The sequence below is a fragment of the Phaeobacter gallaeciensis genome (assembly GCF_001678945.1).
In the GTDB taxonomy this organism is placed as follows: Bacteria; Pseudomonadota; Alphaproteobacteria; order Rhodobacterales; family Rhodobacteraceae; genus Phycobacter; species Phycobacter gallaeciensis_A.
Genome location: NZ_CP015124.1, coordinates 3654353 through 3766610 on the forward strand (window position 1 = coordinate 3654353; position 112258 = coordinate 3766610).

The 112258-nt window shown below is 62.3% G+C and carries 111 protein-coding genes and 1 tRNA gene (1 of these 112 only partly in view); 52 read left to right on the plus strand and 60 right to left on the minus strand.

The window, feature by feature from the left end:
• Position 1: 1 nt before the first annotated feature.
• The 13 genes from nuoG to JL2886_RS17310 all read left to right on the plus strand — a co-directional run bounded on the left by nuoG (position 2) and on the right by JL2886_RS17310 (position 13687).
• A complete protein-coding gene (gene nuoG / locus JL2886_RS17250; RefSeq protein ID WP_065273125.1) occupies positions 2 to 2017 on the plus strand; it encodes an NADH-quinone oxidoreductase subunit NuoG in 2016 nt (671 codons plus the stop codon).
• Positions 2014 to 2403: a hypothetical protein gene (locus JL2886_RS17255; protein WP_065273126.1), complete on the plus strand. Its 390-nt coding sequence runs from the start codon at positions 2014 to 2016 to the stop codon at positions 2401 to 2403. The genes nuoG and JL2886_RS17255 overlap by 4 nt, the downstream gene beginning before the upstream one ends.
• A gap of 6 nt (positions 2404 to 2409) precedes the next feature.
• The gene (gene nuoH / locus JL2886_RS17260) at positions 2410 to 3447 is read left to right on the plus strand and encodes an NADH-quinone oxidoreductase subunit NuoH (RefSeq protein ID WP_065273127.1); all 1038 of its coding nucleotides are present in this window, start codon (positions 2410 to 2412) and stop codon (positions 3445 to 3447) included.
• Positions 3448 to 3449: 2 nt separating this feature from the next.
• Positions 3450 to 3944, plus strand: a complete 495-nt coding sequence (nuoI, locus tag JL2886_RS17265) for an NADH-quinone oxidoreductase subunit NuoI (protein WP_065273128.1) — start codon at positions 3450 to 3452, stop codon at positions 3942 to 3944.
• 7 nt (positions 3945 to 3951) lie between these two features.
• Positions 3952 to 4359 carry a carboxymuconolactone decarboxylase family protein gene (locus JL2886_RS17270; protein ID WP_065273129.1) on the plus strand — a complete coding sequence of 136 codons (408 nt, stop codon included), beginning with the start codon at positions 3952 to 3954 and terminating at the stop codon, positions 4357 to 4359.
• Complete coding sequence (locus tag JL2886_RS17275; RefSeq protein WP_065273130.1) at positions 4356 to 4958, plus strand: NADH-quinone oxidoreductase subunit J; 603 nt, start codon at positions 4356 to 4358, stop codon at positions 4956 to 4958. Before JL2886_RS17270 ends, JL2886_RS17275 begins: the two co-directional genes overlap by 4 nt.
• Before the next feature lie 4 nt (positions 4959 to 4962).
• Positions 4963 to 5268, plus strand: a complete 306-nt coding sequence (nuoK, locus tag JL2886_RS17280; RefSeq protein ID WP_005624625.1) for an NADH-quinone oxidoreductase subunit NuoK — start codon at positions 4963 to 4965, stop codon at positions 5266 to 5268.
• Between the two features lie 6 nt (positions 5269 to 5274).
• Complete coding sequence (gene nuoL / locus JL2886_RS17285) at positions 5275 to 7404, plus strand: NADH-quinone oxidoreductase subunit L (RefSeq protein ID WP_065273131.1); 2130 nt, start codon at positions 5275 to 5277, stop codon at positions 7402 to 7404.
• Positions 7404 to 8951, plus strand: coding sequence for an NADH-quinone oxidoreductase subunit M (locus JL2886_RS17290; RefSeq protein WP_065273132.1), 1548 nt, complete (start codon positions 7404 to 7406; stop codon positions 8949 to 8951). Before nuoL ends, JL2886_RS17290 begins: the two co-directional genes overlap by 1 nt.
• A 14-nt stretch (positions 8952 to 8965) precedes the next feature.
• Positions 8966 to 10405, plus strand: coding sequence for an NADH-quinone oxidoreductase subunit NuoN (nuoN, locus tag JL2886_RS17295; protein ID WP_065273133.1), 1440 nt, complete (start codon positions 8966 to 8968; stop codon positions 10403 to 10405).
• 70 nt (positions 10406 to 10475) lie between these two features.
• A complete protein-coding gene (locus tag JL2886_RS17300; protein WP_197492327.1) occupies positions 10476 to 11225 on the plus strand; it encodes a biotin--[acetyl-CoA-carboxylase] ligase in 750 nt (249 codons plus the stop codon).
• A gap of 13 nt (positions 11226 to 11238) precedes the next feature.
• Positions 11239 to 12027 carry a type III pantothenate kinase gene (locus JL2886_RS17305; protein WP_065273135.1) on the plus strand — a complete coding sequence of 263 codons (789 nt, stop codon included), beginning with the start codon at positions 11239 to 11241 and terminating at the stop codon, positions 12025 to 12027.
• The gene (locus tag JL2886_RS17310) at positions 12017 to 13687 is read left to right on the plus strand and encodes a ribonuclease J (protein WP_065273136.1); all 1671 of its coding nucleotides are present in this window, start codon (positions 12017 to 12019) and stop codon (positions 13685 to 13687) included. Before JL2886_RS17305 ends, JL2886_RS17310 begins: the two co-directional genes overlap by 11 nt.
• 86 nt (positions 13688 to 13773) lie before the next feature.
• Here JL2886_RS17310 and JL2886_RS19530 read toward each other — a convergent pair whose 3' ends face one another.
• The 6 genes from JL2886_RS19530 to JL2886_RS17335 all read right to left on the minus strand — a co-directional run bounded on the left by JL2886_RS19530 (position 13774) and on the right by JL2886_RS17335 (position 20736).
• A complete protein-coding gene (locus JL2886_RS19530) occupies positions 13774 to 13947 on the minus strand; it encodes an RSP_7527 family protein (RefSeq protein WP_156767927.1) in 174 nt (57 codons plus the stop codon).
• Positions 13948 to 14168: 221 nt separating this feature from the next.
• The gene (locus tag JL2886_RS17315; RefSeq protein WP_065273794.1) at positions 14169 to 15674 is read right to left on the minus strand and encodes a DEAD/DEAH box helicase; all 1506 of its coding nucleotides are present in this window, start codon (positions 15672 to 15674) and stop codon (positions 14169 to 14171) included.
• 201 nt (positions 15675 to 15875) lie between these two features.
• On the minus strand, positions 15876 to 16832 hold the full coding sequence (locus JL2886_RS17320; RefSeq protein ID WP_065273137.1) for a glycosyltransferase family 2 protein: 957 nt from the start codon (positions 16830 to 16832) through the stop codon (positions 15876 to 15878).
• Between the two features lie 115 nt (positions 16833 to 16947).
• Positions 16948 to 18555 (minus strand): peptide chain release factor 3, encoded by a 1608-nt coding sequence (locus tag JL2886_RS17325; protein ID WP_065273138.1) that lies wholly within the window; start codon positions 18553 to 18555, stop codon positions 16948 to 16950.
• Between the two features lie 166 nt (positions 18556 to 18721).
• Positions 18722 to 19471 carry a hypothetical protein gene (locus JL2886_RS17330; protein WP_133245347.1) on the minus strand — a complete coding sequence of 250 codons (750 nt, stop codon included), beginning with the start codon at positions 19469 to 19471 and terminating at the stop codon, positions 18722 to 18724.
• Positions 19472 to 19722: 251 nt separating this feature from the next.
• Positions 19723 to 20736, minus strand: coding sequence for a Hint domain-containing protein (locus tag JL2886_RS17335; protein WP_065273140.1), 1014 nt, complete (start codon positions 20734 to 20736; stop codon positions 19723 to 19725).
• Between the two features lie 215 nt (positions 20737 to 20951).
• Between JL2886_RS17335 and JL2886_RS17340 the strand changes: the two genes are divergently transcribed.
• From JL2886_RS17340 to JL2886_RS17355, 4 genes are all read left to right on the plus strand, one after another.
• A complete protein-coding gene (locus JL2886_RS17340) occupies positions 20952 to 21731 on the plus strand; it encodes an SDR family oxidoreductase (RefSeq protein ID WP_065273141.1) in 780 nt (259 codons plus the stop codon).
• A 4-nt stretch (positions 21732 to 21735) separates the two neighbouring features.
• Positions 21736 to 22863, plus strand: a complete 1128-nt coding sequence (locus tag JL2886_RS17345) for a hypothetical protein (protein ID WP_065273142.1) — start codon at positions 21736 to 21738, stop codon at positions 22861 to 22863.
• Positions 22864 to 23034: 171 nt separating this feature from the next.
• Entirely contained in the window at positions 23035 to 24408 is a 1374-nt protein-coding gene (locus tag JL2886_RS17350) for a sodium:proline symporter (protein ID WP_065273143.1), read from the plus strand.
• Between the two features lie 63 nt (positions 24409 to 24471).
• Positions 24472 to 25581 (plus strand): ABC transporter ATP-binding protein, encoded by a 1110-nt coding sequence (locus JL2886_RS17355; RefSeq protein WP_065273144.1) that lies wholly within the window; start codon positions 24472 to 24474, stop codon positions 25579 to 25581.
• 21 nt (positions 25582 to 25602) lie between these two features.
• On the opposite strand, the gene JL2886_RS17360 is transcribed toward JL2886_RS17355, so the two are convergent.
• Positions 25603 to 25995 carry a GFA family protein gene (locus tag JL2886_RS17360; protein WP_065273145.1) on the minus strand — a complete coding sequence of 131 codons (393 nt, stop codon included), beginning with the start codon at positions 25993 to 25995 and terminating at the stop codon, positions 25603 to 25605.
• A 195-nt stretch (positions 25996 to 26190) separates the two neighbouring features.
• Between JL2886_RS17360 and JL2886_RS17365 the strand changes: the two genes are divergently transcribed.
• A complete protein-coding gene (locus tag JL2886_RS17365; protein ID WP_133245346.1) occupies positions 26191 to 26802 on the plus strand; it encodes a hypothetical protein in 612 nt (203 codons plus the stop codon).
• On the opposite strand, the gene JL2886_RS17370 is transcribed toward JL2886_RS17365, so the two are convergent.
• Both JL2886_RS17370 and JL2886_RS17375 read right to left on the minus strand, forming a co-directional pair.
• Positions 26803 to 27489 carry a helix-turn-helix transcriptional regulator gene (locus JL2886_RS17370; protein WP_065273147.1) on the minus strand — a complete coding sequence of 229 codons (687 nt, stop codon included), beginning with the start codon at positions 27487 to 27489 and terminating at the stop codon, positions 26803 to 26805.
• Positions 27490 to 27522: 33 nt separating this feature from the next.
• Positions 27523 to 27843, minus strand: coding sequence for a hypothetical protein (locus JL2886_RS17375; RefSeq protein WP_065273148.1), 321 nt, complete (start codon positions 27841 to 27843; stop codon positions 27523 to 27525).
• Positions 27844 to 28064: 221 nt separating this feature from the next.
• Between JL2886_RS17375 and JL2886_RS17380 the strand changes: the two genes are divergently transcribed.
• The 13 genes from JL2886_RS17380 to JL2886_RS17440 all read left to right on the plus strand — a co-directional run bounded on the left by JL2886_RS17380 (position 28065) and on the right by JL2886_RS17440 (position 40071).
• Positions 28065 to 28280, plus strand: coding sequence for a twin-arginine translocase TatA/TatE family subunit (locus JL2886_RS17380; RefSeq protein WP_065273149.1), 216 nt, complete (start codon positions 28065 to 28067; stop codon positions 28278 to 28280).
• Positions 28281 to 28286: 6 nt separating this feature from the next.
• The gene (gene tatB / locus JL2886_RS17385; protein ID WP_065273150.1) at positions 28287 to 28760 is read left to right on the plus strand and encodes a Sec-independent protein translocase protein TatB; all 474 of its coding nucleotides are present in this window, start codon (positions 28287 to 28289) and stop codon (positions 28758 to 28760) included.
• A complete protein-coding gene (gene tatC / locus JL2886_RS17390; protein WP_065273151.1) occupies positions 28757 to 29680 on the plus strand; it encodes a twin-arginine translocase subunit TatC in 924 nt (307 codons plus the stop codon). Before tatB ends, tatC begins: the two co-directional genes overlap by 4 nt.
• Positions 29681 to 29789: 109 nt before the next feature.
• Entirely contained in the window at positions 29790 to 30941 is a 1152-nt protein-coding gene (locus tag JL2886_RS17395) for an MHYT domain-containing protein (RefSeq protein ID WP_065273152.1), read from the plus strand.
• 392 nt (positions 30942 to 31333) lie between these two features.
• Complete coding sequence (locus JL2886_RS17400) at positions 31334 to 32188, plus strand: FAD binding domain-containing protein (RefSeq protein ID WP_065273153.1); 855 nt, start codon at positions 31334 to 31336, stop codon at positions 32186 to 32188.
• Between the two features lie 11 nt (positions 32189 to 32199).
• On the plus strand, positions 32200 to 32691 hold the full coding sequence (locus JL2886_RS17405) for a (2Fe-2S)-binding protein (protein ID WP_065273154.1): 492 nt from the start codon (positions 32200 to 32202) through the stop codon (positions 32689 to 32691).
• Positions 32688 to 35102, plus strand: a complete 2415-nt coding sequence (locus JL2886_RS17410; protein ID WP_065273155.1) for an aerobic carbon-monoxide dehydrogenase large subunit — start codon at positions 32688 to 32690, stop codon at positions 35100 to 35102. Before JL2886_RS17405 ends, JL2886_RS17410 begins: the two co-directional genes overlap by 4 nt.
• A gap of 42 nt (positions 35103 to 35144) precedes the next feature.
• Positions 35145 to 36011 carry an AAA family ATPase gene (locus JL2886_RS17415; protein ID WP_065273156.1) on the plus strand — a complete coding sequence of 289 codons (867 nt, stop codon included), beginning with the start codon at positions 35145 to 35147 and terminating at the stop codon, positions 36009 to 36011.
• Positions 36008 to 37195: a vWA domain-containing protein gene (locus JL2886_RS17420; protein WP_065273157.1), complete on the plus strand. Its 1188-nt coding sequence runs from the start codon at positions 36008 to 36010 to the stop codon at positions 37193 to 37195. Before JL2886_RS17415 ends, JL2886_RS17420 begins: the two co-directional genes overlap by 4 nt.
• Before the next feature lie 8 nt (positions 37196 to 37203).
• Positions 37204 to 38058, plus strand: coding sequence for an XdhC family protein (locus tag JL2886_RS17425; protein WP_065273158.1), 855 nt, complete (start codon positions 37204 to 37206; stop codon positions 38056 to 38058).
• Between the two features lie 104 nt (positions 38059 to 38162).
• Positions 38163 to 38615, plus strand: coding sequence for an SRPBCC family protein (locus JL2886_RS17430; RefSeq protein WP_065273159.1), 453 nt, complete (start codon positions 38163 to 38165; stop codon positions 38613 to 38615).
• Between the two features lie 205 nt (positions 38616 to 38820).
• Positions 38821 to 39663: an ATP-binding protein gene (locus JL2886_RS17435; RefSeq protein WP_065273160.1), complete on the plus strand. Its 843-nt coding sequence runs from the start codon at positions 38821 to 38823 to the stop codon at positions 39661 to 39663.
• Between the two features lie 3 nt (positions 39664 to 39666).
• Entirely contained in the window at positions 39667 to 40071 is a 405-nt protein-coding gene (locus JL2886_RS17440) for a GFA family protein (protein ID WP_065273161.1), read from the plus strand.
• 30 nt (positions 40072 to 40101) lie between these two features.
• On the opposite strand, the gene JL2886_RS17445 is transcribed toward JL2886_RS17440, so the two are convergent.
• From JL2886_RS17445 to JL2886_RS17560, 24 genes are all read right to left on the minus strand, one after another.
• Positions 40102 to 41307: a peptidoglycan DD-metalloendopeptidase family protein gene (locus JL2886_RS17445; RefSeq protein ID WP_065273162.1), complete on the minus strand. Its 1206-nt coding sequence runs from the start codon at positions 41305 to 41307 to the stop codon at positions 40102 to 40104.
• Between the two features lie 161 nt (positions 41308 to 41468).
• Complete coding sequence (locus JL2886_RS17450) at positions 41469 to 42116, minus strand: protein-L-isoaspartate(D-aspartate) O-methyltransferase (RefSeq protein WP_065273163.1); 648 nt, start codon at positions 42114 to 42116, stop codon at positions 41469 to 41471.
• Positions 42113 to 42898: a 5'/3'-nucleotidase SurE gene (gene surE, locus JL2886_RS17455; protein WP_065273164.1), complete on the minus strand. Its 786-nt coding sequence runs from the start codon at positions 42896 to 42898 to the stop codon at positions 42113 to 42115. Before surE ends, JL2886_RS17450 begins: the two co-directional genes overlap by 4 nt.
• A 362-nt stretch (positions 42899 to 43260) precedes the next feature.
• Positions 43261 to 43917 carry an SDR family NAD(P)-dependent oxidoreductase gene (locus tag JL2886_RS17460; protein WP_065273795.1) on the minus strand — a complete coding sequence of 219 codons (657 nt, stop codon included), beginning with the start codon at positions 43915 to 43917 and terminating at the stop codon, positions 43261 to 43263.
• A gap of 54 nt (positions 43918 to 43971) precedes the next feature.
• The gene (locus tag JL2886_RS17465; RefSeq protein ID WP_065273165.1) at positions 43972 to 44238 is read right to left on the minus strand and encodes a hypothetical protein; all 267 of its coding nucleotides are present in this window, start codon (positions 44236 to 44238) and stop codon (positions 43972 to 43974) included.
• A 121-nt stretch (positions 44239 to 44359) separates the two neighbouring features.
• Entirely contained in the window at positions 44360 to 44902 is a 543-nt protein-coding gene (locus JL2886_RS17470; protein WP_065273166.1) for a DUF2199 domain-containing protein, read from the minus strand.
• A 162-nt stretch (positions 44903 to 45064) separates the two neighbouring features.
• Positions 45065 to 46522 (minus strand): amidophosphoribosyltransferase, encoded by a 1458-nt coding sequence (purF, locus tag JL2886_RS17475; RefSeq protein WP_065273796.1) that lies wholly within the window; start codon positions 46520 to 46522, stop codon positions 45065 to 45067.
• Positions 46523 to 46740: 218 nt separating this feature from the next.
• The gene (locus tag JL2886_RS17480; protein WP_065273167.1) at positions 46741 to 47418 is read right to left on the minus strand and encodes a Hint domain-containing protein; all 678 of its coding nucleotides are present in this window, start codon (positions 47416 to 47418) and stop codon (positions 46741 to 46743) included.
• A gap of 400 nt (positions 47419 to 47818) precedes the next feature.
• Complete coding sequence (locus tag JL2886_RS17485; RefSeq protein ID WP_065273168.1) at positions 47819 to 48373, minus strand: CvpA family protein; 555 nt, start codon at positions 48371 to 48373, stop codon at positions 47819 to 47821.
• A 42-nt stretch (positions 48374 to 48415) separates the two neighbouring features.
• Positions 48416 to 49783, minus strand: coding sequence for a DNA repair protein RadA (radA, locus tag JL2886_RS17490; protein WP_065273169.1), 1368 nt, complete (start codon positions 49781 to 49783; stop codon positions 48416 to 48418).
• Positions 49784 to 50058: 275 nt separating this feature from the next.
• Positions 50059 to 50508, minus strand: a complete 450-nt coding sequence (locus JL2886_RS17495; protein ID WP_065273170.1) for a paraquat-inducible protein A — start codon at positions 50506 to 50508, stop codon at positions 50059 to 50061.
• Positions 50509 to 50707: 199 nt separating this feature from the next.
• The gene (locus tag JL2886_RS17500) at positions 50708 to 51454 is read right to left on the minus strand and encodes an ABC transporter ATP-binding protein (RefSeq protein ID WP_065273171.1); all 747 of its coding nucleotides are present in this window, start codon (positions 51452 to 51454) and stop codon (positions 50708 to 50710) included.
• Positions 51451 to 52233 carry an MlaE family ABC transporter permease gene (locus JL2886_RS17505; RefSeq protein WP_065273172.1) on the minus strand — a complete coding sequence of 261 codons (783 nt, stop codon included), beginning with the start codon at positions 52231 to 52233 and terminating at the stop codon, positions 51451 to 51453. The genes JL2886_RS17500 and JL2886_RS17505 overlap by 4 nt, the downstream gene beginning before the upstream one ends.
• Positions 52230 to 53267 carry an alanine racemase gene (gene alr / locus JL2886_RS17510; protein ID WP_065273173.1) on the minus strand — a complete coding sequence of 346 codons (1038 nt, stop codon included), beginning with the start codon at positions 53265 to 53267 and terminating at the stop codon, positions 52230 to 52232. The genes JL2886_RS17505 and alr overlap by 4 nt, the downstream gene beginning before the upstream one ends.
• 108 nt (positions 53268 to 53375) lie before the next feature.
• Positions 53376 to 53825, minus strand: a complete 450-nt coding sequence (locus tag JL2886_RS17515) for a YybH family protein (RefSeq protein ID WP_065273174.1) — start codon at positions 53823 to 53825, stop codon at positions 53376 to 53378.
• Between the two features lie 39 nt (positions 53826 to 53864).
• Positions 53865 to 55391, minus strand: a complete 1527-nt coding sequence (locus JL2886_RS17520; RefSeq protein ID WP_065273175.1) for a replicative DNA helicase — start codon at positions 55389 to 55391, stop codon at positions 53865 to 53867.
• Positions 55392 to 55645: 254 nt separating this feature from the next.
• Positions 55646 to 56326, minus strand: coding sequence for an orotate phosphoribosyltransferase (locus JL2886_RS17525; protein WP_065273176.1), 681 nt, complete (start codon positions 56324 to 56326; stop codon positions 55646 to 55648).
• Between the two features lie 142 nt (positions 56327 to 56468).
• A complete protein-coding gene (gene pyrC, locus JL2886_RS17530) occupies positions 56469 to 57524 on the minus strand; it encodes a dihydroorotase (RefSeq protein WP_065273177.1) in 1056 nt (351 codons plus the stop codon).
• Between the two features lie 121 nt (positions 57525 to 57645).
• Positions 57646 to 58602, minus strand: a complete 957-nt coding sequence (locus tag JL2886_RS17535; protein WP_065273797.1) for a phosphoadenosine phosphosulfate reductase — start codon at positions 58600 to 58602, stop codon at positions 57646 to 57648.
• Between the two features lie 114 nt (positions 58603 to 58716).
• Positions 58717 to 59859, minus strand: coding sequence for a glycosyltransferase family 2 protein (locus JL2886_RS17540; protein WP_082996118.1), 1143 nt, complete (start codon positions 59857 to 59859; stop codon positions 58717 to 58719).
• Positions 59860 to 59863: 4 nt separating this feature from the next.
• Positions 59864 to 60553: an FkbM family methyltransferase gene (locus JL2886_RS17545; RefSeq protein WP_065273178.1), complete on the minus strand. Its 690-nt coding sequence runs from the start codon at positions 60551 to 60553 to the stop codon at positions 59864 to 59866.
• Between the two features lie 4 nt (positions 60554 to 60557).
• Complete coding sequence (locus JL2886_RS17550; protein WP_065273179.1) at positions 60558 to 62903, minus strand: glycosyltransferase family 2 protein; 2346 nt, start codon at positions 62901 to 62903, stop codon at positions 60558 to 60560.
• A gap of 2 nt (positions 62904 to 62905) precedes the next feature.
• Entirely contained in the window at positions 62906 to 63529 is a 624-nt protein-coding gene (locus JL2886_RS17555) for a sulfotransferase (protein ID WP_065273180.1), read from the minus strand.
• Positions 63526 to 64572 carry a glycosyltransferase family 2 protein gene (locus tag JL2886_RS17560; RefSeq protein WP_065273798.1) on the minus strand — a complete coding sequence of 349 codons (1047 nt, stop codon included), beginning with the start codon at positions 64570 to 64572 and terminating at the stop codon, positions 63526 to 63528. Before JL2886_RS17560 ends, JL2886_RS17555 begins: the two co-directional genes overlap by 4 nt.
• A 331-nt stretch (positions 64573 to 64903) precedes the next feature.
• Between JL2886_RS17560 and JL2886_RS17565 the strand changes: the two genes are divergently transcribed.
• From JL2886_RS17565 to JL2886_RS17605, 9 genes are all read left to right on the plus strand, one after another.
• Positions 64904 to 65815, plus strand: a complete 912-nt coding sequence (locus tag JL2886_RS17565; RefSeq protein ID WP_065273181.1) for an AAA family ATPase — start codon at positions 64904 to 64906, stop codon at positions 65813 to 65815.
• A gap of 16 nt (positions 65816 to 65831) precedes the next feature.
• Positions 65832 to 67085: a vWA domain-containing protein gene (locus JL2886_RS17570; RefSeq protein ID WP_065273182.1), complete on the plus strand. Its 1254-nt coding sequence runs from the start codon at positions 65832 to 65834 to the stop codon at positions 67083 to 67085.
• 97 nt (positions 67086 to 67182) lie between these two features.
• Positions 67183 to 67734, plus strand: a complete 552-nt coding sequence (locus JL2886_RS17575) for a YeeE/YedE thiosulfate transporter family protein (protein ID WP_065273799.1) — start codon at positions 67183 to 67185, stop codon at positions 67732 to 67734.
• Between the two features lie 3 nt (positions 67735 to 67737).
• Positions 67738 to 68328 (plus strand): DUF6691 family protein, encoded by a 591-nt coding sequence (locus JL2886_RS17580; protein ID WP_065273183.1) that lies wholly within the window; start codon positions 67738 to 67740, stop codon positions 68326 to 68328.
• A gap of 146 nt (positions 68329 to 68474) precedes the next feature.
• Positions 68475 to 69458, plus strand: a complete 984-nt coding sequence (locus JL2886_RS17585; protein WP_065273184.1) for an XdhC family protein — start codon at positions 68475 to 68477, stop codon at positions 69456 to 69458.
• Positions 69455 to 70471 (plus strand): molybdopterin-binding protein, encoded by a 1017-nt coding sequence (locus JL2886_RS17590; RefSeq protein WP_065273185.1) that lies wholly within the window; start codon positions 69455 to 69457, stop codon positions 70469 to 70471. Before JL2886_RS17585 ends, JL2886_RS17590 begins: the two co-directional genes overlap by 4 nt.
• Before the next feature lie 168 nt (positions 70472 to 70639).
• Positions 70640 to 71125, plus strand: coding sequence for a (2Fe-2S)-binding protein (locus JL2886_RS17595; RefSeq protein ID WP_065273186.1), 486 nt, complete (start codon positions 70640 to 70642; stop codon positions 71123 to 71125).
• A 113-nt stretch (positions 71126 to 71238) separates the two neighbouring features.
• Entirely contained in the window at positions 71239 to 73602 is a 2364-nt protein-coding gene (locus tag JL2886_RS17600; RefSeq protein ID WP_065273187.1) for a xanthine dehydrogenase family protein molybdopterin-binding subunit, read from the plus strand.
• 108 nt (positions 73603 to 73710) lie between these two features.
• On the plus strand, positions 73711 to 74505 hold the full coding sequence (locus JL2886_RS17605) for an FAD binding domain-containing protein (protein WP_065273188.1): 795 nt from the start codon (positions 73711 to 73713) through the stop codon (positions 74503 to 74505).
• A 69-nt stretch (positions 74506 to 74574) separates the two neighbouring features.
• Here JL2886_RS17605 and JL2886_RS17610 read toward each other — a convergent pair whose 3' ends face one another.
• Entirely contained in the window at positions 74575 to 75174 is a 600-nt protein-coding gene (locus JL2886_RS17610) for an SAM-dependent methyltransferase (protein WP_065273189.1), read from the minus strand.
• A gap of 133 nt (positions 75175 to 75307) precedes the next feature.
• Positions 75308 to 75856, minus strand: a complete 549-nt coding sequence (gene infC, locus JL2886_RS17615; protein WP_082996119.1) for a translation initiation factor IF-3 — start codon at positions 75854 to 75856, stop codon at positions 75308 to 75310.
• A 441-nt stretch (positions 75857 to 76297) separates the two neighbouring features.
• On the opposite strand from infC, the gene JL2886_RS17620 reads away from it, so the two are divergent.
• Positions 76298 to 76948, plus strand: a complete 651-nt coding sequence (locus JL2886_RS17620) for a hypothetical protein (RefSeq protein ID WP_065273191.1) — start codon at positions 76298 to 76300, stop codon at positions 76946 to 76948.
• A gap of 124 nt (positions 76949 to 77072) precedes the next feature.
• On the opposite strand, the gene JL2886_RS17625 is transcribed toward JL2886_RS17620, so the two are convergent.
• The 6 genes from JL2886_RS17625 to cobA form a co-directional block, all read right to left on the minus strand.
• A complete protein-coding gene (locus JL2886_RS17625; RefSeq protein WP_065273192.1) occupies positions 77073 to 77936 on the minus strand; it encodes a ferredoxin--NADP reductase in 864 nt (287 codons plus the stop codon).
• A gap of 120 nt (positions 77937 to 78056) precedes the next feature.
• Positions 78057 to 78458 carry a DUF934 domain-containing protein gene (locus JL2886_RS17630; protein ID WP_065273193.1) on the minus strand — a complete coding sequence of 134 codons (402 nt, stop codon included), beginning with the start codon at positions 78456 to 78458 and terminating at the stop codon, positions 78057 to 78059.
• Entirely contained in the window at positions 78455 to 79216 is a 762-nt protein-coding gene (locus tag JL2886_RS17635) for a phosphoadenylyl-sulfate reductase (RefSeq protein ID WP_065273194.1), read from the minus strand. Before JL2886_RS17635 ends, JL2886_RS17630 begins: the two co-directional genes overlap by 4 nt.
• A 4-nt stretch (positions 79217 to 79220) precedes the next feature.
• Positions 79221 to 80885, minus strand: coding sequence for a nitrite/sulfite reductase (locus JL2886_RS17640; protein WP_065273195.1), 1665 nt, complete (start codon positions 80883 to 80885; stop codon positions 79221 to 79223).
• A complete protein-coding gene (locus JL2886_RS17645) occupies positions 80878 to 81186 on the minus strand; it encodes a DUF2849 domain-containing protein (RefSeq protein WP_065273196.1) in 309 nt (102 codons plus the stop codon). The genes JL2886_RS17640 and JL2886_RS17645 overlap by 8 nt, the downstream gene beginning before the upstream one ends.
• Positions 81186 to 81974 carry a uroporphyrinogen-III C-methyltransferase gene (gene cobA / locus JL2886_RS17650; RefSeq protein WP_065273800.1) on the minus strand — a complete coding sequence of 263 codons (789 nt, stop codon included), beginning with the start codon at positions 81972 to 81974 and terminating at the stop codon, positions 81186 to 81188. The genes JL2886_RS17645 and cobA overlap by 1 nt, the downstream gene beginning before the upstream one ends.
• A gap of 200 nt (positions 81975 to 82174) precedes the next feature.
• Between cobA and JL2886_RS17655 the strand changes: the two genes are divergently transcribed.
• Positions 82175 to 82648: an Lrp/AsnC family transcriptional regulator gene (locus JL2886_RS17655; protein WP_065273197.1), complete on the plus strand. Its 474-nt coding sequence runs from the start codon at positions 82175 to 82177 to the stop codon at positions 82646 to 82648.
• 35 nt (positions 82649 to 82683) lie between these two features.
• On the opposite strand, the gene JL2886_RS17660 is transcribed toward JL2886_RS17655, so the two are convergent.
• Positions 82684 to 83865 carry a cytochrome P450 gene (locus tag JL2886_RS17660; RefSeq protein WP_065273198.1) on the minus strand — a complete coding sequence of 394 codons (1182 nt, stop codon included), beginning with the start codon at positions 83863 to 83865 and terminating at the stop codon, positions 82684 to 82686.
• A 73-nt stretch (positions 83866 to 83938) separates the two neighbouring features.
• Here JL2886_RS17660 and JL2886_RS17665 point away from each other — a divergent pair, with 73 nt between their 5' ends.
• From JL2886_RS17665 to JL2886_RS17685, 5 genes are all read left to right on the plus strand, one after another.
• Positions 83939 to 85705 (plus strand): ATP-binding protein, encoded by a 1767-nt coding sequence (locus JL2886_RS17665; RefSeq protein ID WP_065273199.1) that lies wholly within the window; start codon positions 83939 to 83941, stop codon positions 85703 to 85705.
• Positions 85702 to 86943 carry a sigma-54-dependent transcriptional regulator gene (locus JL2886_RS17670; protein ID WP_065273200.1) on the plus strand — a complete coding sequence of 414 codons (1242 nt, stop codon included), beginning with the start codon at positions 85702 to 85704 and terminating at the stop codon, positions 86941 to 86943. Before JL2886_RS17665 ends, JL2886_RS17670 begins: the two co-directional genes overlap by 4 nt.
• Before the next feature lie 265 nt (positions 86944 to 87208).
• The gene (locus JL2886_RS17675) at positions 87209 to 88210 is read left to right on the plus strand and encodes a DctP family TRAP transporter solute-binding subunit (RefSeq protein WP_065273201.1); all 1002 of its coding nucleotides are present in this window, start codon (positions 87209 to 87211) and stop codon (positions 88208 to 88210) included.
• 111 nt (positions 88211 to 88321) lie between these two features.
• Positions 88322 to 89014 carry a TRAP transporter small permease gene (locus JL2886_RS17680; protein WP_065273801.1) on the plus strand — a complete coding sequence of 231 codons (693 nt, stop codon included), beginning with the start codon at positions 88322 to 88324 and terminating at the stop codon, positions 89012 to 89014.
• Complete coding sequence (locus tag JL2886_RS17685) at positions 89014 to 90432, plus strand: TRAP transporter large permease (protein WP_065273202.1); 1419 nt, start codon at positions 89014 to 89016, stop codon at positions 90430 to 90432. Before JL2886_RS17680 ends, JL2886_RS17685 begins: the two co-directional genes overlap by 1 nt.
• A 163-nt stretch (positions 90433 to 90595) precedes the next feature.
• On the opposite strand, the gene tpiA is transcribed toward JL2886_RS17685, so the two are convergent.
• The 7 genes from tpiA to rimK all read right to left on the minus strand — a co-directional run bounded on the left by tpiA (position 90596) and on the right by rimK (position 96466).
• On the minus strand, positions 90596 to 91348 hold the full coding sequence (tpiA, locus tag JL2886_RS17690; RefSeq protein WP_065273203.1) for a triose-phosphate isomerase: 753 nt from the start codon (positions 91346 to 91348) through the stop codon (positions 90596 to 90598).
• 161 nt (positions 91349 to 91509) lie between these two features.
• Positions 91510 to 91869, minus strand: coding sequence for a HesB/IscA family protein (locus JL2886_RS17695; protein ID WP_065273204.1), 360 nt, complete (start codon positions 91867 to 91869; stop codon positions 91510 to 91512).
• A 112-nt stretch (positions 91870 to 91981) separates the two neighbouring features.
• Positions 91982 to 93220 carry a glycerophosphodiester phosphodiesterase family protein gene (locus tag JL2886_RS17700; RefSeq protein WP_237028396.1) on the minus strand — a complete coding sequence of 413 codons (1239 nt, stop codon included), beginning with the start codon at positions 93218 to 93220 and terminating at the stop codon, positions 91982 to 91984.
• Positions 93221 to 93323: 103 nt separating this feature from the next.
• Positions 93324 to 93686, minus strand: a complete 363-nt coding sequence (locus JL2886_RS17705) for an SUF system Fe-S cluster assembly protein (protein ID WP_065273205.1) — start codon at positions 93684 to 93686, stop codon at positions 93324 to 93326.
• A gap of 113 nt (positions 93687 to 93799) precedes the next feature.
• On the minus strand, positions 93800 to 94081 hold the full coding sequence (locus JL2886_RS17710; RefSeq protein ID WP_065273206.1) for an NfeD family protein: 282 nt from the start codon (positions 94079 to 94081) through the stop codon (positions 93800 to 93802).
• Positions 94081 to 94971: an SPFH domain-containing protein gene (locus JL2886_RS17715; RefSeq protein WP_065273207.1), complete on the minus strand. Its 891-nt coding sequence runs from the start codon at positions 94969 to 94971 to the stop codon at positions 94081 to 94083. The genes JL2886_RS17710 and JL2886_RS17715 overlap by 1 nt, the downstream gene beginning before the upstream one ends.
• A gap of 82 nt (positions 94972 to 95053) precedes the next feature.
• Positions 95054 to 96466 (minus strand): 30S ribosomal protein S6--L-glutamate ligase, encoded by a 1413-nt coding sequence (gene rimK, locus JL2886_RS17720; protein WP_065273208.1) that lies wholly within the window; start codon positions 96464 to 96466, stop codon positions 95054 to 95056.
• 69 nt (positions 96467 to 96535) lie between these two features.
• Between rimK and tgt the strand changes: the two genes are divergently transcribed.
• The 3 genes from tgt to lon all read left to right on the plus strand — a co-directional run bounded on the left by tgt (position 96536) and on the right by lon (position 101117).
• Positions 96536 to 97666, plus strand: coding sequence for a tRNA guanosine(34) transglycosylase Tgt (gene tgt, locus JL2886_RS17725; RefSeq protein ID WP_065273803.1), 1131 nt, complete (start codon positions 96536 to 96538; stop codon positions 97664 to 97666).
• Between the two features lie 145 nt (positions 97667 to 97811).
• The gene (locus JL2886_RS17730; RefSeq protein WP_065273804.1) at positions 97812 to 98471 is read left to right on the plus strand and encodes a hypothetical protein; all 660 of its coding nucleotides are present in this window, start codon (positions 97812 to 97814) and stop codon (positions 98469 to 98471) included.
• A 234-nt stretch (positions 98472 to 98705) separates the two neighbouring features.
• Positions 98706 to 101117, plus strand: a complete 2412-nt coding sequence (gene lon / locus JL2886_RS17740) for an endopeptidase La (RefSeq protein WP_065273210.1) — start codon at positions 98706 to 98708, stop codon at positions 101115 to 101117.
• A gap of 67 nt (positions 101118 to 101184) precedes the next feature.
• Here the strand turns inward: lon and JL2886_RS17745 are convergent, their stop codons facing one another.
• The 3 genes from JL2886_RS17745 to JL2886_RS17755 all read right to left on the minus strand — a co-directional run bounded on the left by JL2886_RS17745 (position 101185) and on the right by JL2886_RS17755 (position 103317).
• The gene (locus tag JL2886_RS17745; protein ID WP_065273211.1) at positions 101185 to 101724 is read right to left on the minus strand and encodes a GNAT family N-acetyltransferase; all 540 of its coding nucleotides are present in this window, start codon (positions 101722 to 101724) and stop codon (positions 101185 to 101187) included.
• Between the two features lie 25 nt (positions 101725 to 101749).
• Positions 101750 to 102007 (minus strand): YjhX family toxin, encoded by a 258-nt coding sequence (locus JL2886_RS17750; protein ID WP_065273212.1) that lies wholly within the window; start codon positions 102005 to 102007, stop codon positions 101750 to 101752.
• 257 nt (positions 102008 to 102264) lie between these two features.
• The gene (locus JL2886_RS17755; RefSeq protein ID WP_065273213.1) at positions 102265 to 103317 is read right to left on the minus strand and encodes a Glu/Leu/Phe/Val family dehydrogenase; all 1053 of its coding nucleotides are present in this window, start codon (positions 103315 to 103317) and stop codon (positions 102265 to 102267) included.
• A gap of 132 nt (positions 103318 to 103449) precedes the next feature.
• Between JL2886_RS17755 and JL2886_RS17760 the strand changes: the two genes are divergently transcribed.
• Positions 103450 to 103911 (plus strand): Lrp/AsnC family transcriptional regulator, encoded by a 462-nt coding sequence (locus JL2886_RS17760; RefSeq protein WP_065273805.1) that lies wholly within the window; start codon positions 103450 to 103452, stop codon positions 103909 to 103911.
• 116 nt (positions 103912 to 104027) lie between these two features.
• A tRNA-Val gene (locus tag JL2886_RS17765) sits at positions 104028 to 104102 on the plus strand.
• A gap of 66 nt (positions 104103 to 104168) precedes the next feature.
• On the opposite strand, the gene JL2886_RS17770 is transcribed toward JL2886_RS17765, so the two are convergent.
• The 8 genes from JL2886_RS17770 to JL2886_RS17805 all read right to left on the minus strand — a co-directional run.
• Positions 104169 to 104852, minus strand: coding sequence for an ATP-binding cassette domain-containing protein (locus JL2886_RS17770; protein ID WP_065273214.1), 684 nt, complete (start codon positions 104850 to 104852; stop codon positions 104169 to 104171).
• A complete protein-coding gene (locus JL2886_RS17775) occupies positions 104849 to 106594 on the minus strand; it encodes an ABC transporter permease subunit (RefSeq protein ID WP_065273215.1) in 1746 nt (581 codons plus the stop codon). Before JL2886_RS17775 ends, JL2886_RS17770 begins: the two co-directional genes overlap by 4 nt.
• Complete coding sequence (locus tag JL2886_RS17780) at positions 106569 to 107417, minus strand: branched-chain amino acid ABC transporter permease (RefSeq protein ID WP_065273216.1); 849 nt, start codon at positions 107415 to 107417, stop codon at positions 106569 to 106571. The genes JL2886_RS17775 and JL2886_RS17780 overlap by 26 nt, the downstream gene beginning before the upstream one ends.
• A 10-nt stretch (positions 107418 to 107427) precedes the next feature.
• A complete protein-coding gene (locus tag JL2886_RS17785; protein ID WP_116560296.1) occupies positions 107428 to 108576 on the minus strand; it encodes a substrate-binding domain-containing protein in 1149 nt (382 codons plus the stop codon).
• Positions 108577 to 108605: 29 nt separating this feature from the next.
• Positions 108606 to 109988: an indoleacetamide hydrolase gene (iaaH, locus tag JL2886_RS17790; RefSeq protein ID WP_065273218.1), complete on the minus strand. Its 1383-nt coding sequence runs from the start codon at positions 109986 to 109988 to the stop codon at positions 108606 to 108608.
• A gap of 59 nt (positions 109989 to 110047) precedes the next feature.
• Complete coding sequence (locus tag JL2886_RS17795) at positions 110048 to 110764, minus strand: helix-turn-helix transcriptional regulator (protein ID WP_065273806.1); 717 nt, start codon at positions 110762 to 110764, stop codon at positions 110048 to 110050.
• Between the two features lie 370 nt (positions 110765 to 111134).
• Positions 111135 to 111704, minus strand: coding sequence for a thermonuclease family protein (locus JL2886_RS17800; RefSeq protein ID WP_065273219.1), 570 nt, complete (start codon positions 111702 to 111704; stop codon positions 111135 to 111137).
• Between the two features lie 349 nt (positions 111705 to 112053).
• A protein-coding gene (locus JL2886_RS17805; protein WP_082996122.1) for a DUF6455 family protein crosses the window boundary here: on the minus strand, positions 112054 to 112258 show its 3' portion. Its footprint extends 65 nt past the window's final position; 205 of the gene's 270 nt are visible here — the last part of the coding sequence; the start codon falls outside the window, past its right edge; it ends in the stop codon at positions 112054 to 112056.

Sequence of the window (112258 nt, forward strand, 5' to 3'; positions counted from 1 at the left end):
CATGTCTGACCTCCGCAAGATCAACATTGACGGAACCGAGATTGAGGTGGACGGGGCCATGACCCTGATCCAGGCGTGCGAGGAGGCCGGGGTAGAGATCCCGCGTTTCTGCTATCACGAACGCCTGTCCATCGCCGGCAACTGCCGTATGTGCCTGGTCGAAGTCGTTGGCGGCCCGCCCAAGCCCGCAGCCTCCTGCGCCATGCAGGTCCGCGATCTGCGCCCCGGCCCCGAGGGTCAGGCACCGGTGGTAAAAACCAATTCACCGATGGTGAAGAAGGCCCGCGAAGGCGTGATGGAGTTCCTCCTGATCAACCACCCGCTCGATTGCCCGATCTGCGACCAGGGCGGCGAATGCGATCTGCAGGATCAGGCGATGGCCTATGGCGTCGACTTCTCTCGCTTCCGTGAAGCCAAGCGTGCCGTGGATGATCTGGATCTGGGACCGCTGGTCGGCACCGCCATGACCCGTTGCATTTCCTGCACCCGCTGCGTGCGTTTCACCACCGAAGTCGCCGGCATCACTCAGATGGGTCAGACCGGTCGCGGCGAAGATGCGGAGATCACCTCCTACCTGAACGAGACGCTGGATTCGAACCTGCAGGGCAATATCATCGATCTTTGCCCGGTTGGTGCGCTGACTTCGAAACCCTATGCGTTTACCGCCCGCCCCTGGGAGCTGACCAAGACCGAAACCATCGACGTGATGGACGCGCTTGGCTCGAACATCCGCGTGGACACCAAGGGCCGCGAAGTCATGCGGATCCTGCCGCGCAACCATGACGGCGTGAACGAAGAGTGGATCTCTGACAAGACCCGTTTCGTCTGGGACGGTCTGCGTCGCCAGCGTCTGGACAAGCCTTATGTGCGTGTTGATGGCAAACTGCGCCCCGCCACATGGCCCGAGGCGCTGGATGCCGTGGCAACTGCAATGAAGGGCAAGAAAGTTGCCGGTCTGATCGGCGATCTGGTGCCGGTCGAGGCGGCCTTTGCTCTGAAACAACTCATCGAAGGTCTGGGCGGTTCGGTGGAATGCCGCACCGACAATGCGCGCCTCGCCATCGGAAACCGTTCGGCCTATGTGGGCACTGCGGCGATTGAGGATATCGACGCGGCGCAGGCGATCCTGCTGGTCGGCACCAACCCGCGCGACGAAGCGCCGGTTCTGAACGCCCGTATCCGCAAGGCCTGGCTGAAGGGTGCCAATGTGGGGCTGATCGGCGCCGCTGCGGATCTGACCTATGATTACGAACACATCGGCACCGACCGCGCTGCGTTGGACGCTGCTGTGGCAAACGCCCATGACATTGCGGATAAGGCGCCGGTCATCATCGTGGGGCAGGGCGCCCTGCGTGAGGCGGACGGTCTGGCCGTGATGGCCAAGGTTCAGGAGCTCGCCGCCAAATCCGGCGCCAAGGTTCTGGTACTGCACACCGCCGCAGCCCGTGTTGGCGCGATGGACATCGGCGCCGTGACCGAAGGCGGCATGGCCGCAGCCATCGATGGCGCCGAGGTGATCTACAACCTGGGGGCGGATGAAGTCGAAATCGATCCGGGTGCCTTCGTTGTCTATCAGGGCAGCCACGGTGACCGCGGCGCACACCGCGCCGACGTGATCCTGCCGGGCGCAGCCTATACCGAAGAAAACGGTCTTTTCGTCAATACCGAAGGTCGGCCGCAGCTGACCTTCCGCGCTGGGTTCGCACCGGGCGAGGCGAAGGAAAACTGGGCCATCCTGCGCGCGCTGAGCGCTGAGCTGGACGCGAAACTGCCCTACGACTCGCTGGCGCAGCTGCGTCAGGCGATGGTCGGCGAAGTTCCGCATCTGGCGAAAGTGGGTGAGGTTATCGAAAACGAGGTTGTCGCGCTCGAAGGCGAACCGCTGGGCAAGGCCGACTTCCTGCCTGCGGTGAAGGACTTCTACCTGACCAACCCGATTGCACGTGCATCGCAGCTGATGGCCGAACTCTCGGCCGCAGCAAAAGCCCGCAAGACAGACAAGATCGCGGCCGAGTGATCCGCGCGGCGCTCATATCGTCCTTGCTGCTGGGGGCCTGCGCGCAGGTGCCCGGTTCCGGCGCGGCAGACCGGTCCACCCCTGAATACAAAGGGGTCGAGACCAGCCTACTGAACGGCGATCTGGTGCGTTTCAACGTTGCTATGTCCGGTGCCCGCTCCGAGGCGGACCTGGATGACTATGCCGAATGTGCGGCCGCGCAATATGCGCTGATCCGGGGCTACGGCTTCGCGCGTCACGTGCGCACAAAAATGAAACAAGAGGGTGGCGTTCAGACTGCAGATGCTGTCTACACCATCTCGCCCTCCCTCCCGCGCGGTCTGCGCACCATCGACGCTGAAGTCGTGGTCGCCGACTGTGAGGCAAACGGAATACCCACGGTGTGAGGACCTATGGCTGAATTCTTTAACACCCCAGGCGGCATCGCCATTCTGATACTGGCGCAAGTGCTTGCAGTTGTTGCCTTTGTCATGATTTCGCTTTTGTTCCTCGTCTACGGGGACCGCAAGATCTGGGCGGCGGTGCAGATGCGCCGGGGCCCCAACGTGGTGGGCGTCTACGGCCTGCTGCAGTCGGTGGCCGACGCGCTGAAATACGTCGTCAAAGAGGTCGTCATTCCGGCGGGGGCGGACCGCAGCGTCTTCATTCTGGCGCCGCTGACATCCTTCGTCCTGGCGATGATCGCCTGGGCGGTGATCCCGTTCAACGATGGCTGGGTCCTTTCGGATATCAACGTGGCGATCCTGTATGTCTTCGCGGTGTCCAGCCTTGAGGTTTACGGCGTCATCATGGGTGGCTGGGCCTCGAACTCGAAATATCCGTTCCTTGGCTCCCTGCGCTCTGCCGCGCAGATGATCTCTTACGAGGTGTCGATTGGCCTGATCATCGTTGGTGTCATCATCTCGACCGGTTCGATGAACTTCAGCGAGATCGTGCGTGCGCAGGATGGCAACGCGGGTCTGTTCAACTGGTACTGGCTGCCGCACTTCCCGATGGTCTTCCTGTTCTTCATCTCGGCCCTGGCTGAAACCAACCGCCCGCCGTTCGACCTTCCCGAAGCGGAATCCGAACTGGTTGCGGGTTATCAGGTTGAATATTCGGCCACGCCGTTCCTCTTGTTCATGGCCGGTGAATACATTGCCATCTTCCTGATGTGCGCGCTGACCACGCTGCTGTTCTTTGGCGGCTGGCTGTCCCCGATCCCGGGTCTGCCTGATGGCGTCCTTTGGATGGTTGGCAAGATGGCCTTCTTCTTCTTCCTCTTTGCGATGGTAAAGGCGATCACCCCGCGCTACCGCTATGACCAGCTGATGCGCCTTGGCTGGAAGGTCTTCCTTCCCTTCTCGCTGGTCTGGGTGGTTTTTGTCTCCTTCGCTGCAAAATTCGACTGGTTCTGGGGTGCCTTCGCACGCTGGACAACTGGGGGCTGATCATGACGCAGATCGATTACACCCGCGCCGCCAAATACTTCCTGCTGCAGGATTTCTGGCAAGGCATGAAACTGGGCCTGAAGTACTTCTTCGCGCCCAAGGCCACCCTCAATTACCCGCATGAAAAGGGGCCGCTGTCGCCCCGCTTCCGCGGTGAACACGCGCTGCGCCGTTATCCCAACGGCGAAGAACGCTGCATTGCCTGCAAACTTTGCGAGGCGGTCTGTCCCGCGCAGGCGATCACCATCGATGCCGAACCGCGTGAAGACGGCAGCCGCCGCACTACGCGTTACGACATCGACATGACCAAATGCATCTACTGCGGTTTCTGTCAGGAAGCCTGCCCGGTGGATGCCATCGTGGAAGGGCCGAATTTCGAATTCGCCACCGAAACCCGCGAAGAGCTGTTCTACGACAAGGAAAAGCTGCTTTCGAACGGGGAGCGCTGGGAAGCCGAGATCGCCCGCAACCTGGAAATCGACGCCCCGTACCGGTGAATGAGAGATGAGCGAAACCAAGAACCCCTTTGAGGCCATGATGGCCCAGGCCCACGAGATGGCCCGGGCTCTCAATCCCGGCCTTGAGCATTTCTCGCCCAAGGGGTTCGAGGCGCTTTGGCCGACCATGCCCAAAGAGGCGATGGAACTGATGTTCGGCAGGACCGTCAACAAGGACGGTCTGGACGCCAAGACCCGGCTGCTTTTGACGCTGGCCGGGCTGACCATGCAGGGCGCGCAGGCGGATACCGCCGTGCGCCAGACCGTGCGCCACGCACTCGAGGCGGGCGCGAAGAAACAAGAGATCGTTGAAACGATCGGACAGATGTCGGTCTTTGCCGGCATTCCGGCCATGACCCGCGCGCTCGAGCTGGCGCAGGAGGTCCTGGACGACAAAAGGGACGATGAGACATGAGCGTTTTTGCCTTCTACCTCTTCGCCATCAGCGCCATCACCGGCGGGCTGTTCACTGTGATCAGTCGCCAGCCGGTACACTCGGTGCTGTGGCTGATCCTGGCCTTTATTTCCTCGGCCGGGTTGTTCGTGCTGCTGGGGGCGGAGTTCGTCGCCATGCTGCTGGTCATCGTCTACGTGGGGGCGGTCGCTGTTCTGTTCCTCTTCGTGGTGATGATGCTGGATGTGGATTTCGCCGAGCTGAAAGCGGAAATGGCGAGGTACATGCCTGTCGCGCTGCTGATCGGTCTTGTCATCCTGATGCAGTTCGTCATGGCCTATGGCGCCTGGGAAAGCGCGCCCCTGGCATCCGAGCTGCTGGCGCAGCCGACACCGACGGATACCCACAACACCGAGGCGCTTGGCCTCATCATTTATGACCAATATTTCCTTCTGTTCCAGCTGGCGGGCCTGATCCTGCTGGTGGCCATGATCGGCGCTATCGTGCTGACGCTGCGCCATCGCAAGGACGTGAAGCGTCAGGACATCGTCGCACAGATGATGCGTGACCCGGCCAAGGCGATGGAACTCAAGGACATCAAACCGGGGCAGGGGCTGTAAGGCAATGATCGGACTTGAACATTATCTCACCGTCGCGGCGACACTGTTCGTCATCGGCATCTTCGGACTGTTCCTGAACCGCAAGAACGTGATCATCCTGCTGATGAGCATCGAATTGATGCTGTTGGCAGTGAACATCAACCTTGTGGCCTTCTCCAGCTTCCTTGGGGATCTGGTGGGGCAGGTCTTTACCCTGTTCGTGCTGACCGTGGCCGCCGCTGAGGCCGCCATTGGCCTGGCGATCCTGGTTTGCTTCTTCCGCAACCGCGGCACCATCGCCGTGGAAGACATCAACGTGATGAAGGGCTAAAGCGTCATGGAAACCATCCTTCTCTTTGCCCCCTTGGTCGGGGCGGTGATCTGCGGCTTTGGCTGGAAGTTCATCGGCGAAAAGGCCGCCACCATCACGGCGACGGGCCTGCTGTTCTTCTCGGCGGTCCTGTCCTGGATCACCTTCCTGTCCTTTGACGGGACCACGCAGCACATCGAAATCATGCGCTGGATCGAAAGCGGCTCGCTTTCGACCTCCTGGGGCATTCGGCTGGACCGGTTGACCGCGATCATGCTGATCGTGGTGACCACGGTCTCCAGCCTCGTGCACCTCTACTCCTTCGGCTACATGGCCCATGACCCGCAGTGGAAAGACGGCGAAAGCTACAAGCCGCGCTTCTTTGCCTACCTGTCCTTCTTCACCTTCGCGATGCTGATGCTGGTGACCTCGGACAACCTGGTTCAGATGTTCTTTGGCTGGGAAGGCGTCGGCGTTGCCTCCTACCTTCTGATCGGTTTCTACTACCGCAAGCCTTCGGCCAATGCGGCTGCGATGAAAGCCTTCATCGTCAACCGTGTCGGTGACTTCGGCTTTGCGCTGGGTATCTTTGGTCTGTTCTTCCTGACCGACAGCATCAGCTTTAACGACATCTTCGCGGCAACGCCCGAGATTGCCGAAACACAGCTCAGCTTTCTCTGGGGGGAGTGGAACGCGGCAAACCTGATCGCGATCCTGCTGTTCATCGGTGCCATGGGTAAATCGGCGCAGCTGATCCTGCACACCTGGCTGCCGGACGCGATGGAAGGCCCGACGCCTGTGTCGGCGCTGATCCACGCCGCGACCATGGTGACCGCTGGTGTCTTCCTCGTCTGCCGCATGTCGCCGCTGATGGAAGTGGCGCCGCAGGCGACCATGTTCATCACCGTGCTGGGTGCCACGACGGCCTTCTTTGCCGCCACCGTGGGTCTGGTTCAGACCGATATCAAACGCGTCATCGCCTATTCCACCTGCTCGCAGCTCGGCTACATGTTCGTGGCCGCGGGTGTGGGCATGTATTCGGCAGCGATGTTCCACCTGTTCACCCACGCCTTCTTCAAGGCGATGCTGTTCCTTGGCGCGGGCTCCGTGATCCACGCAATGCACCATGAACAAGACATGACGAACTACGGTGGTCTGCGCAAAAAGATCCCCTATACCTTTGCTGCGATGATGATCGGCACGCTGGCCATCACCGGTGTTGGTATTCCGCTCACGCATTTTGGTTTCGCTGGCTTCCTATCCAAGGATGCGATCATCGAAAGCGCCTATGCAGGTGGGTCCATGTATGGCTTCTGGCTGCTGGTAATCGCTGCTGCGATGACCTCCTTCTACAGCTGGCGCCTGATCTTCCTGACCTTCTATGGCAAGCCCCGCGGCGACAAGCACACCCATGATCACGCGCATGAAAGCCCGATGGTCATGCTGATCCCGCTGGGCGTCCTGGCTCTGGGTGCGGTGTTCTCCGGTATGATCTGGTACAACAGCTTCTTCGGTCACGCCGATCAGGTGGGCAAGTTCTACGGGATCCCGGTTGCGGAAGCTGGCGCGCATGGCGAAGCTGCTGAAGGTCACGGTGAAGCAACCGATGGCCACGGCGAAACCGCCACCGACGGACACGGCGCTGCGGATGAAGGTCATGATGCAGCCGCTGGTGGACATCACTACGTCTTTGCTGGTGAGCCGGGTGAGGGTGCTCTGTACATCGCGCCGGATAACCATGTTCTGGACGATGCCCACGCGGCTCCATGGCAAGTCAAGACCGCGCCCTTCTTTGCGATGCTGGGCGGTCTGATCCTGGCGCTGTGGTTCTACATCTGGAACCCCTCGCTGCCCGCACGTCTGGCCGAACAGCAGCGTCCGCTGTACCTGTTCCTCCTGAACAAGTGGTACTTTGACGAGCTGTACGATGCGATCTTTGTCAAACCCGCCCTGGCGATCGGCCGCTTCTTCTGGAAGAAGGGCGACGGCAAGACGGTTGACGGTTTCCTGAACGGTGTGGCCTTGGGCATCGTGCCCTTCTTCACCCGTCTCGCTGGCCGGGCCCAGTCCGGCTTCATCTTTACCTATGCCTTTTGGATGGTGCTGGGCATTGCCGCCCTTGTCACCTGGATGTCGATCGGCGGAGGAGCGCACTGATGGACAACATCCTTTCTATTATCACCTTTATCCCGGCATTTGCAGCGGGCCTGATGGCCCTGTTGCTCCGGGGAGAGGATGAAGCGGGTCAGCGCAACGCCAAATGGATCGCGCTTCTGGCGACAACGATCACCTTCATGGCGTCGCTCTATATCTATGTGAACTTTGACGCCGCCAACACGGGCTTCCAGTTCGTGGAAGAGGCCGACTGGATCTTTGGTCTGAAGTACAAGATGGGTGTCGACGGTATCTCGGTACTCTTCGTGCTGCTGACCACATTCGTGATGCCGCTGACCATTCTGGCCAGCTGGAACGTCACGGTGCGCGTCAAGGAATACATGGTGGCCTTCCTGCTGCTTGAAACCCTGATGCTGGGCGTCTTCATGGCTCTGGATCTGGTACTCTTCTACCTGTTCTTCGAAGCGGGCCTGATCCCGATGTTCCTGATCATCGGTATCTGGGGCGGCAAGGAGCGTATCTACGCCTCCTTCAAGTTCTTCCTCTACACCTTCTTCGGTTCGGTGCTGATGCTGGTGGCCATGGTGGCGATGTACGCTGACGCGGGCACCACCGACATCGAGACCCTGCTGACCCACAGCTTCTCGGCCGCGAGCTTTGACGTGCTGGGTATCCATGTGGTGGGCGGCATGCAGACGCTGATGTTCCTGGCCTTCTTCGCCTCCTTCGCGGTGAAGATGCCGATGTGGCCGGTGCATACCTGGCTGCCGGATGCGCACGTTCAGGCGCCGACCGCAGGCTCGGTCGTGCTGGCAGCGATCATGCTGAAGATGGGCGGCTATGGCTTCCTGCGCTTCTCCCTGCCGATGTTCCCGGTCGGATCGGACGTGATGACTGATCTGGTGCTCTGGATGTCCGCCATCGCGGTTGTCTATACCTCGCTGGTGGCGATGGTGCAGGAGGATATGAAGAAGCTGATCGCCTACTCGTCGGTTGCGCACATGGGTTTTGTGACCATGGGTATCTTTGCGGCCAACCAACAGGGCGTAGACGGTGCGATTTTCCAGATGCTGAGCCACGGCTTCATCTCGGCTGCTCTGTTCCTTTGCGTTGGCGTGATCTACGACCGTATGCATACCCGTGACATCGACGCCTACGGCGGCCTTGTGATCCGGATGCCTGCCTATGCGCTGGTCTTCATGTTCTTCACCATGGGCAACGTCGGCCTGCCGGGCACTTCGGGCTTCATCGGTGAATTCCTGACCCTGATGGGGACCTTCCAGAAGAACACCTGGGTTGCGGCTGTTGCTGCCACCGGCGTGATCTTCTCGGCGGGCTATGCGCTGTGGCTCTATCGCCGTGTGGTCTTTGGCGATCTGATCAAGGAGAGCCTCAAGACCATCAAGGACATGGATGCACGCGAGCGGTTCATCTTTGCGCCGCTGGTGGTGATGACGATCCTGCTGGGCGTCTACCCGTCGCTTGTCACCGATATCATCGGCCCGTCGACCGAGGCTCTGATCTCGAATTTCAACCATTCTCTGGCTGCCGCTGACACCTCGTCGGCGACCCAGATTGCTTCGCACTAAGGGAGCCAAGGCAGATGATCCAAGCTGATCTCTCCGTCGTCCTGCCAGAGATTATTCTGGCTGTTTACGCAATGCTGGCGCTGCTGGCGGCGGTTTACACGGGCAAGGACAAGCTGGCCGCGACGCTGGTCTGGTCCACCGCAGCCCTGATGGTCGCCCTGGCGGTCTGGATCGCAACCGGCGGCAATGGCACGCACGAGGCCTTTGGCGGCATGTTCGTCGATGATGGCTTTGCCCGCTTTGCCAAGGTTCTGGTTCTGATCGGTGCCGCAGCGGTGCTGGTGATGGGACAAGAGTACATGTCGCGCCGCGGCATGCTGCCCTTTGAGTATCCGATCCTGGTTGCGCTCAGCACCGTGGGGATGATGGTCATGGTGTCGGCAGGCGACCTGATGGCGCTTTACATGGGGCTGGAGCTGCAATCGCTGGCGCTTTATGTGGTTGCTGCCCTGCGCCGCGACAGCGTGAAATCGACCGAAGCGGGCCTCAAGTACTTCGTGCTGGGCGCACTGTCTTCCGGTCTGCTGCTCTATGGCGCCTCGCTGGTCTACGGTTTTGCCGGTACCACGAAATTCGCCGGTATCATTCAGGTGGCAGAGCATAACCACATGTCGCTGGGCATGCTGTTCGGCCTCGTCTTCCTGATCTCGGGCATGGCGTTCAAGGTCTCGGCCGTTCCGTTCCACATGTGGACCCCGGACGTTTACGAAGGTTCGCCGACGCCGGTTACCGCCTTCTTTGCCACCGCGCCCAAGGTTGCTGCGATGGGTCTGTTCGCCCGTGTTCTGCATGACGCATTCGGCGGTGCGGTTACCGACTGGCAACAGGTCATCGTGGTTCTGTCGGTTCTGTCGATGTTCCTTGGCGCCATTGCCGCCATTGGACAGACCAACATCAAACGCCTGATGGCCTTCTCCTCGGTTGCGCATATGGGGTATGCGATGATCGGTCTGGCTGCGGGTACCGAACAGGGCGTAACCGCGATGCTGGTTTACCTGGCCATCTACGTCACCATGAACATCGGCACCTTTTCCTTCATCCTGATGCTGGAGAAGGACGGCACGCCGGTCACCGATATCAACGCCCTGAACCAGTTCGCATCGCGCGAGCCGGGGAAGGCGCTGGCAGTGCTGATCCTGATGTTCTCGCTGGCCGGTGTTCCGCCGATGCTGGGCTTCTTTGCCAAGCTGGGCGTGTGGCAGGCGGGTGTTGATGCGGGTCTGATGGGGCTGGTCGTGGCCTCGGCAGTCGCGTCGGTCATCGGTGCCTTCTACTACCTGCGGATCGTCTTCTACATGTACTTCGGCTCCGGCGAAGGTGAAGTCGAGATCAAAGGCTCTCCGGTGCTGACGCTGGCGCTGATGGGATCGGCTGCGCTGATGCTGATCGGGGTGGTCTACCAGTTCGGCATCGACGGGGCAGCAGCGGCTGCCGCCGCAACGCTTGTAAATTGATCTATCGTTCAGACAGTCTCGGAAGGCCCGGTCGTATGACCGGGCCTTTTGTGCGTAAAGGTGGAGGCGTTTGATGACCTGGCCGACGGGATATGGGAAACGGGTTCTACCCGAGGTGGACAGCACCCTGGACGAGGCAGCGCGGATCGTCGGTGAGCTTCAGGGCCCCGAGTGGATCCTGGCGCTGCGTCAGACCAAGGGACGCGCCCGCCGTGGCCGCGACTGGAAAGATCCCAAGGGCAATTTCGCAGCCACGCTGGTGATCCGTCCTGAAGGTCCGGCATCGCAGGTGGCGCTGCGCAGTTTCGTGGCCTCGCTGGCGGTCTATGATGCCTGCGAGTCCCTGACGGGGCGCAGCGAGGGGCTGGCTCTGAAATGGCCCAACGATGTGCTGCTGAACGGTGGCAAGCTGGCGGGCATCCTGTTGGAAAGCGTCGGGCAAGGCACAGGCGTCAGCCATCTGTCGATCGGCATTGGCGTCAACCTGATGGAAACCCCGATGAAGGAGTGGCTGGAACCCGGCGCCGTGTGGCCGGTCTCGCTGCTGTCGGAAACCGGTATTCAGGTCGCGCCCGAGGATTTCCTTGAGGCGCTGGCCGCGGCCTTTGCCCGATACGAGGAGCAATTCGCGACCTACGGGTTTGAACCGATCCGCACCGCCTGGCTGGCCCGCGCGGCCAAGCTGGGTGAGGTCATCACCGCACGCACCGCAACGTCGGAAACCGAAGGCACGTTCGAAACGGTGGACGCCAGTGGCAACCTTGTCCTAAACACCGCCAAAGGCCGCATTTCGATCCCGGCCGCGGATGTCTATTTCTAGGAAGGACAAGCCCATGCTTCTGGCCGTTGATTGTGGCAATACCAATACTGTCTTCTCGATCTATGACGGGGAGGAGTTCATCGGCATGTGGCGCACCGCCACCGATTGGAAACGCACCGCGGATCAGTATTACGTCTGGCTCAACACGCTGATGCGGCTACAGGGGATCGAGGCGGATATCACCGACATGATCATCTCCTCTACTGTGCCGCGGGTGGTGTTCAACCTGCGTGTTCTGGCGGATCGTTATTTCAACACACGGCCCCTGGTGGTTGGCAAGCCCGATTGCCTGCTGCCGGTCGAGGTGCGCGTGGATGAAGGCACCGCAGTGGGGCCGGACCGGCTGGTCAATACGGTCGCCGGGTTCGATCACTACGGTGGCAATCTGGTGATGGTGGATTTCGGAACGGCGACCACCTTTGATGTCGTGGCCGAGGATGGCGCCTATGTCGGCGGCGTGATCGCCCCCGGCGTGAACCTCAGTCTTGAGGCTCTGCATCAGGCGGCCGCTGCGCTGCCGCATGTGGACATCTCGAAACCGCAAAAAGTCATTGGCACCAATACCGTGGCCTGCATGCAATCTGGCGTGTTCTGGGGTTACGTGGGGCTGGTGCGAGAGATATGCACCCGCATCAAGGAAGAGCGCGGTGTGCCTATGAAGATCATATCAACAGGCGGGCTGGCGCCTTTGTTCCAGCAAACGGCGGATCTGTTTGACGCATTTGAGGACGACCTCACAATGCACGGCCTACAGGTCATCCATAAATACAATAAGGATAACGGTACTCCGAATGAGCACTGAACGATTGATCTATCTGCCCCTTGGCGGGGCAGGTGAAATTGGCATGAACGCCTATGTCTATGGGTATGGCAAACCGGGCAAGGAACGCCTGATCCTGGTGGATCTGGGCGTTGCGTTTCCGGATATGGAGACCAGCCCGGGCGTGGATCTGATCATGCCCGACATCACCTGGCTGAAGGAACGCGTTGACCAGCTTGAGGCAATTTTCATCACCCACGGTCACGAGGACCACATCGGGGCGGTCTCGCATCTCTATGGGGATTTGCGGGTGCCGGTCTACGCGCGTGCCTTTACCGCCAACCTCGCCCGCCGCAAGATGGAAGAGCGCGGCCACGATCCCAAGGTGGTGCAGACCGTTTCGGCCTGGCCCGAAGTGACCAAACTTGGTCCCTTCACCGTCGGTGTCGCGCCGATGTCCCACTCCATCCCCGAAAGCGGCGCATTGGTGATCGACAGCCCGGCGGGGCGGATCGTGCACACCGGCGATTTCAAGCTGGACCCGAACCCGCTGGTCGGCGAAGCCTTTGATCCGCAGATGTGGACCGAGATCGCCAAGGACGGTGTGCAGGCGATGGTCTGTGATTCCACCAATGTCTTCTCGGCCCATCCCGGTCGCTCTGAATCCGAACTGGCGCCGGAGATCACCAAACTGATCGAGAGCGCAACCGGCATGGTTGCAGCCACCACCTTTGCCTCCAACGTTGCGCGAGTGAAGACCCTTGCCGAGGCGGGCGAGCGGGCAGGGCGGTCGATCGTCCTCTTGGGCCGTGCCATGCTGCGCATGGTTGAGGCCGCCGTGGAAACCGGTGTGCTGAAGGATTTCCCCAAGGTGATCCAGCCTGAGGACGCGCAGGAACTGCCGCGTGACAACGTGATGCTGATCACTACCGGTAGCCAAGGCGAACGCCGGGCGGCAACCGCGCAGATGGCACGCGGTAAGTATCGCGGGCTTGAGCTGAAGGCCGGTGATCTGTTCCTGTTCTCCTCGAAAACCATTCCGGGCAACGAGAAGGGCGTGATCCGCATCATGAACCAGTTCTCGGAGCGCGGCGTCGACGTCGTAGATGACAGCTCTGGCCTGTACCACGTGTCGGGCCATGCCAACCGTCCCGACCTTGAACAGCTGCACGCGCTGGTCAAACCGAAGATCCTGGTGCCGATGCACGGCGAACACCGCCACCTGCGCCAGCACGCTCGCATTGCCGAGGAAAAAGGCTATGCCAGCGTTGTGGCGGTGAACGGCACCATGCTGGATCTTTCCGGTGATCAGGGGCCGAAGATCGTCGACTATGTGGACACCGGCCGGACCTATCTGGATGGATCGGTCAAGATCGGCGCACTGGATGGCATCGTGCGTGACCGGATCCGCATGGCGCTGAACGGCCACGTGGTGATCACGGTGATCCTTGATGAAGAAGACGAACCGCTGGGCGAACCCTGGTGCGACATCAAAGGCCTAGCGGAGACCGGAACATCCGATGCGGCGCTGGCTGAGGTGATCGAAGAGGACCTGAACCAGTTCCTGATGCGCGCCGGTGCCAAGACCCTGCGCGACGATGACAAGCTGGAAGGCGAGTTGCGCCGTGTGGCGCGTCAAACCGCGAACAACGAGATCGGCAAGAAGCCTGAAGTAACGGTGGTGATCAGCCGTATGCGCTGATCCCTACTTGTCAAAGACTGAAAACGAAAACGCCCTGACTGGATAAGTCAGGGCGTTTTTGTGAGTGGTGGTATTCGAAAGTGCGATCAGGCGTGGCGCGGGCGGTGCACCAGTGCGGTGATCTTGTGGACGGCGCCGCCGATGCGTTCCACCAGGGCGCGCAGCATGTTGCCCATTGCCGCGCTGCGCATTGCATGGGCGCGCTGCTCGATTGCCTGGATGTCCTGTGCGGTGAGCGGGGTGTTGTCGAACTGGGTCATTTAACTTTTCAACCTGTGAGATGTGTCTGTCTTGCTTGGGGGTGACATAGTCCCCTGCGGCGGGTTTGACATCCGGTCAAATGATCAATGCCGCCATGCTGCAGGTGCAAAGCAAGTCACCAAACCGCGAATGATCGGTTGGCAGGCGCCGTAGGGGCGAACGAAAAACGGCTGCATCCCATTCAGGATGCAGCCGTTAAAACTGTCAAAGTGCTGATGCGTCAGCTAGCGCGGCGTTCGTCAAAGGACAGCGCGATAAAGCTGGGCATGTGATCGCCCATGCCGACAACCTTGCGGTCGTCGCGGCGGTCCTGCTTGCCTCCACGGCCACCACGCGATTGTTTCGCTGGCTTTTCAGCATTGGCCGATTTGTCGCCAGAGCGGGACTGGGATTTTGGTGCGGTTGCTGTGTCCGTATCCGCGTCTGTTGCCTGATCTGCCTTTGCATCCTTGGGCGCGTCCTGACCCTTGTCCGCCGATTTACCACGACGGCTGCGGGTCGGCTTGGGCTTGCTTGCGGCGGTATCATCGTTGCCTGCGTCCACGGGATCTTCGGTGGATTTGCGGCTGGGTGCCTTTTTAACAGGGTTTTCCAGGCGGGCGATGGTCTTTTGAACCAGGCTTTCGACTGCATCCAGCGCCTTCTCATCGCGCGGGGTACAGATGGTAATCGCCTTGCCCTCACGGCCGGCGCGGCCGGTGCGGCCAATCCGGTGCACGTAGTCCTCGGCGTGGCCGGGAACGTCGTAGTTGAACACATGGCTGACGCTGGGCACGTCGAGACCGCGCGCAGCCACGTCCGAAGCTACCAGAATGCGCAACTGGCCCTCGCGGAACCCATCAAGGGTCTTGGTCCGCTGGCTCTGGTCCAGATCGCCGTGAATGGGCGCGGCGTCATAGCCGTATTTCTTCAGCGATTTTGCCACCACATCCACGTCCATCTTGCGGTTGCAGAAGATGATCGCATTGGTCAGCTTTTCGCCTTCCTGATCGATCAGCGCGCGCAGCACTTTGCGCTTTTCGCTGCCTTCGCGATCCTTGCGGGAGGCTTTGAATTCCACAACGGCCTGTTCGATGGTTTCCGAGGTGGTTGCCTGACGGGCAATCTCGATCCGCTCGGGGTTCGACAGGAAGGTGTTGGTGATCCGCTCGATCTCGGGCGCCATGGTGGCCGAGAAGAACAGGGTCTGGCGGGTAAAGGGCGTCAGGCCGAAAATGCGTTCGATATCAGGGATAAAGCCCATATCAAGCATCCGGTCGGCTTCGTCCACCACCATGACCTTCACATCAGAGAGGATCAGCTTGCCGCGTTCAAAATGGTCTAGCAGGCGACCGGGCGTTGCGATGAGAACGTCGACGCCCTTGTCGATCAGCTGGTCCTGTTCCTTGAAGCTGACGCCGCCAATCAGCAGGGCCTTGGTCAGTTTCAGGTGCTTGGTGTAGGTGTCGAAGTTTTCAGCAACTTGTGCTGCCAGCTCGCGCGTGGGGCAGAGCACCAGGCTGCGCGGCATCCGCGCGCGCGCGCGACCGCGGGCGAGCATCGTGATCATAGGCAGGGTGAAAGAAGCGGTCTTCCCGGTACCGGTCTGGGCGATCCCCAGAACGTCGCGTCCCTCCAGCGCGGGCGGAATCGCTCCGGCCTGGATCGGGGTGGGGGATTCATACCCGGCTTCCTCAATTGCCTTGAGGACCTTGGGGTTCAAGTTCAGATCGGTGAATTTTGTCATATGCGTCCGTTTTTGCGGACACTGACCAGGCCCGCGCGTGTGTGAGTCAGCCGGTTTCGCAAGGTCATGCGGTTTGGCAGCTTCCGGCTTCGGGGCGGACTTAGCAAAATACGGGTGCACCGTCAATTGAAGGCTGATTTTGCAGGAAAAAACGCGGTTTTTCGCGCTCTTTCGGTGCATATTTGCAGAGATTATCGCCCTTTAGGCGAATTTTGGAAAATGTTTGGCGCGTTTCTCCGCGAGGCGCAGTTCACGGATTCGCAGGCAGCCTTCCTGCTCAAGCCGCGTCCGCAGTTCCGGGCTGTCGGCGCAGGTCTCGTTGAAAAAATCGCGCAGACCGTTGGTGCCCTGTTCCGCCTCGATGGCGGAGAGGAGTTCGTGCAGATTGATACCGCCCTTGTCGCGGGGCCGGGCCGGTTTCAGCTCGGATCGGTAGGAGCCCTGCTTCAGCCGGTAGCTGTAATGCGACAGCCAGCTGTCCCAATCGCGGGCGTGAAGATGGCACAGGTCGACATCCGGCAGGACCACTTGGCTGGGATTTTCCTCCCCGTCCACGAAGAAATTGTGGATGCGCAGCTTGCCCTCTTCCACACCCGGACGGACGAAAAGCTTGCCTTGGGTATGGCTGAGAAAGCCGCTGAGCAGATGCTCGCCATAGGTGGGATAAAGCTGCCCGGCCCGGGCACCTCTGTCGCTACCACGGGGGATTTGCGTCTTGAAGGCAGAGCCGTCGCCTCCGGCCAGGCTTTCAATCGGGTACGCGCGCGCGCAGAGAGCCGTTTCGGGCTGGCGCGCCAGCACCTGTGACAAGGGCTCTTTGGACCAGAGGAATTCATCCACATCCATATGGATCAGCCAATCCAGCCCCTTGGTCTGACGTCTGTAGGCGCGGGTGGCATTCAGGGTTTGCCGGACCTGGTGCTTGTCAGGTTTGCCGCCCTTGCGCCGCTGCGCCCAGGAGGCGTCATCGCAGTCGAAAACCCGGATCTTTGGGTGCCGCGCCAAGAGATCGCGTGCCTCGGGGCAGGGGGCATCAAGATAGAGGAAAAGCCGATGCGCGCCTGCGTCCAGATGATATGCGGCAAAGTTCAGTACCTCCTTGGCCTCGGCCTTTATGGTGCTGACGATACCCCATGTCTGTGTCGGCGAATGTGTCAGGGCAGCCTCTTAGAACGGCGGTTCAGCAGGACGTCGCAGTCGACGATCGTCTCCAGATCACCGCCGGTCTGGAAACGCGCCCGGGCCATGTTGAACCGCCCGGGCATTGATGGTGTTAGACCATCATTTCCTTGGTCGCGGTCAGTTTCAAGTCCGGATAATCCCGCTCCACCCGGTCGATGTCCCATTGCAGCCGCGTCAGGTAGACGGTGTCGCCGTCATGGTCTGTCGCGATGTGCTGCTTGTTGGCGTTGATGAATTTCTCCACCGCCGGTTTTTCCCCGGAGACCCACCGGGCCGAGGTAAACTGAGAGGGCTCAAAACGCACCGGCAGGCCGTATTCCATCTCGATCCGGCTGGCGAGCACTTCGAACTGCAAAGCACCCACAACGCCGACGATGAAGCCGGAGCCGAACGAGGGTTTGAAGACCTTGGCGGCGCCTTCCTCTGCGAATTGCATCAGCGCCTTTTCCAGGTGCTTCGCTTTCATCGGATCGCCCGCCCGCACGGTCTGCAGCAGTTCCGGCGCAAAGGAGGGGATACCGGTCGCCCGCAGGGCCTCGCCTTCGGTCAACGTATCACCAATGCGCAGCTGGCCGTGGTTCGGAATACCGATGATGTCACCCGCCCATGCCTCTTCCGCCAGTTCCCGGTCCGAAGCCAGGAACAGCACCGGGTTCGAGATCGCCATGGGCTTCTTGGTGCGCACGTGGGTCAGCTTCATGCCGCGTTTGAAATGGCCCGAGGCCATGCGCACGAAGGCGACGCGGTCGCGGTGCTTGGGGTCCATATTGGCCTGTACCTTGAAGACGAAGCCGACGACCTTCTTTTCCTCCGGACAGACCTGGCGCGGGCTGGCTTTTTGCGGCTGCGGCTCGGGGCCGTATCGGCCGATCCCATCCATCAACTCCTTCACCCCGAAGGAGTTGATCGCAGAGCCGAACCAGATCGGGGTCATATGACCCTCCAGCACCGATTGCGGGTCAAGGGTCGGCAACAGCTCCTTGGCCATCTCCACCTCTTCCAGGAACTTCTCAAGCAGATGCGCAGGCACGTGTTCTGCCAGTTTCGGATCGTCCAGCCCTTCGATCGAGATGCTCTCGGCAACCTTGTTGCGGTCGGCGCGGTCCATCAGCTCCAGCCGGTCGCGCAACAGGTCATAGCAACCGATGAAATCGCGCCCGACTCCGATGGGCCAGCTGGCGGGGGTCACGTCAATCGCCAGCATTTCCTGGATTTCGTCAATGATCTCAAACGTGTCGCGGCTTTCCCGGTCCATCTTGTTACAGAAGGTCAGGATCGGCAGATCGCGCAGGCGGCAGACTTCGAACAGTTTCTGCGTCTGGCTCTCGACACCTTTGGCGCCGTCGATCACCATCACCGCCGCATCCACCGCCGTCAGCGTCCGGTAGGTGTCTTCGGAAAAGTCCGAGTGGCCGGGGGTGTCCACCAGATTGAAGCGGAAACCGTCGAAATCGAACGACATGGCCGAGGCCGAAACCGAGATGCCCCGGTCCTTTTCCATCTGCATGAAGTCCGAGCGCGTGCGCCGCGCTTCACCCTTGGCGCGCACCTGACCGGCCATCTGGATCGCGCCGCCATAGAGCAGGAATTTCTCGGTCAGAGTGGTCTTGCCCGCATCCGGGTGCGAGATGATCGCAAAGGTGCGGCGCCGCGCGATTTCGGGCGGCAGTTCGGGGCGGTTTGTGACGGAATCCAGCATGAGCGCGCGTATATCAGGATTGCGGGTCGAGGCAAGAAAAACAGGCGGGCCCCTACGTGCACTGGGCATACACCGGGTCGATTGCATGTCCCGGCAACCCTTTGGCAAAATGTCTAACTTGCGTGCGCCGCGTCTTGGGGAGGTTTCAGCCCGACGTCACCCTCTTTCAGCGCACGACCTTCAACCCCACAAGTGCTTGTGAGACAGCGCTGCGCAGCGCCAATGAACAATGCGAACGCACAAGTTGCTTCTCGCTGGTCGAAAAATTGGCCCAATCTTTGGTTTGCAAGTTACCTGGAATGACAGATCGTCCGCTTACCTGTTTGCCTTCAACAATTTGACTGCCAGTAGCGGGATCGACCAGAGATGCGGTGAGGCCAACTGTGCAGGCATTCTCCCCGATGAGCGCTTTATTTACTGCAGGGTTGCGAACCCACAGGACAAAACGCGGTTGGTATTTTTCACCTTTGGCTTTTTCAGCACTTGCGATGGCGCCGATTGCAAACAGCCCGCCGCCGAGGGCAAAGAAGTCGCGTCCGGGATTGTAGTTCTGGCCCAGAATATCCAGGGGCGTTTGCTGAAGTACGATGACGGCGTCGGTCTTCTGCGCCGCTGCGCCAGTGTGCGAGGGAACGTTTGCAACGACTGCGCCTGTCGGGGTGAGTTGTTCCTTTACAAAACCGCCCGCCGCCGATGCGGCGTTCCATCCCAATTTGCCGTCAATCGGCTGTGGCTCGGCGAATGCAGCGTCCCAGTAGGTTGACACAACATTATCACTGATTTGAGTGACTAGGCCGATTTTCGAATACTGCGCTTGCGCATTACTCGGAATACCGACCTGGGTCGTATCCAGGCACCCGGTTAAACTCAGGGCTGCGACCAAGCTGAATAGTCGGATGAGGCTTTTTGCTTCCATGACCTTTGCCCTCTCAGTTCCGCGCGCAAAGCATTCTGAACTGACCTACAGCTGCACGCCTTGATCCGGATCATGGCAAAGGTACGGAAACGCCATTGCACCCACCTGTCTGGTTGCGCTGCGGATGATCTCGTATGTCCGCATTGGTGTCGGCGGGCCCGAATTCTGCATTCGGACTTGGGACCCGCTTCACGTCTGACCCCGAGGATAATGCAAGGTAGTCATCAAATAACGCGTAACATCAAAAAGGCCTACCGCAGCGACGCCCGCTTCAGCAGCTCCACCAAATTGGGCCGGTCCAAGAGCGGGCTTGGCACGTCCAGCCCGTGGCTGTCGCGGCGCTGGGGGGGGATGGATCCGTCTGCGATCCGCTGCAGCAGGCCCGGGGGCAGGGCGGGTTCGGTCACCGGGTCCAGGAACAGGCTTTCGGCGGCGATGCCCTCGGCATAGACGATGTGATGGCGGTCAAACAGCAGCTGGAAGTAATCCACGAACCCGCCGTCCTGCACCACCACGCTGTCTCCGTTCACCAGATGGCGGGCGGCGACCAGCAATTCCGGCGTTCCGGCCCCCAGCGCATCGTGGCGTTGGTAGACCATCAGCCGGTGATCGGGGCTGACCAGTAGGTCGCGGGCGTTGTTGAGCGTACCCTTGCGGATAAGGATCGGGGCCATGGCGCCGGTAGCGCGGCTGGTGGTCTGACCGATCCAGCGCAATTCCTGCACACCATCATCGCGGGTCAGGATGCGGTCACCGGGGCGCAGATCCTCGATCGGTTTCTGGGCGCCGGTGGCGAGGGTAATATGGGTGCCCCGGGTAAAGGCGATCGAGGCCATCTGCGCCAGCCGCGCCCGGGCCGGGGCGCGCTCGGCCTTCAGAAGCGTATATCCGGTCTGCGGCATCAGCGGCGCCATCGGCACCAGGTAGACCGCGGCGATCAGCCCTTCGGCATCGACCTCCACCATCACCAGCGCATCCACATTGGGACCGGCCTCGGCCATCAGGGTGAGCGCGCAGTCGAGATGCAGCGCGGCGCCGGGCTGGCCCAGCTCGCTGTCTTCGGCGAGGGTGAAACTGCCATCGCTGCCGCTGGCCACCGACAGGCGTCGCGGGGCTGCGGCGCCGGGGGCGAGCATATAGACATCGTCCAGCACCAGATCCTCCAGCACCCCCAGCGGATCGCCCATATTGGCGCCGGTCTCCACCAAAAAGGCGGCGGCGGCATGGGCCGGGATGGATCGGATCGCGGTGCGGTCGGCTGTCACGGTATGGCTCGTCTGTGCAAAGAAGGGGCGGCGCGGGCGCCAGCGGTTGGTTTAACCTATCCGGGAAATATGGCACGAAACAGACGACAACGGACAGAATTTCTGACCCGTGATCACGACATAGGTGATCATGGCGGGGGCGGGAAGGCTGGTCAACGGCGGGCGCAGAGTGCACAGTCTGCGCCGGAAACGAAGAATCCAGATGGAGGACGAACATGGAACTGGGAATTGCAGGCAAGCGCGCATTGGTCTGTGCCAGCAGCAAGGGTCTGGGGCTTGGCTGTGCCGAGGCGCTGGCCGAAGCCGGGGTCAATCTGGTGATGAACGCACGCGGAGAAGAGGCGCTGCTGGCGGCGGCGCAGACCATCCGCGATACCTATGGCGTCGAGGTTGAGACCGTGGTTGCGGATGTCACCACCGCCGAGGGTCAGCAAAAGGTGCTGGACGCCGCAGGCGCGGCCGACATTCTGGTCACCAACGCGGGCGGCCCGCCCCCCGGCATGTGGTCGGACTGGGAGCGCGACGATTTCATCAAGGCGCTGGATGCCAATATGCTGGCGCCGATTGCGCTGATGAAAGCGCTGCTGCCCGGCATGATGGAGCGTGGCTGGGGCCGGGTGGTCAATATCACCTCGCAATCGGTAAAGGCACCGATCGCGGTGCTGGGCCTGTCGAATTCGGCGCGTGCCGGTCTCACTGGCTATGTTGCGGGCACCTCGCGGCAGGTCGCAGGCAGCGGTGTCACCATCAACAATCTGCTGCCGGGCATTCACGCAACCGACCGTGCCGTGTCGCTGGACACCGGCGTAGCCGGGCAAAAGGGCATTTCCATCGAAGAGGCCCGCACTCAGCGCGAAGCAACCATTCCGGCGGGCCGCTATGGCACCCGGCAGGAATTCGGCGCGGCCTGTGCCTTCCTCTGCTCGCAGCATGCGGGCTTCATCGTGGGGCAGAACATCCTGCTGGATGGCGGCGCCACCAATATGACGCTGTAACGCGATGGCCAGTGGTTTTTCCTTGAAGGACCAGCTGTTTAATCCGGAAAAGACCCGCTATCTGGCGGGTCTTTTTGCGGCCTGTGACCCCGGTTTCGACGCGCCGGGGTTCGAGGCGCAGGTGAACGCCCGCCTGCCGGAACTGGAGCTGAAACAGCGGATCGACTGGATCGCCGAGGTTCTGGGGCAGCATTACGCCGCGCCCTTGCCCGAGGTGGCGCCACTGCTACGCGCGGCCCTGCCGCCGCCGCTGGACCCCGGCAATCGCGACGATGATTTCGGCGATTTCATCTTTGCCCCCTTGGGCGAATTCGTCGTGTCCAAGGGGCTGGAAGCGCACCCGGATCTATCATTGGATCTGCTGGAGGCGCTGACGCAGCGGTTCTCCATGGAATTCGCCATTCGACCCTTCCTGAACCGCTGGCCCGATCTTACGCTGAAGCGGATGCAGGAGTGGGCCGGGCACGACCATTACCACGTGCGGCGGCTGGTCAGCGAGGGCACGCGCCCGCGTCTGCCCTGGGGGCTTGGGATCGGGCTTGATCTGCGGGCGCCGCTGCCGCTGCTGGAGCGGCTGCACGGGGATGGCACGCGCTTTGTCACCCGCTCGGTCGCCAACCACCTGAACGACATCGCCAAGAAAGAACCGGATCTGGTGGTCGAGACCCTGCGCCGCTGGGGGGAGGCCGGACAACAGACGGGCAAGGAAATGGACTGGATCACCCGCCACGCCTGCCGTGGACTGGTGAAGGCAGGGCACCCGGGCGCGCTGGGCCTTCTGGGATATGATCCGGAGGCGCCGGTGGAGGCCAGGATCACGCTGCAACGCGCAGCGGTGCCCATTGGCGATGCGCTGAATTTCACGGTCGATCTGGCGGGGCCAGCGGAGCAGCCGGTGCTGGTCGATTACCGGCTGCATTTTCAGCGCCCGGGCGGCAAAGCCTCCGCCAAGGTGTTCAAGCTGAAACAGGCCAAACTGGTGCGTGGTGCCCTGACGTTCAGCAAGGCGCATAAGCTGAAAGGGGATGCCACCACGTTCAAACTGGTGCCCGGGCCGCACCGGCTGGAGGTGTTGGTCAATGGCAATGTGCGGGCAGAGGCTGGGTTCGACCTGTTGCCAGCGGGGGAGTAACTGCCAACAGCCAGGAACGATGGAATACCCGGCGCCCGGGAGGCCGAGGGTGCCTGTTTTGCGCGCAGGTTGCCCGGCTCCTCCCTGACACTGCTTCACATTCCTGTGGGCAATATGGTGCGGTGAAGGCCTGCCTGCTACGCCAAGCCCATCAAAACGGGGATAACGATCATGCAGGCCATCGCCATAACCACCATCTTTGCCGCTATCATATTGCTCAGCCTCTATTACGCGCCGCGGAGGGCGACGGTGGGCGGGTTCTTCGGCGGTCAGTCTGACCGGGGAGAGGCGCCGACCCTGTGGACGCTGGTGCTGTCACAGGTGACCACGTGGATTTTCGCGCGCTCGTTGATGAACGCCGCGATCCTGGGCTTTTACTACGGCATCGCGGGAACTCTGGCCTATGCGGCCTACTATGGATCCTTTCTGACCGGCGGCTATATCGTTGGCCGGATGCGCGCACAGGGTGCGACATCGGTGCAATCCTGGCTGGCGGAGCGTTTCGGCGCCACGGGCACCACCGCCTATAATCTGGTGATCGCACTGCGCCTGTTGTCCGAAGTTTTTGCCAACCTGCTGGTGGTCGGGCTGATCTTTGCCGCCGCCCTGCCGGATGTGGCAGGGGCCGAGACAACCGCCATTCTGGTGGTTGGTGTGCTGGCGCTGGCCTATTCCGCATGGGGCGGGCTGTCGGCGGCGCTGCGCACCGATGTGATCCAGATGTCGCTGTTCCTCGTGGTCTTTGGCGCCGCCTTTGTGGCGCTGATCCTGCGCCCGGGCTTTGATATCTTTGCGGTGATGACCGCGCCGGGGGCCGCGGGCGCCCATAACGGCTGGGTGCTGCTGGTGGTGGCCGCGCTGCAGGTCTTCTCTTACCCGGTGCATGATCCGGTGATGATGGACCGCGGCTTTCTTGCCGATCCCGCCACCACCCGCAAAAGCTTTTTGCATGCCTTCTGGATTTCGGCGCTCTGCATCATCGCCTTTGGCTTTTTCGGTATTCAGGCTTCCCTTGAGGGCGCGGAATACGAAGGGCAGCTGTTGGGCACCTGGGCGACTATGCTGCCGGGCTGGGTTTTCGTCATGCTGATCGTGTCGCTGCTGGTCTCGGCGCTGTCCACGCTTGATTCCGCGCTCAGCTCTGCCGCGCGTCTGGTGGTCGAAGAACTGCGCCTTGCGCCGCGCAGCCTGATGGGCGGCCGTATCGCCATGGTGGTCTTTGCCGCTGCTGGTGGCGCGCTGACGCTTTGGGGGAACAAGACGCTGTTTGACGCGGTGGCTGTATCCGGTACCGCCTCGATGTTCCTGACCCCGGTGCTGGTGGCGGGGCTTCTGGGCAAACGGCAGGTGGCAATCTGGGCCTATCTGGTCAGCTTTGGTGCGGCCATTGTCGGCGCTGCGGCCTATATGTTCCGCGATGTACCTGGCGTCTCGGGGTTGCTGTACGATGGGCACAAGTACGAGCAGCTTTTGCAGATCTGCGTGATCGTGCTGGTGGTCGGCTTTGCCGCAGTGGCACGTGGCAGCCGCAGGGTTGAAGCCTGACAGGGGGGCTGCTACATCTGCGCCAAACCCGATGAAAAGCGTCGGAGACAGCCCCGAGGCCGCATGAACACTGCCCCTGCCGAACTGCTCAGCACCATGGCCCCGCCACGGCTGGAAATCCGCAATATCAAGCGGTTCTTCGACGGGCGCCCGGTGGTCGACGATGTGTCCCTGCAAATTCAGGCGGGGCAGGTGACCTGCCTGCTGGGCCCGTCAGGCTGCGGTAAATCCACCACTCTGCGCATGATCGCCGGGGTGGAGATGCAGGACGAGGGCGAAATCTATGTCGATGGCAAGCTGATCTGCGACACGGTGTTCCGTGTCCCGCCCGAGCGGCGCGAGATCGGCCTGATGTTTCAGGACTTTGCCCTGTTCCCGCACCTGAGCGTCGCGGATAACGTCGCCTTTGGTCTGAAAGGGCCGAAAGATCAGAAACGCGCCCGGGTCGAGGAGCTGCTCGCCAAGGTGTCGCTGTCGAAATACATCGACGATTACCCGCACCAGCTGTCGGGCGGCGAACAACAGCGCGTGGCGCTGGCCCGCGCTCTGGCGCCGCGTCCGCGTATCATGCTGATGGATGAGCCGTTTTCGGGCCTTGATAACCGTCTGCGCGATGGCATCCGCGACGAGACGCTGACGCTTTTGCGCGAAGAAGACACGGCAGTCCTGCTGGTGACGCACGAGCCCGAAGAAGCGATGCGCATGGCCGATGAGATCGCCCTGATGCGGGGCGGGCGGATCGTGCAGCAGGGCGCGCCCTATAACGTCTATACCCGCCCGGTGGATAAGGCGGCGGTGGCTTTTTTCAGCGACGTCAATGTGCTCAACGCGCAGGTGAACGGCGCGCTGGCGCAGACGCCATTCGGCCAGTTCCTGGCCCCGGGCGTGCCAGACGGCACCGATGTGGAGATCGTCTTTCGCCCGCAGCACGTGCGCATCGATTTCGACCGCGCGGGCAAAGGTCCCTTGCCAACCCCCAGCGACGGCGTCCCGGCGCGCGGTGTGGTCGAGCGGGCGCGCTTTCTGGGCCATGAAAGCCTGGTCGAGTTCCGCATGGATTTTGACGGATCGCTCCTGAAGGTGACGGTGCCCAACGTGTTCCTGCCCGAAGTGGGCCGCGTTCTCTGGCTCACCGTCCCGCGCAACCGGTGTTTTGTCTTCCCAAAGGGGTAGGGAACCACTCCGTCCTTGGCGTTATGTCGGTGCACCGTCGTATTGCGGGGCATCGTCGCAAATCTCGTACCAATCGGCCTTGTCAGCGACGAACTCGTGAAACTGGTTGCTGACGCCGATATCGCCATCCAGCGCACTTGCCGCGATTGCGATACGCTCGTCCTCGGCCAGGATTTCCCCCAGCGAGGTGCCGCAGATCTTGCAGAAACAGCGGATGAATTTGAAGGGCGGCTCAGGCGTGTAGGTGGTGACCTGATTCTTGCCCTTGATCCATTGCACGTCTCCGGGCCGCACAAGCACGATGGCGCTGGTGCCGACCTTGCGGCAGCGGGAGCAATGGCAGGTACCCATCATCGGCGGCTGCACGGTCAGTTGAAACTGCACCGCGCCGCAACAGCAGCTTCCCTGGACCATGTGATACGCCTCCCTGCGTGATGAACTGGGCAAACGCTAGGGGAACAGCTGCAAGGCTGCAATATACGGGCGGGCGGGGCAGGGGTGACTTTCCCGTGAAGCGCGTGCACCGGCGGGCCGAGCCGCCCCAAGGAGTGACGTCTTGAACCGATGTTTCTGCCGTTGTCTTATACTCGGGCACGGGAGGCACAGAACATGCCGGAAGAGCCAGAGACCGAACCAGAGATCCCGCCAGGGGCTGTCAGAAATTTGCGTGGGGTGCGTCTGATTGCCCATCTCACTTGGCTGGGAGGCCTTGGGGCGATCTATGCAACAGGGGGGCTGGTCTGGATCACGCTGCAGAACGCCGGGGTGTCCATGGTGTCCTGGTCGCGGGGCGTGTCCCTGTTCATACCCGTCGCGTTGTTTCACGCCGTGCCGCTGATCGTGCTCGCCCTTGTGGAGATTTCGGCCTGCAAGGCGGCAATCCGCGGGCGCCAAAGCAAGTGGCGAGAGTATGTCCTCGCGGTGCTGGTGCCCGCTGTTTCGGTTGCCGAGCCAAAGGATGCGGGCAGGCTATGGGCTGCGCTTTCGGGCGCTGGCCTGCTGTCGGTCGTCTGGGTCTGCTATTCGCTGTTCAGCCTTGCCTCCTATCAGGGGCCGGGCGGCTTTGCCGAGGCGGTGATCATGACGCTTGCCCTGTTTCCGCTGACCCTTGGCGCGATGATGTTGCATGTTGCGCTGGCTGCGGCCATCGGCGGGGCGCTGGGCAGCGGCATCTATGTGCTTGTCCGCCGCCGCGGCAGAAAACAGGACAAAGGTGAGTAATCAGCTCTCCTCCTTGTCGCGGTAGGGATCGTAATCCGACAGCCGCTTGCCCGGCTCATCGACGAACAACTCGGGCAGGGCGGTGGCCTCTTCGATCAGATCGACGCGGAAGACACGGAAATCCTCGCGCGCTTCGCACCAGGCGGTGAGGGTCCAGACACGGCCCCAGTATTCCATGTGCAGCGGGCGGATTTTGCGCCGGGTCATTTCGCCATCGATGCGGCGATAGGTGATCTGCAGCTTCTGGCGCGCCTTGATCGCAGCCCGCAGGGTGGGCATCTGGGCAAAGCCCCGCGCCGCATCGGCAAAGGGGTAGACGGCGAATTTCCAGGCATCCGCCTCGGCGATGGTCTCGGCAGGCAGCACCGCGTCCACCTTGGCCGCCAGGGACTGCGCGGCGGATTTGAGGTCCGGATCGGCGGCCTCGGCGACGATGGCCATGCCGAGGTTCAGCGCCTCCAGCTCTTCCGGGGTTAGTGTGAGGGGCGGCAGGGTGATCGCTTCGCGCACCATATAGCCGACGCCGCGCTCCCCTTCGACCGGCACGCCTGAGGCGACTAGCGTGTCCATGTCGCGGTATATGGTGCGGGTGGAAACCTCCAGCCGTGCGGCGATGTCCTGCGCGCGGTGCAACTTCCCGTCGCGCAGGATCTGGATGATTTCAAAAAGGCGGTCGGTGCGGCGCATGACCCTAGCCTTGGCCCGCGCCGCACCGTTAGGTCAAGCCGCCATCTGCCACAGGATGTCTTCGTGGCGCATGTCGATGCTGCCGGGCTCAATCGCCTCCATCAGCGCCGCGGCAAAGGGTTGCTTGGGAAAGGCCTCTGCCGCCGCCATGGCCGCCGCGTGATCGCGCCAGACCACGTGATCGCTCCAGCGGCCATCGGCGCCACAGCTGAGACGGCGGAACATGAACCCCGGCTGCGCCCGCACGAAGGCTTCGCTTTGCCGGCTGATCTCGACAAAGGCCGCCGGGGTGATTCCGTTCGCCAGGGTGAAGGTAACGATCTCGGCAACCGGAGTGGTCTGAGTGTCTGTCATATCGGTGTCTCCTTATTGATGTGACAGGCTGGACCTAGCAGGGAGCAACTGACATAAACCTGTCAGTTGTGTTTGAGCGGATGCGGATTTCAGTGATTTTTGCCCTGCCTGAGCCCCCCGACAGCCTGCCAGATCTATCCGGCAGCGCGGCGCGTCCGTAAAAATGGGGATGACAGACAAAACCGGTGCGGATGGGCACCGGATAAGAAGGAGACACTCACATGCTTAACAATATCGGCCTTCCCGGCATTCTGCTGATCGCCGTCGTGGTTCTGGTCCTGTTCGGCCGCGGCAAGATTTCTTCGCTGATGGGCGAAGTCGGCAAGGGCATCACCGCCTTCAAGAAAGGCGTGAAAGACAGCACCGAGGAACTGGAGCAGGACGCTGCTACCGAGGCCAAGGACATCACCCCCGAGACCGAAAAAGACAAGGCGTAAACCGCCATGTTCGATCTTGGGTGGACCGAACTCATGGTGGTCGGGATCGTGGCGCTGATCGTGGTCGGCCCCAAGGATCTGCCCGTGCTGTTCCGCAATGTCGGACGTTTCGTGGGCAAGGCCAAGGGCATGGCCCGTGAATTCAGCCGCGCGATGAATGACGCCGCCGATGAGGCGGGCGTCAAGGACATGGCGCAGGGGCTGAAGGCGGCGACCAACCCGGTCGGCTCGGCGATGGACGGAGTCAAAGAGGCGGCGCAGGATATGGCCAAATCGATTGACCCGACCAAATTCGATCCGGACAGCGAAACCGGAAAGCTGGCCGCCGAACGCGCCGCCGATGCCAAGAAGATCCAGGAGGCCACCGCCCGCGCCGCATCTGACCGCCAGGCTCGTGAGGCCGAAGAGGCCGCAGCGGCAGCAGAGGCGGCCAAGGCAGGTGCCGGGGAGCCGGATCAAGACAAAGAGACCAAATCATGAGTCAAACGGATGATATCGAGGACTCCACGGCGCCGCTGATCGAGCATCTGGCAGAGCTGCGCACCCGCCTGATCCGGGCGGTGGGGGCCTTTATCGTCGGGATCGTTCTGGCCTTTACAGTGGCTGAGCCGATCCTGCAGTTCCTGCTGGGGCCGATCGAGGCCACCCTGCGCGAGCTGGGCGACCCGTCGCCGACGCTGCAATATACCAGCCCACAGGAATACCTGTTCACGCTGTTCCGGATCTCGATGGTTTTCGGCTTTGCGCTGTCGTTCCCGGTGATCGGTTTCCAATTGTGGCGGTTCGTGGCACCCGGCCTTTACAAGACCGAGAAGAACGCTTTTTTGCCGTTCCTGATCGCGGCGCCGGTGATGTTCCTTCTGGGCGCATCTTTTGCGCATTTCGTCGTCACCCCGCTGGCGATGGCCTTTTTCCTTGGCTTTGCGGATGTGTCGTCGATCTTTGCCAACTTGCTCTCAGGTGCGGTTGACGAGCTGCCGACGGATGCTGCGGTGGTGCCGGAAACGGCTGATGGCGTGCGCATCACCTTCTTTGGTAAGGTGAACGAGTCGCTGGACATCACGCTGAAGTTCATCATGGCCTTTGGCCTGTGTTTCCAGCTGCCGGTGCTGCTGACCCTGATGGGCAAGGCCGGACTGGTCAGCGCCGAAGGTCTGGGATCGGTGCGCAAATACGCGGTTGTGGCCATTCTGGTGCTGGCCGCGCTGGTGACGCCGCCGGATGTGATCACCCAGCTGATCCTGTTCACGGTTGTCTACGGGCTTTACGAGATTTCGATCTTCCTGGTGAGCCGGGTCGAGAAGAAACGCGAAGAGCAGCTGCGCGAAGAAGGCTATTACGATGACGAGGATGAAGAGGATCCTCTGATGGCCGAGTTCGACGAAGACGACGACAAGTGATCAACTGACAGAACATGAAGGCGCGCTCTCCGGGGCGCGTCTTTTTCTATGCGCGGGTGAAATTTTGCGGATATGCTGACGCAGTGCTGCATGGGGAAGGGAGGCCCTTTTGCTCGACTACAGTCATAACAGCCTGTTTGTTCTGGCATCTTTGGCCATTGCCCTGATCGCGGGGTTTTCCGGCCTGTCGCTGACGCAGGGCGCCTCGCAGATGTCGGCGCCGGTGCGCAAAATCGTGGTCTCGGCGGCGTCGGTGATCCTGGGCAGCGGCATCTGGTCGATGCATTTCGTGGCCATGCTGGGGCTGGAGCTTCCGGTGGCCTATTACTTCGATCCGCTGGTGACACTGATTTCGGCCCTGACGGCGATCCTGTTCATGGGGCTGGCGCTGCTGATCGTGCATTTCGGCACCCGGACACGAGGCAAGATCATGCTGGCCGGGGTCATCATGGGCAGCGGCATCGCGGCGATGCATTACATCGGCATGTCGGGGATGGAACTGTGCGTGCCAAGCTATACCCCGGCGCAGATCGCCATGGCTTTTGCCGCCTCCATCGCGCTCAGTATGGCGTCGTTTCAGGTCTCCTATGGCCACCGCAGCGCCCGCAATATCGTTCTGGGCACCTTTGGCTTTGGCATCGCCGTTTTTGCCGTGCATTTCATCGCCATGGCGGGCACGGGTTTCACCCAGTCTGCCGAATACACCACCTTTGTACCGCCGATGAGCCGGGGCGTGCTGGCCTTTGGGGTCACCCTGTCGGCCTTTGTGCTCTCGGGCAGTTTCCTGCTCAGCGGCGCCACCTTTGCCACCCGGCTGAGCGGGGAGGGAACGGCACAGACCGGGCAGGCTGACGTGCAGCCGCCTGTGGCTGAAGAAATCGATCCGGCGGCGACCGGGCCAGAAGCGGAGGTCGCCGAGATCTCGCAGGAGGCGCGTATACCTTATGAATCCGATGCGCGCACCCATTTCATCAGCCCGGACAGCGTGTCGGCCATCCGCGCCGAAGGTCACTACACCGTGCTCTACAGCGGCGAGGCGAAGCTATTCTGTCCCTGGTCAATCTCAGAGGCCGAGACCCGCACCGCCACCGGCAGTTTCATCCGCACCCACCGCAGCTATCTGGTGAATCTGGCGCATGTCACCAGTTTCGAGCGCAAGAAGGACAATGGCGTGTGTTACTTCGATGAAACCCCTGCGCTGCCCAAGGTGCCTGTCAGCCGCTCCCGCCTGAGCGAGGTGCGGGCAAAGCTGGGCATGTAGCGGAGGGCAGGGCAGGGCGCCTGCGGTTCTGCCTGCATCCTCCAGCCCCCTCCAATCCCCGGACGGGTCTGACGGCTTTTAAGTGGCCGACTTTTGGGCCCGGAACCATTGGGCGTCACAGCGCAGCCCAACACCTCCCTATCTGACACTCCCGAATGGGCCGTGACGGGGCTCTGCTCATTGTGCCGGACATCTGCGATTTGCCGCCGCGACTCGTGCTGCATGTTCTGGTTGTGCCTGGCGGCGAAACTCCCTGTCTGACGGAGCTTTCGCAACTCGTGCAGCCCATTCGCATTTCGTGAACGCAACCTCGGCGGTCGTTCCCGCAGCCTCGCCCCGGGGCGGCAGCGGCGCCTTTACTATCCGCAATCCGGAATTCAGGGAGGAAACGGATGATACCTTCAGAGTTTGAATACCACCGGCCCGGCAGTATCGACGCGGCCCTGGCGGTATTGCAGGAACACGGCGACGATGCCCGTGTCATGGCAGGCGGGCACAGCCTGATCCCGATGATGAAACTGCGCATGGCGGATGTGCCGCATCTGATCGACCTGCAATCCATCGCCGAGCTGAAAGGCATCGCGGTGGATGGTGGAACCGTAACAATCGGAGCAATGACCACCCAGCACGAGCTGATCACCAATGATGATCTGGTTAGAGCAGCCCCGATCATGCGGGAGGCGGCCCTGCTGATCGCCGATCCCCAAGTGCGCTATGTGGGTACCATCGGCGGCAATGTGGCCAATGGCGATCCCGGCAACGACATGCCGGGGCTGATGCAGTGCCTAGATGCCACCTTCACCCTGCAGGGGCCGGATGGCACCCGCGAGGTACAGGCGCGTGACTTCTATGAGGCGGCCTATATGACCGACCGCGAGGATGACGAGATCCTGACCGAGATCTCCTTTGCCGTGCCAAAGGGCGGGCAGGCCTATGAAAAGCAAAAGCGAAAGATCGGCGACTACGCCACGGCAGCGGCGGCTGTGATCCTGGACAAGGTGGACGGCAAGGTCGCCTCCGCTTCGATTGCAATGACCAACCTCAGCGACACGCCGGTTTTTTCGGCGGATGCGGCGGCGGCCCTGGTGGGCACCGATTGCGGCGCTGATGCCATGGCAGATGCAGTCACGGCCATGCTGGGCGACATCGACCCGACCGAGGACAACCGCGGACCGGTCGAGTTCAAGAAACACGTGGCTGGCGTCATCCTGCGCCGGGCCATCGAACGCGCCTGGTCGCGGGCCTGAGGGAGGACATCATGGGAAAACAAATCATCACCCTGACGGTGAACGGCGAAAAGCACGAAGTCGCCGCCGAACCGCGCGAGTTGCTGGTGCACACCCTGCGCGAGACGCTGAACCTCACTGGCCCGCATGTGGGCTGTGAAACCTCGCATTGCGGTGCCTGCACCGTGGATATCGACGGCAAGTCGGTGAAATCCTGCACCATGTTCGCCGCCCAGGCAGATGGCGCCGAAATCACCACCATCGAAGGTATCGCCGCGCCCGACGGCATGCACATCCTGCAGGAAATGTTCCGCGAACATCACGGGCTTCAGTGCGGGTTCTGCACCCCCGGTATGATCACGCGGGCCTATCGCCTGCTTCAGGAGAACCCCAACCCGACCGAGGAAGAGGTTCGTTTCGGTATCGCCGGCAACCTTTGCCGCTGCACCGGCTATCAGAACATCGTCAAGTCGATCCTCGCCGCTGCGGCCGAGATCAACGCATCCAAGGAGGCCGCACAATGAAGGATTTGGAGGACCGTCAGGAACGGATCGACAATCTCAAGGGCATGGGCTGCTCGCGCAAGCGGGTCGAGGATGCCCGGTTCACCCAAGGTAAGGGCAACTACGTCGATGACGTCAATCTGCCGGGCATGCTGCACGGGGATTTCGTGCGCTCGCCCTATGCGCACGCGCGGGTGAAATCGATCAATATCGATGCCGCCATGGCGCTGGATGGTGTTGTCGCGGTGCTGACCGCCAAGGACCTTGAACCGCTGGCCCTGCACTGGATGCCCACCCTTGCGGGCGACAAACAGATGGTGCTGGCCGATGGCAAGGTGCTGTTCCAGGGGCAGGAGGTCGCCTTTGTGGTGGCCAAGGACCACTATATCGCCGCCGATGCGGTAGAGCTGGTCGAGGTGGAATACGAAGAACTTCCGGTTCTGGTGGATCCCTTCGAGGCGCTGCAATCCGATGTCGTCCTGCGCGAAGACATCAAGGATGAAAAAGAGGGCGCCCATGGCCCCCGCCGCCATCACAACCATATCTTCCTCTGGGAAGAGGGCGACAAGGAGGCCACCGAACAGGTTCTGGACGAGGCCGAAGTCGTGGCCGAGGAGATGGTCTATTACCACCGCACCCACCCGTGCCCGCTGGAGCCCTGCGGCTCGGTTGCCAGCATGGACAAGATCAACGGCAAGCTGACGCTCTGGGGTACGTTCCAGGCGCCGCATGTGGTGCGCACCGTGGCCTCGATCCTGTCGGGTATCGAGGAACACAACATCCGCGTGATCTCGCCCGATATTGGCGGTGGCTTCGGCAACAAGGTCGGCGTCTATCCGGGCTATGTCTGCTCTATCGTGGCGACCATCGTCACCGGCCAGCCGGTGAAGTGGATCGAGGACCGGATGGAAAACCTGATGGCCACCGCCTTTGCCCGCGACTACTGGATGAAGGGCAAGATCAGCGCCACCAAGGAGGGCAAGATCACCGGGCTGCACTGCCATGTGACCGCCGACCACGGTGCCTTCGATGCCTGCGCCGACCCGACCAAATTCCCGGCCGGCTTCTTCCACATCTGCACCGGATCTTATGACATCCCGGTCGCCTATGTGGGCGTTGACGGTGTCTATACCAACAAGGCACCGGGCGGCGTGGCCTATCGCTGCTCTTTCCGGGTAACGGAGGCCGCCTATTTCATCGAACGCATGATCGAAGTGCTTGCGATGGAATTGAACATGGACGCAGCCGAACTGCGCCGGATCAACTTCATCAAGGCCGATCAGTTCCCCTATCAGTCTGCGCTGGGCTGGGAATATGACTCCGGCGATTATCACACTGCCTGGGACAAGGCGCTGGCCGCTGTCGGCTATGACGATCTGCGCGCCGAGCAGGCGCAGCGGGTGGAGGACTTCAAGGCCGGAAAGACGCGCAAGCTTCTGGGCATTGGTCTGACGCATTTCACCGAGATCGTCGGCGCGGGCCCGGTGAAGAATTGCGATATCCTTGGCATGGGGATGTTTGATAGCTGCGAAATCCGCATTCACCCAACGGGCTCGGCCATCGCACGCCTTGGCACCATCAGCCAGGGGCAGGGGCATGCGACCACCTTCGCGCAGATCCTTGCGTCTGAAATCGGTCTTTCGGCTGACAGTATCACCATCGAGGAAGGCGACACCGATACGGCGCCCTATGGTCTGGGCACCTATGGTTCGCGCTCAACTCCGGTTGCCGGTGCGGCGACCGCCATGGCAGGGCGCAAGATCCGCGCCAAGGCTCAGATGATCGCGGCCTACCTTCTCGAGGTGCATGACAACGATCTGGAATGGGACGTGGACCGGTTCGTGGTCAAGGGTGCACCCGAGCGCTTCAAGACCATGAAGGACATCGCCTATGCGGCCTACAATCAGGCCATCCCGGGCGTTGAGCCGGGGCTTGAGGCGGTCAGCTATTATGATCCGCCCAACATGACCTATCCCTTTGGCGCTTATATCTGCGTCATGGAGGTGGACGTTGACACCGGTGAGCATGAAATCCGCCAGTTCTACGCACTGGACGATTGCGGCACCCGGATCAACCCGATGGTCATCGAAGGGCAGGTGCACGGTGGTTTGACAGAGGCCCTCGCCATCGCCATGGGGCAAGAGATCGCCTATGACGATATGGGCAACTGCAAGACCGGCACCTTGATGGATTTCTTCATCCCGACTGCCGTTGAGACGCCGCATTACACCACCGATCACACCGAAACCCCCAGCCCGCATCACCCGATCGGCGCCAAGGGGGTGGGCGAAAGCCCCAACGTGGGCGGTGTTCCGGCCTTCTCCAACGCGGTGCATGACGCCTTCCGTGCCTTTGGTCTTCGCCAAAGCCACATGCCCCACGATCACTGGCGGATCTGGAAGATCGCGAGCGATCTGGGCCTGCACGGATAAAGGGAGAACGGGGGGCCGTTTCGGCGGCCCTCCTATCACATCATGACATATCTCGACCTTCAGAAAGACCTGGCAGAACAAGGCTATGTCGCCTCGGATGATCTGGCGATGGCGCTGCATCTTGCGGTGACACTGGGCCGTCCGCTGCTCCTGGAAGGGGCTGCTGGTGTCGGCAAGACCGAGGTCGCCCGCGCCCTGGCCGCCGCCCGCGACACGCGCCTGATCCGGCTACAGTGCTATGAAGGGCTGGACGCGGCTCAGGCGATCTATGAGTGGAATTACCAGCGCCAGCTTCTGGCGATCCAGGCCTCCGGCAAGACAGGCAAAGAGGCCGAGGCACAGATTTTCTCTGAAGACTACCTGTTGGAGCGCCCGTTGTTGCAGGCGATCCGGCAAGACACGCCGCCGGTGCTGCTGATTGACGAAATCGACCGCGCCGATGAGGAATTCGAGGCTTACCTTCTGGAGGTTCTCGCCGATTTCCAGATCACCGTGCCGGAGCTTGGCACCATCACGGCGAAAAGCCGCCCGCTGGTGGTTCTGACGGCAAACGGCACCCGCGATCTGTCGGACGCGCTGCGTCGGCGCTGCCTTTACGCCCATGTGGATTACCCCGATCGCAAGACGGAGCTTGCTATTCTGGACGCGCGCTGTCCGGGGCTGAGTGCTCAGCTCTCCGGGCAGATCGTTGGCTTTGTGCAGGATCTGCGCAAGGAAGATCTGGTGAAGAAACCCGGCGTGGCCGAGATGCTGGATTTCGCAGCCGCCCTTGCTGGGCTTGGCGTTGCGGACCTCACCGAAGATCCCGCCGCCCTGATGGCGGCCATGGCAACGCTCCTGAAGACCGAGGCCGACCGCGGCGCGGTTCCGGCCGAGGTCGCCCAGCGGCTGGCGGGGCGCGCCGCATGAGCCGGGTGACCAAATTTGCGGGCCGTGATCCCGGTCCCGGCGCGCGCGTTGCGGGCTTCATGGCGCATCTGCGTGCCCATGGCTTTGCGCTGGGCGTGGCCGAAACCGGCACCGCGCTGGCCGCCCTTGGCGCGGTAAAGGCGAGCGATCCGTCAGAGGCGCGCGCCGCCCTGCGCGCGGTTTGTGCAGGCCGCGCCGAGGATGTGGACCGCTTCGATGCGCTCTTTGACAGTTTCTGGATGGATGCAGGCCGGGTACGGCAAAAGACCGTGCCCAGCGACAAGACCAACAAGAGTGATGACATGCGCTCCTCGCGCAAGGATGCAGGCGAGACCGAGGCAGAGGGTACAGGCAAGATCCACGCCCCCGGCGGCAGTGGCGGCGGCGAGGTGGAAAGCGACGGCACCGGGCGGCTGGTCGCTTCGGATGTGAAGAACCTGATGAAGAAGGACCTGCGCGACCTTGTGGATCCTGAAGACATCCGCAAGGCCGAAGCGGTCGCCCTGCGGCTGGGGCAGGCCCTGCGTGACAGGCGCTCCCGCAGGCGTAAGGCAGCGCGGCGGGGCTGGGCTGTGGATTTCCGCCGCACCATACGCAAGGCGGTGGCCACCGGTGGCGTGCCCCTGCGGCTGGCCCGGCGCACCCGTCCCGACCGCCCCGTGAAGATCGTTGCCCTGTGTGATGTGTCGGGATCGATGCTGGTCTATGCGCGGCCCTTTCTGGCCTTTCTGGCGGGGCTGATGCGGGCCGATGCAAATTCAGACGCCTATCTCTTTCACACCCGCCTTGTGCGCATTGCCGAGGCTTTGCGCGAAGAGGACCCGATGCGCGCGCTCAACCGGGTGACGCTGATGGCCGAGGGCATCGGCGGCGGCAGCTGCATCGGCGGCGCGCTGGAACATTTCGCGGCGACCTATGCGCGCCGGTTCGCGAATGGACGATCAGTGGTGATCATCCTGTCGGATGGCTACGACAGCGACCCGCCCGAACACATCGCGGCGGGGCTGGAGGCGCTGAAGCGGCGTGGTTGCCGGATCGTCTGGCTTAATCCGCTGAAGGGCTGGAAGGGCTACGAGCCGATTGCGCGCGGCATGGCGGCGGCGCTGCCGTATTTGGATCTGTTCGAGGCGGCCAACACGCTGGAGGCACTGGCCAGCCTCGATCAAAAACTGGGGGCGATATGAGTTTCATCATGGCAGGACATTCATCACTGGGACCACGCCTGGAACAGGATCTGGCCCGCGAAACCGAGGCTCGGCGCAGCGCCGGCGAACCCTTTGCCATGGCGACCGTGGTGCGCACCGTGGCGGCAACCTCGGCCAAGCCGGGCGCCAAGGCGCTGATCGATGCGCAGGGCGAGATCGTCGTCGGTTTCTTGGGCGGGGGCTGTGTGCGCGGTGCTGTGGGCCGCGCCGCGCGCGAGGCGATCGAGACGGGCGCGCCGCAGCTTCTGTCGATCGGCCCCGAGGAACTCTTGGCTGAGGCGGGTGTCAGCGCGGGCGAGGAACGCGACGGCATCAGATACGCCCGCAACGGCTGCCCCAGTAAGGGCGTCTTGGATATTTTCGTGGAACCCGTGCTGCCGCTTCCGGCGCTGGTGGTCTGCGGCTCCGGCCCGGTGGCGCAGGCGCTGGTGGAGCTGTCGGCGCGGTTTGAGTTCGACCGCACCCTGTGCCTGCCCGGTCCGCAGGAGGTTGACCTGCCCATGCCCGACCGGGTGGTGGAACATTTCGACGAACACCCGATCTGGGACAGCGCGCCCTTTGTGGTGGTCGCAACCCAGGGGCGCGGGGACGAGGCGGCGCTCCGCCGCGCGCTCATGCAGAAGGCGCGCTATATCGGCTTTGTTGGTAGCCGCCGCAAGTTCGCCACCCTGTCGCATCGTCTTCAGGACAAGGGTGTGTCGCCTGAGGCTCTTGCCAGCGTAAAGGCGCCCGCAGGCGTTGATATCCACGCCATCACCCCGGATGAGATCGCGCTGTCGATCCTTGCCGAACTGGTACAGCGCCGCCGGGCGCTTCAGCGCGGGGAGGGGGCAGATGGCTGACCTCGTTCTGCGCCTGTGGCGGCGTCTTTTCCCCGAATTGAGTGACGCGCAGGCCAAAGTTCTGGCCTCAGTCAAATTCCCCTGTTGCTAGAAGGAAAACGAGCATGGAACTGAGCGACGAAATCTTCATCAACGCCCCCCGAGACGAGGTCTACGCGGCCCTCAATGACCCTGAGGTGCTGCAAAAGGCGATCCCCGGCTGCGAAGAGCTGATCAAACATTCGGACACCGAGTTGGAGGCCAAGGTGGTGCTGAAGATCGGCCCGGTGAAGGCGAAGTTCTCAGGGCAAGTGACACTCTCCCCCGATGCCCCGCCCGAGCGGTTCTCACTGACAGGTCAGGGCAATGGCGGCGCGGCGGGCTTTGCCAAGGGCGGTGCCGAGGTGGTGCTGACCGAACAGGATGGCGGCACCCTGCTGACCTATACCGCCAAGGCCGATATCGGCGGCAAGCTGGCACAGCTCGGCAGTCGCCTGATCCAGAGCACGGCCAAGAAGCTGGCTGCCAAGTTCTTCAAGAGCTTTTCCGAGGAAATGGAAAAAGCCGAGGCGGCCTGAAACAACGGCCGCACCGCAAGAGGCAGGGCGAGCATGAGGCAGCGTGGCAGCAGGTAAGAAGCCCGAAATGGGCACCAGAACCGAGAGAAGAGAGGGGGCGGCGCGCATGTGTCGCCCCTTTTGCCGCGCCGCCACCCGGCAAAGCATCTTGTTGCTAGGGTCGGAACATGGTTTGTCATGCGCAACAATCGATACGGAGGACCCGATGAACGAGGATGCATTGACACGCATTGCCGAGGCTTTGGAGCGGATGTCGCCCGCACCGCTGGCGGCCCCTGATTTCGATGCGGCTCCGGCCTTTGTCTGGCACGTGGCCCCGGACCGTCTGGCGCCGGTCGAAACGGTAAACCGCGTCGATCTGGATCTTCTGGTGGGGATCAACCGTTCGCGCGATACGCTGCTGGAAAACACCCGCCGCTTCGCACAAGGTTCCGCCGCCAACAACGCCCTGTTGTGGGGCGCGCGGGGTATGGGAAAATCAAGCCTTGTCAAAGCGATACATGGCAGCCTTGTCGCGGAGCACCCGGATCTGAAACTGGTGGAATTGCAGCGCGAGGATCTGCCTTCAGTGGCGCGGCTGTTGAACCATCTGCGCGGCTCCTCGAAACGTTTTGTGCTGTTCTGCGATGATCTGTCGTTCAGTCATGATGATCAGCACTACAAAAGCCTGAAGGCTGTGCTGGATGGAGGTATCGAAGGGCGCCCGGATAATGTGGTGTTCTACGCGACATCGAACCGGCGTCACCTGATGCCGCGCGACATGATCGAAAACGAACGCTCCAGCGCCATCAACCCCTCCGAAGCGGTGGAGGAAAAGGTCTCGCTCAGCGATCGGTTCGGACTGTGGCTGGGCTTCCACCCGTGTGATCAGGATGAATACCTGGAGATGATCGAAGGCTATTGCACCGCCTATGGGGTTTCCGCCGATCCTGAGGTGATCCGCGCTGAGGCCATCGAATGGCAGGCGACGCGCGGGGCGCGCTCGGGGCGGGTGGCCTGGCAGTATTTCACCGATCTGGCCGGGCGCCATGGCGTCACGCTGAGCTGAGCCATGGCCGGGGCGCAGGCAGAGTTTTCCGCCGGGTGCCTGTGCGGCGCGGTGCGTATCACCGCGCGGGGCAGGCCGCGCCGGGTGGGGATCTGCCATTGCCTTGATTGCCGCAAACACCACGGCGCGCTGTTCTATGCAGCCGCCGTATTTCCTGAAGAAGCGGTGTCTGTCACCGGTGAGACGCACGCCTATGAGGGGCGCCATTTCTGCCCCCGCTGCGGCTCATCCGTCTTTGCCCGCACGGATGATGAGATTGAGCTGCATCTCGGCGCGCTGGACGCGCCAGACCAACTGGTGCCGGAGTATGAGCTCTGGACCCGGCGCCGGGAAAGCTGGCTGCCCGAATTTCCGCGGATGCAGCACTTCGCGGGTAACCGGGAGGGCGGTCAGTCCGATGAAGACTGACCGCGCAGGCCCGACGCCGCGGGACAGGAGTCAGTTCAGATAGGGCAGCGGATCCAGGCTTTCATAGCCATTGCGGACCTCGAAATGCAGGAAGGCATCGTCGCCATCGCGCAGTTTGGCGATGGGCTGGCCACGGGTGACCTTGTCGCCCTTTTTGACCGAGATATCCGTGACATTCACATAGAGCGTCAGCAGCTTGTTGGAGTGACGCACCACGATGATCGGGATGTTCTTTGAATCCTTGGTGATCGCGGCGACGGTACCGGCATCTGCAGCCATGACCGCAGCGCCCGGCGCCCCGGCGATATCGATGCCTTCGTTGCGCCCCTTGGAGTAGGTCGAGATGATCTTGCCCTGCAGGGGATAGGCCATGGCGGCGTCATTCTTGCGCGTCGGCTCCGGCACCTCGACCTTGGGCAGCGGGGCGACCTCTTCCGCAGCCGGGGCGATATCCTCATCCGGTAGCGGTTTGGTGGCGCTCGGCGGTGTTGGCGTGGCGCTGCCTGCGCCGGGCAGGGTGGTGTCTGCGGCAGGCTGTGCCGGGGCGCTCTGATCCTTCAGCGGGATCAGCAGATACTGGCCTTCGCGGATGGAGAAATCACTGCCCAGACCGTTCCATTCGGCCAGCGCCTTGACCGGCACCTGATAGAGGCGTGAGATCGTATAGGCGGTTTCACCGCGCACTACCTTGTGACGCACCGGCTCGGGGCCGTCCTGCACCTCGGTCGGGGCCGGGCGGGGCGTCGGTTTCAGCTCGGTCGTGGTGACCGATCCGGGGTTGGGCGATGTTTCGGGGGCCTGGTCGATGGCCTGTCCAGCCAGCGAGGCGATGTCGACGCCGCCGGGCTGGGCGGTTCCTGCCGTTACCGGCGCATCGGGCGCGCGGCGCGGCAAGGCCAGAACCTCGCCCTTGCGCAGGGTATCGCCGGGCTGCATGCCGTTGAAGCGTGCCACTTCACCGCTGGGCAGGCCGATCCGGGTTGCCACATCAGCCACCGTATCGCCGCGCTGGGCAACGGCCACTTGATAGGAGGGATAGGTGATCAACCCGCGCGCATCCGGAGCCGGGCGGTCGCTGGTGGCGCTTTTGGCTGCTGAAGTGGTGTTGAAGGCGCCGATCTGCCCCCTCAGGTCATAATCCAGCGGCCCGTCACAGGCGGCAAGTAGGGCAGCGACTGGCAATATCGCCAAGGTCTTTGCCACGCGTCGGGACAGGATGGGGGCGTTCTGTGTCATCTCGCTCTCCTCGGAACACGTCATTTGGAGCTGGCGCCCGTGCCGGTTCGGATCAGGAAGCTCCGGGCAGGGCCGCAACGTCGGCGTCTTTTGTTGTTCACTGCGACAGAGCAGGATCCGGGAAAGGAGGCATTGCCCTGATGCGGTGGCTTTTCCCCTATCTACGTGTCTTTTCCCAGGCCCTCAAGAAGGGGCACGAAGCGAACCGGGCGCAATTCGTCATATTCAAGGCCGGTTTCGGACTTGCGCACCCGGATCAGCGTTTGCACCGTGTCCGACTGGCCCACCGGAACGATCATGATGCCACCGGGTTTCAGCTGCGCCAGCAGCGGGCCGGGCGGATCCTCGGCGGCGGCGGTGACGATGATGCGGTCAAACGGCGCCTGATCCGGCAGACCGTGGCTGCCGTCGCCCACCAGCGAGGTGATATTGGGCAGGTGCAGCGCATCAAACAGGGCCCGGGCCTCACGCACCAGCCGGGCGTGGCGGTCGATGGTATAGACCCGGCGCGCCAGTTTCGACAGGATTGCCGCCTGATAACCAGAGCCGGTGCCGACCTCCAAAACCGTGTCGCGCGGCGAAATCTGCGCCGCCTGCGTCATCAGTCCAACAACCGACGGCTGCGAAATCGTCTGGCCGCAGGCGATCGGCAGCGGCATGTCCTCATAGGCGCGTTCGGCAAAGATCCCGCGCACAAAAGGCCCGCGGTCGATCTGCTCCATGGCCTCAAGGACCTGACTATCGGTGACCCCGCGCGAGCGGAGCGCAAAAAGGAACTGCATCTTGGTTTCGGGATCGGGTGCGGTCATTCCAGAACCTTGAGCGCGTGGAGGGCGTCATGGGCGGTCAGGTCCGCGCGCATAGGGGTGACCGAGATATAGCCGTCCAAATTGACCGAAGCATCGGTGTCCGGCGCGGTGTGCACATGCTGATCGCCCCCCTTGATCCAGACGTAGCGCCGCCCGTTCGGCGATTGCTGCTCCTGGGCCGAGAACCGGGTGCCATGGCGCATACCCTGGGCCACGGCGCGGGCCCCCTTGACGGCGGCGGCGGGCACCGGCGGGAAGTTGATGTTGTAAAACAGCCGGTAGCCTTCGGTGGGCTCCTGCGGGCTGGCCTTCAGAATGTCGCGGATCAGCGCGGCGCCATGTTCGGCAGAGGCTTCGAAAGGGTTGTCGAGCTGCGCGTTGTGCGGCCCGAAATACTGCGACAGCGCCATCGCCGGAATGCCCTGCAAGGCTGCTTCCATCGCGCCGCCAAGGGTGCCGGAATAAAGCGCGTTCTCGGCGGAATTGTTGCCGCGGTTGATCCCCGACAGGACCAGATCCGGCATCACATCTTCCATCGCCACGTGCACGCCAGCCAGTACGCAGTCGGCGGGAGAGCCTTCGGTGGCAAAGCGGCGCTCGCCCAGCTGGCTCAGCATCGAGGGGCGGGTGTAGCTGATACAGTGACCGACGCCGGATTGCTCGAACGCGGGGGCAACGGTCCAGACCTCACCATCTGGTCCGGCAACCTCATGCGCAATGGCTTCCAGAACCGTCAGCCCCGGAGCGTTGATCCCGTCGTCGTTGGTAACCAGAATGCGCATCACGTTCCCCTGTCTTGGTTTTGATCTGAATAGGACGTGGGGAATGAGGGGGCAAGTCTTTCACGGAAGGCCTGCGCGCGAAGTGGGGAACGGGGCAAAGGCGCCACAGCTTGTTACAGGTTTGGTCAGGTTTCACCCGCACCCGGGATCGCTCCCGCCTGCTTTGGGTGCATCCTGCGAATGCCCCCGCACAGTTGGGCCGGGCAGGCTGACGCCTGCGGGGCAGGAGGAGCGGACGGGATAAGGCGCAACCGCGCCGCGGCACAGGCGCGGCGCCCGGCCCAACGCCGATCCGTATATCTGTGATATGAGAGAGCGGGGGCGGGAGCCGCAATTTGGCTGGTTCCCGCTGATGCTGTCGCTTAGTCGTCGTTCAGGATCAGGATCAGGGGCAGCAGGCGTGCGGCCTCGTCCTGTACTGGTGTCAGCGCCTCGCGATCTTCACCGGGGAAGAAACGTGCGCGCAGGGCGGTTGGCATCGGCTGCGGCTGCAAGATCTCGACCCGCGGACCAGTTTTGACGCTTTCGGCCTGCCAACTGCGTGCCAGCGCCATCTGCGCGGTCTTGGTTGCGCCATAGGCGCCAAAGAATTTCTCGCCACCGCGCGGATCGTCAAAGAATACCGCCCGCCCGGTCTGGCCCAGCAGCGGCGCCACATAGGGGATCAGCACCGAGGTTGCGGTAGCGTTCACCGCAACGGATTTTTCCCAGTCCTTGGGCGCTACAAATGGCGCCGGGCTGAGCGGGGCTGCGTGGATGGCGGTATGCAGCCAAAGGTCCAGCTGGCCCCAACGGTCGTGGATGCCGCGGCAGAGGGTTGCCATGGCCTCGGGGACAGTGATGTCCATCGGCGCCAGCGTGGCGCTGCCGCCCTTGGCCTTGATCCGGTCGTCTAGCTCTTCCAGAGCGCCGGTGGTGCGGGCCACGGCAACGATGTGATGCGTCGGGGCAAGCGCCTCGGCCAGAGCGGCGCCAAGGCCGCGCGATGCGCCGGTGATAAGAGCAAGTTTCTGTGTCATGTCCGCCTTTTGGGCCTGTTGAGGCATCGGGTCAAGGGGCTGATGCGCGGCAGATTAGCTGCCGGGCATGGTCATCTGCACCGTGGTATTGCCGGAGCGGATCAGCAGGCCGCGCTTGTCGATGGCGATGATCTCGGAACGACCGAGGCGCTGCCCGGTGGTCACCTTGCGGGTGCGCCCACCGGGAAACTGCACCAGCGCCGACAGATTGTCTTCGGAGCCGAAGATGCCAAGGAGGGCGATGCGGCCCTCGGGGGCCTCTACGTGCTGCGTTGCGGTTGCGGCCACCTGGGCCGGTGTCGATGTACGTGTCTTTGTCATTCGGAGTGTTTGCTTTGCAAGCTTGGTGGAAGTCGTCCGCCCGGATGGCCCGGGCAGCGGGCCAGTCACGGCGGATGGTCGCGTCGTGGTGTCGGGCCGCCCCACGGGGCGGTATCAGGGATCAGGAGTCATAGACGAGAGAGGGCAGGTCGTGGCCATAGGCGTAGAGTAGCTCCAACAGTTCTTCGAGCTGCACGCCAGTCTGCTGCAGCCGGGCCAGAGCATTGTTGGACTCCGAGACTTGTAGTTCGGGGTATTCGCCTTCGGGGCGCATATGCAGCATGCAGGCCACCGGGGCGCCGCTTTCGGGCGGGATGGCATTGGCCAGCCAGGCCGGGCGGCTGCCCATGCTTTCGGTTTCGCGCATGTCGAACAGGTCGAGATAGGCGTCAAAGTCATCCTCGTTGAGGCTGGCCCAGGTGCCCAGCAGGAACTCGGCGCCGCGGCTGTCGGCCAGCGGCAGGGCGAGCACCGCGCGCACAAAGCGCAGTTTGCCATAGCGGCAGAAATCCTCGGTCAGCACATCGCCGCGTTCCTCCAGCACTGCGGAGTTGTCCTGCACCACCAGATCGTCGGAGCACACGTCAGGCCGGTCGCAACTGAGGCTCAGCAATTGCGCAAAGGTGGCACCGCAACAACGGCACTGGCGCGCAGAGGTCAGCATTCGGGCAAGATGGGCGTCCAAGGAATGGCCTTTCGTGGTCTTCGGGTCGTGGTCTTCGGGTCGTGGTATTCGGCTTGTGCCGTCCGGACGGCTGTCCGGGACCATAGGAAAGGGCGCCGATCACACGGATCAGCGCCCTCCCTATATCTGTTCGCGGCTCTCTTACTCTGCTGCGGGCTTCATTTCAAACCCCCGGTCGATCATATCCGACGGGGTGACCGGGTATTCACCCGAGAAGCAGGCGTCGCAGTATTGCGGGCAGGCTTTGTCGCGGCCCTGGAACTGACCGACGGCGCGGTACAGACCATCCAGCGAAATGAACTTGAGACTGTCCACCGCCAGATGTTCTGCCATCTGTTCCTCGCTCATCGAGGCAGCGAGCAGCTTGTCCCGGTCCGGGGTGTCGACACCGTAGAAACAGGGCCATGCGGTGGGCGGGGAGGCGATGCGGAAATGCACCTCCTTGGCGCCGGCATCCAGGATCATCTCCTTGATCTTACGCGATGTTGTGCCGCGCACCACGGAATCGTCCACCAGGATGACCCGCTTGCCTTCGATCAGGGCGCGATTGACGTTCAGCTTCAGACGCACGCCCATATTGCGGATCTGTTCGGTCGGCTCGATGAAGGTCCGGCCCATGTACTGGTTGCGGATGATCCCCATCGCATAAGGGATTCCCGATTCCAGCGAATAGCCGATTGCCGCCGGTGTGCCGCTGTCAGGCACCGGGCAGACGAGGTCGGCGTCAACCGGATTTTCCTTGGCAAGTTCCCGCCCAATCGCCTCGCGGGTTTCATAGACCGAGCGGCCACCGAGAATCGAATCGGGGCGCGAGAAGTAGACATGTTCGAAGATGCAGAACTTCGACGGCTGGGGACGGAAGGGGAAGTGGCTTTGCACACCCTCGTCGTTGATCACCACCATTTCACCCGGCTTGATCTCGCGGATGAACTCGGCACCGATGATATCCAGCGCGCAGGTTTCCGAGCTGAGCGCGTAGCCATCACCAATCTTGCCGAGGACCAGCGGGCGCACGCCCAGCGGGTCACGGACACCGATCAGCTTGGTACGGGTCATGGCGACGACGGAAAAGGCGCCTTCGACCTTGCGCAGGGCTTCTTCCATGCGGTCGGGGATCGACCGCCCCATGGAGCGCGCCATCAGATGGATGATGCATTCGCTGTCGGATGAGCTCTGGAAGATCGAGCCACGCTCGATCAACTCGCGGCGCAGGGCGTTGGCATTGGTGATATTGCCGTTATGGGCAATGGCGGCGCCGCCCATGGCGAATTCGCCAAAGAAGGGCTGCACGTCGCGGATCGCGGTCTGGCCTTTCGACCCGGCGGTGGAGTAGCGCACGTGGCCGATGGCCAGCGGGCCGGGCACCGTGGCCATCACATCCTGCGAGGTGAAGTTGTCGCGCACATAGCCAAAGCGGCGCACGCTGTTAAAGCCCTCGGCAGGATCATGGGAGACGATCCCGCCTGCCTCCTGGCCGCGGTGCTGCAGGGCGTGCAGGCCGAGGGCGACAAAATTGGCGGCGTCCTGAACGCCTACGACGCCAAACACACCGCATTCTTCGCGGAGTTTGTCGTCATCAAAGGGGTGTGCGGGTGGCATCTGCGGCATCGGCAAGGCGTGTGGCTCCGAATCCGGGATTGAGTGATGGCCCTCACATAGTGCCTTAGGCAGCGGATGTCATCAAAGGATCACAATTGAATTCGGCAAAGCTTTATTTGTCGCGCCCGGTTACTGCCCGGATAAAAGGCGAAGTCTGGGGCGACATCCTTGGCAAACCGCAGCATCCTGTGGTCGTAAGCCGGGGTAACACTGGCGGTTCACGCCGCCAGAGCTGGGGAAAAAATATCGTCGAAGGGCGCGGGAAAGCGTGCGTCTTCGCTGCCCATGCCGGTCAGGGCCAGGGCGCGGCCGTCTTCGCTGGCCAGAACCTGACGCACTTCGCTGAGCGACAGCTCGCAGAAGGCGCCGTCAAGGCCACCGTCACCAGCCAGAACCAGCATGCCGCTTTCGGCCCAGAGCAGTTCTTCTTCGTCGCAGGTGATGTGAATGCGGCCGATGCTTTCCGGCGCTGCGGCCTTGATGCCTTTGTGACCCGACAGGGAGATCAGCTTGGCCGTGATGAGCGGCACACCGAACAGGCGCTCAGCCGCGTCCAGTTCCAGTGCAACGGTCAGATCGGCGGGCAGAAGAAGGTCGGTGTCATTGCCAAGGGCGCCAGCGGGCACATGCATCAGGGTGGTGAGGCGCGGCACCGCGTGGCTCACGTCTTTCACTTCCTGCGCGCCGCCATCATAGGTGTAGATCATGTCGCCGGGCTTAACGTCGCGGGCCTGTACAAAGCCACGGTCGGTTTCAACCAGTGTCGAGGGCAGGAAACCGCCGCTGCGGCTCTGCGCCGGGGTGTACTGCAGGGGCGCGCTCTGGAACATCGGAAAATCCAACAGCATGTCCACCGGCTGGTAGTCAGCGAAAGAGTTGAAATGATCCAGAAACATGTCGTGTCCCTTCTGAGTGATAGTGGCTTTCTGCCTGTCGTTGATCCTATGTGGCCCCCGAATTGGGCCGAAAATGGGGCAAGGGTGCGGCCAATTTAGAATTTGAACGATTTTCTGGGGACAAAACGGCGATTTTGGCTGGGATTGTTAACGATTTACCCGTGTAGAGACAGGTTTTGTTAACTTTTAACCCTTGTCAGCGGGTAAAATTTAAAAACGTGACTGGGGCGTGATTCCAGGCGCCCTGTTCAGACGCGAATCGACGCGCAAACCGTGTAACGGCGCGGAGTAAGGGCAAAATTTGCGCGGGGTTGGGGGGGTATGATTTTGATATGAAAGCAAAAAGGACGCCCATAGGGCGCCCTTTCGAAACTGTTCACAGTGCTGCGATGGCCGCGTGTCAGCCTTCGCAAGCGCCGATCAGGGCCTCATACTGCTGAGTGACCCAGCCAAGCGCCTGCTCGGGATTGCGCGCTTCGATCTTTCCGATCATGCGTTCGAACACGACAGCAGAACGGCTTTCGTCAACAATGGTAAAGCTTTGACCGGTCATCACCACATTGTAGAGGAAGAAGGCGATGGCCACTAAAAGGATGCCGCGCAGCACCCCGAAGAAGAAGCCAGCACCCTGATCCAGCCCGCCAAGCGCCGAGCGTTGTACCAGCGAGGCAAAGAGCGGAGTAAAGAAGGCGGCGACAATCAGCGCCAGGGCAAAGACCGCGGCAAAGGCTGCGATGATCGAGAGTTCGCAACTGTCGGCGATGAATTCACCCAGCACCGGGATTTCCGCCATCAGGGGTTCGACCTGCGGCGCAAACATGAAGGCCAGCACGCCTGCGGCAACCCAGCCGGCGATTGCCATCGCTTCGCGTACCAAGCCGCGTGAGTAGGCAAGCAATGCCGATACAATGATGACCAGGGCCACGACCCCGTCGATAATGGTGAAACCTTCCATGTCCCTCGCCCGTTAGCCCGCAGTAAAATTCTTTCGGCGACTTTAGCCGGCCCCGAAGAATTCGCCAACAAAACCGGTTAGATCACTGACCTTGCGCTGGGAAAGGCCTTTCACGGATACGGATTTGCCGCCGCCGGGGGCAATGGCTGAGGTGAAACCAAGTTTTTGCGCCTCTTTCAACCGGTTTTCGGTCTGAGGCGCCGGTCTGAGGGCACCAGATAGTGAGATTTCTCCGAATATTGCGGTATCGGCGGGAAGTGGCGTATCCTCGCGGGCGCTTAGCAATGCTGCTGCCACCGCCAGATCGGCAGCAGGCTCTGAGATTTTCATGCCGCCCGCGACGTTCAGATAGACATCAAGCCCGGCAAAGGGAATGCCGCAGCGCGCCTCCAGCACGGCAAGGATCATGGCAAGTCGCGATGAGTCCCAGCCCACCACGGCGCGGCGCGGCTGTGAATGCGGCGAGGGGGCAACAAGCGCTTGAAGCTCGACCAGCACGGGGCGGGTGCCTTCGATGCCGGCAAAGACGACTGAGCCGGGCGAGGGTTGGCCCCGTTCGGAAAGGAACAGTGCCGAGGGGTTGATCACCTCCGAAAGACCCGCGCCGGTCATCTCAAAGACGCCGATCTCATCCGCGGGGCCAAAGCGGTTCTTCACCGCGCGCAGGATGCGGAACTGATGACCACGCTCGCCTTCGAAATAAAGCACGGTATCGACCATATGTTCGACCACGCGGGGACCGGCGATTTGGCCTTCCTTGGTGACGTGGCCGACCATGATGATCGAGATGCCGTTGGATTTGGCAAAGGTCGTCAGCTCATGCGCGGCGGCGCGGACCTGGCTGACCGATCCCGGCGCGCTGTCGACGTGGTCGGCCCACATTGTCTGAATGGAATCGATGATGGCGAGCTGCGGACGTTCAGCTTCCAGCGTGGTCAGGATGTCGCGCAGGTTGGTTTCGGCGGCGAGCTTTACCGGCGCCTGCGCCAGACCAAGGCGCTGCGCGCGCATGCGCACCTGGGCGCTGGCTTCCTCGCCGCTGACATAGACGGTTTTGACGCCTGCCTCGGCAAAGCGCGCGGCGGCCTGAAGGAGCAGGGTCGACTTGCCGATGCCGGGGTCGCCGCCGACCAGAATGGCAGAGGCCGCGACCAGCCCGCCGCCCAGCACCCGGTCGAGTTCGCCAACGCCGGAATGGCTGCGTGGTGGCGGGGTTTCCTCGGTCGCGAGATCGGTGAGCGGGATGGTCCTGCCGCGCCGCATGCCGAGGGATTTCTTGGCCGGGCCGCCGGAAGAGAGGCCCTTGTCCTCGGTGATGGTGTTCCATTCGCCGCATCCTTCGCAGCGGCCGGACCATTTGGAGAAGCTGGCGCCACAGGCCGAGCAGGAGAAGGAAGATGATTTTGCCATGCGGCTGTTCTGCCTCATGTTCAGGGTTTGTTCAAGCCTGGAAGGCGGTGCTCCCGCCCGTCGCGCGATCCCCTTTGGCGATCCGCTCCGGTTGGGCCCGGCACCGCTGCCGCGGTGCCATTTGTTAAGGGGGCGCCGCTGGCGCGGCGCGCAAGATTTGCTGGGGAAGCGCTTCAGGGGCAGGTCTGCCCTGAAGGCGCGATTTCGAGTGTGTGAGTGATCAGATCCGCGTCAATGATCTGCGACCTTGCTGCGCAAGGCGGCGCGGGGCGCCGTCATTGACCCGGATCTGATCGGAGGTGGCGTTCGGTGAGGAGGCCGAGGGCGATGGAGGCGAGGATGCAGGCGGAGAACATGTAGAGGCCCCAGCCGGTCTCTATCGTGACATAGCCGATGCCTTTGGCAATGGTGATATAGAGCGCGATGAGGAAAATATCGGCCATCGCGAGCTTCCCCAGGACATGCAGCACCGGCTGGGCGCGGGGATCGAGCAGGTCCCATTGCACCAGCGCAAGGCCGATGGTCTTGAGATAGGGCGCGAAGATGGCAAAGAAGGTGACCAGCAGCGCCAGTATCACGTCGCTGCCCCAGAGGGATTGCAGGCCGGTGATGACGCTGATCTCACTGAGGCCGAACAGCGGCAGTAGCCCCGCGCGCATCAGCGGCGCGAACCAGGCGATGGGGTAGAGGATCAAGAGCGAGAGGGTGGTAAGGCGCAGGATCATGTGGGTCCGGTTCGGTGACTTTGCCTAGATGTGTGCCCTTTGCCGCCGATTTGGAAGGGGGAAAGGTGTTGAGCGTTCCCCGGCCGGGGCACCTGTGGCCCGGCCAGCGCCCGACCCTCCCCACGGGAGGGCGCTTATTGCGCCCACCCAGGGTCAGGCGCTGGCCTTGAGTGGAGAGAATACCTTTCGGCGGGGATGTTCAGCGCACGGCCTCGATCGGACCCTCCGCGCGGCCGTGGATGAACTGGTCGAGGTAGGGATCGCCACTGTCATCCATCTGGCCAACGGGGCCGGTCCACTTGATCACCCCGTCGTGCAGCATCGCGATATTGTCGGCAATCGCACGCACCGAGGTCATGTCGTGGGTGATGGTCATGGCGGTGGCGCCCATTTCGACCACGATTTCGCGGATCAGATCGTTGATAACGCCTGCCATGATCGGATCAAGGCCGGTAGTCGGCTCGTCAAAGAAGATGATTTCCGGCTCGGCGGCGATGGCGCGGGCGAGGCCGACGCGTTTTTGCATGCCGCCCGAGAGTTCGGCCGGCAGGCGGTCGGCGACATCGGGTTTGAGGCCGACGCGGCGCAGTTTCTCGACGGCGATCTCGCGGGCTTCCTCTGCGGGGCGTTTCAGCGCGCCGCGCATCAGGCGGAAGGCGACGTTCTGCCAGACGGGCAGGGAGTCAAACAGCGCACCACCCTGAAACAGCATGCCAAAGCGGGCGAGGAAGGCATCGCGGTCGCCTGCATCCGCCGGTTTTCCATCGACCAGGATGCTGCCGCTGTCGGGTTTGATAAGGCCGAGAACGCATTTCAGCGCCACCGATTTGCCGGTGCCGGAGCCGCCGATGATCACCATTGAGGTGCCTTTGGGAACCTCCAGCGTCATACCGCGCAGAACCTGGTTGGAGCCGAAGGCCTTGTGGACGTTGTCGAGCTTGATCATACCGAGAAGAAGACCCCCGTCAGCAGGAAGTTGGCGGCGAGGATCAGGATGGCAGCAGCCTCGACCGATCCTTTGGTGGCGCTGCCGACGCCCTGGGCGCCGCGGCCCGATTGCATGCCGTAGTAACAGCCCATCAGCGCTGCGATGGTGCCGAAGGCCGCGCCTTTGACCAGCGAGGAGACGATGTCGAGCGTTTCAAGGAAATCCACGGTGTTCTTGAGGTAAGCCGCCGCGTTAAAATCGAGATTGTGTACCGCCACCGCGTAACCACCAGCGATACCGATGATGTCGCCGATACCCACCAGCAATGGCACGGTCAGGAAGGCCGCCAGCACGCGGGGGGCAACGAGGTATTGCATCGGATTGGTTGAGAGCGTCACCAGTGCGTCGATCTGCTCGGTCACCTTCATGGTGGCGATCTCCGCCGCGATGGAGGAGGTGACGCGGGCAGCGATCATCAGGCCGACCAACACCGGGCCAAGTTCGCGTACCATGCCGATGGCGACGATCTGGGGCACCACGGCCTCGGCATTGAAGCGCGCGCCACCTGCGTAGATCTGCAGCGCTAGCGCGCCGCCGGTAAAGATCGCGGTGAGCCCCACCACCGGCAGCGACAGCCAGCCGATGTGCAGAAGCGCCTGCAGCGTTTCCTTGCCGTAGAACGGCGGGCGGATCATGTGGCTGAGCGTCGAGAGCCCAAAAAGCGCGACCCGGCCGACAACTGCAAGCATGTGCAGAACCAGCCGACCGATACGGGCAAGAAGGGCGAGCGGGCTCATCCTTGGTAGGTCCTTGCGTAGCGCGCGCCAAGAGACGTCAGGATCTCATACCCGATGGTACCTGCTGCATCGGCCAGCGTGTCGACGGTCTGCTGCTCGTTCAGAAGGGTCAGAACGGCAGGATCCTCGGACAGATCGGTGACGTCGATGGTGATCAGATCCATGGAAATGCGGCCCACAACGGGGCAGGGCGTGGCTCCGGCATAGGCCTTGATGTCGCCATCGGTCATCCGGCGCAGCAGTCCATCTGCATAGCCCGCCGCGACGGTTGCGATGCGGCATTGGCGCGGCGCGGTCCAGGTGTTGCCATAGCCGACGGTCTCACCGGGCATCAGGTCGCGGATCTGGATGACCGGCAGGTCCAGTTGTACCACGGGCAGGGCATCGCCAAATGGGCGGCCACCGTAAAGACCGATACCGGGGCGGCAGAGATCGAAATGGTAATCACGGCCCAGCAGCATGCCGCCGGTGGCCGAGAGGGACCGGGGCACTTCGATACCGTCGGTCATCTCCTGGAAGGCTTTCAATTGCTGCGGGTTCATCGGGTGGTCCGGCTCATCCGCGCAGGCAAGGTGCGACATCAGCAGCACCGGGTTCTGGCCCAGTGCGATATCGCGCACGGCGGCCCATTCGCCAGGCTCCATGCCCAGCCGGTTCATGCCGCTGTCCAGCTGCACACCAAAGGGGTGGCCGGGCAGCGCCTCGAAATGGCGCAGCATCTGATCGAGCGAATTCAGCATCGGCGTCAGCTGGAAGTCGCGCAGGAGTTTTGCATCGCCCTCCATATGACCGGAAAAGACCGAGATCCCCGGACCGGGGCCCAGGGCGCGGCGCAGGGCGACGCCTTCCTCGGCGATGGCCACAAAGAAATTGCGCGCTCCGGCCTTGGCCAGAGCGGTGGCGACGCGGCCTGAATCGAGGCCGTATCCATTTGCCTTGACCACTGCGGCGGTCTCGCAGTTAGTCTTGGTGTTCAGGTTCCGCCAGTTTGTCACCAGCGCATCCAGATTGATTGTCAGTCTTGCCGTGCTCATGCCCCGTTCATGACATGCGCGCCGCAGGGGTCAAGTGGAATTCGCCCTGCTTTGGCCTGGGCATGGCCTCCTTGGCGTGCTCCCGCCTGTGGCAGGGCATTCAGGCGGTCAGTCGCGGTCTTTTGCCGCTGTCGGCATGGAGACGTTGGAGTGCCAGAAAATCCGCACACAGGTGGCAAGCCCTTGCTCGTTCAGATCGGCAACCAGGGTGCCGTCCAGCTCCATCCGGGGCAGGGGATCGCCGGGCTGGCGGTCGGGCAGGCCGGTGCCAGTGGATTTTGCCCAGATCTGGAACAATTCCTCGCTGGCGACCTGATAGGTGACGTTCCAGTGGCCGATGCCCCCGGTGGGCGTTTCGGCCAGAACCGAGGGTGTCAGGCATATATCCTGTTGCAGCTTGATCCGATCCCAGTAACGGGCCAGTTCGTCGGGGCCGGTCTGCACCTGAAAGGGCGTGTTCCAATATTGCCCGTCGGGGGTGAATAACGCAGCAAAGCCATCGGAATCCTGCGCCTCCCAGACCCGTTTGTAGGCCTGCATGAAATCATGGATGCGCATTGGGTGTCCTCTGGCTGTGCTGTTTTGGGAAAGCCTGCTTTATTCGTAGCCGTCCGGCTGCTGCTGCCAGGATTTGGCGAGGTTGCCAAAGCGGGTGAACTGCGCCTCAAACGACAATTCGACCGTGCCGATGGGACCGTGACGCTGTTTGCCGACGATCACTTCGGCCTTGGCATGCAGGCGCTCCATCGCCTGTTTCCACTCTTCCATCTTGTCCAGCTCGTGATCGCCGGGTTTTTCCCGTTCCTTGTAGTATTCCTCGCGGAACACGAACATCACCACGTCGGCATCCTGTTCGATCGAGCCGGATTCCCGGAGGTCCGACAGTTGCGGGCGTTTATCGTCCCGGCTTTCGACCTGACGAGAGAGCTGTGACAGGGCCACCACCGGAATGTTCAGCTCTTTCGCGATGGCCTTCATTCCCATCGAGATTTCGGCGATTTCGTTCACCCGGTTGTCGGACATGCCGCGGCAAAGCTGCAGGTAGTCGATCACCAGAAGGTCCAGCCCGTGGGTCCGCTTCAGGCGGCGGGCGCGGGCGGCTAGCTGCGAAATCGGCAGGGCGGGCGTGTCGTCGATAAAGAGCGGGCAGCTTTCCAGATCCTTGGCGGCCTGCACGAAGCGGCGGAATTCGCCTTCGGTCATGTCACCCTGACGGATCTTGTGGCTGGAAATCTCGGATGCTTCGGCAAGGATACGCCCCGCCAGCTGTTCGGCGCTCATCTCGAGTGAGAAGAAGCCGACCACGCCGCCATCCACGGCGCCTTCAGTGCCATCGGGTTTCACCCCGCGTTTATAGGCCTTGGCGACGTTGAAGGCGATGTTGGTCGCGAGCGAGGTTTTACCCATCGAGGGGCGGCCCGCAAGGATCAGAAGGTCTGACGGGTGCAACCCGCCCAGCTGTTTGTCGAGATCATCAAGACCGGTGGAAATCCCGGCCATGCCGCCGCCACGCTGATAGGCCTCGTTGGTGACGTTGACCGCCTCGGTCACCGCTTTCAGGAAGGACTTGAAACCGCTTTCGGTCTGGCCCTGTTCGGCCAGCTGATAGAGCGATTGTTCCGCTTCGACGATCTGTTCTTTCGGCTCCGAGGACACATCCACCCGGCGCGCCTTGTCAGAGATCGACTGCCCCAGCGCGATCAGCTCGCGCCGGATTGCCAGATCATAGATCATCTGAGCATAGTCGCGCACAGCATAGGCCGAGATCGAGGCCCCGGCCAGTTTTGCCAGATAGGCCGGGCCGCCCAGCTCCTTCAGCCCTTCATCATCTTCCATGAAGGCCTTCAGCGTCACCGGAGAGGCCAGCGCGTTCTTGGAGATCCGCGCCGCGGCGATTTCATAGATGCGGGTGTGGACCGGGTCGTAGAAATGGGTGGAATTGATGATCGACGCCACGCGGTCATAGACGTCGTTGTTGGTCAGGATCGCCCCCAGAAGCTGCTGTTCGGCTTCGACCGAATGGGGCAGCTCGTTTGCCTCCATGCCGCTGGCCTGCTGCGGGGCATCAGGTTCGGGCATGGGTGCGGGGGGCTGGTCGCCATCAAATGGGGTCAATTCGTTCATCACGGCTCTCTTCATTCGGTCCGGATAGATAGGTCAATTCGCTGGCCCAAAGCCATCTGGAAATCCCTGTGGGCAACCTGTGGATAGCTGCCCGGTGTCTGGGGATCTTTACGGCCCCCGTAGGGCGGGGCGCTATATCGGGTAGCATGGCACGGATGTGCGCCCAAATAAAGTATCCAGCACACAGGGGCTGCTCTGCCGAACTGACGTGCTGGATCAGGGCTTAAACGGCAGGCCGGGCCTGCCTGCGCGTTTTAGGCGGATTTATGCGCATCCTGCCAGGCACGCGGGTCCTTGAGGAACTTCTCCACCTCATCCAGCGTTTCGGTGCTGAAGGCTTCTTGCGCGCGGGCCTCGGCCAGAACGTCCCACCAGGTGCAGAGGTAGTGCAGCTCGACCCCGTGATCGCCCAGCGTCTTGGTCGTCTCAGGAAAGATGTCGTAGTAGAAGATCACCGCCGTGTGGCCACAGGTGGCGCCGGTTTCGCGGATCGCATCGACAAAGGACAGTTTCGAGCCGCCATCGGTGGTCAGGTCCTCGACCAGCAGCACCCGCTCGCCTTCGCTCATCGCGCCTTCGATGCGGGCGTTGCGGCCGTACCCTTTGGGCTTTTTGCGCACATAGGTCATCGGCAGCGCCATGCGCTCGGCCACCAGCGCGGCAAAGGGAATACCGGCTGTCTCACCACCCGCGATATTGTCGAAGGCTTCAAAGCCTGCGTTGCGCATTACGGTGACGGTCATGAAATCCATCAGCGTCGCGCGGATGCGCGGGAAGGAGATCAGCTTGCGGCAGTCGATATAGCTGGGCGAGGGCAGGCCGGAAGCCAGCGTGTAGGGCGTTTCGGTGTTGAAGTTCACCGCACCGATTTCCAGCAGCATCCGGGCAGAGAGGCGGGCGATTTCTTCGGCAGAGGGGTAGGAGGAGGGGATCATGTGGCAGCTCCGCAAATTGAATGTCTTTCCCCATGCGCAGCCGCAATGCCACGCAGGTTTTCGCGCCCGCCATTGGGGACGGGTCGGGCGCGAACCGGACCGCATGCGGTCCGGGGAATTTTGGCAAGGATCCGCCTCGGGCTCACGCCTGAACCGTCCAATGCACCGGGAAGCCGGGATCGAAGACCGTCACCGGGCCTTCGCCGCTTTCGATCTTTTCCGGGAAGGCGGTGGGGGCGTCCTGTTTGACCAGGGTGATGGTGCTGTCGTTTTCCGGCAGGCGGTAGAAAGCCGGGCCGTTTTTCGAGGCAAAGCCTTCCAGCTTGTCCAGCGCGCCGTCCTCTTCGAACACATGGGCGAGCAGCGCCATGGTGTTGGTGGCGGTGAAACAGCCGGCACAGCCGCAGGCGCTTTCCTTGTTGGGGTTGGTATGGGGGGCCGAATCCGTGCCGAGGAAGAACCGCGCATCGCCCGAGGTCGCCGCCGCACGCAGGGCCAGGCGGTGTTCTTCGCGCTTGGCCACCGGCAGGCAGTAATAATGCGGTTTGATGCCGCCAACCAGGATGTGGTTGCGGTTGATGATCAAGTGATGGGTGGTGATGGTGGCGCCAAGGTCCGCCGCGTTGGCCTTCACATAGTCCACGCCGTTGGCGGTGGTGATATGCTCCATCACAACGCGCAGGCCCGGTGTGGCGCGGCGCACCGGGTCCAGCACCCGGTCGATGAACACGGCTTCGCGGTCGAAGATGTCGATGTCGCTGTCGGTCACCTCACCATGCACACAAAGCGGCAAGCCGATTTCGGCCATTTTCTCCAGCACCGGACGCACCTTGTCGAAATCACGCACGCCCGAAGCCGAATTGGTGGTGGCCCCGGCGGGGTAGAGTTTCACCGCCTTGATCAACCCGCTGGCATGGGCCGCGGCCATATCGCCGGGATCTGTGTCCTCGGTCAGATACAGCGTCATCAGCGGCTCAAAGGACATGTCGCCCGGCAGCGCGGCCAGGATGCGATCGCGATAAGCGGCGGCCTGCGCCCCGGTTACCACCGGCGGCACCAGATTGGGCATGATGATGGCGCGGCCGAAATGGCGCGCGGTTTCCGGCAGCACGGCCTGCAGCATGGCGCCATCGCGCAGGTGCAGATGCCAGTCATCGGGGCGGGTGAGGGTCAGCGTCTGGGGCGTGGTCTGTGTCATGGCGCCGCGTTAGCACAGGCACGCAGAAAGGGGAAGAAAGAAGCCCGCCACAGGACGATCTGTCACCGGTGCCCGGTGCTGGGCATAACTATTCTATCAGACGGCGAGGGGCGCGTTGGGATCAGCGTTCCGGCGGCAGGGTGAAATCACCCTCGGCGGCGCGTTTGCGCAGGTTCTGCAAGCGTTGCCGGAACCGCGGCGCGCGCAGGCGCGCAGTCACGTTACGGCACAGCAGGGTCATCAAATACGGCCGGTCGCGTTTGTCGAGGTGTCCCATGACGTTGCGCAGATAGGCGGTGTTGTTGCGCCGCGCGCGCAGAACGCGTGACAAAGCCAGATCTGTCAGCTTGCCCGAACCAGCCATCGACAGGATCTGATAGAGCACATCCATCTCGATCAGCCGCGTTTGCACCGCCTCGCCAAAGTCCGGCAGACGGCGGCGGGTGACATTGGGGCGAGCGAACAGAGCTGCATGCATGGCGTCCAGATGTTCGCGCGGGTCATACAGGACAAAGGCATGATCGGCGGCGTCCAGCATATCGGGCGCATAGCCATAGCGGTCGGTGAAAGAGGTGCGGCGCATCTCGATAAACCGCTCGTCCCATTCGGTCATGCGCGGATCCAGCGTCGCCTGCGGCTGGATGGCCACCACGGTTGCGCCGGGGGCCGCCACCGAAAAGGCGCTGGCCGCATAGCCGCAGGGGCCGGCGCCATAGAAGATGACATTGTCGAATTCCTCGAAGAACCCGTCGTCGATCAGCTGGTCGATAAAGCCAAAGACCTGTTCGTCGCGGAACCAGGTGTCGCCATCCGAAATCATGCACAGATGCGACCAGCCAAGGTTGCGGACCAAATCAAAGCCCAGGGGTTGCGCCAGTTCGGACAGGCTCTGGATGCCCTGGATGGTTTCAAAGCTCACGAGCAGCGTGTTGCCCTGATCGATGAAGGCGGCGCAGTGGCGCGCGCCCAGAGGCTGGAACATACCCAGTTCCTCGCTGAGCACAGCAAGCCGCTCTTTCCACTGGGCTGGTTTCAGCCCGGAAAGATCTGTCTCAAGCGCGTCTGAACCGTCCTGCATGCCCATGATCCTCTGCCTCCGGACCTTTGACGGACCGGTAGTTGGGTCTGAAACTAGGGGCGGAATGCGGCAAAATTGAGAAAAACTCATGCCAGTTTTCCGGCTCTGCGCGGGTCAGTCCGTGCCGCTCTCTTTGGGCGTCTCGGTCTCTGCGTTGGCCCGGTCTGCCGATTGCTCCGGGGGCGCTTGTGGCGCGCTGTCGCTGAGTGCCTGTTCGGCCCGGCGTCCCAATGTTGCGAACCCGGCCAGGGTGCGCGCCGTGACCGCGTTGATCGGGCGCGAGGGCGGGGTCATCAATAGCCGGGCAAAGAGGGCGCGAAACGGTTCCTGCAACATCAGCTCGCGGAACCGGGCGTGACGCCAGGCCACGGCTTTTTCGTGCAGGCGGGCGAGCTTGCCATCCTCCAGCAGCAGCGCCTGAATGGCGGCGCGTGCCTCGCTGTAGCGGGCAATGGAGGTATCTTCATCGGTGTTGAAGTTGCGTTCGACCCAGTAATCCACATCGAGCATATGATCCGAATGTACCGCGCGGCCTCGGTCTGCCTTCAGGACGAAACTTTCCATCGCGCCAAGCGCATAGTGGTTCAGCTGCGCCAGCCGGTGGTTGGGCTGGCCGTAGTCGGAAAACAGGCGGCGGGTCTTGAACTGCGGCCCTAGTTCTCGCCCTTCGCAATCGAACCAGCGGAACTGCTCAAGCGCACTGTCGTCCTCTACCCCGCGCGGGCGGTGCACCCCGGTTTTGCGATAGGTGCCGTCGTTGCGATAAAGCGTCTTGAACATCGCCGCGCGCCAGGGCCAGTGGATCACCTCGGGGGCGCAGCGGGTGAACTGCTCCGTCACCGGCGTGTCCTCATAGCGCAGGGTGTCGCCATTACCGAACAGCCGCCATGTCAGGGTGATGGCGTCGGCCGCGGGCAGCGCTTCCAAGAGGTCGCCCAACTGACCACGGCCCGCGTGGATATTGACGAATTCATCGATATCCAGCGCCATGATCCAGTCGGCCTTTTTCACCAGCCGGTGCCGGTCCGCCAGCTTCAGGGCGCTGAACTGGATGCCACCCTTGCCGTAGGGGCCGTCGTTGCGCACATGGGTCAGGTGGCCAAGATCATCGAGCCGATCCAGCATCCTGTCGGTGCCGTCCTGGCAGTCGTTTGAAAAGACGAGGAAATCGGTGAAGCCCACGGCGCGGTGATGGGCCAGCCATTCGAGCAGAAAGGCGCCTTCGTTGCGCAGGGTAAGGATGGCCAGATACCGCATGGTCCTACCAGTCGGACCGGAACACGGCGACCTTGCCATGCGACCAGCGCGGGAAGAACACCAGACCGGCGGCATCAAGGCATTGAAAGACCTTGCGGATGCCTGCCTTGCCGATCCATTGCGGATGGGTTTCGATCAGCACCGCACGCAGCGAGGACAGGTCCATCTTGGGCAACAGCTCTGCCTCGGCGCCCTCGATATCGCAGATCAGCACGCTGGGTTTCAGCTCTGCCATCACCCGGTTCATGTCGCGCATCGGCACTTCGACCTGCTGAACGTCAGGGCCATCCTCGGCCATTGGTGTCAGGGAAGAGGCAAGGAAGTTGGGCCGCACGTAAAAGGGCGCGGTGCCGTCGCTGTCGCTGAGCACTGCATGGGTCACCTTGGCGTTCTGGACGCCATTGAGAGCATGCACCCGGTCGATATAGGGCAAGAGCTGGGGGTTCGCCTCGAACGAATGCACGGATTGCGCCGGGGTCTGGGTGGCGACCAGCGTCGACATAAAGCCGATACCGCCGCCCAGTTCCATCACCACATCCCCGGTGCGGATCAGCTTCTTCGCGGCCACGGCCTCCTTGGCCTCATAGGCGCCGGTGCGCAGCAGTTTACGCACACGCGGCGGCAGCACCGCCTTGTCCAGCGGGAACTTCATATCCAGACAGGTCAGAAACGGGTCGGTGGCTGCGGCGGTCATGTCTTCAGCTCTCCATATCCAGCGCAAGCGCATATGCAACGCGTTCGGTTGCGGTCAGTTTTACGTCCAGAGCCTGCCGGTAAAGGGTTTCGAATTCCTCCATCCCATGCAGTTCCTCGGCCTTGGCGCGATGCCAGTCGAGGCCTTTTTCGTGCCACTGGCGCAGGGTCGCATCCTCCATCAGCCGGTCATATTCGGCGCGCAGGCGCGGCAGGTTGCGCTGGATGGTGACGTCCCTGTGGTCGTTCCAGTCCATGCGGATCCAGTAGTTGAGGCCGATGGAGCGATCCACATGCAGCGCACGTCCGCGCTGACGTTTGACCAGAAAACTTTCGGCCGAGCGCAGCGCGTAGTGGTTGAGCTGCAGCAGATCGTAACCGATGGAGCGGCGCGAGTTGCGCCATCCGTTGTCGAGCACATCCTGCGTCATGTCGCGGCCCGATCCGTTGACCCAGCGGACCTGATCGCGGAACCCGTCCTGCAGCTTGTTGGGGCGGTGGCAGCTGATCTTCTGGTAGGCGCCGGTGTTTTTGAACATCGTCTTGAAGCCCCAGACCGTGTGCGGCTTGGGGCAGTATTTCGGCGCGCAGGCATCAAACTGGCCGATGACAAATTCGTCCGACAGCCGTGTCACATCGTTATGGCCAAACAGGCGCCAGGTCATCGCCACATTGGTGGCATCCGGCACCCGGTCAAAGAAATCCTGCAGGGTGCCGTTGCCACAGCGCACGTTGATGAATTCATCAACGTCGATATGGACGATCCAATCGGCCTGGGTGATCACCGGTTCCTGCAGCGATTGGTTCAGTGCGTGTTGCTGCGGAGACTTGCCGCGCCAGTCGTCGTTGTTGCGGTGCTGCAGGATGCCCAGCTCTTGCAGCCGGTCGAGGATCTCGGCGGTGCCGTCCTCGCAGCCATTGGTGTAGATCAGGAAGTTGTCCACGCCGATGGCGCGGTGATAGGCGACCCATTCCAGAATATACGGCGCCTCGTTCTTCATGCAGCCGACGATCACATTGCCGCTGCTGCCTTGAGGCAGGGCGCGGCGGGGCACCTCCGCATAGGGGGCGGCACGCGCGGTTTCATCCAGTACGCCGAGATTGTCATGCGGCCGGAAGGGCGATGTTTGCAGCATTTCGAAGTTTTTTAACGCCAGCGGGGTCATCACTTTGCGGGCCTGCGCGGTGGGTTCCGTGGCGGCTGGGTCCGGCTTGGCCTCTTCCGCTGGTCGGGAGGCGTGGGTTGCGGCCTCAATCTGCGGCATGAAGCGCAGCAGGTATTGCGAGGCGCGAAAGCCCATTTCCGGGTCCGCCTCCTGCCACTTTGCGCCGGAATGGTCTTGGGCACCGGCCTGGGTGGCGAAGTTGGCTGCAGACAATCCGGGGTGCTGCTCGGCAAGCGCCTGATTTGCGGCGGCAAACCGGTTTGAGATACGGGCCAGCTGCGCCGGGTCCATCGGCGCGCCGCCAATCTGCAGCTCATTCAGGAAACCGCGCCACATTTTCGGTGGCACGATCCTGTTCCGGTGCAGGGTGATATGCTGCAGCAGCGTATTGAGCTGCCGCGCCCGCGTCAGCCACGGCGCGACAGGCATCGCGGGCGGTGTTGCAGCGCCGCAGCGGCCGATCTGCTGCGCAATGCCGAAGGCGGCGCGGATCTCTTTGGTGGCCTCCGGCCCGTAAAGCACCGCCTCGTCGTAAGAGCGGAAGCTCATGGACCCGGCGCCGAAAACGCTCTCCCAATGCTGTTGCAAGGCCGTATAATCCAGCCAGAAGGGGGCGCCTTCGGTTTCTTCGAACTGGTTTTCCTGCGGTCTGATCTGCGGCTGATGCGCGAGGCAGGCTTGCCACCAGTCCGGTTGATCGGCCAGCGCCAGTTCGCGTTCCAGCGGGGTAGCGCGCCCGTTCAGCACCTGCGCGCCATAACTGCGCGCCAGCAGGCGGGTGGGATCGTCCAGATGCGCCACGATGCTGATGTCGCCGGATAGCGGGGTCAGCAAATCTTTTAGCCGCATCAGCTCGCTGCGCCGGTGCAGCCTGCTGCCCAGTTGCGAGGCCGTGAGGATCAGAATGTCCGGCTGCGCCTCATTGACCTCACGGACCAGATCGGCGCTCAGTTTTTCGCGCAACAGCGCCTGCCGCTCGGGATCGGCAAGGCCGCGGGCGTGGCGTAGCGGGTCCACGTGATCGGGATCCGTCACCGCCATGAACAGGCGCGTGTGATTGCTGCCGCCGGGAGAGGTGGGAAACAACACGCCCTTGCCGCGCAACTGGTCCCGTTTGTGGGCCAGAACCTTTTGCAGCCGCTCGGCGCCTGTATGCTCGAGCCCGATATGAAGAACGATGCGCATGGTCAGGAACGTGCCTTCCGGTTGACGTTGGCCTGGCCCCACCAGGGCAGATCGCGCCCAAGGAACGCGCCCACCCGCGCTTGCGCACCGGCATCGGCGACGTTGATCTCAAGGTAATCGGGGTCCTCGCGGAACCAGTGTTTCAGCGCCTCGTAATGACCGTCAATCCAGATCATCTGCTGTTCCGCCGTCTTGCCGTATCCGATCGGCAGGCCAGGCACCGTGCTGGCGGGCAGCCGGGCGGTGCCAAGATTGTTCCAAGCCATGATCGATTTGGAATGACTGGCCGCATCGCGCCGGGTGGCGATGAATTTGAGCCCCGGGTTGAGATCCTTCAGCACTTTCAGCAGGGCAAAATCGAATTGCGGCCAGACCGAGAATTTGCCATGGATAAAGCTCACCTCTGACAGCGCATCAAAACCATCCAGATAGGCCATGGGATCGCCGCGCTCATATAGTCCTTTGTAAAGGAGGCTGCCGACGAAAATCCGCCGCTTGCCGGGTTTGTCTTCCTCGCGGTCGCGCAGGCGGTGATCGGCCACGGAATAACCCGCCTGCGACAGCGCCTTGCCCAGCGTGGTGGTGCCCGATTTCGGCAGGCCGAGGTTGATGACCTTGAGGCTCATTGCGCCGCCTCTTTGGTCCAGAGGCCCAGGTCGCGCAACAGCGCCTCTTCCTGCGGCGGCAGGGCGGGGGCGGCGCGCAGTTGATCGCGCATCGCCTGATAGCTCGGCTGGGCCAGCAGTTCATCGCGTTTCGCACGGTGCAGGCGCACCGCCTCCTCGTGCAGGGTGGCGATCTCGGGGTCGGATTTCAGATCGGCGAGCGCCGCCTCCAGCGCCGGGAGATGACGCTGGATCGACAGGTCCTGATAGGCGGGGTCATTGCGCTCGCGCCAATAGGTATCGTCAAAGGCGCGGTTTTCCCGGTTCACATCGCCGCGGTCGTTTTTCACCAGATAGCTGTCGAGCGAGCGCAGCGCATAGTGGTTCAGCGTCGCAAGGCTGCGGGCGCCTTTGGCCGGGAGTTTGCGGATATGATCGCGGTTTGCAGCCATAAGGAACCGGAAGGGCACCCGGCGGCCGCCGCCATCGGTCCAGGCGGGGCGCTTGTCCTCGGCCAAAGCCTTGCGGAAGAACGGGCGATGCGCGCCATAGTATTGCAGCGGAAAATCGCGGCGTACCAGCGTCTTGACCTCGATTGAACCATCGGCGCAGCAGATATCCGGGTTGTGCGAGCGGGTGAACTGGGCGATCACCGGCGCGTCTTCGAAGGCCTCGACCCCGTCGTTGGCAAAGAACTGGAAGCTGACCGAAATCGCCTGGGGATTGCCACAGGTCGCGATCAGATCGGGGATTGTGTGGTCTCCTGCATGGATATTCAGGAACTCATCCACATCGGCCACCCAGACCCAGTCCGCATCCGTCACGATGGTCTGCAGGCGCGCGTGTTTCAGCGCCTCCATCTGGTAATTGCGCCCCTCGGCCGGGTTGGGCAGATGCTGCACCAGCCCCCGCGCTGCCAATGCATCAAGCAGGTCATCAGTGCCATCGCTGCAATCGTTGGAATAGAACAGGAAATCCGTGACCCCGATCAGCCGGTTATAGACGATCCATTCGAGCAGGAACGGGCCTTCGTTCTTGACGCAGGTGACGGCGGTGATGCGCATCATGCATCCCCTTTGGCGTCCCGGCGCGAAGTGCCGGGCTGTGTTGATCCGTGGCGCATCATTCGATCTGTTGCCTTGCCGCCTGCATCTTGCCTCTCGTTACCGCACGTCGTCTTTACACATGGATCGGGTGCAGCCGGGGCTATCGTCATTGCCAAAATCCATGGCAGGGCGGGCGCCCTGCGTCAATCATTGCAGGGTGTATAGCCGTTAACCCTTGTCGAAGTGTTGCCCAACAAACGAAATCAACAATCCGAAAACGGGGGCAGACCAGCCTTGACCGCGCGCTGGGCGCATGGCCTCTTGGTGCGACCAAGCGGGGAGGCAAGGCATGACAGAGGCGCAATCCATCGATCAGGTGCAACAGATGCTGGGCGAGCAGGGGTATGTCTGCGGCCGGGCGCTTGCTACCGTGGTCTTCCTGTCGCTGCGTCTGGGCCGCCCCTTGTTCCTAGAAGGCGAGGCCGGCGTCGGCAAGACCGAGATCGCCAAGGCGCTGTCGGCGGCGCTGGGTCGGCGCCTGATCCGGCTGCAATGCTACGAGGGGCTTGATGCCTCCAGCGCGGTTTATGAATGGAATTTTGCCGCGCAGATGGTGGCGATCCGCACCGCTGAGGCTGCAGGCGGCGCCGACCGCGCGGCGCTGCAAACGGAGCTGTTCTCTGATGAGTTTCTGATCGAACGGCCACTTTTGGAGGCGATGCGCCCCGATGAGAATGGCGCGCCGGTGCTGCTGATCGACGAACTGGACCGCACCGATGAGCCCTTCGAGGCGTTCCTGCTGGAGGCGCTCAGTGATTTTCAGGTGACCATTCCCGAACTTGGCACCATCAAGGCGCCCGAGCCGCCCATCGTGATCCTGACCTCCAACCGCACGCGTGAGGTGCATGACGCGCTGAAACGGCGCTGCCTGTATCACTGGGTCGATTACCCCGATTTCACCCGCGAGGTCGAAATCCTGCGGGCCCGCGCGCCGGAAGCCTCAGAAAAACTCAGCCGCGAAGTCGTCGCCTTTGTCCAGGCGCTGCGGACCGAGGATCTGTTCAAGAAACCCGGCGTGGCCGAAACAATCGACTGGGCCAATTGCCTGCTTGCGCTCGACGTGATCGACCTCTCCCCTGAGGTGATCGCCGATACATTGGGCGCGATCCTGAAATACCAGGACGACATCGCACAATTGCAGGGCTCCGAGGCGAAACGCATCCTCGACAAGGCCAAGCAGACATTGGAGGAGACGCCGTGATCCGGGTGCCGATCTGATGGTTGAACTGCCTGAGCTTTCCCTGCCGGACGATCCCAAACTCGTCCAGAACATCACCCATTTCGCCCGCGCTCTGCGCAAGGCGGGGCTGCCCATCGGGCCGGGCCGGGTGGTGGACGCGGTCGAGGCGGTGGCGGCAGCAGGTTTTACCAGTCGGCAGGATTTCTACTGGGCACTGCATGCCTGTTTCGTGACCCGTCCCGAACACCGGGCGGTGTTTGCGCAGATCTTTCGCCTCTACTGGCGCGATCCGCGGTTTCTGGAGCATATGATGGCGGCGATGCTGCCTGCGGTGCGCGGCGTGCAGGAAGAGCGCGCCGCCAAACCCGGTGAAAAACGCGCTGCCGAGGCGCTGCTGGATGGGGCGAATGATCAGATCGACCTGCCAGAGGGGCAAGAGGACGAGGGCACCGAGTTCGAGATCGACGCGACCCTGACCATGTCCTCCGAGGAGCGCCTGCGGTCCTTGGATTTCGAGCAGATGAGCACCGAGGAAGTTGCCCGCGCCAAACGCATCCTTTCCCAGATGCGCCTGCCGGTGCAGCCGATCCAGTCGCGCCGCTTAATGGCCGCGCCGCATGGGCAGCGGGCCGATTGGCGGCGCACCCTGCGCGATGCGGCCCGCCGGGGTGGCGATCTGCAAGATATCGCCCGTGCCAAGCGGCGCATCCGCTGGCCCAATCTGGTGGTGATCTGCGATATATCCGGCTCCATGAGCCAGTACAGCCGCATCGTGCTGCATTTCCTGCATTCGGTCGCCAACCAAAAGGGCGCGGGCTGGGCGAAGGTGCATGGGTTCACCTTTGGCACGCGGCTCACCAATATCACCCGCCATCTGGCCACGCGCGATGTGGACGCGGCCTTGGCCGCAGCGGGCGCCGAGGCGCAGGATTGGGAAGGCGGCACCCGCATCGGCCAGTGCCTGCATGAGTTCAACCGCGACTGGTCGCGCCGGGTAATGGGGCAGGGGGCTGTGGTGCTGCTGATCACCGACGGGCTGGACCGGGACGACCCGGACCAACTGGCCAAGGAGATGCAGCGCCTGCACCTGTCATCGCGGCGGCTGATCTGGCTGAACCCGCTCTTGCGCTGGGAAGGCTTCGCCCCCAAGGCACAAGGTATCCGCGCCATGCTGCCCCATGTGGACAGTTTTCGGGCCGGCCACTCCATTGCCTCGCTCGAAGATCTGGCGCAGGTGATTTCCCGCCCCGAGGATCAGGGCGAAAAGGCGCGGTTGATGGCGCTTCTCTGACGAATTCTAAAAGTCGAATGTAATTGATCTGGGTCAAGCCTGATCCGCGCCCACCCTACTACATTCTGTAAATGGAATGTAATTCGGGAGGCTGATGATGGCCATGAACTGGAAAACCGGAGGGCTCCTGCTGGGGTTCGTCTTCTTTCTGGCAGTGCTGCTGGTCAAACCGATTGGCGTGTCCACGCAATTCGTGATCCTGGACGGGATCATCGGCGATGCAGTGAACAGCGAATTGGTGACCAAGACCGAGGAAGGATATACCTCGACCAATGCCTATCTGGCGAAATCGAATGGTAAATACGCCAAATCGGTGATGAACCCGCTGAACTACAGCTTTGTCTTTGTTCTTGCGATGGCGGTGGGCGGCTTTCTGTCGGTCATGGCGCGCGGCGGCCTGCCCGCACGGGAGCGTAGCATCCCCGATCTGTGGCGCGCCAATATGGGGGACGGGGTTGCCCTGCGCTACGGCGCGACCTTTGTTGGCGGCTTCATCGTGCTTTACGGCGCGCGCCTTGCGGGCGGCTGCACCTCGGGGCACATGATGTCGGGCATGATGCAGACCGCGCTGTCGGGCTATCTCTTTGCCGCCGGGGCCTTTGCCGCTGCGATTCCCGTATCCCTGATCCTGTTCAAGAAGGAGGCCTGAGCCATGATGTCTATCGTTCTCGCAATTGTTATCGGCCTGGCCTTCGGCGCGGTGTTGGACCGTATTGGCGCCAGCAACCCGAACATGATCGGCAAGATGCTGAACCTCACCAACCTCAACCTGGCCAAGACCATTCTGCTGGCCATTGGCACCGGTTCGGTGCTGATGTTCGCGGGCCAGATGCTGGGCTTTGTCGACGTGGGCCATATGTCCGTGAAGGCCGCCTATATCGGCGTCTTCATCGGCGGGCTGATGCTGGGCGCGGGCTGGGCACTGGCGGGCTATTGCCCCGGCACCGGCGTTGTCGCGGCGGCCTCGGGGCGCAAGGATGCGCTGTTCTTCATCGCCGGCGGCCTTCTGGGGGCGGCGGCCTATATGGTGACCTACCCGATGTGGGAATCGAGCGGCCTTCTGGACAGCATCGCGGGCGGTAAGGTTACCGTTGGCACCGTGCCGGGATCCAAGTTCGACGGGATGACGGCGCTGCCGGGCGATGTCCTCGGCATCGTTCTGGGCCTTGGTTTCATCGCGCTGGCCTTTGCCCTGCCCGAGCGGCTGACGCCCTCCAAATCGAACCTGCAACCGGCTGAATAGGCACCCTCCCGCGCCTGTAATATGCCCGAACGCCCGCCGGTCCCGGCGGGCGCTTTGCGTTTTGCGCTGCGTTTTCGGCTTGAAACCTCTGGCCTTCGCGTCAACCTTGGGGGCAACAAAGGCGGAAGACACGCCGGGAGGATTGCATGTCAGAGGAAACCCAGCGTTTCGAGAACGCGCCGGAGGTGGCGCTGGAATGGCACAGGGATGGCACCGGGGCTGCATTGGCCACGGTGGTGCAGACTTGGGGATCGGCGCCGCGCCGGGCCGGATCGCAGCTGGTGGTGGGCGGCGATGGCCGCATCGAAGGCTCGGTCTCGGGCGGCTGCGTCGAAAGCGCGGTGGTCTTTGAGGCGCTGGAGGCGATCGAGGATGGCAAGCATCGCCTGCTCGAGTTCGGGGTCAGCGACGATGATGCCTTTGCCGTGGGGCTGGCCTGCGGCGGCACCATCAAGGTTCTGGTTGAGCCCGTGGGCGGCGCCCTGCCGGTGGATCTGCTGGAGGAACTGGTCGCGGCCCGCAAGGAACGTATTGCGCTTGCCTATGAGGTGGATCTGGACAGCGGCGCGCGGCGTCTGGTGCGGGATGGCTATGCTGAGCGCCTGCGCATGGACCGCTCTGGTGTTGAGGAAGACGGAAAGACCTTCGTTGCCGTGCACAACCCGCCACTGCGGCTGATCGTGGTGGGGGCGGTGCATATCGCCCAGGCGCTGGTGCCCATGGCGCGGATTGCGGGTTATGATCCGGTGATTATCGACCCGCGCGAGGCCTTTGCCGCCGCCGCGCGGTTCCCGGGCGAGACATTGATGGACGATTGGCCGGATGAGGCGGTGGAAAAGCTTGGCCTTGATGCCCGCACCGCGCTGGTGCTGCTGACCCATGATCCGAAACTCGACGATCCGGCGCTGGAGGCTGCGCTGGGCGCGGATTGCTTCTACATCGGCGCGCTTGGCTCCACCCGCACCCATGCCAAACGGGTGGACCGGATGGTGGCGGCTGGTTTCACCGCAGAACAGATCGGGCGCATCCACGGGCCCATCGGTCTGGATATCGGCGCGGCGGGGCCGTCTGAAATCGCGGTGTCGATCCTGGCCGAGATGACAGCGGTTCTGCGCGGCAAATCCTCATGAAGTTCGGCCCGGTTCCGCTGGATCAGGCCGAGGGGGCGATCCTGGCGCATTCCCTGCATCTGGAGACCCGCAAGATTGCCAAGGGCACGGCGCTGGCCGCTGAAGATCTTCGCGATCTGGCCGCCTCCGGTTTCTCCGAAGTCACCGCCGCGCGGCTGGAAAGCGGCGATATGCACGAGGATGCGGCGGCGCAGGCGCTGGCCCACGCCATTGTCCCAGACCCAAGCGCCCAAGGGCTGCGCATTTCCGGCGCCGGGGCGGGGCGGGTGAACCTTTACGCCGAAACCTGCGGTGTGGTGGAGCTGGACCGGGCGCAGCTGGAGGCGGTGAATGCGGTCGATCCGATGATCACCATCGCCACCGTGCCCGCCTATCACCGGGTCGATGCAGGCGGCATGATCGCCACCATCAAGATCATCGCCTACGGGGTGCCTGAGGCGCACCTGATGCAAGCGGCAAGGAATGCAGGCGGGGCGTTGCGGGTGCGCGCCCCGGTTTACAAGACCGCAACCCTGATCGAAACGCGGGTTACGGGCGATACTCCATCCGAAAAGGGCCGCGCGGCCATGGCCGGAAGGCTCGACCGGATGGGTATGGAGTTGACAGATCGCGTGGTTGTGCCCCACCGCGAGGCGGAGCTTTCCGCAGCCATCGGCGATGCGCCGGGAGAGGTCATCCTGATCCTTACCGGATCGGCGACCTCGGACCCACTGGATGTGGCGCCTCAGGCGCTGCGGCTGGCGGGGGGCACGGTGACGCGCTTTGGCATGCCGGTCGATCCGGGCAACCTTCTGTTTCTCGGTGCGCTGGGCGAAAAGCCTGTGATCGGCCTGCCGGGCTGCGCCCGCTCGCCTGCGCTTAATGGCGCGGACTGGGTGTTGGAACGGGTGATCTGTGGCGTCGCGTTGCGCGGGGCGGATATCGCCGCCATGGGGGTTGGCGGGCTGCTGAAAGAGATTCCCACCCGGCCCATGCCGCGCCGCGCTGGACAGGATGACGCCGGGCGTGGCTGAACGCTGCGCCAGAGAGCACAAAATGTCCGCATCTCCAACGTGTTACGCGCGGCTTCTTGCCGTTTGGCAAAAATGTTACGGCCAGAGGCATTTCTGGGGGTTCGCGCCAGCCGCATCCCGTGCTTAACTCCTATTCAGCCAAACAAAAGTAGCGAATGGGAGGAATTCATGGCGAAGGTCTCGATGACCGTGAACGGCAAGCCCGCCAGCGGTGATGTGGAGGGGCGCACGCTCCTGGCGTCATTTCTGCGCGACGAGCTGGGGCTCACGGGGACACATGTAGGCTGCGATACCAGCCAGTGCGGCGCCTGCGTGGTGCATGTGAACGGCAAGGCGGTCAAATCCTGCACCATGCTGGCGGCCGAAGCAGACGGCGCAGAGGTTGCCACCATCGAAGGACAGGCGGCTCCGGATGGCACGCTCAACGCGATCCAGCAGGCGTTTCAGGATCACCACGGGCTTCAGTGCGGTTTCTGCACGCCGGGCATGGTGATGTCGGCGGCGGCGCTGCTGAAGGAAAACCCCAAGCCGACCGAAGCCGAGGTGCGCGCCTATCTTGAAGGCAATATTTGCCGCTGCACCGGCTATCATAACATCGTCAAGGCGATCCTTGCCGCGTCCGGTCAGGACGTGACGGCCATTGCAGCCGAATAAGGCCATAAGCCCGCCGCGGGCAGCGCAGGGAGGCGCGGCCCGGGACGAAAGACAATTTTGCATGACCAAGAGGTGCGCCATCGCGCGCACCATCCAGGGAGGAGATTTGGACAATGCCAAAGGATAGTGGCATCGGCGCCAGCCCGAAGCGGCGCGAAGACGTAAGGTTCCTGACCGGAACCGGCAATTACACCGACGACATCAACCTCAACAATCAGGCCTATGTGCATTTCCTGCGCTCGGATGTGGCCCACGGCAAGATCAACGGCATCGACACCTCGGCTGCGGCCGCGATGCCCGGCGTCATCCGAATTTTTACCGGCGCTGATTTCGAAGGTGTGGGATCGATTCCCTGCGGCTGGCAGGTGACCGACCGCCATGGAGAACCGATGCAGGAACCTGCGCACCCGGTTCTGGCTCAGGGTAAGGTCCGCTATGTGGGCGATGCCATCGCCGCCGTGGTCGCAGAAAGCCGCGAGGAAGCTCGCGACGCCGCCGAGGCGATTGAGCTCGATATCGAAGAACTGCCCGCCGTCATCGACATGAAGGAGGCCGTCAAGGAAGGCGCCCCCAAGGTGCATGACGATCTCACGTCGAACCTCTGCTATGACTGGGGCTTCGTGGAAGAAAACAAACCGGCAGTGGAAGAGGCCTTTGCCAATGCGGCCCATGTGACCACACTGGAGCTGGTCAACAACCGTCTGGTCGCGAACCCGATGGAGCCGCGCGTGGCGGTGGGCGATTTCAACCGGGCCACCGGGGAATCGACGCTTTATACCACCTCGCAGAACCCGCATGTGATCCGCCTTCTGATGGGCGCTTTCGTGCTGGGCATCCCCGAGCATAAGCTGCGCGTCATCGCGCCGGATGTGGGCGGTGGTTTCGGCACCAAGATCTTCCACTATGCCGAGGAAGCCTTCTGTACCTTCGCGGCCAAGGCGCTGAACCGGGCGGTCAAATGGACCTCTACCCGGTCCGAGGCCTTCATGTCGGATGCCCACGGGCGCGATCACGTGACCAAGATCGAACTGGCGCTGGATGCGGAGAACAACTTTACCGCGCTGCGCACCGACACCTACGCCAACATGGGCGCATACCTGTCGACCTTTGCGCCTTCGGTGCCGACCTGGCTGCATGGCACGCTGATGGCGGGTAACTACAAGACGCCGCTGATCTATGTGAACGTGAAGGCCGTCTTCACCAACACGGTGCCGGTCGATGCCTATCGCGGTGCGGGCCGCCCTGAGGCGACATTCCAGCTGGAGCGCGTCATCGACAAGGCCGCGCGCGAGCTGGGCGTCGATCCCATCGCGCTGCGGCGCCAGAACTTCATCACCGAATTCCCCTATGCCACCCCGGTGGCGGTGGAATATGACACCGGCGATTACAACGCGACCATGGACAAGCTGATGGAGGTTGCTGATTTCGCAGGCTTCAAGGCGCGCCGCGCCAAGAGCGAGGAAAACGGCAAGCTGCGCGGTCTGGGCGTCAACTGCTATATCGAGGCCTGCGGCATCGCGCCGTCGAACCTTGTCGGGCAGCTGGGCGCGCGGGCGGGTCTTTATGAATCCGCCACGGTACGAGTGAATGCGACCGGGGGTCTGGTGGTTATGACCGGCAGCCACAGCCACGGGCAGGGGCATGAAACCTCCTTCCCGCAGGTGATCGCGGATATGATCGGCATCGACGAAAGCATGGTCGAGATCGTGCATGGCGACACCGCCAACACCCCGATGGGCATGGGCACCTACGGCTCGCGCTCCCTCGCGGTTGGTGGCTCTGCCATGGTGCGGGCGACGGAAAAGATCATCGCCAAGGCGAAGAAGATCGCCGCCCACATCCTGGAAGCTTCCGATGCGGATATCGAACTGAAGGATGGCCAGTTCTCGGTTGCGGGCACGGACAAGTCCCTCGCCTGGGGCGATGTCACGCTGGCGGCCTATGTGCCGCACAACTACCCGCTTGAGGATATGGAGCCGGGGCTGGAAGAGACCGCCTTTTACGATCCGGCGAACTTCACCTACCCCTCGGGCGCCTATGCCTGCGAGGTGGAGGTCGATCCTGAGACCGGCAAGGTCACCATCGAACGTTTCGCGGCGGCGGATGACTTTGGTAATATCGTCAACCCGATGATCGTCGATGGTCAGGTGCACGGCGGTATCGGCCAGGGCATCGGTCAGGCGCTGCTCGAAGGCTGCGTCTATGACGAGAACGGTCAGCTTTTGTCGGCCTCCTACATGGATTACGCCATGCCGCGCGCCGATGATCTGCCCTTCTATCAGGTTGACCATTCCTGCCAGACGCCCTGTACCCATAACCCCCTTGGGGTGAAGGGCTGCGGTGAGGCCGGTGCCATCGGATCGCCGCCGGCGGTTGTGAATGCGGTGGTGGACGCGCTGCAGGCAGCGGGTAAAGATGTGACACATATCGATATGCCACTCAGCCCCGGCCGCGTCTGGGCTGCGATGAACAGTTAACACCGGGGCAGGGGCCAGGCAGATGTGCCGGGTCCCTGCGCCCTTGGGAGATTTGAACAAAAGAACAAGGGGGGTGATCCCCCGGCATTCTTTGGGAAGGAAAGCGGAATGTATAATTTCGAGTTTGAAAAACCTGCCTCCATTGCCGACGCGGTTGCCGCGCTGGCAGAGGAAGACGCGCAGGCGCTGGGCGGTGGCCAGACCCTGCTGCCGACCATGAAACAGCGGCTGGCGATGCCGTCGAAACTGGTCTCGCTTGCCGGGATTGGTGAAATGCAGGGCGTCTGCCGCGAAGATGATGGCAGCCTGGCAATCGGCGGCGCTACCACCCATGCCACCGTTGCCTCCGAGGCCGCAGCGCATTATCCCGCGCTGGCCGAGCTGGCCAGCCACATCGGCGATCCCGCCGTGCGCAACCGGGGCACCATCGGCGGCTCGCTTGCCAATAACGATCCGGCGGCCTGCTATCCGGCGGCGGTTCTGGGCAGCGGCGCCACCGTGATCACCAATGCCCGCGAAATCGCGGCGGATGATTATTTCGATGGTCTTTTCACCACCGCGTTGGAAGAGGGTGAGATCATCACCGGCGTGCGGTTCCCGGTGCCAGAGGCCGCGAACTATCAGAAGTTCGTGCAGCCTGCCTCGCGCTTTGCCCTGGTGGGGGTTTTCGTGGCCAAATACGCGGACGGGGTGCGGGTTGCCGTCACCGGCGCCTCGGAAGAGGGTGTGTTCCGCTGGAGCGAAGCTGAGCAGGCACTGGGCAAGGAATTCCGCCCCGACGCTCTGACGGATCTGCGCATTAACCCGGCCAACATGATGGGCGATATCCACGGCACCAAGGAATACCGTGCCCATCTTGTCGGTGTCCTGACCAAACGCGCCGTGGCTGCCGCCGCAGGCTGAGCCACTGGGACAGAACAGCAATGGGGCCTCGCAGCACTGCGGGGCCCTTTTTCATGCGGGCACCTGTGGTCAGGCGGGGTTGCGCGCCACGAAATCGATGAGGGCTGACATGCCGCTGTGGCCGCGTCCCTCCTGCACCTCCCGCTCATAGGCGCGGTTCTCCAGGATGTCCCAGCCTACGAAATCAGCGGCCAGCTGATCCTCGGTGTACATGTTCTCGGCAAAGGGCGGCCCGCCGGTGCCGAACTCAAGCTGTTTCGGCGTATAGCCATGCAGCAGCAGCACACCGCCGGGTTTCAGGCTGCGTTTCATGCCTTCGAATTGCACCTTGCGATCCTTGGGGCCGACGAACTGGATGAAAATGCCGACCACCAAATCATAGGCATCCTCAGGCCAGTCATGGGTGAGGATATCAACGTTTTGGAAATCCACCGTGACGCCACGCTCTGCCGCCAGATCACGGGCGCGGGCAATGGCGGTGGGGGCGAACTCATAGGCGGTCGTCTCAAGCCCCCGCTGCGCCATGTAGACGGAATTGCGCCCCTCGCCATCGGCCACCGACAGGGCCGTCTGGCCCGGCGTCAGATAGGTGGCATGTTCGGTCAGGAACCGGGCTGGTTCGGTCCCGAACACATAGTCATCGGAGTTTGCAAATCGTTCTTCCCACATGTCGGCTCGTCCTGATCGCATGGCTGTTTATCAGGGGCGACAATGACAACGCCCCCAGCGCAGTCAAGCACCAGGGGCGGAATAAAAAGGCGGAATTCAGCCCAGATCGAGCCGGTCCGTCAGGGCCGCAAGATCATTTCTGCGGCAGCGGGCCGATCATCATGATCATCTGACGGCCTTCCATCTTCGGCATGTTTTCGATCTTGCCGATATCTTTGACGTCTTCGGCCACACGCTCCAGCAACTCACGGCCGAGGTTCTGGTGCGCCATCTCGCGCCCGCGGAAACGCAGGGTGATCTTCACCTTGTCACCGTTTTCGAGGAATTTGAAAACGTTGCGCATTTTTACGCTGTAGTCATTGGTGTCCGTGTTCGGGCGGAACTTGACCTCTTTGACCTCGATGATCTTCTGCTTTTTACGGGCTTCGCTTTCGCGTTTCTGTTGCTCGTATTTGAACTTGCCGAAGTCCATGATCTTGCAGACCGGCGGATTGGCGTTCGGCGAGATCTCCACAAGGTCCAGACCCGCTTCCGCTGCCATCTCCATCGCCTTGGCCGGATGGACAACGCCAACGTTCTCCCCTTCGGCGCCAATCAGGCGGATTTCGGGGGCGCGGATTTTTTCGTTCGTGCGCGGGCCGGTATCACGTGGCGGCGGCGCGTTATGAGGTCTGCGGGCTATGGGTTCAATCCTTTGATGGTTGCCAATTTTCGAGCATGAAATCTAAACCGGGGCGCTGCGTCTTTCAAGCGGGAACCGATGCGGGCCTTCGTGAAAAGAGGCGATTGTCACCGCAGAACCGGCGCAGCGTTCCCGCAGCCGGGGCCGGGGGCAGGCAGGCACCGGTGCCCGGTGGGCTGGGCGGCAGTTGGTCAGGTGCGATCGGCATTCGATTCGGGGGGTGGGTGTCAGGGGGAAAGCGTTCCGGTTTCCGGCGCAGGCAAAGCCCCGCCAATCGTCCGGGATCCGGTCGGCGGCGGCTGGCCGATGACGCGTCCGGCGGTTTTTGCCCCTTGTGGCGGGCGCTGCGGGACGTCAGCTAGCCGGTATCGAATGTCGCAAGAACACGCGCCGGTCTGCCTGTCGCCAGACAGGTTCCGGCCAGAACAAAGGAGAGACATCATGAAACCCGTTATTGTTGCCGTAGCAGCCGGGGTGGTGGCGATTGGCGCTTACTATGCCTTTTCCGTCCAGACCGAAGACAGTGTGATCAGTAACGCGCCGGCCAACACGGATGCCCCCGCAGCCGTGACAGAGCCTGCACCTGAGGCAGAACCTGCACCGGTGGTCGAGGAAAGCACCGAGGCAGAGGCCCCCAAGACAGTGGCAGAGCAGGCCGAAGAGGCTGCTGAAGCGGTTGAGAGTGCCGTAGAGGAGACCGTTGACGGGGCCGCAACCGATGCCGAGGCCGCTGTGGAGGGCGCTGCAGATGCCGCAGAGACCGCTGCAGCTGCTGCAGTGGAGGCGGCAGAGGATGTTGTCGAACAGGCGGATGAGGCTGTCCGCGACGCGGTTGAGAGCGCAACCCAGGCCGCGACAGACGCGGCGGGCAGTGCCACGGACCCCGCGGGGGAGCAGGCCGCAGATCAGGCCATGTCAGAGGCGCTGACGCTGGAAGGCTTTGATTACGAAACGGTCACCACGATGATCGCCGACTCGGATCTGTCGCAGACCCAGAAAACCGTTCTGACCTCGGCGCTGGATGCGGCAAAGGACAGCCCGGCGATGCTGAAGGCGGCGCTGGATCAGGTGAAGGCCGCGCTGAACCTGTAATTCCTACGCTGGAGTGCAGCGGCGGGATAACCCACTGGTACAAAAGAAAAGCCGCGCCGCCCGTATCCGGGTGGCGCGGCCTTCTTATGTCTGGTCATTGGCGGCTTGCGCCAAAGCAAATGCCTCAGTCGAGGAAGGCCTTTTCCACCACATATTGCGCGGGCTTGGAATTGGCGCCTTCTTCAAGGCCGGCCGCTTCCAGCATGTCCTTCAGTTCCAGGTTGAAGGCCAGGTTGCCGCAGATCATCGCCCGGTCGCTCTCGGGGTTGAGCGGCTCCACACCCAGATCCTTGTAGGCTTCGCCCGAGTTGATCAGGTCGGTGATCCGGCCCATCTTGGCGCTCTCTTCCCGGGTGGTGGTGGGGTAGTATTTGATCTTCTTCCAGAAGCCCTCACCGATCACCTCATTCAGGAGCTCGTCGTCCTTCAGGCTTTCGATCAGTTCCCGGCCATAGGTCAGCTCGCCTGCGGTGCGGCAGGTGTGGGTGATGATGACCTCGTCGTAATCCTCGTAGGTCTGCGGCTCGCGCAGCAGCGAGGCGAAGGGTGCAAAGCCGGTGCCGGTGGCGAAGAACCAGATCCGTTTGCCGGGCAGCAACGCATCGTGCACCAGGGTGCCAACGGGTTTGGGCCGCAGGATGATCTGATCGCCTTCTTTGATGTGCTGCAGTTTCGAGGTCAGCGGACCGTCCTGCACCTTGATCGAGTAGAACTCCAGTTCCTCATCCCATGAGGGCGAGGCGATGGAATAGGCACGAAGCAGCGGCTTCTGCTTGCCGGTCTTGGGGTCGGGATCGCCCATCAGGCCGATCATCACGAACTCGCCCGAGCGGAAGCGCAGCGACGCAGGCCGCGATACCCGGAAGGAAAACAGGCGGTCTGTCCAGTGCTTGACCGCGGTCACGGTCTGGGCGTCCGGCAGGGTCGGGGTCGCCTTGGCGGGCTTGGCTTCGGAGGCAGTGTCGGTCACGGCGGTCATCTCGTTCATCGGTTTCACTGCCGGTCTGTTAGACCGGCACCTCTGATTAATCGTTGATTCAGGTCAGGAAAAGCTTTGTTTTTCCCGAATTGCGGTTTGTGGGGGTGTCAGACGCGGATCGCGCCCGCTTCAGCGGGCGGCGCGGCCGCGTCCCAGACGTGCCTGATAGTCGTGCGCCTGCCAATTGGCCCGGGCCAGCCACTGGTCCTCGGGCTGGCGGGCGGCCAGATCATCATCGATTTCGACCTCGTCAAAGCCGCTGCGCCGCGCCATGGCGTATTGATCCGCCAGCACGTGACCATAAGCCCGGAGCCGCCCGGTATAACCCATCTGCCGCAATTGCCGCGCCAGGGTGAAGCCGCGACCGTCGGCAAAGCTGGGGAAATGAATACGGATCATCTCGCAGCCGGGGATGCGGTTCGACAAGGGTGCCAGATCCGCATCGGGCTGCAGGTCCAGCGCGTTTTCACCTTCGTAGCCGGCCTGCCAGCTGTCGGGGCCAAATCCGGTGTCGGTCACAATTACAGTCATTTGGGGTCAGCTCCTTTGCGGGTGAGTTTGCCATCCACGATGTGGATGCCGCATTCTTCCTTGTTCTGATCGCGCCAGCGTCCGGCGCGGGGGTCTTCGCCTTCTGCCACCTTCGAGGTGCAGGGGGCGCAGCCGATCGACGGGTAGCCCTGCGCCACCAGCGGATGGCGCGGCAGGCGGTTTTCTTCCATATAGGCGCGCACGTCCTCGGGTGCCCAATGGGCCAGCGGGTTCACCTTGATGCGTCCGGTGCCGTCCTCGACCTCGAAAAAGTCGAGCGCGGCGCGGCTGCCGGACTGGAACCGTTTGCGTCCGGTGATCCAGCCATCATAGCCCGACAGTGCGTTTTGCAGTGGCACGGTCTTGCGCAGGTGGCAGCAGGCGTCGGTGTCCGAGAACCGCAAGGCGCCATAGGGGTCCTTTTCGGCGATGTCCTTGGCGCGGATGACCTGCACGTTGCGCAGGCCAAGGCGCTCGCTCACCTCCTGCTGATAGACCAGCGTTTCGGTGAACAGCAGCTCGGTATCCACGAACAGCACCGGCACGGCGGGATCGATCACCGCCGCCATATGCAGCAGCACAACCGATTCAGCGCCAAAGCTGGACACCAGGGCGATCTGCCCGGCATCCTGCAGGGCGCCCTGCATCACGGCGGTAGCCGAATGGTGCCGGTAGCGGGCATTCAGCATCTCCACCTTTCCCGCCAGGGCGGTGTCCGGTGCAGCCCCATTGGGGCTGCTCTCTGCGAGCTTCAGCATCGCTCTAGGCCACCTTTTTGCGGGCTTCGGGATAAAGCACGGCTTTGAAGGGCTCCATTCCGACGCGGCGGTAGGTCTCGATGAAGGTCTCGCCTTCATCGGTCCGCAGCTCCAGATAGGCGCCGATCAGACGCTCGACCGCCGGAACGATCTCGTCATAGGCGAAACCGGGGCCGGTGCGGGTGCCGATGGCCGCCGTTTCGGTGGCATCACCGCCCAGGGTGATCTGGTAGTTCTCCACCCCGGCGCGATCCAGCCCCAGAATGCCGATATGGCCCACGTGGTGGTGGCCGCAGGCATTGATGCAGCCCGAGATCTTGATCTGCAGGTGCCCCACGTCGTGCTCCAGCTTCAGCTCTTCGAACCGGGTTGCGATATCCTGCGCAACCGGGATCGAGCGGGCGGTGGCCAGGGCGCAGTAATCCATGCCGGGGCAGGCGATGATATCCGAGATCAGCCCGATGTTGGCGGTGGCAAGGCCGACCTCTTTCAGGCGGGCGTGAATCGCGGGCAGGTCCGATTTCAGAACATGCGGCAGGATCACGTTCTGCTGGTGGCTGATGCGCAGCTCGTCATAGCCGAATTCCTGCGCCAGATCCGCCATCACGCGCATCTGTTCGGCGGTGGCATCGCCGGGGGTGGCGCCATGCGCCTTGACCGAGATGGTGACGATGGCGTGGTCTTCGTTGCGATGCGCCGACAGGTTGGTGTCGGCCCAGGCGCGGAACACCGGATCGCTGTCATAGGCGGCATCATAGGCCGCAGTGTCGCCGCTGCGCAGGGCGGGGGGCGTAAAATGCGCCTTGATCTCTTCCAGCAGCTCCTGATCGGCGCCGTTGAACTGGGCGCGACGCTCGATAAAACGCTCTTCAACCAGGTCGCGGATCTTGTCGATGCCGTTTTCCTGCACGGTGATCTTGATCCGGGCCTTGTATTTGTTGTCGCGCCGACCCAGCAGGTTGTAGACGCTCAGCACCGCCTCAAGATAGGGCAGCAGGTCCGCCTTGGGCAGGAACTCCCGCAGCACCTTGCCGATCATTGGCGTACGGCCAAGGCCACCGCCCACGATCACCTCGAACCCGGTCTCGCCTTCGCGGGAGACCATGCGCAACCCGATGTCATGGGCTCGGGTCACGGCGCGGTCCTCTTCGGCGCCAGTCACCGCGATCTTGAACTTGCGCCCCAGGAACTGGAACTCCGGGTGGTCGGTGGACCATTGCCGTATCAACTCGGCATAGGGGCGCGGATCTTCCAGTTCACCCTTGGCGGCGGCGGCAAAATGGTCCGAGGTCACGTTGCGTACGGTGTTGCCCGAGGTCTGGATCGCGTGCAGGCCCACTTCGGCCAGCGCGTCCAGCATGTCCGGCACGTCCTTCAGGGTCGGCCAGTTGTACTGGATGTTCTGACGGGTGGTGAAATGGCCATAACCCTTGTCCCACTTTTCGGCCAACAGCGCGAGCTGGCGCATCTGGGCGCTGCTGAGCGTGCCATAGGGGATTGCAACCCGCAGCATATAGGCGTGCAGCTGCAGATACAGCCCGTTCATCAGGCGCAGGGGTTTGAACTCGTCCTCGGTCAGGCTGCCGTCGATGCGGCGCTCTACCTGGGCACGGAACTGGGCGTTGCGTTCAGCCAGAAAAGCGGCGTCAAAGTCGTTATACTTATACATTGGAGAGAGCCTCCTGTTTGCCATGGGCGTAGTTCGAGGGACCGGTGCGGCGGAATTCTTCGCGGAAGTGGACAGGTTCGGGGCCATCCGTGCCGGGTTTGGCATCGGTCAGGTAGATGCCGACAACGTTGAGGGCATCGCGTTCGGCGGCCAGCAGGCGCAGCTGCGCCTCGGCCTCGTCGGTGATCAGCTCGGCCTCGCTCAGCGAGCGGCTCCAGCTATCCTTGGCGGTGTAATAGATCACGTCGCCCTCAAGGAGGTCATTCGCGGTGATCACTTTGGGCGTAAAGGGACGGGGCATCAGGCGAGCTCCATATTCAGATTGGAGGTAAGGTCAGAGGCGAGGTCGGGCAGGGCGGCGAGGCTTTGACGCGGCGCCAGCCCGAGGAAGGTAAGGGCCGGGCCGGACAGACCTGCCGCAGCCAGATCGGCAGGCAGCCGGTCCAGCGTTGTTTCTAGAACGCGCTGGTTGGCGCGGGAGGCATGTTCGACGATGGTCACCGGCGTGGCCCGGTCCGCGCCGTGCATGATCAAACGGCCCTGCACGAAACGCGCGGATTTCTTGCCCATATAGATCGCGGCCACCTCTCCGGGGCGCGCCAAGGCGGCCCAGTCGTGATCGGCAAAACCGCGCATGTCGTGCCCGGTGAGGAACCGCACCGAGGAATTGCGCCCGCGTTGCGTCAGGCTCTGACCGATGGCGGCGACAGCAGCAGAGGCGGCGGTGATGCCGGGCAGGATCTGATAGCCGATCCCGGCAGCGTCGCAGGCGGACAGCTCTTCGTCGAGGCGGCCAAAGACGGTGGGATCGCCGGATTTGAGCCGCAGCACCTTGCGGCCCGCACGGGCATGGGCCACCAGACGGTCACAGATCTCCTCTTGCGACATGGAGGGGCCAAAGCCCTCCTTGCCGACATCCTCCAGCGCGATGCCGGGGGCGGCAAGGGCCATGATCTCGGGGCTGACCAGACGGTCGAACAGGATCACATCCGCGGCCTGCATCGCTTTCAGCACCTTCAGAGTCAGCAGATCGGGATCGCCCGGACCAGAGCCGGCAAAGGCAATCTGACCCGGCGCGGGGCAGCACATGCCATCTGCGCGCTGAGAGCTGGCAGAAGGAATGATCGGGGCAAAGCTGGACATGTGGCGCCTCATTTCTGGTGTTTGACTTGACCTTCAATATAGGAAATATTCCCGTTTAAGCGCCATACGTCCGCCCAAATAAGGACATCTGTTCCGCGTGGTTCGGGGCTTGGTGACCAAGGTTTCGATGCAGAGGGAAAATTAGAATGACAGTGCGGATTGATGCCACGGATCGGAAAATCCTGGCGGAGCTGCAACGCGACGCCAGCCAGTCGCTGGATGAAATCGCCAAGCAGGTGGGCAGCTCAAAGACCCCGGTCTGGAATCGCATCCGCAAGCTGCGCGAGGCCGGGGTGATTGGCCGCCAGACCGTGATCTTGGACGCCGAGGCGCTGGGGTTTGAGGCTTGTTTCTTCGTGCTCATCCGAACCTCGGAGCACGAGGCGGAATGGCAGGCATCCTTCCTGCAGGCGCTGCGCGACCGCCCCGAGGTGCAGGAGGCGCACCGGCTGGCCGGCGATATCGATTATATTCTGAAGGTGCGGGTGAAGAACGCGCGGGCCTATGACAAATTCTATCAGGCGCTGATTTCTGAGGTACGGGTGCACAATGTGACCGCGCTCCTGTCGATGGAGGAAATCAAATCGACCACGCTGCTGCCGCTGGAGCCAGCGGAGTAGGGGAAGTGGAGGGCGGCGCCGGGTGGCGCCGACCATCAGCGGCTCACCATCAGCCGGGTGAGGCCATGAAAATGGTAGCTGTCTGAATACTCGGGTTTTTCTGCCAGACGCAGATCGGGGCAGCGCTGGAACAGGATGGGCAGCGCGATGCGCATTTCCAGCCGTGCCAGCGGCGCGCCGACGCAGAAATGCAGTCCGCCCCCAAAGGACGTGTTGGTCTTGGCCGGACGGCTGGGGTTAAAGACCTCTGGATCATCAAGCACTGCCGGGTCGCGGTTGGCCGCACCCAGAAGCAGCGCCACCTGATCGCCGCGCTGGAAGGTATGGCCGAAGACCTCGGCCTCTTCATAGGCATAACGGGTGAACATATGCAGCGGCGGATCATAGCGCAGGATTTCCTCGACCAGTTGGTCGATCCCGTCCTCGGTCAGCCAGGCCGGATCCCAGCCCTGTTCCAGCATCGTCTTCACCCCGTTGCCAAGGGCGTGCACTGTTGCTTCGTGCCCCGCGTTCAGCAGCAGGATGCAGGTGCCGATCAGCTCATCCGTGGTCAGGCTGTCCCCGGCCTCCTCGGCGGCAATCAGGCGGGTGATCAGATCATCCTGCGGATCGCTGCGGCGTTGGTCGATATAGCTGCGCAGATAATCGGAAAAGGCGGCAGATGCCTCGGCTGCGGAATGCTCGGTCTCTTCCGTGCGCCCGGCCTGATACATGGCCACCATCCGGTGCGACCAATCCAGAAGCTGCGGCGCCATCTCTTCAGGCACACCCAGCAGGCGGCAGATGGTCACGATCGGAACCTGCGTGCAATAAGCCTGCAACAGATCAAAGGGCTGATCCGGAAAGGCATCGATCAGATCGTGGCATAGCTGCGCGATATCCGCCTCCAGCGCCGCAATCGCGCGCGAGGTGAAGGCCCGCATCACCAGCTTGCGCAGGCGGGTGTGGCGCGGCGGCTCGGCGTCCAGCAGCGAATGAGCCTCGACAGCCAGAAACGGCGCCAGATGGGCCGGGCCGGGCGCGGCCATCTCGGCCGGGATTTCCCGCCCGAAGCGGCGGTCCCGCAGCAGCATGTGAACGGCCGATTTGCGAAAGGCTGCCACCATGTCGTAGTCCTGCCAATAGTGCAGGGCGCCCGCGTCGCGGGCCTTGGCGTAGAACGGATAGGGATCTTGCACAAAGGCCGGATCGGTCGGAGGCTGATGCAGTGTTTTCATGCGGCGACTTTTGCCATGGCGGCTGGTCAATGCAAGGTGAGTTTCATAGTCTGGCCTGCATGAGGCAGTATCAATGATCAAACAAACCATGTGGCAGCGCTGGGGCCTATTGCTGGGATTTGCATGTGCAGTCGCAGGGCTGGCGGCTGCGGTCTGGATCTATGGGTACCGGCAGGCGCTGGACTCGCTGGCAGAGCGCAGCGCGGCGGATCTGGCATTGGCGTCGGATCGGGTCAGCACGCAGTTGCAGATCTATCAGGAACTGGCTGTTCTGACGGCGGATCATCCGGTGCTGGACGGGCTGGATACGGCGGCGGGGCAGCAAGAGGCAGCACGGCGTCTGCGCGAGGTGGCGGACAAGACGGCGGCGCTCGACGTGTTCTATGCAGACCGTTCGGGGCGGGTTCTGGCCTTTGCCGAAGGGGTCGCCGGAGGCTCGGTGGCCGATCAACCCTATTTCAAACGTGCCATGCAGGGCGCGCTTGGCACCGGTCAGGCGGTGCTGCTGCCCGAAGGACGGCGAGCCTATTTCTATGCCGCACCCAGTTTCGCACCCGGCGGCGGCGTGCTGGGGGCGCTGGTGGTCGTGGCCGATGTGCAGGATGTGGAGCAGACCTGGCGCGGTTCCCTGCCGGCGGTCTTTTTCACCAACCGCAACGAAGAGGTGTTTATCTCCAACCGGCCGGAATTGCTGTTCTGGCGCCGGACCGAACGGCTGCCGGGCAGCGCGGCCGAGGGAGGCGATCCGGTTTCCTTCGCGGTCGAAAACCACGGCGAGCATGAGGTTTGGGAGCTGTCCGGCAGTTCCTACCTGCCGCAGCAGGCGTTGCATTTGACAGTGGACCTGCCGGTCATCGGACTGCGTGGGGAGATCCTGGTGGATGTCGCCCCGGCGCGGCGCATCGCGGCCTTGCAGGCGGCGGCGCTGACGGCGGTGTGTCTTGCATTCGGTACGCTCCTGTTCCTCGCGACCGAGCGGCGCCGAACCCTGGCCCGGGCCAATGTCATTCTGGAAACCCGGGTCGAGGCCCGCACCCAGGCCCTGCAGGTGATCAACACCCAGCTGCGCCGCGAGGTGCACGAACGCGAAGAGGCTGAAGCGGCGCTGAAACAGGCGCAGGAGGATCTGGTTCAGGCCGGGAAACTCTCGGCGCTGGGGCAGATGTCTGCGGGCATCAGTCACGAGCTGAACCAGCCGCTGATGGCCATTCAGCAATATGCCGAAAACGGCGCCGCCTTTCTTGAGCGGGAAAAGCCAGAGCGCGCAGCGGAAAATCTGACCCGGATTTCCAGCATGGCCGAACGCATGGCGCGGATCATCAAGAACCTGCGGGCCTTTGCCCGCAACGAAAGCGAACCGATGGCGCGGGTTGATCTGGTGCAGGTGATCAATGCGGCGGTGGAACTGACTACGGCGCGGCTGGAAACGGACCATGTGGCGCTCCATTGGGCAGCGCCATCCGGTCCGGTCTACGCCTGGGGCGGCGAGGTGCGGCTGACGCAGGTTTTTGTAAACCTGATCAATAACGCCGCCGACGCCATGATGGAGCAGGACCAGCGGGCGATCCGCATCGCGCTGGAATGGCCGTCGCAGCAAACCGGCGCCCGGCTGCGCGTTCATGTCCGTGACATCGGCCCGGGCATCAAGGAGCCGGAAAAGATGTTTGAACCCTTCTATTCTACCAAGGCGGTGGGCAGCGCCGAGGGGCTTGGCCTTGGGCTGTCGATCTCTTACGGGTTGGTGCAAAGTTTCGGCGGCCACATCCGCGGCTGCAACAGCAGCGATGGTGCGGTCTTTACCGTCGAACTTGACCCCTGGAGCGAGGAAGAAGCTGCATGACCCGGCGGGTACTGCTCGTGGATGATGACGCGGCGGTGCGCGAGGCGCTGTCGCAGACGCTTGAGCTGAACGACCTGGAGGCGGTGACGGCTGGCTCTTTCGTGGCGGCCAAAGATCTAATCACGCCCGAATTCGACGGCGTGATCCTGTCGGACATTCGTATGCCGGGGCGGGACGGGTTTCACCTTTTGACCTACGCGCATGAGATCGACGCCGAACTGCCGGTGATCCTGTTGACCGGCGAAGGCGACATCCCGATGGCCGTGCGAGCGATGTCCGAGGGCGCCTTTGATTTTCTGGAAAAGCCCTGCGCCCCGGGGGATCTTCTTTCGGTGCTCGAGCGGGCGCGCAAGACCCGGGCACTGGTGCTGGAAAACAGACGCCTGAAACGCCAGCTGGAGGCGGGCGATCCGGCGGCGCGGATGCTTTTCGGCACCTCCCCGCAGGCAGAGCAGCTCAGGACGCGAGTGCGGGCGGTGGCGCCCACCGGAGCCGAGGTTCTGGTGACAGGTCCGGCGGGCAGTGGCGTTTCCAAGGTTGCCGAAGTCATCCACCTGATGTCGCCGCGGGCGCAGGGCGCCTTTGTGAAGCGACCCGCCGCCGGGATGACCATCGAAGCCTTTGATGCGCTGTGCCAGGATGCAGCGGGCGGGTCGTTGTTTCTGGATGAAATCCCGGCCATGGCCGACGCGGTGCAATACGCGGTTCTGGAACGGCTGGAGCAGGGCGTCGCCGCCCGGGTGATCGCAGGGACCACCAGCGATCTGGCGCAGCTGGCCACCAGCGGCGCCTTCAATGCTGACCTGTTTTATCGCTTGGATGGCATGCGGGTGCGCATTCCATCGCTGGCTGAACGGCCCGAGGACATCCCGGTTCTGTTCCGTCACTACGTGGCCCAAGCGGCCGAGCAGGCGGGCATCGCAGCGCCCGAGATCAGCCAGGAGCATCTGGCGATGCTGATGGCGCAGGACTGGCCTGGCAATGCCCGCTCACTGATGTCGGCGGCCATGCGGTTCGTGCTTGGCATGCCCGAGGAGGTCTCGGTCGGCTCTGGTCTGGGGCTGGCGGAACAGATGGCGCAAGTTGAGCGATCCTTGCTGATCGCGGCGCTGGGGCGCCAGAACGGGCGCGCTTCGGCGGCGGCGGCGGCGCTGAAGCTGCCGCGCAAGACCTTTTACGACAAACTGGCCCGATATGGCATCCGCCCCGAGGACTATCGCCGCGCCTCAGATGCGTGATTCCAGTGGTTGAAAAGATGGCGTTACGGCTGTGCGGAAATCCGCACACCTCGCGCTGATCCCTGTGCGAGTTTTCGCACAGCCTACAATTTAGGCGCCTGCGCCCGAGAACTGAGCGCCATGCATCTGTCTGAAAAGTTTATAAAAAAATCAAAATCAGCCGAATCACGACTCAATTCTTGAGCGGGGCAGTGCGATTCGCGATCCTTTCTGCGGGGCTTGTGCATTGCGCACAGGCTATGGAGAGAAATCTGGGAGGACTATTATGAAGTTCCTGACTGCTACCGCCGCCGCTCTGGCGATGACCGTATCCGCTGGTGCCGTTCAGGCGGCCTGTGACGAAGGCGAGATCGTCGTCAAGTTCAGCCATGTCACCAACACCGACAAGCACCCCAAGGGGATTGCCGCGACGCTGCTGGAAAAGCGTGTCAACGAAGAGATGAACGGCACCATGTGCCTTGAGGTCTATCCGAACTCGACCCTCTACAATGACAACAAGGTGCTCGAAGCGATGCTGCAGGGCGACGTGCAGCTGGCCGCGCCGTCGCTGTCCAAGTTCGAAAAATTCACCAAACAGTTCCGCCTGTTCGACCTGCCGTTCATGTTCAAGAACATCGATGCGGTTGACGCCTTCCAGGCGTCCGACAACGGTCAGGCGATGCTGGATTCGATGCAGCGCCGCGGCCTGCAGGGCCTGGCCTACTGGCACAATGGCATGAAGCAGATGTCGGCCAACAAACCGCTGGTCGAACCGACCGACGCCAATGGTCTGAAGTTCCGCGTGCAGTCCTCGGACGTGCTGGTGGCGCAGATGGAAGCGATCGGTGGCAGCCCGCAGAAAATGGCCTTCTCCGAAGTCTACGGCGCTCTGCAGCAGGGTGTTGTCGATGGTCAGGAAAACACCTGGTCCAACATCTACGGCAAGAAGTTCTTCGAAGTGCAGGACGGCATCACCGAAACCAACCACGGCATCATCGACTATCTGGTGGTGACCTCGGTGGACTGGCTGGACAGCCTGGAGCCGGAAGTACGCGACCAGTTCCTGACCATCCTGTCGGAAGTGACCGAAGCGCGGAACTCTGAATCGGCCAAGGTCAACGCCGCAGCCAAGCAGGCGATCATTGATGCCGGTGGCACCGTGCGTCAGCTTTCGGCCGAGCAGCGCCAGTCCTGGGTCGACACCATGAAACCCGTCTGGGCGCAGTTCGCCGGTGACGTGGGTCAGGACAAGATCGACGCCGCACAGGCGATCAACGCAGGCTTCTGATAGCCGCACCCCGGGGCGCGCCATCCAAGGATGAGTGCTGCGCCCCGCTTCGCAGGCGGCGTGGGGATCCGCCGCCTGCACCATTTTATCAACATAGCAGGGGAGACTGGCATGTCGGGGGCAAGAACCGGCCCGGCCGGGGTCATCAATACGCTGGAAGAAACGCTGATCGCGCTGCTGTTGGGGCTGATGACAGTGATCACCTTTGCCAATGTGGTGGCGCGTTTCGTGTTCAACTCCAATATCCTCTGGGCGCTGGAGCTGACGGTGTTCCTTTTTGCCTGGCTGGTGCTGCTGGGGGCGTCTTACGCGGTCAAGACGCATGCGCACCTAGGGGTGGATGCCATCGTCAACACGCTTGCGCCGCCTGCACGCCGCGTTGTGGGGCTGATCGCGGTTGGCGCCTGCCTGCTGTTTTCGCTGCTGTTGCTGAAAGGTGCCTATGATTACTGGGCGGTGTTTGCGGATCTGCCACCGACCTCGGGTCGCTGGTTCCCGACGGGGCTGGATATGAAGGCCCGCAGCCAAAGCTTTTACGAGGTGCAGGACGTGCCGATGGTGGGGATCTTCCGGTTTCTGGAGGATCTGATCAACTACGGCGATTCCTACGAAAAACTGCCCAAAGTGGTGCCGTATCTGATCCTGCCGCTGTCGATGCTGCTGCTTGTGATCCGCTTTGTGCAGGCTGCCCTGCGCATCTGGCGCGGTGAGGCTGACCGGCTGGTGGCCAGCCACGAGGTTGAGGACGAGTTGGACGAGGCCCGGGCCCGCGCCACCGGAGAAAAGACGGGGGGAGAAAACTGATGGACGTCGTTCTGCTTTTTGCCATGGTGGTTGGCCTGATGCTGATCGGCGTGCCGATCTCCGTCTCGCTGGGCCTCAGCTCCACCCTGTTTCTGCTGGTTTATTCGGACAGTTCGCTGGCCTCGGTCGCCGGTACATTGTTCGAAGCCTTCGAAGGCCATTTCACCCTCTTGGCCATTCCGTTTTTCATTCTCGCCTCGACCTTCATGTCGACCGGCGGTGTGGCGCAGCGGATCATCCGGTTCTCGATTGCCTGCGTCGGCCATTTTCAGGGCGGTCTGGCCATCGCTGGCGTCTTTGCCTGCATGATGTTCGCGGCGCTGTCCGGGTCTTCTCCGGCGACCGTGGTGGCCATCGGCTCGATCGTGATCGCAGCAATGCGCCAAGCGGGCTATTCCAAGGAGTTCGCCGCCGGTGTAATCTGCAACGCGGGTACGCTTGGCATCCTGATCCCGCCCTCCATCGTGATGGTCGTCTATGCGGCCTCGGTCGACGTTTCGGTCGGACGGATGTTCCTTGCCGGTATCATTCCGGGGCTTCTGGCCGGGGTGATGCTGATGGTGACGATCTACGTCATCGCCCGGATCAAGAACATGCCCAAGGGCGAATGGGCGGGCTGGGCCGAGGTCGGCGCCTCCTTCCGCGAGGCGTTCTGGGGCCTGTTCCTGATCGTGATCATCATGGTCGGTATCTATGGCTACCCGTGGTATTCGCCTGAACTGGGGCTTTACAAGGAAGGGGCGATCTTCACGCCGACCGAAGCCGCCGCCGTGGCATCCGTCTATGCTTTCCTGGTGGCAACCTTTGTCTACCGCGACATGGGACCGCTGGCGGGAACCGAGGTGCGCCCGCGCCGCACCGTCCTGCAGGCGCCGCTTGCGCTGCTGTCGGTCTGGTTCCACAAGGACACCAAACGGGCGCTGTTCGATGCGGGCAAGCTGACCGTGACGCTGATGTTCGTGATCGCCAACGCGCTGATCCTGAAACATGTACTAACCGACGAGCAGGTGCCGCAGCATATCGCCAATGCCATGCTGTCGGCGGGCTTTGGCCCGGTGATGTTCCTGATTGTTGTGAACGTGATCCTGCTGATCGGCGGTCAGTTCATGGAGCCGTCGGGCCTGTTGGTGATCGTTGCGCCGCTGGTGTTCCCGATCGCAATCGAACTGGGCATCGACCCGATCCATCTGGGCATCATCATGGTGGTCAACATGGAGATCGGCATGATCACTCCGCCGGTTGGCCTGAACCTCTTTGTCACTTCCGGGGTTGCGGGCATGCCGATGATGGCGGTGGTCCGGGCGGCCCTGCCGTTCCTGGCGGTGCTCTTCGTCTTCTTGATCATGGTGACCTATATCCCATGGCTCAGCACGATGATCCCGAACGCGCTGATGGGGCCGGAGATTATAACGAACTAGAGATTCACGAGTACCGAGTTGTGTAAGAGTTGGTACGAGTGAGGGCGCCCCGGTAGATCGGGGCGCCATTTTCGTCTGCGAGTCTAGAAGCAAAGGCCGTAAAAAAGCCCAGCTCTGCGTCAGAGCCGGGCTTGTCATTGATGTGTGAGGCCGCGCCTCTTGGTCAGGCGTTCTCCAGAGCCGAGATGATCGGAGAGAAATCCGCGGCGGTCAGGCTGGCGCCGCCAACAAGGGCGCCGTCCACGTTCGACACTGCAAAGATCTCGGCCGCATTGCCGGGTTTCACCGAGCCACCGTAAAGCAGGCGAATGCCTTCGGCGGTCTCGGCGCCAAAGCGGTTGGTCAGCTCGGCGCGCAGGAAATCGTGCACTTCGCCGATCTGCTCCAGAGTCGGGACCTTGCCGGTGCCGATGGCCCAGACCGGTTCATAAGCGACGACCAGTGTGGCGCCGCTGGCGCCCTCGGGCACCGAACCGGCAAGCTGCGTGCCGACGACCGACAGGGTCTTGCCTGCTTCGCGCTCTTCCAGGGTCTCGCCAAGGCAGACCACGGCCAGCAAACCGGCAGCAATGGCGGCTTCGGCCTTGGCAAGGACAATGGCGTCGGTTTCACCGTGATCGGCGCGCCGTTCAGAGTGGCCCAGGATCACTGCGCTTGCACCTGCATCCAGCAGCATCGCGGCGCTGAGATCGCCGGTGTGCGCGCCCGAGGCTGCGGCGTGGCAGTCCTGACCGCCGACTTGTACCGGTCCGCCGCGGGTGGTGTCCGCTGCGCGCGACAGCAGCGTTGCGGGCGGGCAGATCAGGATGTCGGTACCTTCTGGCGCCGGATGGCTTTGAGCCAGCGCAGCCAGCTCGGCCAGTTCTGCCCCGGTGCCGTTCATTTTCCAGTTTCCCGCCGCCAGTTTCCGCCGCATGTGTCGCTTCCCTTGTTGTTCTGTGGCGTGGTGGTAGCACCCCGCGTCAGAGGGAGCAATTGTGCAAGACGCCGCTGGCGTGGCCATTGGAAACACAAAAGGGCGACCGAAGCCGCCCCATGTAATGAATGCCGTAATCTAGGGTGATCAGTCGTCTGAGTTCAGGCGCCGGGCATATCCTTGAAGCTGATCGACTCGCCGCAGCCGCAGGCCTCGGCGACGTTGGGGTTGTTGAACTTGAACCCGCTTTCCAGCAGCGTGGTTTCATAGTCGATCTCGGTGCCAAACAGGAACATCTGTGCCATCGGTGCGATCATCACCCGGGCGCCGTCTTGTTCCACGACCTCGTCATTGGGATCGGCGTCATCGACGTATTCCATGGTGTATTCCATGCCGGCGCAGCCGCCTTTTTTCACGCCAATGCGCAGACCCGCGTGGCCCGCATTCTGCATCAGCTTTGAAATCTGCGCCGCAGCCTTCGGGGTGATGGTTACAGCCTGTTTGCCGGGGATACCGAACATGAAAGTCTCCAGTTTCGCGCGTTACCCTCAATCTAGGGTCCTGCGGCGGCAGGCTCAAGGGGGCGGCGGCAGATGCGATGCACAGGTGCCTGTGCGGTGGCGGTTTTTTTGTCTACAGTCCCATGCAGTTGGCGTAATAGGTCACCGTTGCGGGCCAGTCGGAAAAGACACCGGAGACGCCCACATCCTGTGCCAGAACATCCAGCACCTGATAATAGGCCGAGGCATCCGAGATCGCCGGTTTCACTGACCGGTAATACCAACCGCCGCCATTTGTCAGCGGCCCAGAGCGCTCCATCGACCAGGCGATGATCTTGAGCCCCGCCTCGCGCGCCTTGATGGCATAGGGGGAGGGCACGATCTTCCCGTCCTCCAGCGCCAGCAGCATCCAGATCGGCGGTGCGATATAGTTAACCCCCATATCTGCCAGCTCCTGCATGCTCGGCTTGAAACTCGCGGGGTTGGACGGATCCACCTTGCCTTCATCGGCATCGGATTTGGAATAGCGGTCATCGAGGTACACCGCCTGCGCGCCGAACTCTGGCTCGTTCTCTATCCAATATAGGACATCGCTGAGATCGAAACTTTGCAGCCAGACATCCGATGCTGGCACGCTCGCGGATTTGTACTCTTCCACCAGCTTCTGCGCGTAGTCTTCCTGCGTGAATCCGTTGAAGGGCATCTTTACCGCCGGTGCCTTCAACTCGGGCGTGAACTTGGCGCCAATGCTGCGGAACAGGGCGATGGACTCAGCGTGGGTCATGCTGCGCGCGCCATCGACATAGAGCGTGCTGCGCCATGGGGCGACGCCGCCCTGATAGGCTTCTGCGGTCTTCGCCGTCTTGTCGCGGCTGTCCATCTTGGGAGTCAGGCTGCGGAACTCTTCCAGCGTGATCTCCGAGGTGCGGCACTCGGCCTTGGCGTCCGCGCCGCCGCCTGCGGGGGTGAAGGGGGTGATGCAGGTGTCGGCCAGATCGCTGGTCAGGATATTGGTGGTGGTGTGAAGATCGTTCTGGGCGTGGCGGCAGACCAGTTCCAGATCCTTGGTAAAGGTCACGTCGCACTCAAGGATCCCGGCGCCCATCTGCGCGGCAGCCATGTTGCTTTCGACGGTGTGTTCGGGGAAGAGCAACGGTGCGCCGCGATGACCGATGGAGAATTCCGTGCGCTGCGGCACCTGCGCGGCGCAGGACTGCAGCCTCTCCTTCAGCGCGCCCGCGGGCAGTTTGTCGATCAGATAGGCCGGACGCGGACCATAGGTCAGGGCGGTTTCGGCGACAGCAGAAGTGGCGGCAAGCGACAGGAGCAGGCCGGGCAGGGTAAGGGCCGACAGGGAAAAGGAAAGACGCAAAGGGATTCTCCGGAAAAATCAGGTTTGAAACAAAAATCGCGGCGCCGGGTAACACCCGCGCCGCGATCCCATGAAACTATTGTGATGATGCACGGGGCAGGGATTACATGAACCCAAGTTCCAGGCGCGCCTCGTCCGACATCATCTCCATGCCCCAGGGCGGCTCCCAGGTTAGTTCGACATCGACGGATTTAACGCCGGGTACGGGCGAGATCGCATCGACGATCCATCCCGGCATCTCACCAGCGACGGGGCAGCCCGGCGCGGTCAGGGTCATGATGATCTTGACGTCATTTTCTTCGTTGATGTCGATGGTGTAGATCAGGCCCAGCTCGTAGATATTGACCGGGATTTCAGGGTCATAGACGCTACGGCATGCGTCTGCCACCGCATCGTAAAGCGGGTGGGAAACAGAAGACGGCGCGATCAGCGGCGCCCCTTCAAGAGGTTCGGAAGCGTTGGTCATATCGGTCCCTGACTGGTTATCCGACCGTTTATATAGGGAACAGGGCAAGCGGCGTCCAGTCTTGGACCGCAGGGAACTTGCGCGCTGGTGCAGATGGCAGAGGCGATTTTTGACTAGTCGTTGATATCCGTGTCAAAGGTCTTCACCTGCCCGCGCGGCAGGGCAAAGGCGCGGCGCAGGACAAGCCAGGCGATGAGCGATATCGCCGCAAAGAGGAAGACCAGCACAGGCAGGCCAAAGGTGCCGCTGCCCATCGCAAGAAGCAGCACCCCGACGCCAAGGGCGCCGATGGCAAAGCCGAGGAAGACAAAGCCCGGCGCCAGCACCTCAAGAATACCAAGCACCAGCGCCGCAGCGCACCAGACCCACCAGAGTGCCCAGAAGGGAGCGGCCATCACTTGTTTCCTTTCAGCATCTTGAAGGCATCGCCAAAGGCTTCGAGCGCCTGCGCCGGAACCACGATGGTCTGGCTGCCAGTGCCCGCGCCAAGGGTGTTGAGCGCCTCCACCTGTTTCAGTGCCACCTGATACTGCGCCGCCTCCAGCCCGTTTTCGGCAATCGCCTTGGCCACGACACCGGTCGCATAGGCTTCGGCATCGGCCTGAATGCGGCGGGCCTTGGCGGTTTGTTCGGCGGAATACAGTTCCGCATCGGCGGCGAGTTCCACCGCGCGTTTCTTGCCTTCCGCCTCGGTCACCTGCGCCCGGCGCGCGCGTTCGGCATTGAGCTGCTGCAGCATCGCATCGCGGGTGGCCTGATCGAGGTTCACGTCAAGGATCTCGGCGCGCGTCACTTCAATCCCCCAGTCATCCACGGCGCTTTCGACGCTGCGCTTGATCTCGCCAATCAGCTGCGAGCGGTTGGATTGCACCTCATCCAGATCCATCTTGCCGATTTCAGCGCGAACAATCCCGGCGACGGTGGTGGCGATGGCACCATCTACATCCCGGATGCGATAGACTGTCTTTTCCGGCTCCAGGATGCGGTAGAATACCGAAGTATCGATCTCTACCAGCACGTTGTCGCGGGTGATCGCATCCTGGCTGGCGTTCGGCAGTTGCCGTTCAAGGATCGACACCTTGTGACGGACCGCATCAAGAAAGGGCACGATGAAATTGATGCCCGGGCCAAGCACCGACTTCAGGCGGCCAAAACGTTCGACGACAAATTTTTCCGACTGCGGAACGATCCGGACGCCTTTGAGAATGACGACGATCAGGAAGATCGCCCCGAGAATGTAAAGCAGGCTGCCGGACAAGAGGGCGGTAATCTGATCTTCGCTCATAACTGGAAATCCTGTCTGAAAGGTATGGAACCAAGATCGGGTGGCGGCGGCGCGCGGTCAAGCCCTGCCGCCGCCAGTGGGGTTACTTGCGCGCCGTCGCCTGTTTGCGCACCCGCAGGGGGGCGGGGCGCACGTGGTCTTCGATCTCGTCATAGATCAGCCCGGCAATGTTTTTCTTCGAGGTCCGCTCGATACCTTCCAGCCCGGGCGAGGAATTGACCTCCAGCACCTTTGGCCCGGTTTCCGAGCGCAAGAGGTCCACCCCCGCCACGTTGAGCCCGAATGCCTTGGCCGCCTTTACGGCTGTGGCGCGTTCTTCCTTGCTGATCCGGACCGAGACTGCGCTGCCGCCAAGGTGCAGATTGGAGCGGAAATCGCCCTCGGCGCCGGATCGTTTCATTGCCGCCACCACCTTGGAGCCGACGACAAGACAGCGGATATCCTCGCCATTGGCCTCTTTCACGAACTGCTGCACCAGGAAGTTCGCCTTGAGGCCGCGAAAGGCGGTGATCACGGATTCGGCGGCCTTCTTGGTTTCGGCCAGCACCACGCCCTTGCCCTGGGTGCTTTCCAGCAGTTTCACGATCAGCGGGGCACCTCCGACGATGTCGATCAGGTTCTTTGTATCCTTGGGCGAGGCGGCAAAGGCGGTTTCGGGCATGCCGATCTTCTGACGCGCCAGTACCTGATGGGCGTGCAGCTTGTCGCGACTGGCGGTAATGCCAGCGCTGCCGTTGACACAAAAGGTGCCAAGGGTTTCGAACTGACGCAGCACGGCGGTGCCATATGGGGTGATCGAGGCGCCGATCCGTGGAATTACCGCGTCATAGCGGGGCAGGCGCTTGCCGTCGTAATGCACTTCGGGCGCCAGCGCGTTGATGTCCATGTAACAGCGGGTGGTGTCGATCACCTCGACCGTGTGGCCGCGTTTCTCGCCTTCCTCGACCAGTCGGCGGGTGGAGAAATTGTCCTCGCGGCTGAGCACGGCAATGCGCAGCACCCGGTTCGGCGCGGCCTTGCGGATGTGTTTCGAGGCATAGACGGCATAGTCCAGCTCTGGCTGGCAGAATCGTTCCGAAGGCGCCACGGCAACGTTCTCTCCCAGCGCCTGACGGCCCAGCAGCATATGCACTGTCATGCCGCTGCGGTCGGTGAGGGTGACTTCGATGGGCCAGCTGTGGCCATCCACCACAAGATCGGTTGAGATGACATAGCGCATTTCGCTTTCGCCATTGGAGGAGGTCACCTCGCGCCGGTCGATGATCTCGGCAGAGCAGGGGATCCGCAGACCCTCCTGTCCCGGAACCGGATGCACGGTGAACCGCACCTTGGGGGCGGCGGCGGGGCCGAAGGTTTCGATTTCAGTGGCATGCAAGGCAGAGGTGCGGGCGCCGGTGTCGACCTTGGCCTTCATTGCGGGCAGGCCAAGCCCCGGCAGGCTTACCCATTCCTCCCAACCGAGGGTCAGTTTTGCGGCGTGCTCGTCTGTGGACATGCGCTTGGCTCCTTGGCATTAGGGGAATCTTATGGTCATCAGATGACAGAACTAACGCAGGAAGTCGAAATGTCAGAGCTTTTCAAGTTTGAACTGAAAGCAACGGACGGAAAAGCGCGCACCGGTGTGATCGAGACGCCGCGCGGTGACATTCGCACGCCTGCCTTCATGCCCGTTGGCACTGCGGCGACGGTCAAGGCGATGATGCCGGAAAGCGTGCGCGCCACCGGGGCTGACATCCTGCTGGGCAATACCTACCACCTGATGCTGCGTCCAACGGCTGAGCGGATCGACCGGCTGGGTGGCCTTCACAAGTTCATGAACTGGCAGCGTCCGATCCTGACCGACTCGGGCGGGTTTCAGGTGATGTCGCTGGCGGGCCTTCGCAAGCTGACCGAGAAGGGCGTGACCTTCAAAAGCCATATCGACGGCTCCCGGCACGAGCTGACGCCAGAGCGCTCGATGGAGATCCAGCGGCTCTTGGGCAGCGATATCGTGATGTGTTTCGACGAATGCCCGGCGTTGCCTGCGGACCGCGACCGCATTGCCGAGTCGATGCGCCTGTCGATGCGCTGGGCCGAGCGCTCCAAGGACGCATTTGGCGACCGGCCCGGCCACGCCCTGTTCGGGATCATGCAGGGCGGGCTGGAGCAGGACCTGCGCGAGGAAAGCGCCAAGGCGCTGACCGACATTGGCTTTGATGGCTACGCGGTGGGTGGCCTTGCGGTGGGCGAGGGGCAGGAGGCGATGTTCGGCTGCCTTGACTACGCGCCGGACATGCTGCCGCAGGACAAGCCGCGCTACCTGATGGGCGTTGGCAAGCCCGACGATATTGTCGGCGCCGTGGCGCGCGGCATCGACATGATGGATTGCGTTCTGCCGTCACGATCCGGCCGGACCGGACAGGTCTTTACCCGCCGGGGGGTGGTCAACATCAAGAACGCGCGGCACGCGGATGATCCGCGTCCGCTGGATGAAGAGTGCAGCTGCCCGGCCTGCTCGAACTACTGCCGCGCTTACCTACACCATGTGTTCCGCGCCAACGAGATGATTTCGGGCATGCTGCTGACCTGGCACAACCTGCATTACTTTCAGGAGATCATGCAGGGCATGCGCGATGCGATTGCGGCGGGGACGTTCGGGGCTTGGCAAAAGGACTTCCACGACACCCGCGCTGAAGGTGATATCGAGCCGGTGTAATCGGGGGATATAAGACCGCTGACCACCCTTTTTCGGGTAAGAGGCGGGGGCTGATTGCCCTGTAGTTGCGTGGTGACCGGTTATGCGTTGTTCACCAGTTGTGAAGACCTTTTTGCTAGTTTCCCGCCAAAAGGGGAGAATGGTGATGAGGTGGTATCTCGCGCTGGCTTTTGCGGCCTTGATGGGCGGCTCGATGGCAGCTCAGGCGCAGGTGACACAGGATAACACCACGCCAGGATCGCTGGCAGAGGCATCAAGTTTCTTCAAGGCGCCGCGCCTTAACGGTTGCAGCATTCCGCTAGAGGATCTGGTCAAAGGTGGCTCTGCCGGGCTGCGCGGCCAGTGGATCGTTCAAAAAGGCCCGGGAGAGATGTCGACGGCTGTGGGTGGGCGCATCGAGATGGTACCGCTGCCACAACGCAGCGGCGATACCCTGTCGCTGCGGTTTCGCAATGGCAGGCTGGTGGCGGATTCGCCGGTGCTGGGGCTTATTGGGATCTCTGTACAGGACCGGGGCCCACTAAAGCCCGGCACTGGGCTGCGCGCCGAAAGCGTCGGCCGCGGCGATCTGCCGGATGATGCCGAGGTGTTCCTGGATGAGGTGTCTCTGGGGCCGCTGCCCTGCGGCGCCGATCAGTTGATCAGGCTGACCCTGCTGGCCGAGCGTCCAACCGGTACCGGAGAGGTCTTGCGGCAGGAGGTGCGCCTGTTCCTGATCGATGAAACACGGATGAGCGGAACCTATATTGAAACCGGGCCGGGCGGGCGGATGGAGCGGGGATTCATCACCCTGATGCGACGCTGAATTGACCCGCATGGCCCAAACCGGGGGCAGCTCGCAGCCCCCTTCACCATTTGCTCACCCTTCCTGCATTTGCGCCCTTGTGGTCGCCGCCCTGCAGGGGCAATGTGAGCGCAAAGATTGAGGCGCTGCGGTTGAAATACATGCTGAACCGCACCAGATAACAGATCAAAGAGGAGACGCCTGCGGCTGCCGCTACCTGGGGCCTGGACGTCTTGCCAAAGAAAAGGACCGAGTATGCAAGAGCCACTCAATTCTTCCTATCCCGTGCTGCCGCTGCGTGACATCGTGGTGTTCCCGCACATGATCGTGCCGCTGTTTGTCGGCCGGGAGAAATCGGTACGCGCCCTGGAAGAGGTGATGGCCGATGACAAACAGATCCTGCTGTCCAGCCAGATCGACCCCTCAGAGGACGATCCGGAAAGCGATGGCATCTACCGCGTCGGCGTGCTGGCCAATGTGCTGCAGCTGCTGAAGCTGCCCGATGGCACCGTCAAGGTGCTGGTCGAGGGCCAGACCCGCGTCAAGATCACCGATTTCCTCGAAAACGACAGCTATTTCGAAGCCCGCGCCGAACTGCTGAACCAGATGCCCGGCGACGTCACCACCACCGAGGCGCTGGTGCGCACCGTTGGTGATGAGTTCGAACGCTACGCAAAAGTGCGCAAGAATATCCCCGAAGAGGCGCTGAGCGCCGTGGGCGAGACCACCGAGCCTGCGAAGCTGGCGGACCTTGTTGCCGGTCACCTCGGCATCGAGGTGGACCGCAAGCAGGAGTTGCTCGAGACCCTCTCGGTCAGCGAACGTCTGGAAAAGGTCTATGGCCTGATGCAGGGCGAAATGTCTGTCCTGCAGGTCGAGAAGAAGATCAAGACCCGCGTCAAATCCCAGATGGAGAAGACCCAGCGCGAGTACTATCTGAATGAGCAGATGAAGGCCATTCAGAAGGAGCTGGGCGATGGCGAAGAAGGTTCGGGCGAAGTGGCCGAGCTGGAAGAGAAAATCGCCGAGACCAAGCTGTCCAAGGAAGCCCGCGAAAAGGCCGATGCCGAGCTGAAGAAGCTCAAGAACATGTCGCCCATGTCGGCCGAAGCCACCGTTGTGCGCAACTATCTGGACTGGATGCTGTCGATCCCGTGGGGCACCAAATCCCGCGTGAAGAAAGACCTGAACCGCGCGCAGGATATCCTCGACAAGGACCACTACGGCCTTGAGAAGGTCAAGGAACGCATCGTCGAATATCTGGCGGTGCAGCAACGCTCGGCCAAGCTGAAGGGGCCGATCCTGTGCCTTGTTGGCCCTCCGGGTGTGGGTAAGACCTCGCTTGGCAAATCGGTTGCCAAGGCGACGGGACGCGAGTTCATCCGCATCAGCCTTGGCGGCGTGCGCGACGAGTCCGAGATCCGCGGTCACCGCCGGACCTATATCGGCTCGATGCCCGGTAAGATCATCCAGGCGCTGAAGAAGGCGAAAACCACTAATCCTCTGATCCTGCTCGACGAGATCGACAAGATGGGCCAGGATTTCCGGGGCGACCCGGCCTCGGCGATGCTGGAAGTGCTTGATCCGGAACAGAATTCCACCTTTGTGGACCACTACTTGGAGGTGGAATACGACCTCTCGAACGTGATGTTCCTGACCACGTCCAACAGCTACAACATGCCGGGTCCGCTTCTGGACCGGATGGAGATCATTCCGCTGTCGGGCTACACCGAGGACGAAAAGCGCGAAATCGCCAAGCAGCACCTCGTGTCCAAGCAGGTGAAGAACCACGGCCTCAAGGCCAAGGAATTCGAACTGACGGATGAGGCGCTGACCGACATCATCCGCACCTACACCCGCGAGGCGGGCGTGCGGAACCTGGAGCGTGAAATCGCAAAGGTGGCGCGGAAATCGCTGACCAAGATCGTCAAGAAGGAAGCCGAGAGCGTCAAGGTCACCCATGACAACCTCGACGAGTTCCTGGGCGTGCCGAAATACCGCTTTGGTCTTGCTGAAAAGGAAGATCAGGTCGGTGTCGTGACCGGTCTGGCCTATACCTCGGTGGGTGGTGAGCTTCTCTCCATCGAGGCGCTGCGCCTGCCGGGCAAGGGTCGCATGAAGACCACCGGTAAGCTGGGCGACGTGATGAAGGAGTCGATCGAGGCTGCTTCCAGCTATGTACGCTCGGTTGCGCCGCACCTGGGGATCAAGCCGCCCAAGTTCGACAAGTGGGACATCCACGTGCACGTGCCCGAAGGTGCCACGCCCAAGGACGGCCCGTCGGCGGGTCTGGCCATGGTGACCTCCATCGTGTCGGTGCTGACCGGGATCCCGGTGCGCAAGGACATCGCCATGACCGGCGAAGTCACTCTGCGTGGCAATGCGCTGGCCATCGGCGGGCTCAAGGAAAAACTGCTGGCAGCCCTGCGCGGTGGCATCAAGACGGTGCTGATCCCCGAGGAAAACGCCAAGGATCTGCCGGATATTCCCGACAACGTGAAGGAAGGTCTGGAGATCATCACGGTGAGCCACGTGTCCGAAGTGCTGAAACACGCACTGGTGGGCAGCCCTGAGCCGATCGAATGGGACGAGGAGGCCGAAGAGGCCGCCGCTGCCCAGGCCGCGCTGGAGGCGAAATCCGCATCGGCAGCCCCGACCGCGCACTAAGTGCCGGTAGCAGTAAGGCAGGAAAGGCGGCCCGCTTGGGCCGCCTTTTTCTTTTTTTGCTCGATACCTACCAATACTCCGGCTTTCGGAAGGGCGCGGCGCAGGAGGCAGGGCCGACCAGCGGTGCGAAGGCTCCGCCAGTCAGCGATTGGCCCAGCCAGCCATGCGGGTAGGAAAGGGGCATGGGCGCAGCGGCCTCCTGTTCGGTGATCTGCCTGAACCCGACCTTGGCGTAGAAATTGACATCGCCATAGGTCAGGATGATATCAACACCATCCCTTTTCAGCTGGCTGAGGCCATGGCGCAGAAGCGCCTGACCAGTGCCCTTGCCCTGCTGATCCGGCGCAACCGCTACCGGCGACAACAGAAAGACCACCCGGTCGTCCTGATCATAGCGCATCCGCGTGAACAGGATGCTGGCAACCACCGCGCCGCCCTCTAGCACGGAGAAGACAAACAAATCCTCCTCTTCCACCGTGGTGAGGAGGGCGCGCACCAGCGCAGCGATGGTTTGCCCTTCGTCGGCGCCTTCCGACGCGGTGAAGGAGGCGGCGAACAGGTCGGTGATCTCTGCTGTTCGCCCCTTGTGGCCTGACACAAATTCCATGGTCTGCTCCTTTGATGTCATGATGTTATCGTTGGTTCAGCTGCGCGCGTACGGCTTTGATCCCCAGTCGCGAGGCGCGATAGGGTTTGCCGTCGCGCGATTGGATGAAACGGCGTTTGTGCAGGCGCTGAAAGACGCCAAGGGTGCAGTCCGACAGAACGTTGCCCTCGCGCGTATAGCAGATGATGCTGCGGATCTTGCCGTTTTCACTGCGTTCATGATGGATGCTGCCGCCAAGGGCGAGCTCGTGCAACACGCGTTGCTCGTGTTTTGAGATATTCAACGGAAGTCTCGATTTTATGAGAGTGCAAGAAAAGAGGTCACTCAGCCGAAGTCGCGAGTGTCCTTGTTGTGTCCTGCGTTCCCGATGTTCTGCGCCGGGAACGGGCTTATGCCCGGGTCTCTTCCATAAAATCTCCAAATGCATGAGGCGTCAGCCCCATGTCTTCTGCCCTAGATAGGGAGGCAAACCCGCGCTGACAAGCGGCAGCGCCAAATGGCAGCTGCCGCTGTTGCATCTCTGTAATCGTTGGGGTGGGCTTAAGCCGCTGCGGCCTGCGCCATCTTCGCCCGCACGGTGGCAATGGCCACGGCATCCGGGCTGATGTCCTGCTGACGCGCCTGGTTGAGCACCTCGGCCATGGTCGCTTCCAGCGCAGCAAGTTTCTTGGCCACATAGGCCTCGCGATCCGCGATTTTCAGGATCTCGGTCGCTACGTTGATGATGCCGCCGCCATTGGCGATGAAATCGGGCGCATAAAGGATGCCGCGTTCATGCAGGGCCTGACCGTCCTCGGGGTTGGCGAGTTGATTGTTGGCACCGCCTGCGACGATCCCGACCTGCAACAGGGGGATGGTCTCGGCATTGAGGATGCCGCCAATGGCACAGGGGGCAAAGATATCCGCCTGCGCGGTGCAGATCTTGTTGATGGCAACCGGGCGGGCGCCAAATTCCGCGACCGCGCGTTCGATGCGCTGGGGATCGACATCCGTGACGATCAGACCGGCGCCCGCGTCATTCAGGAACTGGCACAGGTACCAGCCTACATGACCCAGCCCCTGCACCGCCACCGTGACGCCCTGCAGATCGGCGCTGCCGACCTTGTGCGCCCGGGCGGTGCGGATGGCGTTGAAGATGCTGCGCGCGGTGATGGGGGAGGGATCGCCGCTGGCATACTCCCCATCGGCAAGCCCGGCGACATAGGGCGTTTCATCGGCCAGCAGCGCCATGTCGGCAGGGCTCATGCCCATATCCTCGGCGGTGATGTAGCGGCCGTTCAGGCTGTCGATTGCCCGGCCAAAGGCGCGCAGCATCTCTGGCGTCTTGCTTGTTGTCGGGTCGCCGATGATCACCGCCTTGCCGCCGCCCAGCGGCAGGCCCGCCGCGGCGTTCTTGTAGGTCATGCCCTCGCTCAGCCGCCGAACATCCTCCAGCGCCTCATCCGCAGTGGCATAGGGGCGCATCCGCAGCCCGCCAGCGGCCGGTCCGGCCTCGGTTGAATGGATGGCGATGAAGCCGGTCAGACCGACGGCGGGATCGTCGACACGGTAGATCTCTTCGTGACCGGGAGAGGCGATTTTGGTGAGGGTCATACTGACAGGCTCCTGAACTAAGAGACCCAGAATACCGGGTATGGGCTTCGGGAATTTTCCAAAGATGCCCTCAGGAGTGGTTGGTTTTGGAGTAATTTGCTAACATAGCGCCAAGTAATGGAGGAAATCACTATGGACGCCATAGATCGCAGGATTGTCACCGCGCTGCAGCGGGACGGTCGCATGAAACTGGCGCAGCTCTCAGAAGAGGTCGGCCTGTCGCCCACCCCCTGCGCCCGGCGGGTGTCGATGCTGGAAGAAGCCGGGATCATCACCGGCTATTCCGCGCGGGTCGATCAGGCCAAGGTCGGGCTGGCCGTCACCATTTTTGTCGCTGTTGAGCTGGAGCGCCAGTCGAAGGACGCGCTGCAGGCCTTTGAAAATGCCGTGCGCCAGTTCGATCAAGTGATGGAGTGCTACCTGATGACAGGCAGTCGCGATATCCTGCTGCGGGTGGTGGCGCAGGATCTGACGGATTTCGACCGCTTTCTGGAAGAGCAGTTGATGCGGGTGCCGGGGATCCGCAATACGCGGTCCAGCTTCACCCTGCGCACCATGATCCGCCGCGATGTGTTGCCCGGCGGACCTGGCTGAGGCGGCCAGTGCAGGAGGGATGTGAAAAGAGGAAGCCGAAAAAGAAGCAGACTGGTGAAAATCTTCATATCCCCCTCTTGCAGAGTGGTGATCCTGACGGTAATACCCGATCCCACGGGTGATTAGCTCAGTGGTAGAGCGCTTCGTTCACATCGAAGATGTCAGGAGTTCAAATCTCTTATCACCCACCATTCCCTCTTTTATAATTTACTCGTTTGAGTGTTAGCGCGCGCAGGGAACTCCGATCTTAGTCTCGGTTATAGGCTTAATATCGACCGTAATCGCTCTATGGAGACCTCGTTCGCGGGTTTGTCCAGAACCACCGTTCCGGCGTCGAGGCCGAGATACCAATCGGAAATACCGGTCAGAAAGCTGAGGTTCTGTTCGCACAACAGAATACCGGCTCCGGCTTTCGCACGGTCCATCAGGCACTCCGCCATATGGGCGATGTTTTCCGGCTGAACGCCCTCGGAGGGTTCATCAAGGACAATCACCTTTGTGTCCTCGATCATAGCGCGGACAAAGGCCAGGATTTTACGCTCACCGCCGGACATGGTGCCTGCGGGCTGGTCCAGCCGTTCTGCCAGCCTTGGGAAGCGGTCGAAATACCTCTCTGGTCCCTCCCGGTTGCTGCCGAGGGTCAGGTTCTCCCTGACCGTCAGATCGTCGAACACCATCGATGTCTGGGGCATGTAACCGATGCCGCGTTTGCGCCGGGCATGCGAAGGACGTGAGGCGACAGAATGCCCTTCCAGCCGGATATCACCAGCCCCCGTAATCAGGCTGCCCTGCACAAGTCGTGCAAGGGTGGTCTTGCCGACACCGTTCCGGCCAAAGACGCCCAGAACACTGCCTGCTTCGATCCGGGCCGAGACGTTGAACAGAACATGGGTGTCCCGGTAGCCGCCGGTCAGATTGTCGATTTCCAGAAGCGAGGTCATTTGGTGCCTCCCGCATAGACGGCCTGAACCTCGGGATTGCTGCGCACCTTGTCGAAGCTGTCAAAGGCGAGCACCTGTCCGAGGTGCAGGACCAGAACCTTGTCCGAGATCGCCTGAACGATGCTCATGTCGTGTTCGATGACGATGACCAGACCGCCGGTTTGTGCCTGATATGTCCGCACAAGTTCGGTCATCAACGCCGTTTCATCCGGGGAAAGCCCTGCACAGGGTTCGTCCAGCAGCAATACCCGAGGCTCAGATGCGATGGTCATGGCGTATTCCAGAAACTGACGGTGGCCTTGTGGCAGATGTGCGACCGGCGCGACCAGATCTTCCTGCAGAGGCACCGCGGGGCGTTTTAAAAGCTCCGTCAGCGATTCCGATCGCCAGTGCAGGGTCGCGGGGCGCAGCAGATCCACCAGCCGTGCCCGGTTGGCCATCATGGCAAGCGCCAGGTTGTCTGAAACGTTCATGGAAAAGAACACGGAGGGCACCTGCAACTTGCGGCCAATGCCGCTGCGCAGCGCCTTGTAAGGAGGGCGCGCGTGAATGTTGCGCGACCCCAATGCAATGCTGCCGCCGGTGATCTGCAGGTTGCCGGTGATCGCGTTGAGCGTGCTGGTCTTGCCCGCGCCATTTGGCCCGATGACGCTGATGATGCCGGTCGAGGGCGTGTCAAAGGTCACGCCGTTCAGGATTCGGACGACACCGATCTGCAGATGAACATCGTCAAATCGCAGCGCGCCGGAGGCGTTGGTCGGTTTGCTTGGCGGAGCCGCGATGGAGGGCGCGCGCCTGCCGGGCGTTGCGGGCCGGATGCGCCGGTATACGGTCTCCAGCAACTCCGCGATGCCGCCGGGGGCCTTCAGCACCACTAGAATGAAAGCCAAGGCCATCAATAGTTCCCAATAGGGGAAACTGTCGCGCAGCTCGGCTGAGGCCCAGCCGACGATGACGGCTCCGATCAGCGGGCCAAGCACGTGAAACCGGCCGCCCACAGCGGTCAGGATGACCATTTCAGCGGAGAGGCCGAACCCCATCGAGGTGGGCGTCACGATCCCCTGATGCGAAGCAAAAAGCCCCCCGGCCAGGGCCGCAATGGCGGCAGAGAAAGCAAAGGCTGCGCCTTTGATGACATGGGTCGGAAATCCTAGCAGTTGCAGGCGCGGTTCGTTGTCGGCCACGGCCTTGGCGATCAGGTTGACCGGAAGTCGGTTCAGGATGAACAGCAACAGGCTGACCAACACTGTGGCTGCCGCGATGACGTAGTAAAAACTTCCGAAGGGATCGAGATTGCCGAGGCTGGGAAACCCACTCATCCCGTTGAAGCCGCCGGTAAGCGGCGTGGCGGTTCCGGCGATCTGTTCGGCGATCATCACCAAGGCGAGTGTGATCAGTGAAAAGTATGGACCGCTTTCCTTCCGACCGCGAAAGATCAGCGTGGCCAGAAGGAAAGCTAACACGGCGATGGCAGCCAATACGGTGAAGGCCAGGAGGAGGTCGATGCCGAGTCCGTTTCCTGCGCGCAGGGTGCTCGCCGTGACATAGGCGGAAAATCCGAAGAACAGTGCCTGCCCCAGCGGCAGCACCCCGGTCTTGCCCCAGAGGTAGCCGATGCCTTGCGCTGCGATGCCATAGATCAGGTACAGCCCGATCTGGTAGGCCGTGAAGTCGCCGAACACCTCGGGGATCAGGAGAAGCACTGCCAGAAGCAGGCTAACGGGAAGAAGAACGGATACCATCAGGTTTCAGCCAGAGAAAGAGAATGGAAAGAGTGAGAACAGCCAGATAGCCATAGGTCTGATTGGCAACGGCCCCGAGGACGGATTGCGTTCCCGCGATAATGCCCGCGCCGATGCCCAGCCCTTCGAGGGAGCCAAGACCGCCGACCACAAGGGCAAAGAACGAGCGGATCAGGTAATCGAGCCCCATCATCGGCTCGATCCGGATGGTGGGCGCCAGGATCAACCCGGCCAGCCCGGCGGTGCAGCAGCCGAAGATAAAAGCGCCAGCCGACAGCCGGGCGGTATTGATGCCCACAGCCTCGGCCAGGTCCGGATTGCCGACCATCGCCTTGATCCGGGTGGCAACCTTGGACCGGGCATTCCACCAGAACAATGCCGCGAAGCCTGCGAGGATGCCAAGGATGACGGCAATGCGATAGGCAGGGTAATCGGCGCCAAGAACACTGATCGTGCCGCTGATGGGCGGGGTGACGGATTGATAGCCCCGACCAAAGATCAGCTCCACCGCTTCGCGGAGCAGGATGGCGATGCCCCAGGTGGCCAGCAGGCTGTCGAACATCCGGCCATAGAGGTGACGGATGATCGTGCGCTCAAGCACGAAGGCCACCAGGGCAACGGTCAGCAGGCAAACCGGAACCTGCAGCCATGCAGGCAGACCCAGCGAGGAAGTGATGACCGGGGCATAGGCCCCGATCATTACGAATTCCCCATGTGCCATATTCATGATCTGAAGCTTGCCAAACACGATGGCCAGCCCCAATGCGACCAGCGCCAGGGTGCTGATCTGCCAGGCAAGGTTGAGGACAAGAACGGAGGACATGGGCGCAGGCTCAGTCCGCGCAGGCTTCGGAGGAGGCCACCTTGTCGAAGGAGGCAACGATGTCGAAGGTGCCGCCACTGCCATCGGCAAGATAGATCGTCTGCGCCATATGGCGTCCGGTCAGTGTGTTTTCACCGCGGGGCGTGCTCCATGTGGTACCTTCGGCGGCGGCATCCATCGCGGCAACGTCAAGGCTGCCCGCCTTGTTCGCGAGCGCGGCCAGCAGCATCAGCCCTTCATAAGCGGACTGACCAAGGCCATTCAGAGCCGGTGCATCCGCCCCGAAGGCTGCCGTGTAATCCGCCGCAAAGGAAACCGCAGCGTCTGAGTCGATGGAGGCAAAGTATCCCGAAGAGGAGAAAAGCCGGTCCGCGTTCTCTGCACCGATGCCCGCAAGGGTGTTTTCCTCGATCAATGTACCAAGTCGGAGGGCCTGCTCTTCCAGACCAAACCCCGCAAAGCTGACGTTGAAGCCGACGGACCCGCCCCCGACCAACGTGATCAGAATGGCGTCGGCGCCGCTTTCCTTGATGCGTTGCAGCGAGGAGTCGAATTCAGAAACCGTGAAAGGCACGTATTCCTCGCCCACCACTTCACCGCCTGCATCGGCGATATAGTTCTTCGCGAGCGCATTTGTGTCGCGCGGCCAGTTGTAATCATGGCCGATCAGATACCATTTCGACGCGCCTTCGTTTTCTGCCAGATAGGGGATCACCGGTGCCAGCTGCTGGCTGGGGGTTTCGCCGGTGACATATAGGCCGGGCGCGCAGGAGTTGCCTTCGTATACAGGGGTGTAGACATAGGGAACTTGCCCGTTGAAACGCCCGATCAGCGCTTCGCGCACTGCGGAATCATGCATGCCGACAAAGGCTTGCGCGCCTTCGCCCTTCCACAGGCGCAATGCGGCCTGTGCAGCCTCGGCCGGGGGCACGCCGACATCGGCGAATACCAGTTCGATTGCCTCGCCGTTGATGCCACCGCCCGCGTTGATCTGCTCGGCCGCCAATGTGGCCGAGTTGCGGGTGGAAGGGCCAAACAGGCCTGCCGGGCCAGAATCCGGCACCAGCACGCCCACCTTGATATCGGCGGCGGCAGAGACCGTCCCAAGGGCCAGCGCCACCGCAGCGCTGGCAAAGAGTTTGGTTGTTGCTTTCAGCATTTTTATTCTCCCTGTGTGGATGTAGGCGTCTATCGCGCCATTGATTTTTCTGCGGCCCGCGCCAAAGCGAGCAGTGCACGGTCCTTGCCGGGCAGGCCGTCAAACTCGATGCCGACCGGAAGGCCCGAGGAAAGGGGGCACGGAAGCGAGATGCCTGGGGCGCCGATATTCGATCCAAGGTCGGTATTGCGGATGTAGGTGGGGAAGGTGGGGCATTGGTCACCGTTCAATGTAACGGTTTCGTCCTCACCGATGGGCCGTGCGGGCAGGGGGGTAGTCGGGAAGACAATCGCGTCCAATCCGTTGTCTTCGAAGACCTTGCCGTAGATCTGCCGCATCGCGGGGCGGCGCACATCCATCGCAGCCCGGTAGGCGGCTTCCGGCATCGCCTCGTCCCCCAGCTGACTGCCGATGGCGCCTGCCACATCAGGGGATCCGATGCCCTTGATGAGTGTTTCAAAGGAAACCTCTGGCGCGTGTTCGGCCAGATAGGCAGGAAGGTCACGCATGACCTCGTAGAAAACGACCGGGAAGCTGAAGGCTTCGTTGTGCGGCCAGATGCCATCGAAATCGACGTCGACAAGCTTAGCTCCCGCCGCCGACAGCACCGAAAGCTGCGCCTCGACCGCTGCGTCAACCACCGGATCGAGGTTGTCATAGAACATGTTCCGGGGCACGCCCAGCGTGACATCGGTCATAGCTCGCTCCGCGAGCGCGGCATCATCGCCGGATAGGACGCCATCGAAGAGGGCGATGTCGCGGGTGCTGCGGGCCAGGGTGCCGACAGTGTCGCGGGTGTGGGAGATCGGCACGACCCCGTCGCTGTCATAGCGCCCGGTGGTTGGGCGGAAACCAATCACTCCGCACAGTGCTGCAGGAATGCGGCAGGAGCCGCCCGTATCCGTGCCGAGACCCGCCGGGAATATCCCGGCTGCAACAGCGGCAGCGGTGCCGCCGGAGGAGCCGCCGGCGATCAGGCCGGGATCTGCCGGATTGTGCACCGCGCCGGTGACCGCATTGTTCGAAGTGATCCCGAAGGCGAGCTCGTGCATCCCCGCCTTGGCGCCGATGAAACCGCCCGCCTTGGTGATGCGCTGCACAACACCGGCATCGGTGGCCGGAGTATGCCTCAAAAGCGCCTTGGTACCGCCGGAGGTCGGATAGGCCGTTGTGTTGATATTGTCCTTGGCCACGATGGGCAGCCCGGCCAGCGCCGCCTCCGGGTGGGCTTCAAAGGCTGCGGCCGCCGCCTGGACAACCTGCCCGGCATCGAAACTTTGCAGCGCATTCAGATCGGCGTGTTTCGCGGCCCGCTCTGCCAAGGCTTCGGCATAGGCCGCCGGTGAAACCGATCCTTCCTTGAGTGCAGCGACCGTTGCAACGGCGTCCAAACGTTCCAAATCCAGCGTCATTCCTGTCTCCCTGATGGTTGGGAAACAGGATAGGTTTCGGCAGGATTACATTCCTATCATCACAAATGATGATTTTTCTCGGCCAAGAAAGGTGCCAGCTGGGTACGCCGGTTCAGCCCGGATTTTCGGAAGATGGAGGCGATGTGGGAGCGCAGGGTCGGCTTGGAAAAGCCCAGTTTTGCGCAGAGTTCATCATCGCTGAGGCCGGTGATCAGCAGGTCGGCAACCTCGGCCTCGCGCACCGTCAGACCCAGATCATCGGCGATATGTGCAAACCGGAGAGAGGGCGTTTGCTGCGTGGAACTGCGCGCGCGGACCAGCGCGTTAACAAGGCTGGGCCCGACGGCATCCACGATCCGGGCATCCCGTGGCGTGAAATCCTCGCGGTTTGCGCCGCGCCAGATCCGCAGGTCGCCGATGTTGTCGCCCCGGTCATAGGCAAAGAAATCCATACCGTAGCACAGGCCATCTTGCTTCAGGAAATCGTTGTAGAACTCGGTCTTGACCAGCCGGTCGTGGCGCATCACTTCGCTGACCGGCGTCGCCTTCTTGCGCTTTTGCAGGGTTGGTGTGATCGGGTCGTTGAACTGAAAATAGCTTTCGTAGCGGCGCAGGTTGTCGTCGCTCATGTTGATCTGAACGCAGGACACGAACCTCTGCTCGGCATCATCCCAGACGTAAGAGGCGAAATAATCCGCCTTGAGAAGATCCAGCATCTTTTGGCCGACACGGCGACGGACCTCGCAATGGTCAAAGGCACCACTGAGGTCTCGCATGATCGAAAAGATCAGCTCGGTTTCTGTTTCGGTTAGCTTCACTGGCACCAGTCGAAATGGAACACGTCATTACTGTTGCAGAAAGAAACATCCACAACAAGAGGAGCGCGTTGCAAGGTCGAGTCCCGACGCGGGCAAGGTGGGAAAATGGGCTGTATGGGAGGCTGTGCGGCTGAAGACCACGCAGTTTTATGTTCGGGCGCAACCGGAATTCGGCATCCCGTGCTGAATGCGAAAACTCCGCACAGACCGGGTGGCGCGACTGCAAGTGGCGTCCGCGGGCGTTAATAAGGGGGGGCAAAGGTAGAGCCAGGGGCGCCCGGCAAAATGCGCTGGCCCCCGGTCTGGTCTGCATACGTGGTGAGAACGGTCAGTCCTGTTCGGCGTCCCAGTTCCAGGGCGGAGCGGTTTCGGCCTGCCAGATGCCGCGCGCATTGGCCTGCGCGATCGAGGCCTGCGGGACATAGCGGCCGTCGTTCTCATGCGCCCAGGCCAGTCCTTCTTCGACCAGCAGGGCCCCGACGTCGACCCCATCGGCATCGCAGGTGGCCAAGTGTCGGCCATAGTGATCCTGATCGGTGCTAAAGCATTCCACCCGCTCAGCTTCGTTCACAATGGAGCGCACCCGTTGGCGCGCCTGGGCGGCGCAATCCCAATAGGACCCGTCCGGCGTGTTGCAGCGCTGCACCGCGAGCGGCGCATCAATATCGACGAGGCGGATGTTCAGATCGCCCATAGCCAGCGAATCGCCATCGATAACCCGAAAGTCCCGGCCCGGCGCCGACACCAGCGGCACGACCTCACCGGCCAGTTTTTCGATGCTGTGCAACTGCAGAAAGATCTTTGCGGAAATGGGGTCGCCGGGCTGCAGATCGGCAGACATGGCAGCGCTGGCGGCGAAAGTAAGGGCGATACGGGCGGCAAGGTGTTTGATTTTCATCGGCGTGGCTTCTCTGATGATATTTGTCAGGTGGTGCTGATGGTTAAAAACTCGAATGAGCAGGATCATGCCCTCAAACAGGCCAATATTTGGTTAATGGCGGTGCAGACAGTGCCAGAGCGGTTCATCAGGGGCCCGCATGGCACGCCGTTGGGGCGCCTATTCTCCCCCAGAAATCATACCGCTATGCCCCGCATCTCACCCTGGCCGAGCGGGGGGGGAATCCAGGGAAGCCGCCCCGGGCAGTCTCAGGTGTTCAGTCTGCAGGTCTGCAGAGAGGTAGGACAAGGGCCCTTGTGGGCCGCGCCGCAGTTCGGCTGCCACAAGGCTGCGGGCATAGGTGTCGGGTTTAGGGTTTCAGCCGCTCAAGGATTTCCAGGTTGGCGCAGAAGGAGGGCGCAGCGGTCGCATCGGGTTCTGCATTGCGCCAGTGTTCGCATTTCCGCGCGCAATTGGAGGAATTGCAGCGATGCACCATGGTGGCATAATCCACTGCGGTGATGTCACCTTTCTTCATGGCGGCGCCAAGATCGACACCGGCAGCTCTGGCGGCG

Bases quoted from the DNA above. Each gene is read 5' to 3' on its own strand.
- JL2886_RS17760 (WP_065273805.1), top strand. From the start codon at position 103,450: ATGGACGCCATAGATCGCAGGATTGTCACCGCGCTGCAGCGGGACGGT.
- JL2886_RS17575 (WP_065273799.1), top strand. From the start codon at position 67,183: ATGGCCATGAACTGGAAAACCGGAGGGCTCCTGCTGGGGTTCGTCTTC.
- JL2886_RS17675 (WP_065273201.1), top strand. From the start codon at position 87,209: ATGAAGTTCCTGACTGCTACCGCCGCCGCTCTGGCGATGACCGTATCC.
- JL2886_RS17550 (WP_065273179.1), bottom strand. From the start codon at position 62,903: ATGCGCATCGTTCTTCATATCGGGCTCGAGCATACAGGCGCCGAGCGG.
- JL2886_RS17375 (WP_065273148.1), bottom strand. From the start codon at position 27,843: ATGACAGACACTCAGACCACTCCGGTTGCCGAGATCGTTACCTTCACC.
- cobA (WP_065273800.1), bottom strand. From the start codon at position 81,974: ATGTGCTGCCCCGCGCCGGGTCAGATTGCCTTTGCCGGCTCTGGTCCG.
- JL2886_RS17345 (WP_065273142.1), top strand. From the start codon at position 21,736: ATGGCCAGTGGTTTTTCCTTGAAGGACCAGCTGTTTAATCCGGAAAAG.
- JL2886_RS17795 (WP_065273806.1), bottom strand. From the start codon at position 110,764: ATGCGAGACCTCAGTGGTGCCTTTGACCATTGCGAGGTCCGTCGCCGT.
- tgt (WP_065273803.1), top strand. From the start codon at position 96,536: ATGTCAGAGCTTTTCAAGTTTGAACTGAAAGCAACGGACGGAAAAGCG.
- JL2886_RS17780 (WP_065273216.1), bottom strand. From the start codon at position 107,417: ATGTCCTCCGTTCTTGTCCTCAACCTTGCCTGGCAGATCAGCACCCTG.
- JL2886_RS17520 (WP_065273175.1), bottom strand. From the start codon at position 55,391: ATGAACGAATTGACCCCATTTGATGGCGACCAGCCCCCCGCACCCATG.
- JL2886_RS17775 (WP_065273215.1), bottom strand. From the start codon at position 106,594: ATGGTATCCGTTCTTCTTCCCGTTAGCCTGCTTCTGGCAGTGCTTCTC.
- JL2886_RS17290 (WP_065273132.1), top strand. From the start codon at position 7,404: ATGGACAACATCCTTTCTATTATCACCTTTATCCCGGCATTTGCAGCG.
- JL2886_RS17655 (WP_065273197.1), top strand. From the start codon at position 82,175: ATGACAGTGCGGATTGATGCCACGGATCGGAAAATCCTGGCGGAGCTG.
- JL2886_RS17710 (WP_065273206.1), bottom strand. From the start codon at position 94,081: ATGGCCGCTCCCTTCTGGGCACTCTGGTGGGTCTGGTGCGCTGCGGCG.
- JL2886_RS17470 (WP_065273166.1), bottom strand. From the start codon at position 44,902: ATGCTGACCTCTGCGCGCCAGTGCCGTTGTTGCGGTGCCACCTTTGCG.
- JL2886_RS17450 (WP_065273163.1), bottom strand. From the start codon at position 42,116: ATGACCGCACCCGATCCCGAAACCAAGATGCAGTTCCTTTTTGCGCTC.
- JL2886_RS17570 (WP_065273182.1), top strand. From the start codon at position 65,832: ATGGTTGAACTGCCTGAGCTTTCCCTGCCGGACGATCCCAAACTCGTC.
- JL2886_RS17535 (WP_065273797.1), bottom strand. From the start codon at position 58,602: ATGCAGGACGGTTCAGACGCGCTTGAGACAGATCTTTCCGGGCTGAAA.
- nuoG (WP_065273125.1), top strand. From the start codon at position 2: ATGTCTGACCTCCGCAAGATCAACATTGACGGAACCGAGATTGAGGTG.
- JL2886_RS17420 (WP_065273157.1), top strand. From the start codon at position 36,008: ATGAGCCGGGTGACCAAATTTGCGGGCCGTGATCCCGGTCCCGGCGCG.
- nuoH (WP_065273127.1), top strand. From the start codon at position 2,410: ATGGCTGAATTCTTTAACACCCCAGGCGGCATCGCCATTCTGATACTG.
- JL2886_RS17315 (WP_065273794.1), bottom strand. From the start codon at position 15,674: ATGACAAAATTCACCGATCTGAACTTGAACCCCAAGGTCCTCAAGGCA.
- JL2886_RS17355 (WP_065273144.1), top strand. From the start codon at position 24,472: ATGAACACTGCCCCTGCCGAACTGCTCAGCACCATGGCCCCGCCACGG.
- tpiA (WP_065273203.1), bottom strand. From the start codon at position 91,348: ATGCGGCGGAAACTGGCGGCGGGAAACTGGAAAATGAACGGCACCGGG.
- JL2886_RS17350 (WP_065273143.1), top strand. From the start codon at position 23,035: ATGCAGGCCATCGCCATAACCACCATCTTTGCCGCTATCATATTGCTC.
- lon (WP_065273210.1), top strand. From the start codon at position 98,706: ATGCAAGAGCCACTCAATTCTTCCTATCCCGTGCTGCCGCTGCGTGAC.
- JL2886_RS17770 (WP_065273214.1), bottom strand. From the start codon at position 104,852: ATGACCTCGCTTCTGGAAATCGACAATCTGACCGGCGGCTACCGGGAC.
- JL2886_RS17445 (WP_065273162.1), bottom strand. From the start codon at position 41,307: ATGACACAGAACGCCCCCATCCTGTCCCGACGCGTGGCAAAGACCTTG.
- JL2886_RS17270 (WP_065273129.1), top strand. From the start codon at position 3,952: ATGAGCGAAACCAAGAACCCCTTTGAGGCCATGATGGCCCAGGCCCAC.
- JL2886_RS17640 (WP_065273195.1), bottom strand. From the start codon at position 80,885: ATGTATAAGTATAACGACTTTGACGCCGCTTTTCTGGCTGAACGCAAC.
- JL2886_RS17515 (WP_065273174.1), bottom strand. From the start codon at position 53,825: ATGCGCATCCATGATTTCATGCAGGCCTACAAACGGGTCTGGGAGGCG.
- JL2886_RS17595 (WP_065273186.1), top strand. From the start codon at position 70,640: ATGGCGAAGGTCTCGATGACCGTGAACGGCAAGCCCGCCAGCGGTGAT.
- JL2886_RS17585 (WP_065273184.1), top strand. From the start codon at position 68,475: ATGTCAGAGGAAACCCAGCGTTTCGAGAACGCGCCGGAGGTGGCGCTG.
- JL2886_RS17485 (WP_065273168.1), bottom strand. From the start codon at position 48,373: ATGGAAGGTTTCACCATTATCGACGGGGTCGTGGCCCTGGTCATCATT.
- iaaH (WP_065273218.1), bottom strand. From the start codon at position 109,988: ATGACGCTGGATTTGGAACGTTTGGACGCCGTTGCAACGGTCGCTGCA.
- JL2886_RS17430 (WP_065273159.1), top strand. From the start codon at position 38,163: ATGGAACTGAGCGACGAAATCTTCATCAACGCCCCCCGAGACGAGGTC.
- JL2886_RS17330 (WP_133245347.1), bottom strand. From the start codon at position 19,471: ATGGAAGCAAAAAGCCTCATCCGACTATTCAGCTTGGTCGCAGCCCTG.
- JL2886_RS17630 (WP_065273193.1), bottom strand. From the start codon at position 78,458: ATGACTGTAATTGTGACCGACACCGGATTTGGCCCCGACAGCTGGCAG.
- nuoN (WP_065273133.1), top strand. From the start codon at position 8,966: ATGATCCAAGCTGATCTCTCCGTCGTCCTGCCAGAGATTATTCTGGCT.
- nuoI (WP_065273128.1), top strand. From the start codon at position 3,450: ATGACGCAGATCGATTACACCCGCGCCGCCAAATACTTCCTGCTGCAG.
- JL2886_RS17525 (WP_065273176.1), bottom strand. From the start codon at position 56,326: ATGATCCCCTCCTCCTACCCCTCTGCCGAAGAAATCGCCCGCCTCTCT.
- JL2886_RS17405 (WP_065273154.1), top strand. From the start codon at position 32,200: ATGGGAAAACAAATCATCACCCTGACGGTGAACGGCGAAAAGCACGAA.
- JL2886_RS17800 (WP_065273219.1), bottom strand. From the start codon at position 111,704: ATGAAAATCAAACACCTTGCCGCCCGTATCGCCCTTACTTTCGCCGCC.
- JL2886_RS17505 (WP_065273172.1), bottom strand. From the start codon at position 52,233: ATGAGCCCGCTCGCCCTTCTTGCCCGTATCGGTCGGCTGGTTCTGCAC.
- purF (WP_065273796.1), bottom strand. From the start codon at position 46,522: ATGCCACCCGCACACCCCTTTGATGACGACAAACTCCGCGAAGAATGC.
- rimK (WP_065273208.1), bottom strand. From the start codon at position 96,466: ATGTCCACAGACGAGCACGCCGCAAAACTGACCCTCGGTTGGGAGGAA.
- JL2886_RS17635 (WP_065273194.1), bottom strand. From the start codon at position 79,216: ATGCTGAAGCTCGCAGAGAGCAGCCCCAATGGGGCTGCACCGGACACC.
- JL2886_RS17340 (WP_065273141.1), top strand. From the start codon at position 20,952: ATGGAACTGGGAATTGCAGGCAAGCGCGCATTGGTCTGTGCCAGCAGC.
- JL2886_RS17480 (WP_065273167.1), bottom strand. From the start codon at position 47,418: ATGTTTCTGGATCATTTCAACTCTTTCGCTGACTACCAGCCGGTGGAC.
- pyrC (WP_065273177.1), bottom strand. From the start codon at position 57,524: ATGACACAGACCACGCCCCAGACGCTGACCCTCACCCGCCCCGATGAC.
- JL2886_RS17670 (WP_065273200.1), top strand. From the start codon at position 85,702: ATGACCCGGCGGGTACTGCTCGTGGATGATGACGCGGCGGTGCGCGAG.
- JL2886_RS17305 (WP_065273135.1), top strand. From the start codon at position 11,239: ATGCTTCTGGCCGTTGATTGTGGCAATACCAATACTGTCTTCTCGATC.
- JL2886_RS17590 (WP_065273185.1), top strand. From the start codon at position 69,455: ATGAAGTTCGGCCCGGTTCCGCTGGATCAGGCCGAGGGGGCGATCCTG.
- JL2886_RS17730 (WP_065273804.1), top strand. From the start codon at position 97,812: ATGAGGTGGTATCTCGCGCTGGCTTTTGCGGCCTTGATGGGCGGCTCG.
- JL2886_RS17785 (WP_116560296.1), bottom strand. From the start codon at position 108,576: ATGCTGAAAGCAACAACCAAACTCTTTGCCAGCGCTGCGGTGGCGCTG.
- JL2886_RS17565 (WP_065273181.1), top strand. From the start codon at position 64,904: ATGACAGAGGCGCAATCCATCGATCAGGTGCAACAGATGCTGGGCGAG.
- JL2886_RS17705 (WP_065273205.1), bottom strand. From the start codon at position 93,686: ATGACCAACGCTTCCGAACCTCTTGAAGGGGCGCCGCTGATCGCGCCG.
- JL2886_RS17560 (WP_065273798.1), bottom strand. From the start codon at position 64,572: ATGCGCATCACCGCCGTCACCTGCGTCAAGAACGAAGGCCCGTTCCTG.
- JL2886_RS17460 (WP_065273795.1), bottom strand. From the start codon at position 43,917: ATGACACAGAAACTTGCTCTTATCACCGGCGCATCGCGCGGCCTTGGC.
- JL2886_RS17370 (WP_065273147.1), bottom strand. From the start codon at position 27,489: ATGCGCCGCACCGACCGCCTTTTTGAAATCATCCAGATCCTGCGCGAC.
- tatC (WP_065273151.1), top strand. From the start codon at position 28,757: ATGAGTCAAACGGATGATATCGAGGACTCCACGGCGCCGCTGATCGAG.
- JL2886_RS17665 (WP_065273199.1), top strand. From the start codon at position 83,939: ATGATCAAACAAACCATGTGGCAGCGCTGGGGCCTATTGCTGGGATTT.
- surE (WP_065273164.1), bottom strand. From the start codon at position 42,898: ATGCGCATTCTGGTTACCAACGACGACGGGATCAACGCTCCGGGGCTG.
- JL2886_RS17365 (WP_133245346.1), top strand. From the start codon at position 26,191: ATGCCGGAAGAGCCAGAGACCGAACCAGAGATCCCGCCAGGGGCTGTC.
- JL2886_RS17755 (WP_065273213.1), bottom strand. From the start codon at position 103,317: ATGACCCTCACCAAAATCGCCTCTCCCGGTCACGAAGAGATCTACCGT.
- JL2886_RS17415 (WP_065273156.1), top strand. From the start codon at position 35,145: ATGACATATCTCGACCTTCAGAAAGACCTGGCAGAACAAGGCTATGTC.
- JL2886_RS17605 (WP_065273188.1), top strand. From the start codon at position 73,711: ATGTATAATTTCGAGTTTGAAAAACCTGCCTCCATTGCCGACGCGGTT.
- nuoL (WP_065273131.1), top strand. From the start codon at position 5,275: ATGGAAACCATCCTTCTCTTTGCCCCCTTGGTCGGGGCGGTGATCTGC.
- JL2886_RS17555 (WP_065273180.1), bottom strand. From the start codon at position 63,529: ATGAGCCTCAAGGTCATCAACCTCGGCCTGCCGAAATCGGGCACCACC.
- JL2886_RS17610 (WP_065273189.1), bottom strand. From the start codon at position 75,174: ATGTGGGAAGAACGATTTGCAAACTCCGATGACTATGTGTTCGGGACC.
- JL2886_RS17715 (WP_065273207.1), bottom strand. From the start codon at position 94,971: ATGAGCGAAGATCAGATTACCGCCCTCTTGTCCGGCAGCCTGCTTTAC.
- JL2886_RS17380 (WP_065273149.1), top strand. From the start codon at position 28,065: ATGCTTAACAATATCGGCCTTCCCGGCATTCTGCTGATCGCCGTCGTG.
- JL2886_RS17400 (WP_065273153.1), top strand. From the start codon at position 31,334: ATGATACCTTCAGAGTTTGAATACCACCGGCCCGGCAGTATCGACGCG.
- JL2886_RS17360 (WP_065273145.1), bottom strand. From the start codon at position 25,995: ATGGTCCAGGGAAGCTGCTGTTGCGGCGCGGTGCAGTTTCAACTGACC.
- JL2886_RS17495 (WP_065273170.1), bottom strand. From the start codon at position 50,508: ATGATCCTGCGCCTTACCACCCTCTCGCTCTTGATCCTCTACCCCATC.
- JL2886_RS17660 (WP_065273198.1), bottom strand. From the start codon at position 83,865: ATGAAAACACTGCATCAGCCTCCGACCGATCCGGCCTTTGTGCAAGAT.
- JL2886_RS17620 (WP_065273191.1), top strand. From the start codon at position 76,298: ATGAAACCCGTTATTGTTGCCGTAGCAGCCGGGGTGGTGGCGATTGGC.
- JL2886_RS17685 (WP_065273202.1), top strand. From the start codon at position 89,014: ATGGACGTCGTTCTGCTTTTTGCCATGGTGGTTGGCCTGATGCTGATC.
- JL2886_RS17410 (WP_065273155.1), top strand. From the start codon at position 32,688: ATGAAGGATTTGGAGGACCGTCAGGAACGGATCGACAATCTCAAGGGC.
- JL2886_RS17600 (WP_065273187.1), top strand. From the start codon at position 71,239: ATGCCAAAGGATAGTGGCATCGGCGCCAGCCCGAAGCGGCGCGAAGAC.
- radA (WP_065273169.1), bottom strand. From the start codon at position 49,783: ATGGCAAAATCATCTTCCTTCTCCTGCTCGGCCTGTGGCGCCAGCTTC.
- JL2886_RS17540 (WP_082996118.1), bottom strand. From the start codon at position 59,859: ATGCGGTATCTGGCCATCCTTACCCTGCGCAACGAAGGCGCCTTTCTG.
- JL2886_RS17625 (WP_065273192.1), bottom strand. From the start codon at position 77,936: ATGAACGAGATGACCGCCGTGACCGACACTGCCTCCGAAGCCAAGCCC.
- nuoK (WP_005624625.1), top strand. From the start codon at position 4,963: ATGATCGGACTTGAACATTATCTCACCGTCGCGGCGACACTGTTCGTC.
- JL2886_RS17425 (WP_065273158.1), top strand. From the start codon at position 37,204: ATGGCAGGACATTCATCACTGGGACCACGCCTGGAACAGGATCTGGCC.
- tatB (WP_065273150.1), top strand. From the start codon at position 28,287: ATGTTCGATCTTGGGTGGACCGAACTCATGGTGGTCGGGATCGTGGCG.
- JL2886_RS17325 (WP_065273138.1), bottom strand. From the start codon at position 18,555: ATGCTGGATTCCGTCACAAACCGCCCCGAACTGCCGCCCGAAATCGCG.
- JL2886_RS17680 (WP_065273801.1), top strand. From the start codon at position 88,322: ATGTCGGGGGCAAGAACCGGCCCGGCCGGGGTCATCAATACGCTGGAA.
- JL2886_RS19530 (WP_156767927.1), bottom strand. From the start codon at position 13,947: ATGACCCAGTTCGACAACACCCCGCTCACCGCACAGGACATCCAGGCA.
- JL2886_RS17440 (WP_065273161.1), top strand. From the start codon at position 39,667: ATGGCCGGGGCGCAGGCAGAGTTTTCCGCCGGGTGCCTGTGCGGCGCG.
- JL2886_RS17465 (WP_065273165.1), bottom strand. From the start codon at position 44,238: ATGACAAAGACACGTACATCGACACCGGCCCAGGTGGCCGCAACCGCA.
- JL2886_RS17695 (WP_065273204.1), bottom strand. From the start codon at position 91,869: ATGTTCGGTATCCCCGGCAAACAGGCTGTAACCATCACCCCGAAGGCT.
- JL2886_RS17275 (WP_065273130.1), top strand. From the start codon at position 4,356: ATGAGCGTTTTTGCCTTCTACCTCTTCGCCATCAGCGCCATCACCGGC.
- JL2886_RS17580 (WP_065273183.1), top strand. From the start codon at position 67,738: ATGATGTCTATCGTTCTCGCAATTGTTATCGGCCTGGCCTTCGGCGCG.
- JL2886_RS17545 (WP_065273178.1), bottom strand. From the start codon at position 60,553: ATGACCGCCGCAGCCACCGACCCGTTTCTGACCTGTCTGGATATGAAG.
- JL2886_RS17745 (WP_065273211.1), bottom strand. From the start codon at position 101,724: ATGGAATTTGTGTCAGGCCACAAGGGGCGAACAGCAGAGATCACCGAC.
- JL2886_RS17435 (WP_065273160.1), top strand. From the start codon at position 38,821: ATGAACGAGGATGCATTGACACGCATTGCCGAGGCTTTGGAGCGGATG.
- JL2886_RS17500 (WP_065273171.1), bottom strand. From the start codon at position 51,454: ATGATCAAGCTCGACAACGTCCACAAGGCCTTCGGCTCCAACCAGGTT.
- JL2886_RS17310 (WP_065273136.1), top strand. From the start codon at position 12,017: ATGAGCACTGAACGATTGATCTATCTGCCCCTTGGCGGGGCAGGTGAA.
- alr (WP_065273173.1), bottom strand. From the start codon at position 53,267: ATGAGCACGGCAAGACTGACAATCAATCTGGATGCGCTGGTGACAAAC.
- JL2886_RS17645 (WP_065273196.1), bottom strand. From the start codon at position 81,186: ATGCCCCGTCCCTTTACGCCCAAAGTGATCACCGCGAATGACCTCCTT.